The organism is Mesorhizobium sp. M1088, from assembly GCF_040318575.1.
Lineage (GTDB): Bacteria > Pseudomonadota > Alphaproteobacteria > Rhizobiales > Rhizobiaceae > Mesorhizobium.
In genome coordinates this window covers 228814-344156 of record NZ_JAMYMO010000003.1, presented here as the reverse complement: position 1 = coordinate 344156, position 115343 = coordinate 228814, and the positions used below count along the sequence as shown (strand labels likewise).

98 protein-coding genes, 2 tRNA genes and 4 pseudogenes (1 of these 104 running past the window's edge) are annotated in these 115343 nt (G+C 62.9%); 40 read left to right on the top strand and 64 right to left on the bottom strand.

Features of this window, described 5'->3' with window-relative positions; translation table 11 throughout:
- The 24 genes from trbF to NKH49_RS34905 all read right to left on the bottom strand — a co-directional run.
- A protein-coding gene (trbF, locus tag NKH49_RS06275; protein WP_111546201.1) for a conjugal transfer protein TrbF crosses the window boundary here: on the bottom strand, window positions 1-239 show its 5' portion. It extends 445 nt beyond the left edge of the window; 239 of the gene's 684 nt are visible here — the first part of the coding sequence; it begins with the start codon at window positions 237-239; its stop codon lies off the left edge, out of view.
- A complete protein-coding gene (gene trbL / locus NKH49_RS06270; protein WP_352925520.1) occupies window positions 239-1591 on the bottom strand; it encodes a P-type conjugative transfer protein TrbL in 1353 nt (450 codons plus the stop codon). The genes trbF and trbL overlap by 1 nt, the downstream gene beginning before the upstream one ends.
- A gap of 4 nt (window positions 1592-1595) precedes the next feature.
- A complete protein-coding gene (trbK-alt, locus tag NKH49_RS06265) occupies window positions 1596-1880 on the bottom strand; it encodes a putative entry exclusion protein TrbK-alt (protein ID WP_352925518.1) in 285 nt (94 codons plus the stop codon).
- Between the two features lie 9 nt (window positions 1881-1889).
- Window positions 1890-2651: a P-type conjugative transfer protein TrbJ gene (gene trbJ, locus NKH49_RS06260; protein ID WP_352925516.1), complete on the bottom strand. Its 762-nt coding sequence runs from the start codon at window positions 2649-2651 to the stop codon at window positions 1890-1892.
- On the bottom strand, window positions 2648-5104 hold the full coding sequence (gene trbE, locus NKH49_RS06255; RefSeq protein WP_352925514.1) for a conjugal transfer protein TrbE: 2457 nt from the start codon (window positions 5102-5104) through the stop codon (window positions 2648-2650). Before trbE ends, trbJ begins: the two co-directional genes overlap by 4 nt.
- Before the next feature lie 16 nt (window positions 5105-5120).
- On the bottom strand, window positions 5121-5402 hold the full coding sequence (locus NKH49_RS06250; RefSeq protein WP_352925513.1) for a VirB3 family type IV secretion system protein: 282 nt from the start codon (window positions 5400-5402) through the stop codon (window positions 5121-5123).
- The gene (locus NKH49_RS06245; RefSeq protein WP_111546207.1) at window positions 5402-5752 is read right to left on the bottom strand and encodes a TrbC/VirB2 family type IV secretion system protein; all 351 of its coding nucleotides are present in this window, start codon (window positions 5750-5752) and stop codon (window positions 5402-5404) included. Before NKH49_RS06245 ends, NKH49_RS06250 begins: the two co-directional genes overlap by 1 nt.
- Complete coding sequence (gene trbB / locus NKH49_RS06240; RefSeq protein WP_352925511.1) at window positions 5715-6761, bottom strand: P-type conjugative transfer ATPase TrbB; 1047 nt, start codon at window positions 6759-6761, stop codon at window positions 5715-5717. Before trbB ends, NKH49_RS06245 begins: the two co-directional genes overlap by 38 nt.
- A 172-nt stretch (window positions 6762-6933) precedes the next feature.
- On the bottom strand, window positions 6934-7380 hold the full coding sequence (locus NKH49_RS06235) for a ribbon-helix-helix domain-containing protein (RefSeq protein ID WP_352925509.1): 447 nt from the start codon (window positions 7378-7380) through the stop codon (window positions 6934-6936).
- A gap of 9 nt (window positions 7381-7389) precedes the next feature.
- A complete protein-coding gene (locus NKH49_RS06230; protein ID WP_352925507.1) occupies window positions 7390-9381 on the bottom strand; it encodes a conjugal transfer protein TraG in 1992 nt (663 codons plus the stop codon).
- A gap of 269 nt (window positions 9382-9650) precedes the next feature.
- Window positions 9651-10928, bottom strand: a complete 1278-nt coding sequence (locus tag NKH49_RS06225; protein WP_352925505.1) for a Shedu immune nuclease family protein — start codon at window positions 10926-10928, stop codon at window positions 9651-9653.
- 491 nt (window positions 10929-11419) lie between these two features.
- Entirely contained in the window at window positions 11420-13192 is a 1773-nt protein-coding gene (locus NKH49_RS06220) for a relaxase/mobilization nuclease domain-containing protein (protein WP_352925503.1), read from the bottom strand.
- A gap of 250 nt (window positions 13193-13442) precedes the next feature.
- Complete coding sequence (locus NKH49_RS06215) at window positions 13443-14210, bottom strand: lytic transglycosylase domain-containing protein (protein WP_352925501.1); 768 nt, start codon at window positions 14208-14210, stop codon at window positions 13443-13445.
- Between the two features lie 4 nt (window positions 14211-14214).
- Entirely contained in the window at window positions 14215-14550 is a 336-nt protein-coding gene (locus NKH49_RS06210) for a DUF736 domain-containing protein (protein ID WP_352925499.1), read from the bottom strand.
- A 43-nt stretch (window positions 14551-14593) separates the two neighbouring features.
- Window positions 14594-15139 carry a S26 family signal peptidase gene (locus NKH49_RS06205; protein ID WP_352925497.1) on the bottom strand — a complete coding sequence of 182 codons (546 nt, stop codon included), beginning with the start codon at window positions 15137-15139 and terminating at the stop codon, window positions 14594-14596.
- Window positions 15136-15654, bottom strand: coding sequence for a DUF2840 domain-containing protein (locus tag NKH49_RS06200; RefSeq protein ID WP_502907841.1), 519 nt, complete (start codon window positions 15652-15654; stop codon window positions 15136-15138). Before NKH49_RS06200 ends, NKH49_RS06205 begins: the two co-directional genes overlap by 4 nt.
- A complete protein-coding gene (locus NKH49_RS06195; protein ID WP_352925495.1) occupies window positions 15651-15905 on the bottom strand; it encodes a hypothetical protein in 255 nt (84 codons plus the stop codon). Before NKH49_RS06195 ends, NKH49_RS06200 begins: the two co-directional genes overlap by 4 nt.
- Window positions 15902-16540, bottom strand: coding sequence for a ParA family partition ATPase (gene parA, locus NKH49_RS06190; protein ID WP_352925493.1), 639 nt, complete (start codon window positions 16538-16540; stop codon window positions 15902-15904). Before parA ends, NKH49_RS06195 begins: the two co-directional genes overlap by 4 nt.
- A complete protein-coding gene (locus NKH49_RS06185) occupies window positions 16537-17679 on the bottom strand; it encodes a replication initiator protein A (protein ID WP_352925491.1) in 1143 nt (380 codons plus the stop codon). Before NKH49_RS06185 ends, parA begins: the two co-directional genes overlap by 4 nt.
- A 20-nt stretch (window positions 17680-17699) precedes the next feature.
- Complete coding sequence (locus tag NKH49_RS06180) at window positions 17700-17981, bottom strand: helix-turn-helix transcriptional regulator (protein ID WP_352925489.1); 282 nt, start codon at window positions 17979-17981, stop codon at window positions 17700-17702.
- 136 nt (window positions 17982-18117) lie between these two features.
- On the bottom strand, window positions 18118-18621 hold the full coding sequence (locus NKH49_RS06175) for a DUF2285 domain-containing protein (protein ID WP_352925487.1): 504 nt from the start codon (window positions 18619-18621) through the stop codon (window positions 18118-18120).
- The gene (locus NKH49_RS06170; protein ID WP_352925485.1) at window positions 18569-18889 is read right to left on the bottom strand and encodes a transcriptional regulator domain-containing protein; all 321 of its coding nucleotides are present in this window, start codon (window positions 18887-18889) and stop codon (window positions 18569-18571) included. Before NKH49_RS06170 ends, NKH49_RS06175 begins: the two co-directional genes overlap by 53 nt.
- 116 nt (window positions 18890-19005) lie before the next feature.
- Complete coding sequence (locus NKH49_RS06165; RefSeq protein ID WP_352925483.1) at window positions 19006-19269, bottom strand: DNA -binding domain-containing protein; 264 nt, start codon at window positions 19267-19269, stop codon at window positions 19006-19008.
- Between the two features lie 213 nt (window positions 19270-19482).
- On the bottom strand, window positions 19483-19644 hold the full coding sequence (locus tag NKH49_RS34905) for a hypothetical protein (protein ID WP_502907839.1): 162 nt from the start codon (window positions 19642-19644) through the stop codon (window positions 19483-19485).
- Between the two features lie 148 nt (window positions 19645-19792).
- Between NKH49_RS34905 and NKH49_RS06155 the strand changes: the two genes are divergently transcribed.
- Window positions 19793-20011 carry a helix-turn-helix domain-containing protein gene (locus NKH49_RS06155; protein ID WP_352925601.1) on the top strand — a complete coding sequence of 73 codons (219 nt, stop codon included), beginning with the start codon at window positions 19793-19795 and terminating at the stop codon, window positions 20009-20011.
- A 554-nt stretch (window positions 20012-20565) separates the two neighbouring features.
- On the opposite strand, the gene NKH49_RS06150 is transcribed toward NKH49_RS06155, so the two are convergent.
- Window positions 20566-21405 (bottom strand): SDR family NAD(P)-dependent oxidoreductase, encoded by an 840-nt coding sequence (locus tag NKH49_RS06150; RefSeq protein WP_352925481.1) that lies wholly within the window; start codon window positions 21403-21405, stop codon window positions 20566-20568.
- Between the two features lie 37 nt (window positions 21406-21442).
- Window positions 21443-22609: an NADH-dependent flavin oxidoreductase gene (locus NKH49_RS06145; RefSeq protein ID WP_502907844.1), complete on the bottom strand. Its 1167-nt coding sequence runs from the start codon at window positions 22607-22609 to the stop codon at window positions 21443-21445.
- A gap of 110 nt (window positions 22610-22719) precedes the next feature.
- On the opposite strand from NKH49_RS06145, the gene NKH49_RS06140 reads away from it, so the two are divergent.
- The gene (locus NKH49_RS06140; protein WP_352925477.1) at window positions 22720-23613 is read left to right on the top strand and encodes a LysR family transcriptional regulator; all 894 of its coding nucleotides are present in this window, start codon (window positions 22720-22722) and stop codon (window positions 23611-23613) included.
- A 99-nt stretch (window positions 23614-23712) separates the two neighbouring features.
- On the opposite strand, the gene NKH49_RS06135 is transcribed toward NKH49_RS06140, so the two are convergent.
- The 6 genes from NKH49_RS06135 to NKH49_RS06110 form a co-directional block, all read right to left on the bottom strand.
- The gene (locus NKH49_RS06135; protein ID WP_352925475.1) at window positions 23713-25959 is read right to left on the bottom strand and encodes a xanthine dehydrogenase family protein molybdopterin-binding subunit; all 2247 of its coding nucleotides are present in this window, start codon (window positions 25957-25959) and stop codon (window positions 23713-23715) included.
- Window positions 25960-25971: 12 nt separating this feature from the next.
- The gene (locus tag NKH49_RS06130; RefSeq protein WP_352925473.1) at window positions 25972-26445 is read right to left on the bottom strand and encodes a (2Fe-2S)-binding protein; all 474 of its coding nucleotides are present in this window, start codon (window positions 26443-26445) and stop codon (window positions 25972-25974) included.
- 334 nt (window positions 26446-26779) lie between these two features.
- Window positions 26780-27220 carry a c-type cytochrome gene (locus NKH49_RS06125; protein WP_352925471.1) on the bottom strand — a complete coding sequence of 147 codons (441 nt, stop codon included), beginning with the start codon at window positions 27218-27220 and terminating at the stop codon, window positions 26780-26782.
- 414 nt (window positions 27221-27634) lie between these two features.
- Window positions 27635-27961: a DUF736 domain-containing protein gene (locus NKH49_RS06120; protein ID WP_352925469.1), complete on the bottom strand. Its 327-nt coding sequence runs from the start codon at window positions 27959-27961 to the stop codon at window positions 27635-27637.
- Between the two features lie 587 nt (window positions 27962-28548).
- A complete protein-coding gene (locus tag NKH49_RS06115) occupies window positions 28549-28989 on the bottom strand; it encodes a hypothetical protein (protein ID WP_352925467.1) in 441 nt (146 codons plus the stop codon).
- Window positions 28990-29128: 139 nt separating this feature from the next.
- On the bottom strand, window positions 29129-29296 hold the full coding sequence (locus NKH49_RS06110; RefSeq protein ID WP_352925465.1) for a hypothetical protein: 168 nt from the start codon (window positions 29294-29296) through the stop codon (window positions 29129-29131).
- A 297-nt stretch (window positions 29297-29593) separates the two neighbouring features.
- Between NKH49_RS06110 and NKH49_RS06105 the strand changes: the two genes are divergently transcribed.
- Entirely contained in the window at window positions 29594-29806 is a 213-nt protein-coding gene (locus tag NKH49_RS06105) for a hypothetical protein (RefSeq protein WP_352925463.1), read from the top strand.
- A gap of 53 nt (window positions 29807-29859) precedes the next feature.
- On the opposite strand, the gene NKH49_RS06100 is transcribed toward NKH49_RS06105, so the two are convergent.
- From NKH49_RS06100 to NKH49_RS06080, 5 genes and pseudogenes are all read right to left on the bottom strand, one after another.
- Window positions 29860-30792 carry a DUF2493 domain-containing protein gene (locus NKH49_RS06100; RefSeq protein ID WP_352925462.1) on the bottom strand — a complete coding sequence of 311 codons (933 nt, stop codon included), beginning with the start codon at window positions 30790-30792 and terminating at the stop codon, window positions 29860-29862.
- A 338-nt stretch (window positions 30793-31130) separates the two neighbouring features.
- Window positions 31131-32168 carry a DUF7146 domain-containing protein gene (locus NKH49_RS06095; protein ID WP_352925460.1) on the bottom strand — a complete coding sequence of 346 codons (1038 nt, stop codon included), beginning with the start codon at window positions 32166-32168 and terminating at the stop codon, window positions 31131-31133.
- 65 nt (window positions 32169-32233) lie between these two features.
- Entirely contained in the window at window positions 32234-34327 is a 2094-nt protein-coding gene (locus NKH49_RS06090) for a ParB/RepB/Spo0J family partition protein (RefSeq protein WP_352925458.1), read from the bottom strand.
- Between the two features lie 165 nt (window positions 34328-34492).
- Window positions 34493-35287, bottom strand: a pseudogene (locus NKH49_RS06085) (DUF932 domain-containing protein); the annotation flags it as partial.
- Window positions 35288-35403: 116 nt separating this feature from the next.
- Window positions 35404-36456: a permease gene (locus NKH49_RS06080; RefSeq protein ID WP_352925456.1), complete on the bottom strand. Its 1053-nt coding sequence runs from the start codon at window positions 36454-36456 to the stop codon at window positions 35404-35406.
- Window positions 36457-36498: 42 nt separating this feature from the next.
- Between NKH49_RS06080 and NKH49_RS06075 the strand changes: the two genes are divergently transcribed.
- Both NKH49_RS06075 and NKH49_RS06070 read left to right on the top strand, forming a co-directional pair.
- Complete coding sequence (locus NKH49_RS06075) at window positions 36499-37371, top strand: LysR family transcriptional regulator (RefSeq protein WP_352493612.1); 873 nt, start codon at window positions 36499-36501, stop codon at window positions 37369-37371.
- A 45-nt stretch (window positions 37372-37416) separates the two neighbouring features.
- Window positions 37417-37728, top strand: a complete 312-nt coding sequence (locus tag NKH49_RS06070) for a YnfA family protein (protein WP_352493613.1) — start codon at window positions 37417-37419, stop codon at window positions 37726-37728.
- Here NKH49_RS06070 and NKH49_RS06065 read toward each other — a convergent pair.
- From NKH49_RS06065 to NKH49_RS06040, 6 genes and pseudogenes are all read right to left on the bottom strand, one after another.
- Window positions 37725-38630, bottom strand: a complete 906-nt coding sequence (locus tag NKH49_RS06065; RefSeq protein WP_352493614.1) for an ArdC family protein — start codon at window positions 38628-38630, stop codon at window positions 37725-37727. The genes NKH49_RS06070 and NKH49_RS06065 overlap by 4 nt on opposite strands.
- 221 nt (window positions 38631-38851) lie before the next feature.
- The gene (locus NKH49_RS06060) at window positions 38852-39292 is read right to left on the bottom strand and encodes a hypothetical protein (RefSeq protein WP_352493616.1); all 441 of its coding nucleotides are present in this window, start codon (window positions 39290-39292) and stop codon (window positions 38852-38854) included.
- Window positions 39289-41307 (bottom strand): hypothetical protein, encoded by a 2019-nt coding sequence (locus tag NKH49_RS06055; protein ID WP_352925453.1) that lies wholly within the window; start codon window positions 41305-41307, stop codon window positions 39289-39291. Before NKH49_RS06055 ends, NKH49_RS06060 begins: the two co-directional genes overlap by 4 nt.
- A 142-nt stretch (window positions 41308-41449) precedes the next feature.
- Window positions 41450-43291 carry a site-specific integrase gene (locus tag NKH49_RS06050; RefSeq protein ID WP_352493618.1) on the bottom strand — a complete coding sequence of 614 codons (1842 nt, stop codon included), beginning with the start codon at window positions 43289-43291 and terminating at the stop codon, window positions 41450-41452.
- A complete protein-coding gene (locus tag NKH49_RS06045) occupies window positions 43288-44706 on the bottom strand; it encodes a tyrosine-type recombinase/integrase (protein ID WP_352493619.1) in 1419 nt (472 codons plus the stop codon). The genes NKH49_RS06050 and NKH49_RS06045 overlap by 4 nt, the downstream gene beginning before the upstream one ends.
- A gap of 268 nt (window positions 44707-44974) precedes the next feature.
- Window positions 44975-45382: pseudogene (locus NKH49_RS06040) on the bottom strand (DUF932 domain-containing protein); the annotation flags it as partial.
- A 255-nt stretch (window positions 45383-45637) separates the two neighbouring features.
- On the opposite strand from NKH49_RS06040, the pseudogene NKH49_RS06035 reads away from it, so the two are divergent.
- Window positions 45638-46219, top strand: a pseudogene (locus NKH49_RS06035) (SOS response-associated peptidase); the annotation flags it as partial.
- A 170-nt stretch (window positions 46220-46389) separates the two neighbouring features.
- On the opposite strand, the gene NKH49_RS06030 reads toward NKH49_RS06035, so the two are convergent.
- The 5 genes and pseudogenes from NKH49_RS06030 to NKH49_RS06010 form a co-directional block, all read right to left on the bottom strand.
- The gene (locus tag NKH49_RS06030; RefSeq protein ID WP_352925451.1) at window positions 46390-47229 is read right to left on the bottom strand and encodes a hypothetical protein; all 840 of its coding nucleotides are present in this window, start codon (window positions 47227-47229) and stop codon (window positions 46390-46392) included.
- A 59-nt stretch (window positions 47230-47288) separates the two neighbouring features.
- Window positions 47289-50678, bottom strand: a complete 3390-nt coding sequence (locus NKH49_RS06025; RefSeq protein WP_352925449.1) for a hypothetical protein — start codon at window positions 50676-50678, stop codon at window positions 47289-47291.
- A 270-nt stretch (window positions 50679-50948) separates the two neighbouring features.
- The gene (locus NKH49_RS06020; RefSeq protein WP_352925447.1) at window positions 50949-54215 is read right to left on the bottom strand and encodes an error-prone DNA polymerase; all 3267 of its coding nucleotides are present in this window, start codon (window positions 54213-54215) and stop codon (window positions 50949-50951) included.
- Window positions 54212-55731, bottom strand: a pseudogene (locus NKH49_RS06015) (Y-family DNA polymerase). Before NKH49_RS06015 ends, NKH49_RS06020 begins: the two are co-directional and overlap by 4 nt.
- Window positions 55646-56407 (bottom strand): ImuA family protein, encoded by a 762-nt coding sequence (locus tag NKH49_RS06010; RefSeq protein ID WP_352925445.1) that lies wholly within the window; start codon window positions 56405-56407, stop codon window positions 55646-55648. Before NKH49_RS06010 ends, NKH49_RS06015 begins: the two are co-directional and overlap by 86 nt.
- A 152-nt stretch (window positions 56408-56559) precedes the next feature.
- Here NKH49_RS06010 and dinB point away from each other — a divergent pair, with 152 nt between their 5' ends.
- Window positions 56560-57711 (top strand): DNA polymerase IV, encoded by a 1152-nt coding sequence (gene dinB / locus NKH49_RS06005; RefSeq protein WP_352925443.1) that lies wholly within the window; start codon window positions 56560-56562, stop codon window positions 57709-57711.
- 13 nt (window positions 57712-57724) lie between these two features.
- Here the strand turns inward: dinB and ligD are convergent, their stop codons facing one another.
- Complete coding sequence (gene ligD, locus NKH49_RS06000; protein WP_352925441.1) at window positions 57725-59662, bottom strand: DNA ligase D; 1938 nt, start codon at window positions 59660-59662, stop codon at window positions 57725-57727.
- A gap of 114 nt (window positions 59663-59776) precedes the next feature.
- Between ligD and NKH49_RS05995 the strand changes: the two genes are divergently transcribed.
- Both NKH49_RS05995 and xth (NKH49_RS05990) read left to right on the top strand, forming a co-directional pair.
- Window positions 59777-59968 (top strand): DUF3606 domain-containing protein, encoded by a 192-nt coding sequence (locus tag NKH49_RS05995; RefSeq protein WP_352925599.1) that lies wholly within the window; start codon window positions 59777-59779, stop codon window positions 59966-59968.
- 19 nt (window positions 59969-59987) lie between these two features.
- The gene (xth, locus tag NKH49_RS05990) at window positions 59988-60764 is read left to right on the top strand and encodes an exodeoxyribonuclease III (RefSeq protein ID WP_352925439.1); all 777 of its coding nucleotides are present in this window, start codon (window positions 59988-59990) and stop codon (window positions 60762-60764) included.
- 365 nt (window positions 60765-61129) lie between these two features.
- Here xth (NKH49_RS05990) and NKH49_RS05985 read toward each other — a convergent pair whose 3' ends face one another.
- Genes NKH49_RS05985 through NKH49_RS05975 form a run of 3 tightly spaced genes read right to left on the bottom strand, consistent with a single transcriptional unit; the run spans window position 61130 to window position 63151 of the window.
- Window positions 61130-61540, bottom strand: a complete 411-nt coding sequence (locus tag NKH49_RS05985) for a ubiquitination-like system serine protease family protein (RefSeq protein ID WP_352925437.1) — start codon at window positions 61538-61540, stop codon at window positions 61130-61132.
- Window positions 61537-62721: a ThiF family adenylyltransferase gene (locus NKH49_RS05980; RefSeq protein ID WP_352925435.1), complete on the bottom strand. Its 1185-nt coding sequence runs from the start codon at window positions 62719-62721 to the stop codon at window positions 61537-61539. Before NKH49_RS05980 ends, NKH49_RS05985 begins: the two co-directional genes overlap by 4 nt.
- Window positions 62699-63151 (bottom strand): multiubiquitin domain-containing protein, encoded by a 453-nt coding sequence (locus tag NKH49_RS05975; RefSeq protein ID WP_352925433.1) that lies wholly within the window; start codon window positions 63149-63151, stop codon window positions 62699-62701. The genes NKH49_RS05980 and NKH49_RS05975 overlap by 23 nt, the downstream gene beginning before the upstream one ends.
- 182 nt (window positions 63152-63333) lie before the next feature.
- On the opposite strand from NKH49_RS05975, the gene NKH49_RS05970 reads away from it, so the two are divergent.
- From NKH49_RS05970 to NKH49_RS05940, 7 genes are all read left to right on the top strand, one after another.
- Window positions 63334-63720: a helix-turn-helix domain-containing protein gene (locus NKH49_RS05970; protein WP_352467833.1), complete on the top strand. Its 387-nt coding sequence runs from the start codon at window positions 63334-63336 to the stop codon at window positions 63718-63720.
- On the top strand, window positions 63710-64573 hold the full coding sequence (locus NKH49_RS05965) for an ImmA/IrrE family metallo-endopeptidase (RefSeq protein ID WP_352473670.1): 864 nt from the start codon (window positions 63710-63712) through the stop codon (window positions 64571-64573). The genes NKH49_RS05970 and NKH49_RS05965 overlap by 11 nt, the downstream gene beginning before the upstream one ends.
- Before the next feature lie 540 nt (window positions 64574-65113).
- Complete coding sequence (locus tag NKH49_RS05960; protein ID WP_352925431.1) at window positions 65114-66337, top strand: Druantia anti-phage system protein DruA; 1224 nt, start codon at window positions 65114-65116, stop codon at window positions 66335-66337.
- A 361-nt stretch (window positions 66338-66698) separates the two neighbouring features.
- A complete protein-coding gene (locus NKH49_RS05955; RefSeq protein WP_352925430.1) occupies window positions 66699-67961 on the top strand; it encodes a hypothetical protein in 1263 nt (420 codons plus the stop codon).
- Window positions 67958-69859, top strand: coding sequence for a hypothetical protein (locus NKH49_RS05950; protein WP_352925428.1), 1902 nt, complete (start codon window positions 67958-67960; stop codon window positions 69857-69859). Before NKH49_RS05955 ends, NKH49_RS05950 begins: the two co-directional genes overlap by 4 nt.
- 7 nt (window positions 69860-69866) lie before the next feature.
- Window positions 69867-70886, top strand: coding sequence for a Druantia-type antiviral defence protein DruD (druD, locus tag NKH49_RS05945; RefSeq protein WP_352925426.1), 1020 nt, complete (start codon window positions 69867-69869; stop codon window positions 70884-70886).
- Window positions 70883-76408: a DEAD/DEAH box helicase gene (locus NKH49_RS05940; RefSeq protein WP_352925424.1), complete on the top strand. Its 5526-nt coding sequence runs from the start codon at window positions 70883-70885 to the stop codon at window positions 76406-76408. The genes druD and NKH49_RS05940 overlap by 4 nt, the downstream gene beginning before the upstream one ends.
- A 239-nt stretch (window positions 76409-76647) precedes the next feature.
- Here the strand turns inward: NKH49_RS05940 and NKH49_RS05935 are convergent, their stop codons facing one another.
- The 5 genes from NKH49_RS05935 to NKH49_RS05915 all read right to left on the bottom strand — a co-directional run bounded on the left by NKH49_RS05935 (window position 76648) and on the right by NKH49_RS05915 (window position 81487).
- Window positions 76648-77733, bottom strand: a complete 1086-nt coding sequence (locus NKH49_RS05935; RefSeq protein WP_352925422.1) for a hypothetical protein — start codon at window positions 77731-77733, stop codon at window positions 76648-76650.
- A gap of 21 nt (window positions 77734-77754) precedes the next feature.
- A complete protein-coding gene (locus NKH49_RS05930; RefSeq protein WP_352925420.1) occupies window positions 77755-78009 on the bottom strand; it encodes a hypothetical protein in 255 nt (84 codons plus the stop codon).
- Window positions 78010-78985: 976 nt separating this feature from the next.
- Complete coding sequence (locus NKH49_RS05925) at window positions 78986-80170, bottom strand: tyrosine-type recombinase/integrase (protein ID WP_352925418.1); 1185 nt, start codon at window positions 80168-80170, stop codon at window positions 78986-78988.
- 586 nt (window positions 80171-80756) lie between these two features.
- On the bottom strand, window positions 80757-81188 hold the full coding sequence (locus NKH49_RS05920; RefSeq protein WP_352925416.1) for a type II toxin-antitoxin system VapC family toxin: 432 nt from the start codon (window positions 81186-81188) through the stop codon (window positions 80757-80759).
- Window positions 81188-81487 carry a hypothetical protein gene (locus NKH49_RS05915; RefSeq protein WP_120017150.1) on the bottom strand — a complete coding sequence of 100 codons (300 nt, stop codon included), beginning with the start codon at window positions 81485-81487 and terminating at the stop codon, window positions 81188-81190. Before NKH49_RS05915 ends, NKH49_RS05920 begins: the two co-directional genes overlap by 1 nt.
- 397 nt (window positions 81488-81884) lie before the next feature.
- Here NKH49_RS05915 and NKH49_RS05910 point away from each other — a divergent pair, with 397 nt between their 5' ends.
- Window positions 81885-82133 carry a hypothetical protein gene (locus NKH49_RS05910; protein ID WP_352925414.1) on the top strand — a complete coding sequence of 83 codons (249 nt, stop codon included), beginning with the start codon at window positions 81885-81887 and terminating at the stop codon, window positions 82131-82133.
- A gap of 21 nt (window positions 82134-82154) precedes the next feature.
- Window positions 82155-83828 carry a recombinase family protein gene (locus NKH49_RS05905; RefSeq protein WP_352925597.1) on the top strand — a complete coding sequence of 558 codons (1674 nt, stop codon included), beginning with the start codon at window positions 82155-82157 and terminating at the stop codon, window positions 83826-83828.
- Here NKH49_RS05905 and NKH49_RS05900 read toward each other — a convergent pair.
- Window positions 83787-83861 (bottom strand) — tRNA-Asn (locus NKH49_RS05900). The genes NKH49_RS05905 and NKH49_RS05900 overlap by 42 nt on opposite strands.
- Before the next feature lie 220 nt (window positions 83862-84081).
- On the opposite strand from NKH49_RS05900, the gene NKH49_RS05895 reads away from it, so the two are divergent.
- Window positions 84082-84342, top strand: coding sequence for a hypothetical protein (locus NKH49_RS05895; protein ID WP_023676401.1), 261 nt, complete (start codon window positions 84082-84084; stop codon window positions 84340-84342).
- Window positions 84343-84405: 63 nt separating this feature from the next.
- Here the strand turns inward: NKH49_RS05895 and NKH49_RS05890 are convergent, their stop codons facing one another.
- Entirely contained in the window at window positions 84406-84606 is a 201-nt protein-coding gene (locus NKH49_RS05890; protein ID WP_352925412.1) for a hypothetical protein, read from the bottom strand.
- Between the two features lie 217 nt (window positions 84607-84823).
- Between NKH49_RS05890 and NKH49_RS05885 the strand changes: the two genes are divergently transcribed.
- From NKH49_RS05885 to NKH49_RS05850, 8 genes are all read left to right on the top strand, one after another.
- Window positions 84824-84897: transfer RNA gene (locus NKH49_RS05885), tRNA-Cys, on the top strand.
- A gap of 89 nt (window positions 84898-84986) precedes the next feature.
- Window positions 84987-85655, top strand: coding sequence for a protein-L-isoaspartate O-methyltransferase family protein (locus tag NKH49_RS05880; RefSeq protein ID WP_352925410.1), 669 nt, complete (start codon window positions 84987-84989; stop codon window positions 85653-85655).
- 187 nt (window positions 85656-85842) lie between these two features.
- Window positions 85843-87234 (top strand): TolC family outer membrane protein, encoded by a 1392-nt coding sequence (locus NKH49_RS05875; protein ID WP_352470406.1) that lies wholly within the window; start codon window positions 85843-85845, stop codon window positions 87232-87234.
- A gap of 199 nt (window positions 87235-87433) precedes the next feature.
- Window positions 87434-88294 carry a DUF2497 domain-containing protein gene (locus NKH49_RS05870; RefSeq protein WP_352816850.1) on the top strand — a complete coding sequence of 287 codons (861 nt, stop codon included), beginning with the start codon at window positions 87434-87436 and terminating at the stop codon, window positions 88292-88294.
- A 389-nt stretch (window positions 88295-88683) separates the two neighbouring features.
- Entirely contained in the window at window positions 88684-91467 is a 2784-nt protein-coding gene (locus NKH49_RS05865) for a valine--tRNA ligase (protein WP_352925407.1), read from the top strand.
- 425 nt (window positions 91468-91892) lie between these two features.
- On the top strand, window positions 91893-93113 hold the full coding sequence (locus NKH49_RS05860; protein WP_352470410.1) for an OmpP1/FadL family transporter: 1221 nt from the start codon (window positions 91893-91895) through the stop codon (window positions 93111-93113).
- Between the two features lie 280 nt (window positions 93114-93393).
- Window positions 93394-95118 carry a dihydroxy-acid dehydratase gene (gene ilvD, locus NKH49_RS05855; RefSeq protein WP_352925405.1) on the top strand — a complete coding sequence of 575 codons (1725 nt, stop codon included), beginning with the start codon at window positions 93394-93396 and terminating at the stop codon, window positions 95116-95118.
- Window positions 95105-95941, top strand: a complete 837-nt coding sequence (locus NKH49_RS05850; protein ID WP_023678939.1) for a tetratricopeptide repeat protein — start codon at window positions 95105-95107, stop codon at window positions 95939-95941. Before ilvD ends, NKH49_RS05850 begins: the two co-directional genes overlap by 14 nt.
- Window positions 95942-95965: 24 nt before the next feature.
- On the opposite strand, the gene NKH49_RS05845 is transcribed toward NKH49_RS05850, so the two are convergent.
- The 4 genes from NKH49_RS05845 to erpA form a co-directional block, all read right to left on the bottom strand.
- The gene (locus NKH49_RS05845) at window positions 95966-96283 is read right to left on the bottom strand and encodes a hypothetical protein (RefSeq protein WP_023678938.1); all 318 of its coding nucleotides are present in this window, start codon (window positions 96281-96283) and stop codon (window positions 95966-95968) included.
- Window positions 96284-96360: 77 nt separating this feature from the next.
- Complete coding sequence (xth, locus tag NKH49_RS05840) at window positions 96361-97155, bottom strand: exodeoxyribonuclease III (protein ID WP_352925403.1); 795 nt, start codon at window positions 97153-97155, stop codon at window positions 96361-96363.
- Window positions 97156-97185: 30 nt separating this feature from the next.
- Window positions 97186-97575: a VOC family protein gene (locus tag NKH49_RS05835; RefSeq protein WP_352470415.1), complete on the bottom strand. Its 390-nt coding sequence runs from the start codon at window positions 97573-97575 to the stop codon at window positions 97186-97188.
- 2 nt (window positions 97576-97577) lie between these two features.
- On the bottom strand, window positions 97578-97925 hold the full coding sequence (gene erpA / locus NKH49_RS05830) for an iron-sulfur cluster insertion protein ErpA (protein ID WP_352539735.1): 348 nt from the start codon (window positions 97923-97925) through the stop codon (window positions 97578-97580).
- A 73-nt stretch (window positions 97926-97998) separates the two neighbouring features.
- Between erpA and NKH49_RS05825 the strand changes: the two genes are divergently transcribed.
- The 13 genes from NKH49_RS05825 to NKH49_RS05765 all read left to right on the top strand — a co-directional run bounded on the left by NKH49_RS05825 (window position 97999) and on the right by NKH49_RS05765 (window position 114266).
- Window positions 97999-99213: a deoxyguanosinetriphosphate triphosphohydrolase gene (locus NKH49_RS05825; protein ID WP_352925401.1), complete on the top strand. Its 1215-nt coding sequence runs from the start codon at window positions 97999-98001 to the stop codon at window positions 99211-99213.
- Between the two features lie 61 nt (window positions 99214-99274).
- Window positions 99275-101032 carry an arginine--tRNA ligase gene (gene argS / locus NKH49_RS05820; RefSeq protein ID WP_352925399.1) on the top strand — a complete coding sequence of 586 codons (1758 nt, stop codon included), beginning with the start codon at window positions 99275-99277 and terminating at the stop codon, window positions 101030-101032.
- Between the two features lie 103 nt (window positions 101033-101135).
- The gene (locus NKH49_RS05815) at window positions 101136-104780 is read left to right on the top strand and encodes an SPOR domain-containing protein (protein WP_352925397.1); all 3645 of its coding nucleotides are present in this window, start codon (window positions 101136-101138) and stop codon (window positions 104778-104780) included.
- A gap of 116 nt (window positions 104781-104896) precedes the next feature.
- Window positions 104897-105916 (top strand): beta-N-acetylhexosaminidase, encoded by a 1020-nt coding sequence (gene nagZ, locus NKH49_RS05810; RefSeq protein ID WP_352831528.1) that lies wholly within the window; start codon window positions 104897-104899, stop codon window positions 105914-105916.
- Window positions 105917-105974: 58 nt separating this feature from the next.
- A complete protein-coding gene (locus NKH49_RS05805) occupies window positions 105975-106775 on the top strand; it encodes a segregation and condensation protein A (protein WP_023678931.1) in 801 nt (266 codons plus the stop codon).
- Window positions 106772-107551 (top strand): SMC-Scp complex subunit ScpB, encoded by a 780-nt coding sequence (gene scpB / locus NKH49_RS05800; protein ID WP_352925395.1) that lies wholly within the window; start codon window positions 106772-106774, stop codon window positions 107549-107551. Before NKH49_RS05805 ends, scpB begins: the two co-directional genes overlap by 4 nt.
- Before the next feature lie 178 nt (window positions 107552-107729).
- Window positions 107730-107951, top strand: coding sequence for a twin-arginine translocase TatA/TatE family subunit (locus tag NKH49_RS05795; protein WP_352490594.1), 222 nt, complete (start codon window positions 107730-107732; stop codon window positions 107949-107951).
- A gap of 28 nt (window positions 107952-107979) precedes the next feature.
- Window positions 107980-108666: a Sec-independent protein translocase protein TatB gene (gene tatB, locus NKH49_RS05790; RefSeq protein ID WP_352470423.1), complete on the top strand. Its 687-nt coding sequence runs from the start codon at window positions 107980-107982 to the stop codon at window positions 108664-108666.
- The gene (tatC, locus tag NKH49_RS05785; protein WP_023678927.1) at window positions 108663-109526 is read left to right on the top strand and encodes a twin-arginine translocase subunit TatC; all 864 of its coding nucleotides are present in this window, start codon (window positions 108663-108665) and stop codon (window positions 109524-109526) included. The genes tatB and tatC overlap by 4 nt, the downstream gene beginning before the upstream one ends.
- 294 nt (window positions 109527-109820) lie before the next feature.
- Window positions 109821-111125, top strand: a complete 1305-nt coding sequence (gene serS, locus NKH49_RS05780) for a serine--tRNA ligase (protein WP_352539742.1) — start codon at window positions 109821-109823, stop codon at window positions 111123-111125.
- On the top strand, window positions 111125-111883 hold the full coding sequence (gene surE, locus NKH49_RS05775; protein ID WP_352539743.1) for a 5'/3'-nucleotidase SurE: 759 nt from the start codon (window positions 111125-111127) through the stop codon (window positions 111881-111883). The genes serS and surE overlap by 1 nt, the downstream gene beginning before the upstream one ends.
- Entirely contained in the window at window positions 111880-112545 is a 666-nt protein-coding gene (locus NKH49_RS05770) for a protein-L-isoaspartate(D-aspartate) O-methyltransferase (RefSeq protein WP_352500868.1), read from the top strand. Before surE ends, NKH49_RS05770 begins: the two co-directional genes overlap by 4 nt.
- Window positions 112546-112733: 188 nt before the next feature.
- Window positions 112734-114266 (top strand): peptidoglycan DD-metalloendopeptidase family protein, encoded by a 1533-nt coding sequence (locus NKH49_RS05765; protein WP_352925392.1) that lies wholly within the window; start codon window positions 112734-112736, stop codon window positions 114264-114266.
- 96 nt (window positions 114267-114362) lie between these two features.
- Here the strand turns inward: NKH49_RS05765 and NKH49_RS05760 are convergent, their stop codons facing one another.
- Window positions 114363-115238: an ATP-binding protein gene (locus tag NKH49_RS05760; protein WP_352539745.1), complete on the bottom strand. Its 876-nt coding sequence runs from the start codon at window positions 115236-115238 to the stop codon at window positions 114363-114365.
- Between the last annotated feature and the right edge of the window lie 105 nt (window positions 115239-115343).

The window sequence follows — 115343 nt, the reverse complement described above, 5'->3', positions numbered from 1 at the left end:
GCTTGGCCGAGCCGGTCGACTTGAACGACCCAGGGAACGACGGTGCCTCGCGCCGATTGCCAGACCAGCGCCGCCGCGAAGCCGCCGGCGAGCAGGAGCGAGCCAAACGCCATCAAGCGCCAGTTCTTAGCCTGGACACGGGCCGAGCCGATGCGCTCGTCCCAGACCTGGGCGGCCTTTTGGTACGGCGTCTCGGTTTCGGGTGTCTTGCCGTAGTGGGTGGAAGGTCGTTTGAACATCAGCGGTCCCCTTCGGCGAGATTGACGGAAGAGCCGCCGCCATGGGCGTCGCCCGATCGCACGGCGTGGCTGACGGCCGAGACCCCATGGCTGACCGACTGGGAGCGCTTCATGCGCTTTGCCCAGGCGGGCGGCGTCGAGGCGCCTGGGGAAGTGGAAGGATCGTTGGTAGCGCCGCCGATCGTGCCTTCGGTCGAAGTGCCGCCAGTGGCCTCGAAGGCGGCCTTTGCACCGCTGGAAAAGCTCTGCGCCATGCTGTCGGCAGTGCGGGACGCGGCGCGCCTAAGCGGCGATGTGGCGGCACTGGCACCGGCGCGGGCGACGCCGCCGAGGCCCGAGGCAACGCCGGCTGCGCCCGTCTGGCCCGCAGACGCAAGGCTATAGGAATTCGCGGCTCCGCCGGCGAGCGTGGCGCCACCACGCGCAGCGGTCGAGGCACCACTCGACACGGCGTTGATGCCGCCTGCCGCCGCGCCAAGGACGGCTCCGCCCGCCATCACCATGCCGCCGGCAGCCAGACCCGTGCCGACAGCGGCACCGGCGCCGAGTTGCGGCCCGCCGGCGACGAGGCCATTGGCGATGCCGGGACCAAAGATGCCAAGGCCGAGCAGCGCGAGCGCGGCAAGCACGATCGCCATGGCGTCGTCGATGGTTGGCGTTGCGCCGCCGAAGCCGGCGGTGAATTCGGAAAAGAGTGTCGAGCCGATCCCGATGATGACTGCGAGCACCAGCACCTTGATGCCGGAGGAGATGACATTGCCGAGCACCCGCTCGGCCATGAAGGCGGACTTGCCGAAAAGGCCGAAGGGGATCAGCACGAAGCCCGCCAGCGTGGTGAGCTTGAACTCGATAAGGGTGACGAAGAGCTGGACCGCCAGGATGAAGAAGGCGAACAGCACCAGCGCCCAGGCGAGAAACATGCAGGCGATCTGGATGAAGTTCTCGAAGAACGACCAGTAGCCCATCAGGCCGGAGATCGAGTCGAGCAGCGGCCGGCCGGCGTCCAAACCTGTCTGGGCGACCTTGCCGGGGCGCAGGAGATCCGCGGGCGAAAAGCCGGTGCCGGACGCTTTGAGGCCGAGGCCGGCGAAGCTCTCGAAGACGATGCGGGCGAGACTGTTCCAGTTGCCGATGATGTAGGCGAACACGCCGATGAAAAGCGTCTTCTTGACAAGGCGGGCGATGATGTCGTCGTCGGCGCCCCACGACCAGAAAAGGGCGGCCAGCGTCACGTCGATCACAATCAGCGTGGTGGCGATGAAGGCGACCTCGCCACCGAGCAGGCCGAAGCCGGAATCGATGTAGCGGGTGAAGACTTCGAGAAAGTGATCGATGACGCCGGTGCCACCCATGAGGCTATCGGGCCTCCGGTCGATCGATCGCCGGCGGCGCGGGCGCGAGAAAGCGGCGGCGGTTCTCGGCCCAGATGCGTAGGCATGCGGGATCGCGCGTGCCCGCTTCGCCAAGCTCCTGGCACCGGATCAGTTCGCCGCGCAACGGATCGGCGCTGCCGGCCTCCGATTGGCCGACCGAGGGGATCGCGGAGCGATCTTCCTTCCGGGTCAGCTCGAGCGCGGTCGCCACTACGGCGACCACGACGAACACGACCGCGCCCAGCCGGGCGAGCATCTTTCCGTCCATGACTTTGCCTCAGTCGCCGTTCTGGAACATGCGGGCGTTGCCCGGCTGGTAGCCGGCGCCCGGCGTCAGGAAGCGGCGGCGCTGCTCGCGGCCCTGTTCGGCGGCCGCGGCCTGCTCTGCCGATTGAAGCGCCTGCGCCCGGCCATTCGCGGCGACCACGGCGGTCAGGTCGGCCAGTTGTTGCGCCTGGAGGCCGAGAAGCTGGTTGCCGGCCTGCGCCGCCTGCAGCGCGCCGGTGGCACCCTGGCTCTGCCCGATGAGCGCGGACATCTGGGTCCGGTTGGTGTCGATGTTGCCGACGACGCCGGCTTGCACGCGCATGGCGTCCTGGAGGCCGTCGACCGTGTTCTGCCAACGCTCGCGAGCTCCCGTGATCAACTCCTGGTCGGAATCCGAGAGCGCGGCGCTGCCGTAGGTTGTCTGGAACGCCTGGTCGATCTGCTGGACGTCGAAAGCGATGTTCTGCGCCTCGGAAAGGAGTTGCTGCGTCTTTTGGACAGACTGCTGCAGCTGCTGGAGCGAGGAGAAAGGCAGGCTGGCGAGGTTGCGGGCCTGGTTGATCAGCATCTGCGCCTCGTTCTGGAGCGAAGTAATCTGGTTGGTGATCTGCTCCAGTGCTCGGGCGGCTTGAAGCATATTCTGCCCATAATTCGTTGGATCGAAGACGATGAGCGCGTAGGCTGATGTCGTGAGCATCGGCGATAGCACAATGGGCGCGGTCACCAGGGCCGCCGCGAGACGCGCAATGCTGGAAGGGGAACGGTTAATCATGGTTGGGTTGTCTCCTGGGTTTGGGGACTGAGGTTCGTGAGATCGGGGATGAGGTCGGCCGCCCACGCGACGCCATGTGCCCGAAGCCAAGCGGGCACGAAGCCATCGCGACCGGCCTCAGCGAGGACGCGTTCGATCGCGGCCTGGTCCGTCTTGGACGAGGTGGCGGTGAAGGCGAGGGCCACCTCGCCGAGCCCCAGCTCGAACAGGCGATTGCCGCGGCGGCTCTGGCAATAATAGTCGCGCTTCGGTACGGCTCGCGCGAGGATCTCGATCTGACGGTCGTTGAGGCCGAAGCGCCGATAGATGGCGGTGATCTGCGGCTCGATCGCCCGCTCGTTCGGCAACAGCAGACGCGTCGGGCAGCTCTCGATGATGGCAGGCGCAATCGCGCTGCGGTCGATGTCGGAGAGTGACTGCGTGGCGAAGACGACGCTTGCGTTCTTCTTGCGCAGCGTCTTCAGCCATTCGCGAAGCTGGCCGGCAAATCCCTCGTCGTCGAGCGCGAGCCAGCCTTCGTCGACGATGAGCAGAGTGGGACGACCGTCGAGGCGGTCTTCGATGCGATGGAACAGATAGGATAGCACGGCGGCCGCCGCGCCCGTGCCGATCAGCCCTTCGGTCTCGAAGGCCAGCACGGACGCCTCGCCGAGCCGCTCGGTTTCGGCGTCGAGCAGCCGCCCGTAAGGTCCACCGACGCAATAGGGTCGAAGGGCCTGTTTCAGGGCCGATGACTGTAACAGCACGGAGAGGCCAGTGAGTGTGCGTTCCGCCACAGGGGCCGATGCGAGCGAGGTCAGCGCCGACCAGAGATGTTCCTTCGCTTCCGGAGTGATGACGACGCTCTCCCGCATTAGGATCGCCACGATCCAGTCCGCGGCCCAGGCGCGCTCGGGTGTGTGATGGATACGTGCGAGCGGCTGGAGAGAGACAGACGCCGCGGCGCCATCGGTTAGGTCGCCGCCAAGGTCATGCCAGTCGCCACCTATGGCGAGCGCGGCAGCACGGATAGAGCCGCCGAAGTCGAAGGCGAAGACCTGTGCTTGGCTGTAGCGCCGGAACTGCAGGGCCATCAGCGCCAGCAGTACCGACTTGCCGGCGCCGGTCGGTCCCACGACGAGGGTGTGGCCGACATCGCCGACATGAAGAGAAAACCGGAACGGGGTCGAGCCTTCGGTCCTGCCGAAGAGCAGGGGGGGCGCTGCAAAATGCTCGTCCCGTTCCGGCCCCGCCCACACCGCCGAGAGCGGGATCATGTGGGCGAGATTGAGGGTGGAGACCGGCGGTTGCCGGACGTTGGCGTAGACCTGCCCCGGCAAACTGCCGAGCCAGGCGTCCACCGCGTTGATCGTCTCGGCCATCGCGGTGAAGTCGCGGCCCTGGATCACCTTCTCGACAATGCGCAGCTTCTCGTCGGCGATGCGGGGATCGTCGTCCCAAACGGTGACGGTCGCTGTGACGTAGGTTTGCCCGATCAGGTCGGTGCCCAGCTCCTGGAGGGCGAGATCGGCGTCGGCCGCCTTGTTCGCCGCATCGCTGTCGACCAGCGTCGACGCTTCGTTGGTCATCACCTCCTTGAGGATTGCGGCGATCGACTTGCGCTTGGCGAACCACTGCCGCCGAATCCTGGTCAGCAGCTTTGTCGCATCGGTCTTGTCGAGCATGATTGCCCGCGTCGACCAGCGATACGGAAAGGCGAGCCGGTTCAGTTCGTCGAGGATGCCAGGTGTAGTCGAGGTCGGGAAACCGACGACAGTGAGGATGCGTAGGTGCGAATTGCCGAGCCGCGGCTCGAGGCCACCAGTCAGCGGCTGGTCCGCCAGCAGCGTGTCGAGATACATCGGGATCTCGGGCACACGCACGCGATGGCGCTTCGTCGAGACTGTCGAGTGCAGGTAGGTCAGCGTGTCGGCGTCATCGAGCCATGCGCATTCGGGCATGAACCCTTCGACGAGTTGCAGCACCCGGTCGGTGCGATCGACGAAGCCGCGCAGGATCGCGCGGGCATCGACGCCGCTCTGTGCCTTGCCCTCATAAAGCCAGCCCTCGGCGCGTGCGGCGTCCTCGGCCGGCGGTAGATAGAGGAAGGTCAGGTAGTAGCTGGACTCGTAGTGCGCGCCTTCTTCCTCGAAGTCGGCCTTGCGTTCGGCGTCCACGAGGGCGGACGCCGGGTCGGGAAACCGGCTCTCTGGATACCATTGTGCCGATACCCGGACGGCCTCGACGAAGATAGCCCAACCGGAGCCAAGCCGGCGGAAAGCATTGTTGAGGCGGCCAGCGACCGCGACCAGTTCGGCCGGCACCGAAGATTCAAGATCGGGTCCGCGAAAGCGCGCGGTCCTTTGGAACGCGCCGTCCTTGTTCAGGACAACGCCTTCGCCGACGAGGGCTGCCCAGGGCAGGAAGTCGGCCAGATGGGAAGACGCGCGGCGATATTCGGTGAGGTTCATCATGGCTGGCTCAGATCCTTCAGACGTTCAAATGACCGGGGATGCGCAAATGCCGGCGCACAACATCGACGAACATCGGGTCGCGCTTGGCGGCCCAGACGGCCGCGAAATGGCCGATCGCCCAGAGCATCAGGCCGACCAGCCAGAGCCGCAGGCCGAGGCCGAGCGCCGCGGCCAGCGTCCCGTTCAGGATGGCGACCGAGCGCGGCGCGCCGCCAAGCAGGATGTGGTCGGTCAGGGCGCGGTGGACCGGGGCGGTGAAGCCCGGAATGTCGCCGCCATGGTCGAGGACGCCGTCCATCAGACGAGCGCCCCGCCGCCGAAGGAGAAGAACGACAGGAAGAAGGAACTGGCAGCGAAGGCGATGCTCAGCCCGAAGACGATCTGGATCAGCCTGCGGAAACCGCCCGAGGTGTCGCCGAAGGCCAGCGTCAGGCCGGTGACGATGATGATGATCACCGCAAGGATCTTGGCGACTGGCCCTTCGACGGATTCGAGGATCGACTGCAGCGGTGCTTCCCACGGCATCGAGGAACCGGCGGCATGGGCTGGCGCGATCATCGTGGCCACAACGAAAACGGTTGCTGCGGTCGTGGAAAGCAGGTCGGCAATCTTATGGATAGACGATGAAGTGAAGCGGATCGGGTTCATTCTGAGACTCCGTGGAGGACTGGGGATTCGCGCTTGTTTTGGGGTCGTGTTTCGCGTCGATCGTGCGGTAGTCGCCGGTAGCGGGATCCAGCCCGTCTACCCAGGCGAGTTCGGCGAGACGGCGGTGCGAGCCGCGACCGGAAAGCACGGCGACCAGATCGATGGTCTCGGCGATGAGCGCGCGCGGCACGGTGACGACAGCTTCCTGAATGAGCTGCTCCATCCGTCGGAGCGCGCCGAGGGCGGTTCCGGCGTGAACGGTGCCGATGCCGCCGGGATGTCCGGTGCCCCATGCCTTGAGCAGATCCAGCGCCTCGGCGCCGCGGACCTCGCCGATGGGAATGCGGTCGGGCCGCAGGCGAAGCGACGAGCGAACCAGGTCGGAAAGCGAGGCGACGCCGTCCTTGGTGCGCAGCGCGACCAGGTTCGGCGCGGCGCATTGCAGCTCGCGGGTGTCCTCGATCAGCACCACGCGATCAGATGTCTTGGCGACCTCGGCCAGCAGCGCGTTGGTGAGCGTGGTCTTGCCCGTCGAGGTGCCGCCGGCGACGAGGATGTTTTTGCGCGCGGCGACGGCCGCGCGCAGGACCTCGGCGTGGTCGGCCGTCATGATGCCGGCGTCGACATAATCGCCGAGGGTGAAGACGGCGACCGCGGGCTTGCGGATGGCGAAGGCCGGGGCCGCTACGACGGGAGGCAGAAGCCCCTCGAACCGCTCCCCCGTTTCAGGCAGCTCGGCTGAGACGCGTGGACGACCGGAATGAACCTCGGCGCCGACATGGTGGGCGACGAGCCGCACGATGCGCTCGCCGTCCGCGAACGACAGCCGCTCGCCCGTGTCGGCGAGCCCGTGAGAAAGACGATCGACCCAGAGCCGCCCGTCGGGGTTGAGCATGACCTCGACGATTTCGGGATCTTCCAGAAACCCCACTATCGCCGGTCCCAGGGCCGTGCGCAGCATGCGCGCGCCCCGGATGATCGCCTCGGATTGTTGGAGAGAAACCGCCATGTCGTCCCCTTCTTGCCAAAGGACCGCAAAGGCGGCGCTGGCATCGGGGATGATTAGAAGAGGCAGGAATTAGAGGTTGGCAACAACTACAATGTGGCGTCGCAGCCTAGCGTATAAAGACAGGGAAACGGCGGGACGTCGGAATACGTGGCATTCGCCTCCCGAAGACTATTCAGCCGGCGGTCCCCGACTCGTCGGGATCTTTGGTCGCCGGGAGGTTGCCGATGTCGTCGGGAATTTCCCGAAGAAAGCTCTGTCCCTTTTGCAGGCGCCGGCCCAGCGCTTCGATGAACCCCTCGAAGCGCTCACGGCCCTTGATCTGGGCCGCCGCCTGGGCGTCGGTCGGCAATGGCGGCGTGATGGTCAGCCAGAAGCGGATGAACAGCGCTAGTGTCTCCGCGGTAACACCGAGATCGCGCTCCATGCGCTGCACCTGTCGCGAGAGCCGGTCGAGGCGGCGGGTGAATGCCGCCTCGCGCCGGTCGGCGCCGTCTGGTGACAGGAAGGAGGCGACTGCCGCCTCCACGATCGCCGAGCGTGAGAGCTTCTTGCGGTCGGCAAGCTCGGCGATCTGTCTCAGCATTTGGGGCGGGAAATAGACGTTCATCCGGTCGCGCATGGTCGAGCCTCACATCTCGATGCCGTCGTTGGGATCGAGCGCGACCTGGCGGGCAACCCCGCGCATCTGCTGGCGCAGGATGCGGCCCTGCCGGGCAGCGTCTTCCGGTTCGTCGTCGTCGATGATGGCGAACTCTTCCTGCGGCCTCGGCCCACTGGTCTCCCTGGCGATAGCGACGTGATCCGGGAGTTCGGGTTCGCGGCGCAGGCCGGCATTGGCCGCGTCCTGTTCGGCTTTTTCCGCCTCGGCCAGGAGCGTGGGTGAGGGTTCTTGCGGAGCAAGCGCCGACCAGTTGTCCTTGCGTGCTGACTGGCCGCTCCTCACCGGATCGGGGGGCGGCAGGACGCGCTCCTTGAACCGCCCGTCCTCGTAGTAGCGGGCCTTTTTCGCCCGGATCGGCGGCGTGCCCGCCACCATGACGATCTCGTCGCTGGGCGGGAGTTGCATCACCTCGCCCGGTGTGAGCAAGGGTCTCGCCGTTTCCGAGCGCGACACCATGAGATGCCCGAGCCAGGGCGACAAACGATGCCCGGCATAGTTCTTCATCGCCTTCATTTCGGTGGCGGTGCCAAGGGCGTCTGAAACACGCTTGGCCGTTCTCTCGTCGTTGGTCGCGAAGCTCACGCGGACATGGCAGTTGTCGAGGATGGAGTTGTTCGCGCCGTAAGCCTTCTCGATCTGATTGAGCGATTGCGCGATGAGGAAGGCCTTTAGGCCGTAGCCCGCCATGAAGGCCAAAGCGCTCTCGAAGAAATCGAGCCGGCCGAGCGCGGGAAACTCATCGAGCATCATCAGGACGCGGTGGCGGCGGTCCTTCGCATGAAGATCTTCGGTCAGGCGCCGGCCGATCTGATTGAGCACCAGGCGAATGAGCGGCTTGGTGCGCGAGATGTCGGACGGCGGCACGACGAGGTAGAGGGTCGCCGGCCGCGGGTCGGCGACGATGTCGGCGATGCGCCAGTCGCAGCGGCGCGTCACCTCCGCAACAACAGGGTCGCGATATAGGCCGAGAAACGACATAGCGGTGGAGAGAACGCCAGACCGCTCGTTGTCGGATTTGTTCAAGAGCTCGCGCGCCGTTGACGCGACGACGGGATGCGGGCCGGTCTCTCCGAGATGCGGCGTCGTCATCATCGCCGCCAGAGTGGTCTCGATCGGCCGCTTTGGGTCTGACAGGAATCCCGCGACGCGGGCCAGCGTCTTGTCGGGCTCGGCGTAGAGAACATGCAGGATCGCCCCGACGAGCAGCGAGTGGCTGGTCTTCTCCCAGTGATTGCGCTTTTCGAGCGAGCCTTCGGGATCGACCAGCACGTCGGCGACATTCTGGACGTCGCGCACCTCCCATTCGCCACGGCGCACTTCGAGAAGCGGGTTGTAGGCGGAGGATTTGGCGTTCGTGGGGTCGAACAGCAGCACACGCCCATGCCTGGCGCGAAAACCTGCCGTAAGCTGCCAGTTTTCCCCTTTGATATCGTGGACGATAGCCGAGCCTGGCCAAGTGAGGAGCGATGGCACGACAAGGCCGACGCCCTTGCCGGATCGGGTCGGCGCGAAGCAGAGCACATGCTCAGGTCCATCGTGGCGGAGATAGTCGCGATCGAGCTTGCCGAGCACCACGCCGTCAGGGCCGAGCAGACCGGCGGATTTGATGTCGTCCGGGGTCGCCCAGCGCGCCGAGCCGTAGGTTTCAACGTCCTTTGCTTCACGCGCCCGCCAGACCGACATGCCGATCGCCACGGCGATAGAGATAAAGCCGCCAGAGGCCGCGATGAATGCGCCCTCGACGAAGATCGGCGGCGCATAGGCTTCGTAGAAATACCACCACCAGAAGAAGGCTGGCGGATAGTAGACGGGCCAGCCGGCCAGTTTGAACCAGGCGATGCCAAGCTGTGGTTGGAAGCCAAGCCGCCATGCTGTCCACTGCGTCGCCGCCCAGGTCGTGGCGAGCACGATCAGAAAGACGACAGTGATCTGGCCCCAGAGGATTTTCGTAGCGGACAAGTGCAGGCTCCTCGACAGCGATGCCATCAAGGTCGGTGGTCAATGCTGAAGATTACAAGGTGTTGCGCATGCAAGTCGTAGACTCGGCGACGCCAGAGAACAAACACCGGGGAAAGCGTACGCGCGATAGCTGCTTGCTGATATTGCCGGCATCCGCCGCTGAAGGGGGACGGCTCGCGACTGGACCCTAAGCAGACTTCTCACATTGAGTTAGCTATGAAACCACTGGAGCGAGGCGAACCATGGCGATTTGGCAGGTGGAACCTAGTCTAATCCCCCAGCAATTTCTCTTCGTTCGACCAGTTCGAACCTTCGGGCGGCTTCAAGAAGACGAGCAGGGCCTTGAGTTTATCTAGCAGTTCGTCGAAGGTCAGAACGGTCACGTCGACAAGGTTGTGGCGGTAGAATTCAAACGACTTTCGCTTGGCCGCCTGCAATTGCCGGTTTTCCTCCACGATCGTCTTGCCAGCTATCACGAAGCATTTTACCGCGTAGGTCCAAACGTCGTGCTCAATTGAATTGGACTTCCTGTGGTCGATCTCGCGCGTTAGCATGAAGCGCTGGTCAAGGACTTGGTTTACGCCGCCCGACAGCTCCTTGGTCGGGGCGTGTAGTCCGGGCCTGTAGTGCTTCGGTTCGATCAGTATCGTGTCGGGGGTCTTGATTTCGATGATCGCTAAATTGCCGTAACCGCCGCTCTTAACGACAAAATCAGCCAGTTTGCCGCTGCGATTATCGAACCGGATGCCGCCGACGGCTACTTGCTCGCCGAAGACCATGATGGGCAGACCGAACGCCAAGCGAAGGATAAAGGGGTTCGTGGACAGGAACTTCTGCCACACGATCTCGGCCTGGCTCTTGTTCATCATCTTCGTCATTCTCTCGATGATCTTCTCGAGCGTAACCACCTCAATCTCGCGGCTGAGTTCGAGCAACTCGGTCTCGTCGCGATCCGCGATGGTCTTCAGTTCCGTCTTCACGATTTTGACTGCGGCGCGCTGGTCCCCAAAGGATAGCCTACCTGGAGCTGCCAGGCCGTCGCCGACCGCCCGCTGCAGAGCGTCCCTCTGGAATGGTCGTGATTTGGGAGGATATTTCTCAGGGTCGATAGGCGACACCAGCTCGTTGTAAAGGTAGGCGGCCTTGTCGTCATTGGCGACCCTAATTGCCGCCGCATGTGATCTCTGGATAGCTCTCCTGAGCCTATCGAACTCGTCGTATGACATACGGAAGCTGCCGCGATCCAGCTTCGGAACGATCTGCTCATCATTGAGGGTAAGGTCGGTGACTCCGCGGATCAAGCCAATGGCGTGGACAATCAGCCGATTGCGGGGAAGTACCCCAAAACCCTGCTTGGCATCATGGATGAGGCCACTGGGGAGGTCCTCCAGGCGCCAAGGTGAGGTGCCGGAAAACTTGAATTCCCAAACACCTTCGAGCGTTATCGTCCGCAAGGCGTATTTCTGCATCAAGAAACGGGTGCTGTCAGGTGAGGTGATCGTCGGATAGAAAACCACGCGCCTGCTAGGAGCATCAAATTCCGCCAACAGCACGCTGTGCTCTGGATCGTGGTCCGGCGTGTGGAAGTGGACTCTTTTCAGAGCGCTCGCGGCAACCGAGCCCTTGAGACGCCAGCTTCCCTGATCATCCTGTTGGAAATCAAAGGATAGGGCTGTAAATTCATCGTCGTTCGCTGACCGTCACGACCCTCAAAATCGAGACCAAAATCCTCTTCGTCCTCTTTGGCAAACTCGGCCTCTGGCATTTCAATTGTCCCAAGTCCCTCGATAATGTGGCGAGTGACCAAGTTGCTATCGGCAGGATCCCCACGCCTCGTGGGCACGTCAATCAGCAGTATTAGCCCCACTGAATGCCTAAATACCATATTAGCGGACGTCCGTTGGTATGTAACTGTAGGCCTTTGAAACTGCGCCGGCGGGGCCGCTCATTGCGCGCAGCGGGCTTTGGCCGTGGAAGGGGAGGCCATTCAGAAGGGTCTGCTCCGGAGGCCAATTCACACCCTTCGCGACATTGCAAACTACAATCCCAGCCCCCGTTTCCGGTCGAAGCTCCATTCGATTCCGCCGCCATCTCTGGCGACGCCCGCGACGTGCTGGCCAAGCTTCTTTTCCAGTGACGGCGACCATGGCACGAGCCGGAAGCCGAGGCCGTTGTCGATCATCGCGAAACGGCCGGACGTGAGCGTCAGGCGCTGGCGGTGGACGCCTGCGACATGCTCCCCGGCTACAGTTCTCATGTGCGGCAGGCCGGACTCGGCCGAGAGCCGCGCCGCGGTGGCGTCCAGCTCGCGGCAGCGCAGGGTATTAAGGAGGTCGCGCTGCAGGACGACGCGCTGGCCTTGTCGGCGAGCGAGCCCTTCCTCGGCAAGATGATCTGCACGAGCCGACATGGCGTCCCGGACCTCGCGGCCGAACCCGCCCATCGCAAGCGGCATCGGTTCGCGTTCGACCAGCCGGTGATCGAGCCAGGTCGCGCCCGGCGCCGTGGTCTGGCGGTTCAGGTCGAAGTCCGAGCGATTGGCAAGCACAAGTGTCGGCCGTTCATCCTCGAGTCCACCGAAGCGGCGGATCTCAACGATGCCGCCGATCGGCGGTGAGTGCTCGAACGCCTCGATGCCGCGGAAGCGGACGTGGTGCGCGCGGCCGTCGGTGCCGTCGATCACGGCGTAGGCTTCGCCGGTGAGCTCGTTCTGCAAGCCCTTGTCCACCAGCCGACCGATAATCGGTGTGATTGTCGCGCCTGTATCGATCACATAGTCGGCGACGCCGCGATCCTGCCCGCGCTCGGCGAAGGCGCGGTGCATCGTCTTGATGATGTCGCCGCGCATGCCGAGATCCCGGAGTGAGCGTTCGGCCTCAAGGCCGACCATCCATTCGCCGGTACCGGCCGGGTTGGCGAGGCCCATCTTCTCCAGATGCTGGACCCGGCCGATCATCAGGCGGCGGCTTTCGGGTTCGGCGGCGCCGGGCGCCTGCGGGCGTAGGTCGATGTACCCGGTCTCGTCGGCGGCGATGCGGATTTCCACATCGAGCCGCGTCCAGCGCTCGGCGGTGATCTCCTTCTCCAGCGCGTTGCGGATTTCGTGCTCGGGCCGGGGTCCGAGTTCGATCGACACCAATTCCTCGGCGCGAGAGCGCAGGCCACAGCTGATATAGTCGCGCGAGATCACCAGGTCCGCGCCGGTGTCGTCCACCCCACGCACCAACAGATGGACGTGGGGGTTGTCGGTGTTCCAGTGATCGACGGCGACCCAGTCGAGCCGGGATCCGAGGTCGGCTTCCATCTGCTTTGCAAGGTCGCGCGTGAAGGCGCGCAGGTCCGTCATCTCGCCGGCGTCCTCGGGCGAGACGATGAAACGGAAATGGTGGCGGTCGTCCTTGGATCGCTCGGCGAAGGCTACGTCATTGGCGCCGTCGCGGCTGGCGTCGAACATCACCGCCTTTTCGCCGTCGCTGGTCACGCCGTCGCGCTTCAGATAGGACAGATGTGCGGACAAGGGGGCGGAGCGAAACGCCTTGCCTGAATGCCGGGCAATCCGCGTCGCGACGACGACACGTCGGCTAGAGGAGAAGAGCCGGTTCCGGCTGAAGTTGATCCGGCCGCGCCCGAAGCTGGAGCGGCCCAGAACGGGCGAACGGCCGCTCCTCGGCGTTGAACTGAACGCGCCATCGGTATGGCCGGCGCGCTTGGCGGCTCGCAGTACCTGGTTGACGAAGCTCTTCGCCTTCGGCGCGCGGGTGCTGCGGATGCGTCCTGGTCGGAGGCGAAAATCGCTGTTGCCCTCGCTCATGGCTACCCCGCCAATAGGGGCGTTAGCCGTACAGTGCCGGAAACCACTTTGAAATCATTGACAAAATCCTCTAGCGCGGCACGCCCCCCGACCGAGAGGCACGCCGGAAGCCAAGCCATTTCAATGGCTTGGCTGACGACCGGCGAGCCCCTTTTATCTTGCCGTCCTAAGCTCCTGTTTCCTCGCCACTCCTGCAATTCCCTCCACCCTCCGCCATTCCACGCCAGTTCGCGCGATCCTGCGAAACTCGTCATCGTGGGCCTCCTGTGCTGGGACGGGCGATGAACAGGCCGTCGGAAAGGGGCGAGATGGCGGAGAGATCGTGCACGGGAGTTGCCGCCGGGGCGTCATCGGGCTGACGATCGCGCGGTGCAGGATCGACAGCCGGCGTCTGCTCGGACTGGGCGGCGAACAGCGGTGCGCGCGCCCAGTTATTGCGCTCGACGGCCCCGGCTACGACGAAAGGGCGATCGATTTTTCCGCCTCCGACAAGAGGCGCAAGGGCAGCGACGTATGCGCGGGTTTCGGCTGGTAGCGCACGGCGGCCAGCGAGGTATTCCTCGTAGCGGCCGGGGCCAGCATTGTAGGCGGCGAGGAAGCCCGGTGATCCATAGCGGTCGTGCATTTCGCGCAGATATGCCGTGCCCGCCAGGATGTTGTCGCGCGTTCTGTAGGGATCGGCGCCGAGGTGATGGCGAAGGCGAAGTTCCGTCCACGTGTCGGGCATGATCTGCATTAGCCCCATGGCGCCCGCGGGCGAGATCGCCCGGACGTCGCCACTGCTTTCGGCACGCATGACGGCGCGTATCCAGGTCTTTGGAATGTCGAAACGCCGCGACGCCTCGGCGATGATAGCAGCGTAGGGGTCGCCTGCCGCCGTCCGTTCGATCGGCGCATTTTGCGCGACTGTAGCGGGCGGCAAGGCGGCGACCGAAGGAAACCCGAAAAGGAGAAGGAATGCGCTCCGGCGGGCGACGTTGCGAAGGCCGGCGGTGGAGCGACGGCGAGTGAGCGGCATGGCGTCACTCCCGCTCACCGCGCTTGAGTGGACGGTTCCAGTGCAGCGACCACGACGCATCGTCGGCATCGGATCGAAACAGGTTGGCTCGGATCGGCTGCGTGAAGACGGGATCGTCGAACAGCAGCGAGACGTATTCGCCGGCCTTCTCTCCGGTACGCTTCCAGCCGGCACCAACCTCCGGACCGTCGCCGTCCCCGAGATGAACGCGATAATCCGGCGCATTCTCGGCGTCCGACGGCTCGGCCGGAACCACGGCGACCTGCACGTCAAGGCTGAGCGTGCGGAGGTGGCCTGAGTATCCGGACTTCGTGCGGGTGAACTCCCCGATCTGTGGCATTTTGTACTCCTTTCTGCGGTGGTCATTGGAGGTTCAGGCGTAGTCAGTGGGTTGGAGCGCGCCACTCGTACCGCCCTGTCCCGTCCTCATCGGTCCAGAGCGGCGCCGCGCGGCCGATGATCGAACTGATCTCAATCGGCCCGAAGTAGCGGCCGTCGAGGCTGTCGCGAACGTCCCAGTTCATGAGGAAGAGTTCGTTGCTGGCGATGCGCCGGCAGCCCTGCCAGACCGGCAGCGGTCGGCCGAGCCGGTCGCGTTCGAGCGCCTTACCCATCGCGATGCCATCGACGGTGATATTCACGCCGTCGCGACAGACTTCCTCTCCGGGAAGGCCTATGACCCGCTTCATCAGTGGCACACCGCGTGGCAGATACCCGCCGTCGGCGAGGAAGCTCGCCAGCGGCTCCGGTGCGTCGATGGCGACCAGATCGGTCACCTCGATCCGTCCGGCTGGCTGCATGCTGTAGAGGCCGATCGGCGCGCTGGCTGACGCGTTCCAGATCAGCTTCGGCGCGACATGAATGAAGGACAATCCGCCGATCGCGAGCACGGCGAAGTATGTGGTCATGACGCAGGCAAACCGCGTCATGGTTCGGCCCTGCGGCGCTTAAGCCAGGCGTGATGACGCTCGCGGGTGTAGGGGCGGGGCTCGTGGCCGGCGTTGAGACGGTTGTGGACGTGTCGCCAATGGTCGGGCGCGACACCGACGGGGTCGATGCCGAGCGCCTCAATGGCGTCGATGGCCTGCAGCACGCGCTCGACCTTCGGCCAACGGTCGACCTTCAGCAGGATGTCGCCGCCGGGTCTGACGAACGGCAGCGTCTGGAACGGCTCGCCCTCACGAACCGCGCGCAGGATATCGATGCGCGAGATGATCGTGCCGAAGTCGTTCGCCGCCCAGCGGACGAAGGCGAAGGTCGTGTTGGGCGCAAACCCGACCATGCGGTGGCGTTGGTCGAGAACCTGCTCGTGAACCTTGTGGCCGAACCTGATCCAGTGCTCGATCCTCTTCTCAATCCAGGTCAGCTCAACGAGGGTTGTGGATGGTATGGCGGCGGCGGACTGCCGGCCGCCTTGCATGCGAGGCGTCTGGTTTCGGATCATGGAATGTCTCCTTGGCTCTCGGGAAATTCGTGGGCGAGCAGGTCGCGCAGCATGTCGGCGACGGTCTGGCCACGCCCGAACGCCACTATCTTGATGCGGCCGCGCAGCTCGGGCGTGACGTCAATCGTCAGCCGGGCGGTGAAGCCGGAGGCGTCACTGCTTCGACCCGGCGCTATCCCGGATTCCTTGATCCAGTCCTCGGCGGTGCCGGGACGTGCGGCGAAGCCGCGCTTGCGGGATCGCCCGTTCATGGCGAGATCCTCCCGACCTCGGTCGCGAAGGCCGCAATCTCCCGTGCTGCCGTGCTGTCCTCGTCTGTCTCGAAGACGAGGCGACCCGATTGCGCGGCGTCGGCAAAGGCGACGCGCTGGCCGATGGTCGTGGCGAGCACCGTCGGGTCGTGATCGGCCAAAGTGTCGGCCGTTTCGCGGTCGATGACGGTGCGCGTGGCGCAACGATTGAGCACGAAGCGCGCTGCACGGTGCGGACGGTAAATCCTCGCCTCACGGATCAGCGACAGAATCTCGGCGGACGCCCAGCCATCGAAGGGGGACGGTTGAACCGGGACAAGCACGAGATCGGCGGCGAGCAACGCGGAGCGCATCAGCCCAGCGACACGGGGCGGTCCGTCAATGACGATGTGATCGGCGTCACGGGCAAGTTCGGGCGCTTCGCGATGGAGCGTGTCACGCGCCAGGCCGACGACCCCGAACAGCCGTGGCAGACCTTCCCGGGCGCGCTGCTGCGACCAATCGAGAGCCGAGCCCTGCGGGTCGGCATCGATCAGCGTCACGCGTTTTCCCGTCCTGGCCCATTGCCCGGCGAGATGCAGCGCAAACGTCGTCTTGCCGACGCCGCCTTTCTGATTGAGGAGCGCTACGATCATTGTGCCCCTCGCGGCTTAGGTTCGAGGGGAAGTTCAGGTGTCGGAACACCGGATTTACTGAAAGACGTGTGCGGGAAGATCGGGGGCTGAAACGTCTGTGTTTCGTCGCGATTGCCGTCGTCGGCAGAGCTTTTGACGATGCCGCGCGCGCCACAAGAGTTAGATTCTGTGTTAGATTCTAAGTTAGGGGCGCGATTTTCGTTTGCCGTGCGGTCGGTTAACCCCGGTTTGGGTTCCCGATAGCACGAGCCTCGGGTTCCCGATGGCACGATAGTGCGGGTTCCCGATAGCACGACGCCGTCCACAGGTTTTCCTTGAGGAGATGGCTCGAAGGCGAGCAGCACCCGGCCGCTGATTTCGACCTCGATGAACAGGGTGTACCCGGGCAGCGGCTGGCGTCGGACGATGTCGCGCAACTCGAAGGCAAACCGCTTGAAGGGTGAGAGGCTACCGGACTTCAGGTAGAGATGGCGGAAGTCGAAGCGCCAGCCGGCGCGCTGTCGGCCGCCATGCTTGCGCACGAGCCGATAGAGCCAGCGGTCGAGCCCGCCCGTCAGCGAAAAGTAGTCGCGGTCGATGGTGAGTACGAGGGCGGCGTCGAGAACCGCCTGGTAGAACCAATCGGGGACGATCAGCTCAATGCCGGCGGGACGCCCGCGCCGATCCGTGCGCTCGACCCATTCGTTGATCCAGGAGAAGCGGTGCCGGCGGCCCTGTGCGGGCTGGCGGATTGTCGTCGCTACCGTTGTCGATTGCAGTCGATCGAGCGCCGCCTTGAGGCGCTGGTAGTCACGAGCGCCGACGCCGCGTCCGATGAAGGTGAGAATTTCGTGGGGCGTCGCCGCCATGAGGCGCGACGTGCGCAGTCCGGCGTCGCGCGCCTCGACGATCTGGCTTGCGGCCCAGATCAGGATATCCGCGTCCCAGATGGTCGCCATACCATGTTCGGGCACGGCTTCAACGCGGATGACAACGTCCCCGGCGGAGAAGTCGATGGGCTGTATCCGATGGGATTTGGAAAGGCTGAAAAACGGATAGGCCATGAGATCCTGCGTGTCTCGGGGGGCGAGATCGCTGCCGCACGCACGGAACAGTTCGAGTTGTCCGCGTTCCGATAGGGGGCGACGGCGCACTGGCATTGAGGAAACCGGCGCGACGGTCAGCGGGCGTGACGGCCGGCAACGACGGGCCTCACGGCCTCATGGCGCTTTGCGGGGAGAACAGTGCCGCGGGGATCGGAGGTCGAAGTAACGGCGCCCCGGTCCGCCCAGGCCTGCAGATCGTCGATCGCGTAGACGACGCGCCCGCCGAGCTTTCGATAGGATGGGCCGGTCCCGTAGGTCCGGTGTTTCTCCAGGGTGCGGCCGGACAGACCCAGGAATCGAGCGGCTTCGGGAGTACGAAGAAAGCGCGGCGGCAAGCCGGTGAGGTTGAAGGACATGATCGGGCCTCCGTGGGTTCATTGAGGCCGCTGGCGATCAGCGGCGGACGAAGGCCACGGTGGCGGAGAGGCGCCGCGAGGGGGATGGCGAAGAAGGGTGAGCTAAATTCGCACCCCCATCGGCGCGGAGCGTGTGTCAGAACTTGCGGCGATGGCGCAGAAGCTTGCGATAGCCGCCGGCGATCATTGCGAGGCCGTCCTTGACGAGGTCTATGGTGCTGTCTCGAAGCGCGGAGGACTTCCAGGAATCGGCGGCAACGCGAGGCGCGCCGTAGATGACGTTTGCGATCTCGCGATAGGTGGCGCCGTTCATGCTGCCGTCGACCGCCTGCAGCATATGGCGCAGCCTTCGGCGCTGCTGTGCCGTCAGGCGGGTATCGGGAAAAACGCGTCGGCCATGCAGCCCGCGCCAGAGCCGCGTGACGGCATCGATGCGATCGAGGCCGTCGGCGTCAAGCGGAACCAGGGCCGCAAGCGGCTGATCCGGCTGAGCATCGCCGAGCAACAGAAGGCGGATGGCGGCGGCACCCTCGCCATGCACAATGCTCAACCCCTCCGGGCCGAACTGCGCGTTGCGCGGATCGAGATCAGGTGGCGCAACGCCTTCCAAGCCTAGAATTGCCGGGATCGCTGTGAGCATGACTGTGCCCGGATCGGATTCCGGCGCCCAAAACACCGTTGTCTTGACGGCACTGAGAGTCGGGTCGACAGGGAAATCGCGGCCCCCAGCGCATTCGCAACATGTTCGTCAGCCGCTTACGGTCTGCGTCGGTACGTTCTGCTTCAGCGTAGTCGCGCTGATAGTCGGCGTTGCGGCGCAACCATTCCCAGGCGAGATCCGCGGCGACGAGGTCGTCGAGATAGTCGTACGTCGACGAGCATCGCCACTGTGATGTGTCCGGCCGCATCAGTGTTCTCCAAGCGTGTCTCGTTCATGCTGGGAGCGACACGATTGCCGGATGGAAAGACCTCGGGAAGCCCTCACGTGGACAACGCGCGATGCGGGCGCTGCATCGCGGTCGAGTTAGTGACGGCCCTCGCGAACAAGCTTGCGGTAGCCATGCTCTGTCATCCAGCGTGCGCGGGCAAGATGGGTATCGTAGACGTGACGGGCTCGTTCGGGTTCGAAGTCAGCATCTAAACCAAAAAGGATCGAGACCGCCTCGTGCCAGTCGGCACCGTCCGCCGCCGCGTCAAGCAGGCGAATATACAGCTTCATGTGCTCGCGATCGTACCTGGTGAGCTCTTGGCTCTCTGGTGGCTGGTCCAGAAACGCTTCTTGTGTCACCCAGATCTCCCACAGCCAGTCATCGCCGCGTCTGCATCATTGTTAGCAGTATTGGCTGGCAGGTGAATGCGCGAGTGCACGAAGGCATCAGGTGATGCGCGCGGCGCATCGCCGGTCCTGAGAGACTATGACGAACTGGGGGAAGCGATTTTCGCACGAACAAGCATAACTCCTTCCCCTTGGTCGGAGGACAGAAAGACGATACCGCTGCTCTCAAGGTTCGGCGCACCTGGTCGTCGCCTCGTACACCTTGAAGTCCTTCTCTGACCCAAGGCGCTTCAACGCGGTCAGCGATACCAGGCCCTTCTCAGCGAGCGTCTCCTGCGTCCAACCAAGCAACGCGCGCGCGGCCCGCGTCTGTCGGGCGGTGATCATGCATGACCACCTCCTACAGACCTAAATGCGCACGCCAGAACTACGGCTTCTCGTCAACCGGACAGGCGAAATTCCTTCCTCCCAAGAAGCCTCATTTACATACTATAGTTGATAAACTCAAAGTATGTAAACCGTGATCTTCCTGCGCATGGATATGCGCAAATTGGTCGGCCGGAACTTCGCCCGCCTGCGTCGTGAGAAGGGCCTGACCCAAGAAGAGGTTGAGGCGCGTTCCGGCTTCAGTCAACAATACCTCAGCAGCCTTGAACGCGGCCGGCGGAATCCGACCGTGATCACGCTGTATGAACTGGCTCAAGCTCTCGGGGTCAGTCATGTCGAGCTGGTTGTGCCCAACGATCGAAACTGAGCATCCGCCCCGCGAGGATCATGCTTCTCTTCGTGGTCGGCACAAGGCCGCCACAGGATGGGATCAGAGGAGCCGACGGAACAGTCTATAATGCGACGTCGCTTTGGCGGGGCCGCAGCGGTCAAGTCGTATTTGCGAACTCGTCAGGCCCCGTCCCTCACGGGGAGGTGCATCGGCTTGGATTTCACCCGGCCGAATCTCAAACTGATGGGGCCGCCGCTTCCGGTTTCTTGCCCCAATCGAATACCTTGCCATCGATCCACATGCGGTGCAGGACACCGCGATCCTGCGCGCCAGTGCAATGATCGCCTTCTAATGACGTCGAAAGCGATGACCCCGGTCTTTGCGGCTCATGTTGACCGTTGGTAATATAAGCCCCTTGAGAACATCCGACTAGGCGGGAATATCTATCTGCATGGCTTTAGAAATGAAATATCCGAATTCGGCGAATGTTCAGCGCCGACAAATGGCGGTAGGCGGCAGGCTTAGCGCTGCCGCCGAAACAGTTGCCGAGACTTGCGGCGGCGGCCCGTCGGTGCATTTTCGAGGAAGATCTAAGCCTCGGGATCGAAGCCAAGTGAACCCGATAGCTCCCGGTGGGCCTCAATCTGCTGCTGCAGCAACGCGATTTTCTGTTCCACCATGCCGACGGCATCGGCTCCGGCGATGAACCGGCGAGGCAGTTCCGGCAGATTGACCAGGGTGACTAGCGCTTGGGCGAGTTTCGCGGGGTCGCCGCTCTGCTGTCCATTGGCGGACTTCCAGAAGGCAAGATGCCGGGCGCGCCGTTCGTCGTAATCGCTGATTGAGGTTGGGGCGTATTGTGTGGATTCGTCGGTCAGAAGCTCAGTACGGAAGAAGCCCGGATTGACGATCATCGTTTCGATCCCGAACGGGGCCACTTCTCCCTGCAGCGATTCCATCCAACCATCGAGAGCGAACTTCGAGGCCGAGTAAGCGCTGCAGAATTCAAAACCGAGCAAACTTGCCGTGGACGAGATCGAGATAATCTTGCCGGACTTCTGCTTGCGCATCACCGGGAGGACAGCGCGGGTGACGCTCATCGGGCCTATAAGACTGCTTGCCAACTGCAGATCAATCTGAGCCGGGCTCAACTCCTCGAAGTAGCCCGCATAGAAGTTCGCGGCGTTGTTGACCAGAACGTCGATGCGGCCAAAGTGTTCGACGGACGCTTTGACCGCGGCCTCGGCATCCGCTGGCTTGGTCACGTCCAATGTGACAACAAGCAGGTTTTCCGATTGGCCGATCGCCTCGGCGACGCGCTCGGGATTGCGGCCAGTCGCGACGAGCCTGTCGCCACCCGCAAGCACCGCCTTGGCAAAATCGAGGCCCATGCCTCGTCCGGCTCCAGTGATCATCCACACTTTGCTCATGATAGTTTCCTTGATTGTCAGCTGATTATCTGTCGCTCTAAGCGGTGGCCTTTTGCCGAGGCGCTTGTCGATCATCATTGATGTTGAACCAGCCCGTGGCGAACTGGATTTGGCCCCAGAGGCCGGCCGGAAGGGCGATCTCAGGCACTTTCGTGGTCCTGATCTCGGCCTCGATCAGTCTTGCATTGCCGCGCTTTGAGAGTTCGACCCATTTTGGGTTCATCACCAGCCCTTGGCCCACCGCCACGAGCGAAAGGCCCAGATCAAGCGCACGCTCCGCCTGTTGCGGCGTCCTGACCTGGCCAGCGGCGATCACCGGAACGCATCCGGCAACTTTCGCGGCGATGAGTTCAGCGACAGTACGGTCATCGGCGGCTTCGGCCGGCTTGGCTTCGATTACGTTCGACAGCGACGCGTGGACGTAGTCCACTCTGCAGTCGATCAGGTGCTCGATGAGGGCGCAGGTGTCGCTTATGCGGAGGCCGTCTTGTTCCGGTTCCTCGGGCGAAACCCGATATCCCAGAAGGAACGGTCGCTGCGCATGCGCCGCGATTACCCGCTTTACTTCGCGGACCACGGCGAGCGGAAACCGCATCCGGTTTTCCAACGTGCCGCCCCATGCGTCGTCGCGCTGATTGTAGTGTGGCGAGAAGAAATTCTGGATCAGGAAGCCATGCGCCCCATGAAGTTCGACGCCATCGAAACCGGCGTCGATGGCGCGGCGGGTCGCATCACCGAAAGCTGAAATCACCTTCAGGATTTCGTCATGGCCCAATGCGCGAGGCATAACGCCGCCTGGATTGAAAGGGCCCGGAGAGACCGGAATCGCGCTCGCGCCAACCACGTCCGCGTCAGAGATAAGCTCCGGCACGGCCTTGTTGCCAGCGTGGAAAATCTGAAGAACGGCTGGCGCGCCGCCGCTTTTGGCTGCCTCCGCCAGACGCCCGAGGCTTGGGATGAAGCTGTCGTCGTAGGACGCGAATTCACCCGTGAAGCCGATGCCATTCGGCGTGACATGCGTGCAGCCCGTCAGAACCAGGCCAATGCCGTTCACCCGGCGGCGATAATAAAGAACCTCCTCATCGGACACTGTTCCGTCGTCGTTCGCCGACCACGTCGTCATCGGAGCCATAACGATCCGGTTACGCACGGTGATCCTATTGGCGAAGGTGAATGGTTCGAAGAGTGTGGGGGCGGTCTGCATGGTCAAACGTCTCTCTTGCCGTTTCGGTGGCTGTGGGATGACAGATAGTTCAGATGACAAACATTGATTAGCCGCTATAATCTGCATGAAGTCAGAAATGGGATCGATAAATGCGCCAGGGTGATTTCAGCGAACTTGCAGCCTTTATCGCCGTCGCTGAGGCCGGCAGTTTCACGCGTGCGGCCGCCAAGCTGGGGCTTTCCCAATCCGCTGTCAGCTATTCTGTCAGGATGCTGGAGCAGAAGCTGGGAGTGCGGCTGATTTCTCGCACCACCCGAAGCCTATCGCTGACAGATGCCGGGCAACGCATGCTGCGAAACCTCCGTCCAGCGTTCGATCACATCGAGAGCGAGATCGCAGCCGTCACCGCACTTCGCGACAAGCCTGGGGGTACGATCCGCATCACGACCTTTCGATATGCCGCCACAAGCGTGCTTTGGCCAGTCGTCACCAAGTTCCTGGCGGAATACCCTGATATCGAAATGGAAATCATGCTCGACGAGGGCCTCATCGATATTGTGGCTGACCGGTTCGACGCGGGCATCCGCGTTGGCGAGCAGGTGCAGAAAGACATGGTAGCGGTCAGGATCGGCCCTGACCTTCGCATGGCCGTCGTCGGGTCGCCGTCCTACTTCGCGAACCACAAAATCCCGCAAACACCCCGCGAGCTCGGGGAACACCGGGGCGTGAGCTACCGCCAGACGACTGGAGGCGGATTATACGCATGGGAGTTCGAGCGCGACGGAGAAGAACTCCAAGTCAGAATGAATGGGCCGCTCATTTTGAACGATGGCCTCATGCTGGAAGCCGCAGCCCTGGACGGACTGGCGCTCGCCTATACATTCGAAGACCAGGTCTCGAAGTATATTGCGGATGGTCGACTGATCCGAGTTCTGGAAGACTGGTGCGAGCCGTTCCCCGGCTATCACCTCTACTATCCGAGCAGACGTCAGCACACAGCGGCGTTTGCTCTATTCGTCGAAGCGCTTCGTTTCAAAGGCTAGCGCGGGCTCGGACCTGACGCGATCAAGTGCGTTCTTGGTCCCATGCAGCGCTCTTCGCATTGCGACGCACAGGACCTGATCAACGCATCCGATATCGGTCTAAGCGATGTTGAAAGGCATCCGCCGTACCGGCTTGCCCGTCAGCCGCGAGATGGCATTGGCAAATGCCGGGGCCAAGGGCGGCAGGCCGGGCTCGCCCATGCCTGTCGGAGCTTCTGCACTCGGCACGACGTGGACGTCGAACTCCGGCACATCAGTGATCCTTGCCACCGTATATTCGCTGAAGTTGCTTTGCTCCACGACGCCGTCCTTGAACGTGATTTCCGAGCCAGCCAGGCACGCCGACAGACCCATGATCGCCGCACCCTGAACCTGTGCTTCAACAGTCCGAGGATTGACCGCCAGATTGCAGTGGACCCCGGCAGTGACCCGATGCAGCTTCGGCTGCCCATCGACGACGGAGGCTTCCACCACGTAGGCCACCACGGACGAAAAGGATTCATGCACCGCCACGCCCCAGGCCCTGCCTTCAGCCAAGGTCTTGGCTCCGTAACTGCTTTTATCCACGGCGAGTTGCAGTGCGTCGCGATGGCGGGTGTGCTCCTCGCCAAACATCTTCATGCGATATGCGACCGGGTCCTGGTCGGTGGCGCGCGCTATATCGTCAAGCAGGGTCTCCATCACGAAAGCCGTATGGGTGGAGCCAACGCTGCGCCACCAGAGAACCGGCACGTTGGCAACGGGATGATGTACTGTCAGACGCATCGGCAGAGGGTAAGGGTTCCGCATCCCCTCGGTCGTGGCGGCATCGATGCCGTTCTTCACCTGGAATTGCTCGAACACGGTTCCTGTCAGTATGGACTGGCCGACGATGGTATGATCCCAGGCGAGGACATTGCCCTGCTTGTCAAAGCCGATGCGCGCCCGATGAAGGTGTGTTGGGCGATAGTAGCCGCCCTTCATATCGTCCTCGCGGCTCCAGAGCATCCGCACCGGTGCATCGATACCCGCCGCCTTGGCGGCCTTGGCAATTTGACAGGCTTCCATTGCCGTGTCGCTGCTGCTCGAGAAGCGTCGACCAAAGCCGCCGCCGGATGTCAGCACGTTTACCACGACTTGCTCCGGCTTGAGGCCGAGCACGTTTGCCGCAACACCTGCATCGAGCCCGGCACTTTGGCTCCCCATCCAAATCTCGGCACGATCATCGGAAAGCCGAACCGTACAGTTCAGCGGCTCCATTGCCGCGTGAGCGAGATACGGGAACACGAACTCGGCGTCCAAGGTGAGCGGTGCTGTGTCCAGCGGTGCCATATCCGCGTCGAAATGCTGCGGACCGGGTTTAGTCGCCATTTCGCGAAACTGGGCAAGCTGCTTTTGGCTATCGACCTTTTCAACAGCCGATGTGTCCCATTCCACCTTCAGGGCATCACGGCCCTGGCTGGCCTGCCAATACCCGTCTGCGATAACAGCCACGCCCTCTGCGCCTCGATCCAGCGGAATCCGCAAAACAGCTCTCACGCCCTTTATTGAACGTGCCGCACGGTCTTCCAGGGAAGCAATCTTCGCGCCGAAGACCGGTGGGCGAGCGACAACGGCCGTCAATTGTCCCGGCAACTTGAAATCGATGCCAAAGCTCTGCTGACCGCTGCTCTTGGCTTTCGCGTCCAAACGTCGCATGGGCTTGCCGATAATGCGGAAGTCCTTTGGGTCCTTAAGAGCAATCTTCTGCGGCACTGGGAGGGCCATGGCCGCCTCGGCGAGCTCTCCGTAACCGAGTTTGCGGCCATCGGAGGCAAGAACGGCGCCCGCCTCGGTCCGCAGCATGGCAACATCCACGTTCCAACGATCCGCCGCGGCGGCGAGCAGCATGGCACGGACCCGCGCACCCAGTTCGCGATACTGCGTAAAGCTGTTCTTGATGGTGTTCGAACCGCCGGTGAGATGCATGCCGAAAAGCGGATCGACGTAAGCCGCGTCATTGGTGCCGAGCTGGCTGCGGACCAAGCTCCAGTCCGCATCGAGCTCTTCGGCCAGGATCATCGGCAATGCCGTTTGGACGCCCTGACCAAACTCCAATCGATTGATCGTGACCGTCACCTCGCCGTTTGGTGCGATTTGAACGAATGCAGAGGGCTGCTCGGTAGGCTTCAAGCCTGCTTCAGCGGCGTCGGTAGACTGCGCGGCGGCCAGACGGGGGAAAACGCCGACGGCCAAACCGAAGGCTCCCGTCATCTTGAGGAAACTCCGGCGCGGCATTGCGGGGACAATCGTTGTGCGTCCTCTTTCCAGCATGTGCTTCAGGGCACGAGGTAATTCGCTATAGTTTACGTTCGGATTCGGCAACATATGGCATCTCCTTTAGACGAGAGTGCTGGCAGCTTCGGCTATGGCGGCGCGGATACGGACATAAGTTCCACAGCGGCAAATGTTGCCTTCCATCGCAGCGTCAATCTCAGCGCTAGTCGGCTGCTTGCCTGTTGGGAGGGAGGCAAGGAACGCCGTAGCGCTCATGATCTGACCGCTCTGACAATAGCCGCACTGCGCCACGTCGTTCTTCACCCAAGCCGCATGTACTGCGGCACCAACACGGTCGGTGCCATCGGTTACCTTTTCGATCGTAGTGATTTTCGCCCCCTCGGCGGCGGAGAGAGGTGTGCTGCAGGAGCGCACTGCCTCGCCATCGAGATGTATCGTGCACGCGCCGCACAGCGCTGCGCCGCAACCGAATTTGGTGCCGGTCATGTCGAGCGTGTCGCGCAGGACCCAAAGGATGGGCGTCTCCGGGTCGGCATCGACCTCGTGCTGGCGGCCGTTGATATTCAGTGTGATCATGGCTGGTCGGTGCTCCTGTAGTTTCTACGGCTCTACTCCGCCGGAGGCTTCTCTGGTGGTCGTTAGAACCAGTTGTCACCAAGGAAAGCGTGGGCGGGGGCCGACACCGACCTGAGAGATGAATATCATGCTGGTGGCCAAATGCCTGTTCTTCCTGGCGACGATAACCCGCCCTGCGGCAGCGGATTAGATTGCGCAAACTGCATGTGGTTAGAAATGCGGCTTCTGAATGCGAGGCGACTACGGACAGTCACGCAAAGCCTCGGGTGGGGCGCAAAAATCACCTTCCGAGTGAGTTCCTCTTCAATCAACGCGGTGCCTGGGCCGATCGCTCCTACTTGGATAGGGACTTTAGGTACGCGATGATGTTTTGCCGATCCTCAGGCTTGGGCACGCTCACGGTCATCGTGGTCTTCGGCACGACATCGCGGGGCGCTGCGAGGAACCGATCCAATGTCGCCTCGTCCCATACCAATCCTGATGCTTTTATGGCCGCCGAATAGCGGACGCCCTCCATCGTGCCTGCGGTACGTCCAACAATGCCGCCGAGGCCAGGTCCCACCTTCTTTTGGTCGGTGGTCGAATGACAGGCGGAACAGCGCTGAAACGCTTTTTGCCCCAGGGCTGCATCCCCTCTGCGGCGGCCGAGGGTAGTGTTGACAGAACGACCAGGGAAGACGTCGCAACAGAAACCATGATTCTTGTCATGCGTGTTCTCCGAGATGAGAAGGCTGCTGAAAGCCCGAAAGAATGACGACGCTCCGCGCGTTTGCACCGTTGCTATCAGCGATCGCTCATGGAAAAGGCCTCCGATCCTGCGAAGAGCCGATGCTGGCGGCGCTGGAGTTGACGCTCACACATGACCATACCTCGCTGACTGACGCAGCATTAGGAGGCTTTATGTGCATGAGCTTAGAAACAGGATTTCTGAATGCGCGAGAAGACCGTATTGGCACTCGAAATGAACCGAGCAACCCGCCTCCCTCCACACTCGTTTGGCAAGCTTCGGTCGAGTCTAATTCCGACCGCTGATCAATTAGTGCCTATGCCTTCAAAACGGCTTTAAACGCGCCGCAATTCGCAACCCGGTTCAATCCAATGCGGCGGCCGCTTTTCGGGCAGAGGCAACAGCCGTCTCTACGAGCTTGGCCCCGCCCGGTGTGTCCGGGCGGGGCTTTGTTCAGGCCGCCTACTCGCCATTACGGCGGCGGCTGGGGCGGGACCAAATGAGGCTGAAGCCTTCGCCTTCCTCGTCGTCGAAGAGGTTGGCATAGATCGGAGCGTTGAAGCTCGGGTCATCGAGCTTGAGGCCGAGGTAGTCGCGGCCCTCGTTGGACTTTTTGGACCAGGCGGCGCCGATCTCGGCGCGGCCGACGAAGACGCGGTGGCTTGGGGCGTTCTCGCCGACCTGTCGGCTCTCGGGGACGATGCGGACGTTCTTGGTCTGAAGGCTCAGGGTGACGATTTCGCCGGTGAATTCGTTGCCGGACTTTTTGAAAGTGCCGATGGTCGCCATGGTAGTTCTCCTTGATCTCTGCTTCGAGCCCGCACCATTGCGGCCTCGATGGCGATCGGCAGGCCGGAGGCGATCGACGCGGCATCGCTTGCGACCGCAGCGTCAGCGGAGGATGGCAGTCAGGCGACTTTGTTGGTTCGCGAGGAATGACGGCACAGCCGGCAGGGGAAGAAAGTCGATCGGCGCCATTGCCGCATAGGCGGTCGAGGTATAGCCGACCTTCGGTCAGATCAGGCCATTGATGAGGCCGTTTTGGAGCGGTCGACCTGCAAGAGGACTTCAAGCGAGAACATGGCGACCAACGTTCACTTCGAATGGCCGGCGTTGCTCCACGGCGCTCAGCCCGCCATTCGACCATATCCGCGATGTCACCGGAATGAGCTTCCCAGGGAGAAGACCGCCGTTGCACCTGCGATCGATGGCCGACCGAGTCGTCACTGCGGTCAATGCCAGACGGGGTACGGCTCGGATCTGTGCTGTGCGGGTGGGAACTCCTTGGGCTTGAACGCTCTATCGGTAACCCTGACGCAGCGAGGAGCGGCTTGGTCGTGATCCTCGCTGTCCTGGCCTGAAGCTCCGAACGACGCCTAGCCGCGAGCGACGCCTCGCATGGCTGGCTCGGGCGGGGCCATCGCCAGCAACCCAACCCAAGCGGCAATGCCGACGGGGACAGCGCGGATGATCGAGAACGCGACCTGCCATCCCAAGGACGGCACAGCGAGCGTCGCAAGACCATGTGTCGCGTGATAGCCGGCGACCGATGCTAGTGCGGCAAAGAGGAGAGCGACCGCAAGACGAGCCCAGACCGGGCGAACGAATGTGAAGGCGAATTGACCGACCGCGAGCGTCGCGCCGGCAGCTGCGATGCCGACGATGAACGCGCCGATCGGACCGGCCCCGGTGCCGTAGGCCCACATTCCGGCAGTCACGCCTACGAAGAACGGAAGCGCGTAGACAGCGAGCGTGAACAGGAGCCAGCAAAGGAATCCGATGCCGGCGATGCAAATGAGGATACCGAGGAAGATCATGGTGGTGGTCTCCGTGAGAAAAGGTCTGACGGTCGCGCCTCCACCACCACCACGGCGCAGTTGAAGTATAGCCGAAGATGCGCGGCCGCGGGAGCGGAAATCCGGCAGGACTTCCGCTCCTGCGGCGAGGCCGTTCCCGTCAGGGAGCGAAAGGATCGGTTTCGTGGACGATCGCGGCGGTGTCGCCGTCGTATTCGCTGGCCGGCATGACGCCCAGGCTGCCGTCGCCGGCCTGAAAGATGATGATGTTGACCATGAGGGTTGCGGCGAGGCTGAAGGCGAAGGCGTGAGCGTCATTGAGTGACATTGTTCCGGCTCCTGTCTTGGAGGCGGGAGACCATCCCCCGCCCGACAGGCGCCCGATGTGTCCGGCCCATGGCCGAAATCACCGCAGGGGCGCAGCCTCAAGGCCGCACGCTCGCGTAGCGGACCCTTTACGGGTTGATGGCGTCAGGCCATGGGCCGGACCAAGGATCAGCGCTATTTGGAAGCGGGGGTGGTGTTCGCTTGCTCAGGAGCCGTTGTCAGGAGCCTGGAGGCCCACTGCCCCTTCTACAATCGGCGCGGGGTATAGTTGGTCCGCTCGCTCTGGAGGATTGGTGTCATGGCAGCAGAATTCAGGGATCGCGATCTGCACCTGGTGAAGAAGGCGCTGGCCATCGCAGTGCTGGCGATCGAGCGACAGCCGGAGCCGTTTCAGTCAGCATCGGATCAAAGCGACAAGAAAGCGCTGCTGGATCAGATGATCGAAGGCGATGTGGAACTGGAGCATTATGCACGCGCTGCTCGCATTGCGGTGACGGGCCATCCAGAATGAAAGCCGGTTTTCAGTGGAAATGGCGATACGGCTTTACGGAAATACAGCGGCATTCACGCGTCGTCCTTCTTGCGGAAGTCGCGAGACTTGATGCCGAGCTTCTTCGCCTTGTCGGCGAGATTGTCCTGGATGCCGGTGCCCGGGAACACGATGACGCCGATCGGCAGGATGTCCAGCATCGCATCGTTGCGTTTGAAGGGTGCTGACCGACCGTGCTTGTCCCAGTTCGGGGCGAAGCCGACCTGCGGGACCTTGCGATTGTCGGCCCATTTGGCGGCGATCAGTTCGGCGCCCTTTGGCGACTTGCCGTGGACCAGCACCATGTCGGGGTGCTTGGCGTGGACCTTGTCGAGCACGTCCCAGATGAGCTGGTGATCGTTGAAGTCGAGCCCGCCGGTCAGGGCGATCTTCGGGCCATTTGGAAGCATCACCTCGGTCTCAGCCTTGCGCCGGGCGGCGAGGAAGTCGCGGCTGTCGATCATCGCCGAGGTGAGGTGGCGATGGTTGACCATCGATCCGGTGCGTGGTCGCCAGGCCGATCCAATGTGTTGCTCGTAGTGGTCGGCGGCCTGGTCACGCATCAGCTCGAAGGCGTCGCGCCGTTCGATCATGGTCTGACCCTGGGCGGTGAGGTTCTCCAATTCCACCGCCTTGATCTCGGTGCCGTCCTGTTCCCGCTGCAGGCGACGCTGGGCCTGCTCGTTGTCGTCCAGTTGGCGCTCAATCCGCAGCACAGCGCGGTGGAAGACATTGCTGACAGACCAGAGCAGGTCGTCGAGGTCGGGTTCGAGGCGCGTGTCCGCCATGGTGGCAATGAGGGCGTCGAAGATGTCGGCCACGGCTCCGGTCACATGATCGCCGTCGGGGAGTGGCCGCGGATCGGGCTCATCCGCAAAGGGGCGCCAGCCATAGAGCTGCAGTTCGGTAAGGACGTGATCGGTAGGGGACACGGCATGGTGCGGTTCGATGTCGTCGTGCTCGCTCATGGGATGCTCCCGTCGGCTGGACCGCGACCCTCGCGGCCTTCATGGCGACGAAAGCCCACGGGCGGGACGGCTCGGCACCCGGAGCGAAGCGGGGGCCGGAGCGGCAGCGGAGGATGGCGGCGGTCGGCTATTTTGGCTCGCGATGGAAAGGCGTGGCGCCTCGTCGCTGGCTTTCGCCAGCATTCGCCCGCCGCCGGAAAATAGTCGGCCGCCGCCATTGCCTGGCCGGCCCGCGTGTGAGCCGATCGCCCTCTCGAAAGGCCGGGTCGCGGCTCTCTACCGGCGGAGCGTATCCAAGCGGGGTCGTAAGTACCGTGCGCTGCGCGCTCCCCTACCGCTCATGCCGCCCGGTTCAGGTAGCGAATGCGGTCCCTGCGCCTGAGCTGGTCCGCGATCAAGGCACGCACTGCGTCGAGCCCGAAATGGCGGAGATCGTTATTGAAGTCCTTCAGTGCTGGCGAGAGCACGATCGCCTCGATTCCGGCGTTGGTGGCGCGCTCGATCAGGCTGTCGTGGGCACCATCACCTGCCGGATCGTTGTCGCGGATGACATAGAGCCGTTCCAGCGTCGGCGGGAACAGGATGGCAGCCAGATGCGCGGCGGAGAGGGCTGCCGCCATCGCCATGTCGGGCAGGGCACATCTCAGCGAGAGGGTTGTCTCGATACCTTCGCCGGCCGCCATCACGCTACCGGGTGCACCGAAGCGAACGGCGTTGCCAAGAAGGTCGCCCATCGCCCGGCGCGGCGTGTCGACGGGTGCCTTGTCCTCGCCGTCCGGTGCAAGCCAGGTCCGGTGCGCGCCGGTCAGCCGCCCATCGAGATCGGTGACCGCGGCGATCATCGCCGGCCAGGTTTCGGTCGGTCCATGGTCGTCGGGCCGATAATAGCAGCGTGGATGAAATCGGAGCGATTCGGTTCCGTGCAATGTCGTAATGCCACGTTCACGGAGATACGTTTCCACGATGGTTCCGATGATCGGCTGCGAAATGCCTAGAAGCCGACGGGCTGCCTCAGAGGAGCCGGCTGGAGCCAGAACATTCTTCCGGACAGAAGATGCCTGACGCGCTGCTTCATGCGAGAGGCCGAGAAAAGCCCGCGCTTCCTTTGCGACATCTGCGAAAGCTCTGAGGCCAAGCGCCTCGCGCACGACGTCGAGCAGATCGCCATGCTCGCCGGTAGCGGCGTCGGTCCAGCGTCCGGCCGAACCTCTTGCGGAGTCTGCAAGTCGGACGAACATGGAGCGACCAGGCGTGTTGCGCACATCGCCGACGGTCCAATAGTTCCCCTGGCGGCGACCATTGGAGAGATAATGCCGGCAGACCGCCTCGGTCCGATCGGCGAGGCGGCGTGCCAGCTCATGCGGCGGTTCGCGCATGGTTACCTCCTTCAAAAAGAAAGGCCCGCCGTTGCCGGCGGGCCAGTTGTGAGGGTCATGGGAGACTATTGGGCCGCGATGGTCATTGCGGCGACATCGTCATCATCGGCGATACCGTCGTCGTCGGCCATGGCCGTTTCATCCGCTACCTCCGCCGTTTCTACGACGGGCAGTTCCACGTCCGACATGTCAGCGACTGTCTCCCGGCCCGGCGTACGGAGCGGCTCGGGCAACCAGCCCGCGCCGTTGAGCAGCGTGGTCGCTTCTGTTGCCATGTCGCCCTTCTTGAGATGGGCGATCCGGTCGGCAGCGCGCTGACCCTTCGCTTCGGCAACAGCCTTAAGGATGCGCGCCTTGGTGACCCGACCGAGAAAGGCGTCGACGGTCGGCTTCCAGCGTGCGGCCATGTCGAGATCGACGGCCTGGGCCAACTGATCGGCATGGGCGAGGGCCCGCGGCCGACGGTTCCAGGCTTCGCTGACAGCATTGACCGAGAGGCTGACGACATGGGCGAACAAGGCGGCGCGGCTGTCACTGTCCCAGTCGCCAAGCGCGTCCCAGAGCTCAGCCGAGTCCTTCGGCAGGGTCTTCGTCCAACTCTCATGCCTGGCCCGGATCGCGTCGGCGGAGACGCTATCATTCAGGCCCGGCGCCTGGGCCCCGAAGCCGACGGTCTTCAGGTCCAGCTCTAGACAGCTATCCGAGCCGTAGTGATAGAAGACCTTGAGTGCTAGGGCATGCAGCGCCGTGCGGAAAGCAACATCGGGATGTTCGCCCAGAGCGTGCCGAAGTCCGAGTGTCCGATGCGCGGTCAACTCCGTCATCAGCCGGTCCGAGATGGGCGAGTGTTCTTCGTCCTCCTCGGTAGTGGCATCACCCGCGGGAACATCGCCGCGTGATCCGTGGTCCTCGCCGGCCGACGCTTCTCCGCCTGTGGCTTCGCCACCCGACGCATCAGCTACCGACCCGACCGACACCTCATCCTCGGACCGGACATAACCCCGCTCCACGCGCAGGCGACCGTCGCCAGCGATGCTGATGAAGGCGCCCGCGCGGGCGATTTCCTCTGGATCGAAGGACAGCGGCCGTTCGTCAAAGGTCTCGAGCGCGGTCTCAAGCTCGCCGAGCCGCGCGTCGACGTCGTCCGGCAACTCATCGGTGCCCTCGTGCTCCGCGATCAGGCGGTCGAACTCCGCCTTGAGGGCGTCGCGCGTGGCTTCTTCTTCGGCGGTGAGCGGCGCGGGTTCACCATGTAGACGGCGCAGACCATAGGTGTGGCCGTAGGCGAAGTCGGGCGCCACTTCAGTCCACTTCCAGCCCTCGGCGGCGATGGCCTCGGCTTCTACCTTCAGCTTGTCGGCCACCATCTGATCGACGACGGCGACATCCCGCAGCCAGCCGCCATCATCGCCCTCGAAGAGGTCGCGCAGCACGGTGCCGCCCGCCTCGACATAGGCGTCGATGCCGATGAACTGCGCCCGCTTGTCAGTGGCACGGACGGCGCCCTCGGTCAGCATACGCCGGATGGCATAGGCCGACTTGTCATAGGAGGTTTTCAGCCGTTCGAAGACCTGTTCCTGGCGTGCATGGTCGCCCGACACGGTGAACGCTTCGAGTTGGGCGAGCGTCATGCCATCTTCCGCATATACGTCGAGCAGCACTGGAGAGACCGATGCGAGCTTCAGGCGCTGCTTGACCACGTTGACCGAGACGAAGAACGCCGCGGCGACCTCCTCCTCGGATTGGCCTTTTTCGCGCAGGGTGAGGAATGCGCGGAACTGATCGAGCGGATGCAGCGGCGCGCGCTGGACGTTCTCGGCCAGAGAGTCCTCCTCGGCAATGCCGCCCTCGCGGACGACACAGGGGACTGGCGCGGTCTTGGTCAGGCGCTTCTGTTTCACGAGCAACTCCAGCGCCCGGAAGCGCCTGCCGCCAGCCGGCACTTCGAACATGCCGGTCTCAGTGCCGTTTTCATCAACGACAGGGCGGACAGTGAGGCCCTGAAGGATACCGCGCCGGGCGATGTCCTCCGCCAGCTCCTCGACCGAAACGCCGGCCTTGATGCGCCGGACGTTCGACTGGCTCAGCACGAGCTGGTTGAAGGGAATGTCGCGCGAGGGCGACAGGGTGATGGTGGGCTTCTTCTTGGCAGTAGCCATGTGGATTTACTCCGCGACGGGCGGCCGGGAGCCTCTCTCTCGACCTCCAACCCGTCACGAAGATCGGCGCCGCCCTCTCACTCTGAGGGACGGCGCCGCACTCCGGCCTTCCGGATAAACACGCAGCCGGAGACACGGAAATCCGCATCGCCGGCTTTGCTGAAATCAGCCGGCCCGGTCGAGCAGCTTCTTGGCCTTGCCCTCAAGCTCGAGCCGTGCGTCCTGGTGCGGCTTGTCCCGCGCGACGGCGGTGATGCCCTGCACGAAGTCGAAGACGCTCGCGGGCTTGCGACCTTCTTCGGCGAGCACGGTCTCGATGATCTTCGCCGTGTCCGCCTTGGAGAAGCCGCGTTTGCGGAGAAACTCCGTTCGATCGTCATCGCTGCGAGCGACGATCTTCTCCCGCGCTGCGCGGATGCCGTTGACGAAGGGCATGGGCGAGGAGTTGGCGAAGCGGGTCAGCGCCGGCGCGGCCTGGTGCGCAAACCGCGAGGCAGCATATTTGGAGTGGCGGATCGTGATCTCCTCGAAATCCTCGACGCCCCAGAGGTTGCGGTTCTGACACACGGCGCGGAGATAGAAGCTGGCGATGCCGAGCGTCTTCGCCCCGACCTCGGAGTTCCAGCAGTAAAAGCCCCGGAAATAGAGATCGGGCGAGCCATCGGGCAACCTGCCAGCCTCGATGGGGTTGAGGTCGTCGACCAGGAAGAGGAACACGTCGCGATCCGAAGCATAGAGCGTGGTGGTGTCCGAGGTGATGTCGACACGGGGATTGTAGATGCCGGTCGACCAATCCAGCACGCCGGGGATCTTCCAACGTGTGTCGCCGGTGCCGTTACCGGCGATCTTCTGAACGGCCGCAACCAGTTCATGATCATAGATGCGCCCATAGTCCGGGCCGGTGACGGCGCGGAGTTCGACGCGCCCGTTCTCGACCTCGAGCGTCTTGACCTGCTCGGCAACTTATCTGAACAGTCAACCTGTCTCAGTGGGCCTTCTTGGCGCTGGACCGGAGAATTCCCCGGATTTTCGATCAGCGGATCGGCATGAGACAGATTCCATGATGAAATCGATGCTCACGAAAAAAACGTCCAGAGCGCCTGGAAGACGTAGCCGATCACCAATGATCCCGAAACTGCGAGCGCCACGAAAAGGGCGATGGTTGACGGCCTAAGGACCAAAGCCACAGCCAAGACGCCCCAAATACTGACGGCGCCGCCTGAAACGAGGAGTGCCATTGCCGCACCGGGTGACATGCCGAGATCAAGTAATCCTCGAACCAAGGGCAGTGCCGCAAGACCATCGAGATACATCGGTGCACCGACCAGCACCGCGAGTGGGATAGCGTATGGAGAATCCTTACCGACATAGGTGGTGAGGAGATGAGACGGTAGAAGGTCACGCAGCAGAAACTCAGCCGAAAAAGCAAATATCAAATAGATCACGACGATCCTTGTTGTGGAAATAAGGTTCGCCCCAAATGCACGCATGCGAGCTGGCTCTCGCCAGATTCGGAAAGAGAAATCCGTTGGCGTGCACGTGCCGCACTGGCCATTACCTATAATTCGCTGTGGCCGTAACGGGTTTTGAACCATCTGCGTGCGCGCGAGGAGAGCCGTTCCCGCGCCGGAAAAGATTCCAAGCGCAAAAGCCGCAAGCATCTTTCCGATGGCGAATCCAGGGCCGAGCAGCGCCCACGTCGCAGCGAACATGGTGGGCCCGGTAACAGGCGAGGAAAGCCAAAATGCCATGATGGGCGCAAGCGGAACGCCGGAGGCAAGGAACCCGGTCGTAAGCGGCAGCACCGTTACGCCGCACACAGGTGTCACAGTGCCGATTGCCGACGCGATGACGACAGTTGAGATAGGGCGGCCCTTAAACCACCGCGCCGTAATGGTCGCCGCTCCGCTGGCTGCGACCCATGCGGAGATGACTAGCCCAATTGCAATCATCAGCGCGACATCCAGGAAGCTCTGCACGACGAAACGAAGCGTCTCCTGCGCCCTTTGCGGCCACGTAAGGGCGACAACGACTGTCAGAACAGCAGCCGTCGCCCAGATGACCTGCATTCTTTGGGGCCTCGGGAGCGTGACAATCATGGCGACATCCTCTTTGCTGACATCATACATTGCCGACTTCCATACGGAAAACGAATAGCGTAGATATCAGCTATGAGCTTGAACGATGGGAAATCGACACAACTGGACAGCGATTTGCTGCGAACGTTTCTCGCGGTGGCTAAAGCAGGGAGTGTCAGCGGCGGCGCTGCGCACCTGCTCCGCACACAGTCGGCCGTTAGCCTGCAAGTGCAGAAACTTGAGGGTACTGTCGGACAACGCATGTTCGAAAGGCATGGCCGTGGGGTTACCATGACTGCTGCCGGCGAGCAGTTGCTGCCCGTCGCTCGCCGTGTTGTCGAAATGCTGGATCAGACAGTCGCCGATCTGCGCGGAACGCAAGCGGAGGAAGAAATCCGCCTCGGGATCCCCGAGGAATATGGTGATACGATCCTGCCGTCTATCCTGGCAGCCTTCACCGAAGAGGAGCCCACAAGCCGTATTTTTGTGCGCTGCAGTTCGAGCATGGAGTTTCCACATGCGTTGGCCGCCGGCGAGTTGGACATCGCTCTCCACTCACCTGAGCGTGTCTCAAAGGACGACGTTGTTGTTCATAGTGAACGCGCCGTGTGGGCCGGCTCGGTATTCCACAATATCGAAACACGACGGCCCCTGCCGGTGGCTCTATTCGACAAAACCTGCTGGTGGAGGGAACGCTGCCTCGATCTTCTTCGAAAATCCGGATTGGAGCATCAGATCGTTTGTACCAGTGAGAGCGTTTCAGGGATTCGAGCTGCGATCGCAGCTGGCATCGCGATTGGCGTCTTGCCGCAAAGCGCATTGACGGACCAAATGCGAACGCTTGCCGATGAGAAACTGCCGCAGCTAGGAGAAACACATCTGATGCTCACCAGCTCCTCGAACGCACCTAAACGGCTAGCTGGCAAATTGACAATGATCATCTCAAGGACATTCGAGGGGAAGTGACGCCGTTTTGCGGCAATACGTCCGGCGATCGACCAAGCTGTCAGGATGTTCGTCGCCGCCGCCGTCGCGGAGATCGCCGGCTGCTTCAGCTTCTGGCTGTGGCTTAGTGAGGCCAAGCCGAGCTGGTGGCTGGCGCATGGGCTGGTCTCGCTCGTCGCGTCGCCTGGCTGCGCGCGCTGGTGGACAGCAGCGCGTCCGGGCGGGCCTACGCGGCTTATGGCAGCGTCTGTATCGCCGCCTCGCTGGCAAGTCTGCGGGACGATCGAGGGGGTGAGGCCGGACCGTTGGGACACTTTGGGCGCCGCGATCAGCCTCGTCGGCGCCGCCATCATCATCTTCGGCCCGCGTTCCGCCTAATGTGACGGCTGCTGGGCGTGCATCCAGTCGGCGATCTCTTGCGCCTTGGCGGCGGCGGTGAAGATGGCGCGCTTGTCGGACCGGAGCACCTCAAGCCACGAGGCGACGTAGCTGGCGTGGTCGGGACGCGGCTCGACGCTGAGGTTCAAGTCGGCGCAGATCATGGCGCTGAGCAACTCGACCGTGCACTCCTCCATGGCGTAGGCGGCCGAGCCGAAGCGTCCGGAGAGATCGCGATCGAGGCGATGGCTGGCGCCCGAAGCGTGCCCGCATTCATGGAGGAGCACTGCGTAGTATGCGAGTGCGTCGCGGAAGCAGGCGAACTCCGGCATCTGCACGTGATCCGTGACAGGGCTGTAACAGGCCTGCGAGCCGCCGTGCCGGATGTCGATGCCGAGCGCCGCGCAGAACCGTTCGGCGTGCCCGATGCGCTCGATCTCGGGCAGTACCGGCATCTCGGGCGGCGTGTAGCCGTCGACCTGCGCGCAATTGAAGACCGTATAGCCGCGTGCGAACATGCGTCGGGCCGGCCCGTCGCGATCCTCGCCGCCGTCCTGACGCTCCGTGTCGCTGTCGCGGTCGGCGATCTTCCAGAATACGACGAGGTGGCCGCGTTCGCCCTTGCGGACCTGGGCGCCGAGCGCCTGCCATTGGCGGTAGGTGCCCCAGATGCCGGCGGGATAGCCCGTCGCATGCGCCGCGGCCCAGAGTGCGATGACGTTGACGCCGCGATAGGTCTTGCGCGAGCTGACGTTGACGGGCGTGGAGATGGCCGAGCCATTGTGATGCCAGGGCATCCGGTAGTCGGCGGCGCCGGCTTCGATGGCGGCGATGATCTGGCTGGTGACGCGCTCGTAGATATCGTTCCGTGTCTCGGTCTGGACGTTGCGATCCGTGGTCATGGGTGCCTCCTGTGCTCGCCCTCTCCGTCGAGGGCGCGGCGGCAGGGGCAGACGCGGATAGCCGGCCCGTCACACCCTGTTCTCGGTGCTGGTGCGGAACAGGGTTGACGGGCCGGCAGCGTCTGCCACAACCCGAGCCCCTGCCTCGACGGGCGAGCGCAGGAGGCACCCATGATCGGCGGGCCCGGCCGGACCGGATCGGTTACGAAGCTGCGCGGCTCTCAGCCAACGCCGTCGTGAGACGGGCGCCGTAGCGGCACGACCCTGGTCGCAGGCGATCGAGCCAGTTCCTCCCGCAGGCCGTCGATCACCGCATCGCGCTCGGCGACCTGCAGCGTCAGCACCTGGATGTGCTGTGCAAGCGTGCGGGCGAACGCCCGCAACTCGGCCATCTCGGCGCCGCGCACGGCGCGGAGCTCGGCTTCGAGGGCGCGGATGCGCTCCTTGAGGACTCTGGGGGAGGATCCCCGGCGGCGCTCTTCGGCGGCACGGAACTCGGCGAGAAGAGCGCCGGCCCGGTTCGCCGTCGCCCGGCTGACGCCGGCCTCGCGCGCCAGGTTGGCGACGGTCAGCGCCCCGTCGGTGCGCTCGGCGCGACCGTCGAGCAGCCGCTGCATGGCCGACCTCAGCGCGGCTTCGCTCTTCGGCCCAAGCGCGGTCATGCATCACCGTCCACGAGAGGAGCGATCAGACGGCGCTTGCGCTCATTGTCCTTCAGGATCGCCGTGCGCTGCAGCGGCGACAGGCGCCGGTCGGCCAGCAGCGCTTCGCCCTCGGCGATCGAAGCCTGCCATGGTTCGCGGTGCCGGGCGGTCAGGCAGGCATTGGGACAACGGTCGGGGCTGCAGCGCGACAGGGCCGGCGCCGTCCGCTCGTCATCCGGCGCATCTTTAAGGCAGAGCGCGGTCGCCGCGTCGAAGAGGCAATCATTGAGGAAGCCGACGTGCAAAGTCCGCCCGAGATGGGCAAGCATGGTGCGCAGCCGCTTGCGGTCCACGATCCGGCCAGGAAAATCGCCGAGTTCGTCCTGCACGCGGGCGAACTCGCGGCGCAGTCGCGTCGCACCCGGTCCCGCCGGCCCGTCATTGCGAAGAAACGCCTCGTAATGGGCGACGATATCGTCGAGCTGGCCGAGCGCACGCTCGCGCTCGACCACGCTTCGGAAGTCGGCCCGGGCCGATCCAGCGTAGCCCTCGAACATGGCTATGGACGCATGCTTGTACTGGATCTTGCCGGCGACGGTGCCGAACGGCCGGTTGGCGATGTACCAGGCGATCGTGCGGCGCAGCTGTCGCGTCGTGAACTTCCAGGGTTCGTCGTCGATGCGTGGGATGACCGGTCCGTCGCTGGCGCGCGCATCGAGCCCGTCGCGGAACAGGTTGAGCGTTGGCGTCGCGCCCATGCCGAGGTGATCGTTGCTCCAGGGCCAGTCCTTCAGCGCCACCCACAAGGATGACAATCCCTTGTCGCGGCGATTGCGCGCCGAGAGAGCTTCCATCACCGCAACGGCGCGGGCGACCGGCTCGATCGTGATCCAGTCGGCCGTCGCGCCGCGCGCCCCATGGCGTTTGTAGACGGTGCTGCGCAGCCGGTAGCGCTCGACCAGGCCGTCGGCGCTGCGCACCGGCGACACGCAGCCCGGCTGCATCGCCTGCACCTCGCTGTCGCGCATGCCGGTCAGATAGGCGCAGACGATATAGCAGGCGCCCTGCAGCATCCGCTCCTCGCGGGCCAGGCTGAGGCCGTCGAAGCGATCGCGCCAGGGCAAGCCGGTGTCCGGATCGGTCGAGATCGGTGTGTCGAGCCCGCCGATCTCGGTGCCAAGTTCTGTCGCTGCCTCGTCGATCAGCCGCGCGGTCGGCTCGGACTGGCTGACGCGGCCGCTCTCGCGCGCGCCGACGTGAAGGCGCATCAGATGAAGATTGTAGGGCGGCGTCTCGTCGCCGGTGAGCGGATCGATGCGGCGGGCGACGTTAGGCGCGCGCTCCCAGATCGGCACGCCTCGGCCCGTGGCCCGGCGCACGTCGAGCCACTTCGCCACACGGGCGCGATAGGTGCTGGCGACGGCCCGGCCGGTCCGCGCGTCCCGCGTCATCAATCGGGCGCAGCGGGCTTCGAGAGAGTCAAGCTCTGCACGGGCGGCAAGGATATCTGGCGCGTAGACCTCGACATACCTGAGTGCCCAGCGCAGCATGGCGCCGATGACCGGCTCGGGAATGCGCGGCGTGGCGTTCTCGGCGGGTGCCGGCGGCCGTCCGGCGACGCGGTGGGCGGCTCGCCCACGCCAGGGGAGCACGCCGATGCCACCACCGGTCAGCCACGGCGCCAGGTGATGCAGATCGATCGGCACCTCGACATACTTCACCGTCTCGTGCGGCGTTCGCTGTCCGCCGTCACGGGCATGCACCAGGTAGGCGTCGAGCAGCGCCTGATCGACGCGGCCGAGATCGACGGCGCCAGTCTGCGCGCGGAGGAACGCAGCGAAATGCTGGACGTAGCGCAGCAGGCGGATCGCCGAGGTCGCGCCGCAGGGCGCTCGATATCCCGGCACATGGATGCGCAGCCGGGCGACCACATATTCCTTTGCCAGCCGTCGCGTGGCGAGATCGGCGATGCGGGCGAAATCGAGCCGGTAATTGCTGTGGCGGGCGTTGACCCGGAAGATGGCGGCGCCCAATCCCAGAGATCGTCGCCGAAGCGGGGAAGCTCAGCGCGGTCGACATCGTCCCTGACCGCGACACCGGCAAGCACGGGCTCGCCGTCGCGGTAGATGGCCGACGGCAATGACGGCCGCGGCGAGAGCTTGATGGAACCGGGCATTATGGCGCTGCCGCTTCGGGCGGCAGGTAGATGAGCGCCGGGTCCGACGCCGCAATCCGGCGAGCCTCCTCAATCTCCGCGTCGGCAAACCGGGACAGAATCTGATCGGCAATGCGTCCGTGAACGCGGCCGAACTTGGCGATCCAGTCGCCTTCGCTGAGCGCCTGCCGTTGCGCGCGAATGAAGTCGAGGAAGGCCAGAAGCGCAGGCAGCTTGCGGGCGGTGATCACCGCATTGCTGCATTCGAGACAGCCCCAGAAGGGCGACGGACAGGCTTCCCCTTCCAGCCCGAACGGGCTCTTGTAGAAGCCGGCGCAACTGGCGAGCCAGACATCCTGCTCGCCGCCGAGCAGCGCGTCGATGGCGGCGGTACCGGCGACGGGAAGACTGGTTGCCTGCTCGGGATCGGCCAGAACGGCCTCCTCCTGCTCCGACGACAGGATGCACGGCCGCAGGGCGGCGTCGAGCGCATCGCTCATGGCGTCGGCAACGGTCGCCTCGTGCAGATGGCGAAGCGCGGGGACATCGGCGTAGTGGTTGGCCGCCACCGCGACGCTGTGGCCGACGGCGAAGCGGTCGAGCTGGCCGCCCGTACGCCGATACCACGCCGCCTTGTGGGTCTTGCGCAGGCGCGTCAGGTTGAGGCGGAGCGGCTGATCCTGTTCGTCGAGGATGCCATGTCGAGCAATCCATGAAGCGACGGGTTCCTTCAGGCTGAGCACCCTCGGGGTCAGACGACCCCAGGCGCAGTGGACCCAGAGCGTGTCGGCGCCAAGCCAGCCTCTCGCCGGACCGGTCCACTGCAGAACCTTGCGGATCAGGCCACCCGGTGTCGAGGAGGCGCCGTCGCGCACGCGCAGCCGCTTCCACTCGGCGCCGCGTGCCCGCCGCTTGCAGTACTCGATCTCGACATAGCCGCCGGACGGGTTCTTCAGGCAGTCCGCCCGCAAGCTCTTGATCGCTTCGATCTCGAGACCCGTGTCGAGCGAAATGAGGACTATGAGCGGCACGAGGTCGGCGGCGATCAGATGCTGGCGGCCATGCAGATCGTGGATCAGGCTATCGTTCGGCAGGTCGCTCTCACGGCGCAGCGTGTAGAGGCGCTTGAAGAGCGGGTGCCGGTGCCCGATGACGCCTTCCCCGTCGATCACCGCCATCACCTGTTCATGCGCCCCCGCCAGAACGCGGCTCCGATCGGCATCCTCGACGGTCGGGATGCGATCTGCCACGGCAAAGCGGCGGATGATGGCGGCGAGATCGGCGCGAGCGGCGATCCGCAATGCCGTGGCGACATCGTCGCCATAGGCATCGCGCGGCCGGGCGCGCACACCCGGCCGGTCGCTCGTATGCATCAGCCGCCGCGAGGCATCGGGTGGCAGAAGGTCGGGCTCCGCCGCCTCGGCGAGGCGGAGCAGGTTGAGCACCTTGCTCATCCGATGCAGCCGGTGATTGGGATGCAGGCCGCTCTCCTCCATCCAGGCGTCGAAGCCGTCGATCAAGGCAGCGCTCATGTCGGAAAGGCACACGATGCGCACTCTGGCGGAATCGAGATAGCGCCAGAATGTCTTGAGCGCGCTGGCATAGGCATAGGCTGTCGAGATTGAGCCGGCCGGACCGCCGACCTGGCAGGCGCGCCAAAGCGCGCCGGCAAACGTCCGGGCCAGTGGCTTGCGGCCAGCGAGCATCGTCAGATCGATCCTCCTGCTGCGGTCCGCCAGCGTGACTGTGAAGCGGAGCGACGCGATCGCGGCGGCTGCCTCGCCCTCGGGATCGGGCAACGCCTCGGGAAAGAGGGCGCGACGACCCGGTCGCCGTACCGAGGCAGTCGTCACGGCGGTCATGCTGCATCACCGGCCGTATCGTCGGCCCAGCGATCCGCGGCCGCTTCGACCAACTCCTGCGCCTCGGCGAGGCAGTCGAGATAGATATAGGTGCTGGTAATGCTCGCGTGCCCCAGGAGCTGCTGGAGCTTCTGCAACGGGTCGCCGAGCATCCGGCGATAGACCGCGCCGTGCCGGTCGTGCGGATCGAACACGGTTCCGATCTGCTCGCGGATCAGCATGGAGAGCATGTTGACGGCGAAGGTGTGCCGCAGAGTGTGCGGCGTCACCTCGATCTCGATGCCGAAGCGGCGACAGCGGACGCAGGCGCGCCGGAAGACCGCTTCCCAGGTCGCCGAGGGCACGGGCCGGCCGCCTTCGGTGAGCCAGAGCAAGCCCTGCTGCGCTCGGCCGGGCGCCCCGATCAGCACGCGGCGTCGTTCGCCCGGCGTCAGGCGGTCAAGCCGGACCCGCTTACCCGACGCATCAGCGACCTTCCCGCTCTCCGGCATCAGCCAGAGCGGATTGGGCACTGAAGGCTTTGAGCGGGCGGCGGAGATGGTGCGCTCGAGATCGACATAGTCGGAGATCAGCGCCAGCACCCGGCGCGGAATGCGGATGCGACGTGGCCGTCCGCCCTTGGCGATCGGACCGGGAAGATCGAATGGAACTGAGCGCGATCCCGGCTCGGTCAGGCGCGGAAGCTCGGCCAGAAGCAGGCTGCCAGCCTCTGTCAGCCGCAAACCGGTCGTGACCAGCAGTTCGGCAAAGAGCGCATTGCGCTCGCCGTTCCGCCCGCGCCACGCCGGATCTTCAGAGCCGTCGGGAAGCCGGCCGCGCAGCCCGACGTCGCGGAACAGGAGATAACGGCCGAGATCGACATAGCGGGTGTCGTGCCGGCGCGCTGCGCGCTCGCGGGCGCGGTTCGCCGTCACGGCGAGTACGGCCCGGCTGCCGGCGGCCCTACGAAGGGTGACGCCGTAGCTGAAGGGCGAAACGGTGATTATCCCTTCCTCTATGGCCCAGCGATAGAGCTTGTCGAGCGCGGCGATGCTTCGGTTCCAGCTTGCCGCCGAGATGCGGTAGGGAGCCGCCGCCAGGCGTCGTGCCCGATGAAAGGCCAGAACATCGTGGCGGTCGGCCTGCCAGACCGTCTTGCCGTCGCGCCGCTCGGCAAGAAAGCGCGCCCAGACCAGGATGTCGCGGGCGTAGGAGCGCCAGGTGTTCGGCGAGCGCGCACCCATGCCAGGACAGGCCCGGAAGAACCGGTTGAGATTGAGATCGTAGCTGCCGTCATCCGTCAGGATGAACGGCATGCCGTCGATCAGCCCGGCGCGCTCGGCCACGTCGAGCGCGCCGGGCGCGGGGTTTGTTGCGGAATCATCGAGAGGAAGCGGGCGCGACAGGGCGCCAAGATCGGTAAAGTACAGCTGCACGCACGTGACCTAAGCGGAGCGCCTGCGGCGCAAGTTATTGTCTTTATGTGCGAGGGGTTCCCCTCGCGCTCTCCCGCTCGCCGCGTGGCAGGGGTGCAGGACTAAGCCTGCACCCCATGAACAAGCTTGTGGTGCCGCCGCCGCGTAAAGCGTTGTCCTCGCTTCGCTGCGGGAACGCTTGACCCGGACGTCTGACGAGCTTCACCGGAACCGTCGGCAAGGTGCTTCCATTGCCTGATTCTGAGACAGGATTACAGAGTCAGGATAAAGCGCGATGCGCGGTCAGGCCGTATTGCAGGTTGATGCCGGCGAGCGGCGCCGGAAGTTGGCGCAGGTAGGTCGCCGGGGCACCCACGATTCCGGCGAGTTGACCAAAGCTCCAATGCGTCGGGGCAACCGGCCTATCCGCACCGGGTAGCACCAGAGCAAGCCGCTCGGCATCGTCGCGGGTGGCTTCCACTCGGATGGCGGCGGTCTCGACGGTACGGGTCCGGCTGCGCTCGGACCGCCCCCGCACCGAAGCCATCAGCTCGGGCAGAGACAGGTAGCGCTCGTCAGCCAGACGGTTGAACCACTCCGAGGACACGCGGCCGATGCGCTCGCCGCGGCTCGCGTCCACCTTATAGCCGCCGCGTTCACCGGCCGGACTGCTATCGACAATCACTGAATTGATCATGGGAGTTCTCCATAACGGGCGCCGGAAGCCTCTCTCCCAGCCAATACCGTCATGGCCCTCCAAAACCGCCCTCTCACTCTCCCGGCGCGCAACTCCTGTACCGAGCGGGGGCTACGCGCTGTCGGCGCCGGACCGCGTTAGGGATGGAAGCCCGAAGGGTGAAGCCCGCAGAGCGGAGCTTCAGCGCCAGTCGAGAGCCCGGCCCCAAGGGACGCCCATCTCGACTCATTTGCGTTTCGCGATAGAGTGCGCGGCATGTGCAATGCCTACGAACAGCATGTGAAATGGGTCGAATACGTCCAGATGATGCAGGCGCTCGAGCTTGGCATCCCGACGCAACAGACCGAACTCGATCTGCCGGAAAGCGATGACATCCGGATCAACGACATGGCCCCCGTGATGCGCGCTGCCGGCAACGGCATTGAGCTGGTGCCCATGAATTTCAGCTTCCCACCTTCCAACCCGAAGGGTGGCCCAGTCTTCAACTACCGCTCTGACGGAAGGCATTTCGACAAGAGCAACCGATGTCTCATTCCCGCATCGGCCTTCTTCGAATTCACGGGCAAGAAGTACCCGAAAGCAAAACATCGGTTCACGCTGAACGATGCACCATTCATGGCGATCGCCGGCATATGGCGCGAAGGCACAGGTGGCTCTATCCCGGGCTTCGCCATGCTGACCACCGAACCTGGTCCGGACATTGTTACTTATCATGACCGCCAGGTGGTAGTTCTGCGTCCCACCGACTGGGCGCACTGGATCTACCTGACGAAGACAGAAGGCGAACTGCTGCGCCCCCTACCGGAGGGCTCACTCGCGGTTGAAACCGTTCGACAAGATCGGACTAGGACGGCGTGGGCAGGCCAAAAGGCCGGAATGGGGCTCATTCCGCCCGGCAGCTTTCGTGCCCATTCCGGCCATTGGCGCTCCGATCACGCGAGGGCAGCTTTTTGGCCCACGTGGACGTGGCTAATGCCTCCAACTAGCTCGATGCAACGCTGTGGACCCTAGTCCTGCGGTATGTCGGGCGGCGGCTCATCCCCGGGATCCGACATCAGCTCGTAGGGCAGGGCCTTCGTGAAGCGGCCCAGGCTGCCGAGGATCGCGAACACCCTGTCGGGGAGCGCATCGATCACCTGGTCCCGCAGGAAACAAATCCAGGGTTCATGGTCGGTCGTCGACCAGACGAAATACTGGTCCCAGCCACGCTCCGCGATCAGGGCCACGAACGTCTGGCGCTGCGGGATCGACCATTCGAAACCGCCATGGAACATCCGGTTCCGGTAGCTGAGCAGAGCGACGATCCAGTCGAGGCCATCAGGGCGAAGGTGAGCAGAGACTCCGGTGGCGTCACAAAGCTGTGGCAGGCCGGAAACGATGTCGACGCCGGCATCAGATTTGCCGAAGTACCATTGGACGTTCCATCTTTCTGGATTGTCCTTGGCCCGGCGCCAGCGCTTGTGATCGGGCGGCGCGATGCCCTTGGCGACGTATTTATCGCCCAAGGCGCGGAAGGCCTGCGCGAAAATAGTCTCGAGCGTCGGGACGATCATGCCGACGGCAGATAGGCTGATTGCTGCGTCGCTATATGTCGACCGCCACATCGCATCGACATGCTCATCGACAACATGATCGTGGTACGGGCCCTGGTAGGTTCGGGCTTCTTCCTCCAGTTCCTTGATGTTGGTGCTGACATGGTCGGCAGATCGTCGGTGCTCTCTCAGGACAGCCCTGATCGCCTCGAGTTGGGCATCCCAGTCGATCGTCGACACGAGACGGTAGAGGTAGTCACGATCATCGAGCAGGTTTTCGAGGCCAGTCTTGAGGCGCTCCGGGTCGGTCGTCATCATCCCTCCAGGTGCAGATCGCCGTGGTGAGCGGTCGCCGCTCCACCGCTGACCGGCCGCTATTCCGCCGCCTTCGGCAACAAGTCGAGACAGCTCGTATCTCCGGCCACCGTCAGGAAATTGATGGCGTCGACCACATTGGAGACTGCCCGCGTGTCGCCGGTCGACAGGCCGGCGACAAAGATTGCTCGCAGGTTTTGCGACCTCACGCCGAGCTCCATCATATCGAGGTGACGGTTCTTGATCAGCGTCGAGATGGTTTCCACGGCCCGGTGTGGGAGCGGGGAGCTGAATTCCGCGATCCGATCCACGAGATGAAAGGTCTGGCCTGGCCCATATCCGGCATTCGACGCCGCGATGGTCTGCTGCATGAGCCAGTCGGGGTCCAGGCCCCGTTGGTAGTAGAATTGGCCGATCGCGCCGATCTCATTCTGAAAGACCGTGCTTTGGGCCGGGGGCTCTGAAGCAGCCAGCAGCCTTCGATCCCAATAGCTCTGCGCTCGAAGGCGCCTCTCCCCTTCGGGCAATGCCAACTGGGTGCCCAGAAACCACATCGCCTTCTGCCGCGCCTCGATCGGGGCGTCATTCCAGAACTGGGCATAGACGTCTTCAGGGAGGGCATCGACGATGTAGAGGATCACTAGGTAGTGCGTGAACCTCTCGGTGAGATGTTCTCGATCGGCACCCGGCACGTTTTCGGCCAGGCGTTGAATCTCGTTCCGATAGCAATCGCTCATTTGAGTGGCTAGCCAGGAAAGGGGACCCGTTCCCATCTGGATGTGCGACAACCATACCGCGTCGCGCAGCTGCGCATCGGGTGTCTCGAAGAAATTCGTTGCATTGGCCGCGAGGAAGTTGGCCGCGAAGTAGCTGAGCCAACCGAGGTAGCGGCCGATGACCGCCCGCGGTATTCGCCCGTCGGCACCGCTCCGGGCGACCTCGGCGTCTAGAATGCTCTTGATCTCCGGCAGAGCGGTGAGAGCGTTGCCCGGATCCTTGCCGACCGCCGTTTCCGGGTTTTTGCTCAGCCAGAAGATGAGCTGAATGCAAAGCTCCAGGGCGGCGCCGCGCGACGTGGACGTGGCGGCGAAATAGACTTGCCGGCGGTAGGTCTCCTCAAAGCTCTCAGAGTCCGCCGGCGACGAGCTCTCGTAGAAGGACAGGACTTGGGCCCGGACCTCGGATTCGAGGCCAAAGCTGATGCCTTCCTTGCCCAGTTGGAGCCCGACGGAGATCAGTTCGATTGCGGCCTTGCGGGTCCACGACCAGTCGGCGTCATGGCCCTCGCCTTCGTTTCCGGTCAGCCCCACGCGAGACACAAGCGTTCCGGTAAGCGCGATGATGCCTCCCCAGCTGACCGCGTTTTTGTTCCGGACGACGGTCGTCAGGGCCTCGATGATCCTGCGGATATAGATTGCGGGGACGCCCGAGAATTTGGCGGCCCCTTCGGAGAAGGTCAAGGCATTCTGCTCGGCAGCCTGCCGCAATTGCTGGCTGAGAGCGGTCACCGTGACCTTCTGCGCCTGGGGGGAGGGTCGCCAGTCGGTGAGGAACGAGACGATGTCCTCGATCGAACGGTTCGCGAGGTCGGCCGCGACCGCTGGACTCATATCGGGCTCATGCAACTCGTTCAGCCACGCATCGGGGTCACCGTGACGCTCGACGTCTTGCTGACGGTCCTTGGGAAGCACCTGGCGCCAATGCCATTGCACCTCCCGCAGCACTGATGCCCTGAAGTGGTTTCGTTCCTCGTCATTGGGCTCTCGCCCGGTGCTTTTCTTGAACCGCTCCTGCCAGCTCGGCTCGTGCTTTGACGGGACTTTGTCGACCGCCCCCAAGATTCTGGCCTGGGTCTCGTCGTGCAAGCGGTCGAACCAGGCGGACGCCAGCTCCCCGTACTCCATACTGCACCACGTCTCGCCGATCAGGTCGGCGTCATCGAGACTCGAGGTGGCGAGTGAGGGGGCAGCTGCGGGATCGAGGGAAAGGAGGTGGAGCCGCAAACGGGTGAGCAACCGCGAAGGATATTTCGAGATTTCGGCGACGATTGCCTCTAGTCGGTCAGGGTGTGCCGAGGAGATGAGCCGCGCCGATCGGACGATCTCGCCGACCAATGCATCGATGATGCCGTGCTTGGGGCCATGATCGGAGATGGTCCTAGACATGTGGTGGGAATAGTCGCCTGGGGGATCGTCGCTCACCCGTCGTTCGATGCGCAGCGCGGCATCCAGCATCTGGCACAGCACTCCGACAAGGTCGCTGCCCATCCCGGCAGCGCATGCGCGAACATCCTGTGGCAGGAAGTGCTCGAACATGTGCTGGCCGAACAGGGTCGTGGCCCTGCCGTCATCGGGAATGATCCGGTAGAGTGAGCCGAAGAGGCCGAGAGCGGCCTCGTGGCGATCCGCTTTGACAAGATTTTCGAGGATCGTATGGACGGCTGACGAATGGGGCAGTCGCGTGTCTTGGCCGAGCCAGCCCTTTAGGATGTCGATGAGGCCCTCGGCCTCGCCGGCTGGCAGGGCTACAATCGCCTCCGCGCCATGCCAATGCACATCCTGGTCTTCGGATCCACCGACTGCACGCAGCGCGGCGACCACCCTCGCTCGAACTGCGGGATCGCTCGAAGCCGCCATCCTCACGAGGTATCGCCCTGCGGGCCAATGCTGCAGGCGCAGCCCGTCATCTATGTCATCGAGGCCGACCCACGACGCGGCGAGCAGCCGGTGCTCGGCAAGGGGATCGAGCCAGTCCGCGGAGTGGAGACGCTCGAAGAAGTAGGACAGCAGCGGGAGCGCGCCGGGAATCTCACGCGACAGGGCCTGCACTGCCACCTTTCGGTCCGGCATTGCGAGAAGCTCGTCGAGGCGTCGGATATAGGCCGAGTACTTGCCCTGCAGCGCGACCATAAGGCCCCGAACTGCCGTGTCGAAAGGCGCCTGCCATTCCGAACGGAACTGAGCGTCCACTTCCAGCGACTGATGCAGTTCTCGCCCGTAATGTGCCTTTGCGTGCGCGGCCATCACGGACTTCCAGGACCGAGCAACATCGCCGTCGGGAGCGAGGCCCAAGGTGGCGCAGATCCGTTCGATCTGTTCGCGATGGCTGTGCTTGGGCGCCAGGGTTGTGACCGCTCGATCTGCCGCCTGTTGGATGTATCCAAGTGACCGCAGCGCGGCGCTGGCCTGGTCGAGACGATTTTGCGCCTCGGGCGAAACCGTTACCGTCAGGTCGGCAGGAGTTGCAAGAAGTTGCCGAAGGATCGCATCGATCTCGCGCATGGCGTGGCCCGCCAGCGGCACCGATACGCGAAGGGGCAGGGTGCCGGCCGCGAGCCGGCAAAAGTCGACGTACCGATCCGCGGTCCGCTTTCCCAGCAGGCGCTGCAGAAGAGAGGCAGTATGGCGCTGCTCCTCGGACATGTCGGGTAAAGCGAGTTCTTCGACCATTCCCGCCTGCCCCGCCCCGCTCGAATTCTTCCTGGCCCGCAAGCTAAGGTCACCGATTTGGCAGGCGCCATCTCAACTAGGTCGACGATCGGTAGGCCGGTCAACTCGCCGTCGCGGTGATCATGGCTGCGAAACGGTTTTCCGGTACTTTAACTGACCTTACCGGATGCGGGTCGGAGTACAAGGCGGGGGTGATCGAACGTCGGCTTATCGCGTAAGGCCGCCTGCCGCCGCTTTTGCGGTTGCGGCTGGGCACGGACGATGCGAGCGCTATCGAAAATCCCGGCTCTTCACCTTGATCGACTCTATCTCCAACGTCGGGTCCACCATATCGCGCGGTCTGAACCCCTTCGGCAGGCTGCGCGGGTCGAGACTAGGACCGCCATGATGGGCCTCATCGCCGCGACCATGCGGGAGCGGAAACGGCGTCTCGCGGTTGCCGACGCTGGCGAGTTCCCCCGAAAGGTCGGTGATTTGGTGCGCGACGAGGTGGACCACCTCGCCCTCACGCTGAATCTTGCCCCGGACGCTGAGCATCGAGGAGGAAAGCAGCACGCGGCGGAACCTCTCGAAGACCTTGACCCAGACGACGACATTAGCGGCGCCAGTCTCGTCTTCCATGGTCAGGAACATCACGCCCTTGGCTGAGCCCGGCCGTTGGCGGACCAGGACAAGGCCCGCCGCCTCCAGCCAGCGGCCATCACGCGCCTGCATTGCGTCGCAGCAGGTGACGATGCGACGGCGGGCAAGATCATCGCGCAGGAAGGACAGCGGGTGGTTTCGGAGGGTCAGTCCGACGTGACCGTAGTCCTCGACCACTTCCCGGCCGGCCGTCATCGGCCGCAGTATCATAGCCGGCTCTTGGATTTCCGACACGGTCTGCTGTTCGCGAGCCGATGCCGCGGCAAAGAGGGGCAGGGGTTCGTCGCGCAGGCCCTTGAGCGCCCATAGCGCCTCGCGTCGCGCGAGACTGAGGCTGGAACGGAAGGCATCGGCCTCGGCGAGTTGGACCAGAGATGCTGACGGCACCCCGGCGCGATGCCAGAGATCGTCGATGGATGCAAAGGGCTCGTCGGCACGGGCCGCAACGATCGCGGCCGCGTTGGCATTCGCTAGCCCTTTGACCAGGCGCAGGCCGAGCCGGACGGCAAAGGCCCCGTACTCGCCGATCGGCTCCAACGTGCAGTCCCAGCGGCTCGTATTGATGCAGACGGGTCGGATCTCGACGCCATGGGCCTGCGCATCGCGCACGATCTGCGCCGGCAGGTAGAAGCCCATCGGCTGCGAATTGAGCAGCGCACAGCAGAAGACATCAGGATGGTGGCATTTCATCCAGCTTGAGGCATAGGCGATGAGCGCAAAGCTGGCGGCATGGCTCTCGGGAAAGCCGTAGCTGCCAAAGCCTTCGAGCTGCTTGAAGGTGGTCGCGGCGAATTCGGGCGTGTAGCCATTGGCGATCATGCCGCCGATCAGCTTGTCGCCGAACTTGCTGACCCCACCGGTGTGCTTGAAGGTCGCCATGGCCCGGCGCAGCTGGTCTGCCTCGCCGGCGCTGAAGCCAGCGCAGACCATGGCGACCTGCATGGCCTGCTCCTGGAACAGGGGAACACCCAGGGTCTTACCCAGCACGCGCTCGAGTTCGGGGGTTGGAAACTCGACCGGCTCCTTGCCTTCGCGGCGCCGTAGATAGGGGTGGACCATATCCCCTTGGATCGGACCGGGGCGGACGATGGCGACCTCGACGACGAGATCGTAGAAGGTGCGCGGCTTGATTCGCGGCAGCATCGACATCTGGGCGCGGCTCTCGATCTGGAAGACACCGATCGTGTCGGCCTTGCGGATCATGGCGTAGGTCGCAGGGTCTTCGGCCGGGATAGTCGCCAGGTCGAGGGTCATGCCCTTGTGGTCGGCCAGCAGATCGAAGCTGCGCTTCATGCAGGTGAGCATGCCGAGCGCCAGGACGTCGACCTTCATGAATTTGAGGATGTCGATGTCGTCCTTGTCCCACTCGATGACCTGGCGGTCGACCATGCGAGCGGGTTCGATCGGCACCAGATCGTCGAGCCGGTCATTGGTGAGAACGAAGCCGCCCGGATGCTGCGACAGGTGGCGTGGCGTACCCTCAAGCTGCTGCGCGAGTTCGAGCGTCAGCCGCAGCCGGCGATCGGCGAGGTTGAGATTGAGATCTTGGGCGCTCTTCTCGTCGATGCCCTCGTCGTGCCCCCAGACCTGCGAGGACAGCAGCTTGGTGAGGTCCTCGGGCAGGCCGAGAGCCTTGCCGATATCGCGGACAGCGCCCTTGGTGTGATAGCGCACCACCGTCGAGCACAGCGCGCTGTGGTCGCGGCCATAGGTTTCGTAAACCCACTGCATGACGATCTCGCGCCGCTCGTGCTCGAAGTCGACATCGATATCCGGGGGCTCGTTGCGCTCCTGCGAGACAAAGCGCTCGAAGAGGAGATTATTGCGCTCGGGATCGATGCTGGTGATGCCCAGGACATAGCAGACGGCGGAGTTGGCGGCCGAGCCTCGGCCCTGGCACAAGATGTCCTTGCTGCGCGCGAACTGAACGATCGCGTTCACCGTCAGGAAGTAGGGGGCGTATTGCAGGATCTCGATCAAGCGCAGTTCGTGCTTGATGAGCGCAACGACCTTGTCAGGCACGCCCTCCGGATAACGCCGCTCCGCGCCTTCCCAGGTGAGTTGTTCGAGCGCCTGCTGCGCCGTCAGCCCCGGCAGCATCTTCTCTTCGGGATATTGGTAGGCGAGTTCGTCGAGCGAGAAACGGCATTGCCGGGCAATCTCCAGCGTATGCGCGAGCGCCTCCGGATATCGCGAAAACAGCCGCGCCATCTCCTCCGGCGGCTTGAGATAGCGGTCGGCATGGCGCTCGCGCCGGAATCCCAGCTCGTCGATCGTGATGTTGTGGCGAATAGCGGTCACGACGTCCTGGAGGATGCGCCGGGCGGGTTCGTGAAACAGGACGTCGTTCGTCACCACCGTCGGCACGCGCATTTGAGTGGCAAGGTTGGACAGTTTGTGCAGGCGGACCTGGTCGTTGGGCCGGCGCCGCAAGGTCAAGGCCAGGTAGGCGCGATCGCTGAAGGTCTCGCGCAGTCGGCGCAATTGCAGCGCGCAGGTGTCATCGGCTCGGTCAGGGACAAAAACGGCGATCATGCCCTCGGCATAGTCGGCCAGGTCGCTCCATTCGAGATGGCATTGCGCCTTGCCGCCGCGTTTCTTGCCCAGGGTCAGCAGCCTGCACAGCCGCGAATAGGCGGCCCGATCGGTGGGATAGACGAGGAGGGACATGCCGTCGACGAGATCGAGGCGACAGCCGACGATGAGCCTGACGCCAGTGTCCTTGGCGGCCTGATGGGCCCGCACGATTCCGGCCAGAGAATTGCGGTCGACAACCGCCAGAGCCTCGATGCCGAGCGCGGCCGCCTGCGCAAACAGGTCGTCGCAGGAACTGGCGCCGCGCAGGAACGAGAAATGGCTGGTCACCTGCAATTCGGCATAGCGCGGTCCGCTCATGCGAAGACCCCATGCAGGAACCATTTGTGCGAGCCGGTCTCGGGATCCTCGCCGTCGCCGGCGCGGTAGATCCAGAAGCGCTCGCCGGACTCGTCCTCCACCTGAAAATAGTCGCGCACCGCGACCAGTTCGGCATCGCGCTGCCACCATTCGCCAAAGACCCGCTCGGGACCGTCGGCCCGCGCGACGCGATGCCGGATGCCGCGCCAACTGAACCAGACCGGCGGATGGTCGGGCAGCAGCGCCATCGTCTCAATGGGTTCTGGGTGGGTCAGCAGACGCGGTGGGCGAGGCCAGTCACCGGGCCAAATCGATCCGTCGTCCGGAGCATTCGGCGCGATACGGCGGACCGAGCGTTCGGGAACGTCACTCTCGACCGGGGAAAAGCGGTAGAGCCGTTGCTCGCCAATACGGTTGGCCAGCACTTCGATGAGATCGGTGATGTCGGGCTCCGGCTCCTCGACCAGTGAGGAGATGATCTGCTTGGCTCCGAAGGGCTCGGCGAGGGTTGCGGTCAGCGCCATCAGTTCGATGCCGAAACCGGGATCGACAGTTTCGATCCGATCGGTCAGGAGACGGGTCAGACGCTTGACGTCTCGCACCGGTACGGCCGTCCCGACGCGAATGGCCTCGATGCGGTTGTCGACGCGATGAAACAGCAGGTCCAGCCGGCGGGCGCCGAGCCCCTTGACCTCAAGCGCCTCGCAGAGAGTTGCGACGAGCTTGCCGGCATAGCGGGCGATGGTCTCGGCGGCGCCGATCGGCTCGCCGAAGGCCCGGCGAACCTCGATGAGTTCGGGAGAGCGGACGGGCTCGAAGGGTTCGCAGCGCCGGCCCATCGCCTGATCGAGGCGACGGCCGAGTTCGGGCCCGAAGCGCAGGGTGAGAGAGGCGCGCGGCGCCGCCTCGACTTCGCCCACCCGCTTGAAGCCGAGCGTGAGCAGGCCTTCTACGATATCGTGGGGAAGTCGCAGGGCGCCGATCGGAAGACCGCGCATAATCGCCGGGGCTCGCCCCACCGGCGCAACGAAGGTCGGCCGGGCGAGGAACCGCGCGCAGGCATGAGCGGCTCCCCAGGTGTCGGCGACGGCGCCACGTGCCTCGATACCGGAGGCCGCCATGCGCGAGACCAGTCCATCGAGCATGGCGTCCTCACCGCCATGCAGATGGTCGGCGCCTGTGGTATCGATGATGAGGCCATCTGGCGGATCGGATGCGACGATCGGCGCGTAGCGCAGCGACCAGAGCGCCATTCTATCAAGTGCCTCGGCATCGCCGGCTGCATCCAGGTCGAAGCTCTGCAGGTTGGGAACCAGTACCTGGGCCTTGCTCGCTGCTATGCCCACGCGCAGGCCGGCCGCGCGTGCCGCTGCATCGGCGGCCAGCACGAGCCGCCGGTTCCCTGCCGGCCGAGCATGACGATCGGCGTTTCAGCCGATGGCGCGGACTGGCCCATTGCGCGCCTTAAGCGATCGGTCGGCCAGGTCGGAAAATAGAGCGAGACGACCCTTGTCATCGCAGGCTTCCACTTCAAAATCGGCGCTTTCTCCCGCCCGTACCCGGATCAGCTCGATTTGCCAGCGAGCGCGGCCGATACCGGGGACCGGCAACGGACGGGAGGGGAGCGCGGTGACCCGCCAGCGGGTGACCGCGGCGGTTGGTTGTCCAAAATCGGTCGCCTCGGTTTGTCGTCGCCAACGGCGGATGGCGATGCCGATGGCGCCGGAGGCTTCGGCGGCGAGTTGCAGTCGGCGGGAGGCGGTCATGGAGAGACGTGCCAGTTCGGCAACGACGGCGCCTAGACCGCCATGGCGAAGCCCTTCTTCGAAGCAGGCAAGCACCGAAGCTTCGTCGCCCGCCTCGACATAGACGACACGGCCGGGCAGCAGTCCAGCTTGGGCGAGGGCTGGGGCGAAGAGATCCTGCCGGGTGACGCACCAGAGCACCTTCCCTTTTGTGCGCGCAGCAATCCCCGCAGCAAAGAGCGCCGCAGCGGCGCCATCGATCGTCCCGTTGCGGCCGCCGGCAACCTCATGCAGCGCCCCGAGCGCCAGCCCGCCTCCTGGCAAGACCTTATCGATAGTGGGAACGCCGAAAGGCAGTGTCGCACGGTTGCGCGCCGGCCCGCCTTCGAGGCGCGCGATTCGGTCGCGAAGCGCGGCGATAGCAGGGTTGGCGGCCGGCTGACCCATGAACAAAACGCTCTCAAACTGTCTTCCCAATGCATTTCGGGGCTGATATGTTCCTTATTTGTTCTCTTGGTGCCCGAGAGTCAATCGGACTCATTGCGCCGCTCCGCGAGTGATCCCAGACTGCCCTTGATCGAGGCGCGTTTTATCTTGAGATGCCGCAGGTGATACAGGACGGCGAAGTGGGCGAGCGAAGCGGCAGGGGCCAAGAAGCTAACGCGCCGCGGGAAGGGACGGCCGTCCTTCGCAAGATCATCCATGTCGACATGGATGCCTTCTTCGCCTCGGTCGAACAGCGCGACAACCTGGACCTGCGCGGCAAGCCGGTGGCAGTCGGCGGCGCGGCGGCGCGCGGCGTGGTGGCCGCTGCGAGCTACGAGGCCAGAAAGTTCGGGGTGCGGTCAGCCATGCCCTCGATCACCGCAAAACGCAAATGCCCCGAGTTGATCTTCGTGCCGCCGCGCTTTGACGCCTACCGGGCCGTCTCCCAACAGATCCACGCGATATTCGCCGAGCACACGCCACTCATCGAACCGCTCTCGCTCGACGAGGCCTATCTCGACGTCACCGACAATCTGCAGGGCATCCCGGTCGCCACCACGATCGCGGAAATGATCCGAGCGAAGATCAAGTCTGAGACCGGTCTGACGGCTTCGGCCGGCGTCAGCTACAACAAATTCCTGGCCAAGCTCGCCTCCGGCCAGAACAAGCCAGATGGGCTGTTTGTTATCACCCCGAAGCTTGGTCCGGCCTTTGTCGAGGCCTTGCCGGTGCGGAAATTTCATGGTGTTGGTCCGGCGACCGCCGATAAAATGGCCCGGCTCGGCATCGAGACCGGCGCCGACCTGCGGGCACAGAGCCTGGCGTTTCTCGAGGAGAAGTTCGGGAAGGCGGGTCCCTACTATTACTGGATCGCTCGCGGTATCGACGAACGCCCCGTGCGGGCCGACCGCGAGCGCAAGTCCGTGGGGGCCGAAGACACCTTTTCGAGCGATTTGTTTGACCTCGAAAGTGCTCGCAAGGAGCTGGCGCCATTGGTCGGTAAGGTGTGGCGCTATTGCGAGGAAAGATCGATCCAGGGTCGCACGGTGACATTGAAGGTGAAGTTTGCCGACTTTCAGCAGATCACGCGCAGCCGCACGATCGCCGGCGCCATCGAGGCCGAGGAAGATTTGGCGACGGTCAGCGGCACGCTCCTCGATCAGGTATTTCCTGTCAGCAAGGGGATACGGCTGCTCGGGGTGACACTCTCGAATTTGAGTGGAACGCGATCCGAGGCAGATCGGCAGCTGTCACTAACCATCTAGGACTGCCAGGTCGCTATCGGACTGCTTTTCGGATGCGGGCTGTGAGGATTTGCTCGACGTCGAAATAGCCTTCCCAGGCGTCGGGCTGCTGAGCCCGCGCAGCAGCCGCGAAAACGTCAAAGGCGCTGGCACTTTTGACGGTCGGCAACTCATCCCAAGTAACCGGTACGGCGCACGACGCACCAGAACGCGCCCGGGTCGACCAGGGGCATATCGCGGTGGCGCCCTGGCCGTTGCGGAGATAGTCTAGGAACATCCGACCCTTGCGCTTCGCCTTGCTCATATTGGCGACGAAGCGCGACGGATCAGTGCGGGCGAGCAACTCAGCGAAGTTCTGACAGAAGCCTTTGACCTCTTCCCAGTTGGCTTTGGGGACGAGCGGGACGACGACGTGAACGCCCTTGCCTCCGGATAGCAGAGGCCATGATTGGAGGCCGAGTGCCTCCAGAACGCCGCGGATGTCGAGGGCGGCCTGCCTGACGTCACCAAAGCCCAGGCCCTCGTCGGGGTCGATGTCGAAGATTATCCGGTGCGGCAGGCTCGGCTGCTGGCGCAGGCTTCCCCAGACGTGGAATTCGAGCACGTTCATTTGGACGCCGCCGATCAGCCCCGCCAGGTCATCGACCCAGAGGATGCGACTTTCCTTGCCGGACATCTTCGCCAACTGGCCGTCATGGATGGCCTTGGGCATGCCCGGCAGTTTGTGCTTCTGAAAGAAGGTCTGTTGCAGGTCGCCGTCGGTGTCGCGCACCAGCGAAAGGGGCCGATCCTGGATGTGTGGCAGCATCCTCTCGCCAACCGCCGCGTAGTAGGCGGCGAGCATCGCCTTTGTCACCGCAGTGCCGGGATACATCAGCTTGTCGGGATGGGTCAGGTTCACGCCGACCGCGCGGGCTATCTCCTTGCCCAAATGAGGATCGAGATTGGCCGTGGCGGCGGTCGCGACGGTTTTGGGCGTTTCCATCACCACCTGGTCGGCGCGTTTGTCTTCGCGCATGCCTTGGAAGCTCGGGTGCCGTAGGCTGCCGTCGGGTGTCACCTCGGAATAGGTGACCTCGGCGACGAGTTCGGGCTTTACCCACCGGGCGCGGCGCGCGATGTCGCGCGGCACGGATACCAAGGCGGGATTGTCCAGAGAACGCTTCTCCAACTGCGCGAGAATGGATTTGCGCATCGCCTCGGTGAACCCGGTGCCGACGCGGCCGCGGTAAATCAGTTTGCCATTCTCATAGGTACCAAGGATCAGCGAGGCCATGCCGCGGCCAGTGTCGCTAGGACGGTAGCCGCCGATGACAAATTCCTGTCGTTTCGTGCACTTAATCTTGAGCCAGTTGGCGGTGCGGTCTCCGACGTAGCGACCGTCGGCGCGCTTGGCGATGATGCCCTCGTGGCCGCCGGCGCACATGGTATCGAAGACCTTTTTGCCATTGTCGGCGATATGGCTGGAGAACTGCAGGCTGTCGTCTGGATCCCGCTTGCCCAAGAGGGTCGCAAGCCGTTCCTTGCGGTCGAGCAAGGATCGGTTGGAAAGGTCTTCGCCGTTGAGTTCTAGCAGGTCGAAGGCGTAGAATTTGAGCGGCATGCCGGCGGCAATTCCGGTTTTCAGCATGGAGAAATTGGTGCGGCCGTGGCTGTCGATGGCCACGATCTCCCCATCGATCAGCGCCGAGCCCTTGGTCAGTGCCTGAAGCGGCGGCAGGATCACCTTGAACTGGCGTGTCCAGTCGTGGCCGTTGCGGGTGTACACGACGACCTCGGAGCCGGATATGGCGACCTGGGCCCGATACCCATCGAACTTCATCTCGAAGAGCCAGTTGCCCCCCACCGGAATGTCGTCGGTGAGCGTGCAGAGTTGGAAGGGACGAAACCTGGGCAGGGGATATGTAGGGGTAGATTCCGAGTCCCGGCGCCGTGGGCGCTTTTTGCTGAGGGCGGTCTCTACGACCGACATGCGAAACTCGAATACATGGCCCGATTCAATTCTCTACCCGGGAATCAGTTCCACACTCGCGCGCAACGGATTGAACCGGAAGAGTGCAGCCGCGTTATTGGGAACTGGAACGCAATCCTTGGAGGAAGAACTACGCAAACAACTCGTGGGCGCAACCAGGACCGCGCAAAGGTCGCCGGTGGGCAGGATCATGAGATGAAGTATGAGGCGGGCAAGACCGGGGCCGGGAAGGCCGAGGTCAAGTCGGCCGTGAAGTCTGTCGGCAACAGCCGCAAGAAAGTCGAGGACAAGTTGGGCAAAAAGTGAGCCTCGGTCGCAGGGGCACATGGTTCGCATCGCCACATTCAACGTAAACGGCGTCAATGGTCGGCTGCCGGTGCTCCTCGAGTGGCTCACGGCCACCAAATACGACATCGTCTGCCTTCAGGAACTGAAAACGTCCGACGAGAAGTTTCCGGCCGAGGCGATCTGCGCGGCGGGGTACAGCGCCATCTGGCACGGCCAGAAATCCTACAACGGAGTGGCCATCCTAAGTCGAGGCACGGACCCGGTCGAACGCCGGCGCGGCTTACCTGGCGATCCTGACGACACCCACAGTCGCTACATTGAAGCCGACGTGGATGGGCTCGTCGACGGCTGTCTCTACCTGCCAAACGGGAATCCGGCGCCTGGTCCCAAGTTCGATTACAAGCTGCGCTGGTTCGACCGCCTGATCAGCTACGGCCAAGACCTGCTCGAAACGGGAGAGCCGACTGTGCTGTGTGGAGACTATAATGTCGTTCCGACCCCAATCGACGCGGTAGCGCCTCGACGATGGCTCGGGGACGCGGTTTACTTCCCCGAGAGCCGGCAAGCCTATGCCGAGATGCTTGAGGATGGGTGGATCGATGCGGTTCGGCGCATCCATGCGGAGAAGGGCATCTACACCTACTGGAACTTCTCCTATGGAGGTGGCTACGACAGGAGTTCTGGCCTGCGAATGGACCATCTGCTGGTGAGTCCGTCGCTGCTACACAAGCTCCGCGGAGCAGGAGTGGACGTCGAGTTGCGAGGGTGGGAGAAGCCAAGCGATCATGCGCCAGCGTGGATCGAGCTTGAATAGCCGCCAAGGGGGGATGCGTGAAAGCTGAAACGAGAACGGCTGCGGGCTGCTCTATGACCCATCGGTAACCTTCATTGCGATGGCAACAAAGCGCCCATTTGACGGCCGTAAAGGTCCACTTCACAGCTTCTTAAAAGCAGACATCGCTGGCGATGCCCTCGAAGTCGACCATGCCCACTTCCGGACGTTGGCTTCTTGTTGGAAGCGGGCATTGGTTGGCAGGGCCAGAACTGCCGCTTGCGGCCCGTCGCGCTTGCCTTCATCAACCACAGATCGAGGCATTTGCGCCTCATGGCCGTGCTCGCTTTGTCTGTCGCCTACTGACCAAAACAGGCAGGCCGGGATCAGCCTGCCTGTTACGAGGGCTACCGCGGCGGCCCAAAGGAAGTGAACCGGGTCCAGACACGGCCCAGCGCAGACAGCACACGCTTCAGGAAGGACAGACGCGCGGGGTCGCCGTGCGCGTGGCGTTCGATCTGCTCGCGCATCACCGCTTGTGACGTGGCTGGATCGAAGGCGCGCAGCCATTCAACCTCGCCGGCCGTAATGAAGTAATGCGAATTGCAGGGTGCATCGCAGACGGCAATCGAAGGGCGCACCGTCGCCATACCGCCTTGTTCAGTGACCTGGTGGCTGTCGGGCACCAGCAACGAGACACGATGACCACAGCCGCAAGCGCACAGCAGGGCCCCGATCTCGAACTCCTCGCTGTGATAGACGACGCCCCGCATCAAGGGCTTGGGCATGCGCTCGACCGCTTCATAGCGAAATCTCATCTAGGCTCCTCCGCCCGGTCCATTTCGAAGGTCACGGTATCGAAGATTATCGAGGTCGCATCACTCTCCCGGTCCAGCAGCCCGAAATGCTGCTTGAACCGGATCACGGCCATGTTGGCATTCAGCGCATTAAGCTCAGGAATCTGCGCCTGCTTGCGATATTCGTCAGCTTTCGCGTTTTCGACCGGCAGACGCACCGTACCCCGATTGTTGTCGAAGGCGGCACGGTCGGTGCCCGTAATGCGCACGAAGCCGCTGAGCCCGACGGCCGAGCGGTTCAGGCCCATGCCGCAATCGACAAAGGGAATGTTGTTCGCACTCAGCCAGTCCACGATCAACAGGCGCGCCGGACCCTCATCAACCGAGACGAAGACGAAATCGAACTCGCGGAGGCGAATAACATTGTCGGCCGTGATGCGTTCGGCGACCGGCACAATGCCCGCATGCCATTGATCATAGTGCATGGCAAGCGCCTCGACTTTCAGCTTGCCGATGGCGCCGGGGATAAAGCCCGGCCATCTGAAGATCGTGTGGAGATGGACCTTGTCATCATCGAACAGCGCAATCTGCTCAAGATGCGTACGAGCCACTGAATCGAGAATGAAGGAGCCAGTTCCGCCAAGGCCGACGATGGCGACCTTCTTGCCGCGCAGGAGCGCTGAGAGATCGTTGAGGTGATAGCGCGCGGACATGGTGTCGGGAAAGCGCAGCGGCGAACCCTGCGCGGCCGCCTTGACGGCGATCCCACGTAGGGGTGTAGCCTGAGGATAAGCATTGACCGCCGGCGTCGTGATCGTATCGATGTATGTCTGTACCTTTTCCTCGAACGACTGGTACGCGCGCAGCGCGCCCTGCTCATCCATCAACTTGTAAGAGAAGGAGCAGCTCATGACGAGATCAGGCGTCACCTCAACGGGATTGGGGCCGCCGCCAAGCCTGAGCTCGCGTCCCTGCTGGTCGTGGGGTCGGCTGCCGCGCCACCAGGCTTGGTGATCGGCGGGGGGGCCGATGACCGGGCCGGTCAGACCAAGTGGGCAGGCCCAATCGCCGTGCTGCAAGCCGGCCTCGCTGTTGAGGTAGGGCAGACCGTATATAACGAAATAACCGCCCACGAAGTCGATCAGGTATCCCGTCTCGTCCAGATCACGAAGGAAGGGGTTATGATTCACCAGTTCCGGCAACTCGAAAGCGCATTCCATCCTTCACCTTGACCTTCTGACCCGGTGCGAGCGTGCCGCTCGGGTTCTCGACCGGACCGTGGGAGTATTTGACGAGATATTCGTTCGAGGGCTTTCCGCCCTGCCCGAGATAGAGATCGACCACGCGGACGTAAGTGATCTGTTTGGTGTCGATCTCGTGGTCATCGCCATTAACCAGAATGTCGAAGACCTTCTGGCTGTAGAAATGCTGATCCTGCGTCAGATGGATCGGCGTGTCATCGCGCGGAATGCGCTCATCTTCCTCGTCGCCCGCCCCCTCGCGGTAGAGCCTCTCGTGCTGCTTAATGTCGGCCAGCGCATAGAGCGCTTCACCGGTCGTTGGGTTGGGCGAATTGATCGCCACTCGATTGATGTGGATGCGCACGATGTGCGACGCAGCAATGTCCAGCATGACTTATATCCTTTCCCGGCTCTGGCGGCGCTTGCGTTTCGCCCCGACCGGTGGCATTTTGGTGTCCGGCCAGACAACAGAAGGGGTTCGAAAAAAGCCCTGGTCTAATTCACATCAGATCAGAGCCTGTTGTCTACACAGACAACAAATAGCGATTGAAAAAAATTTGTCAAGGAGGGCGAATGCCGGAAACAGCACTGGGTGTGTGGTTGAAAGGCCTAAGGGAAGAAAGAAAGCTGAGCCTAAGGGATCTTGGCCAGCGCAGCGAGGTCGATCACGCCTACATTCACCGGCTTGAAACGGGCGTAAAGGAAGCCCCATCCGAAGACGTTTTGGACAAGCTAGCGACTGCGCTGTCAGCCTCAAAGCGCGATCGCGAAGTTCTGCGCCACCTCGCGCGCCAGGAGAACGTTAATCCGAATATCTTGGAATTTGTCCGTCAGGATCAGAGTATCAGCGCCGAGGAGCTGCAGATGCTTTCCACCGTTGTGAATCGCGGCACGCGCGCGGATTACGCGACCTCGCTCGCGCGCATCAGGCGCATGATGATGGAAGACGATGATGGATGAGTTGTCAGTCGTTTCATCTGCACGGGCGTTTATCAGCAAATGCGGGCCGCTTGCGCAGCCGGTCTCAGTCGATATCTATGCGGCAGCAATCGACGGCACGATCAAAAAGGAAGCCTTGAACGACGGCGAAGATGGCTGGTCGTTCAAGACGCCCAAGGGCAAATATAAGATCTGCGTGAACTGCAATCAGAACAACAGGCGTCAGAGGTTTACCGTCTGCCACGAGGTTGCCCACGCGGTTTTAGACATCGCCCCCGATCATAGCCAGCCAAGCTGGAGTCTCAGCAAACGGCCCCAAGGCGAGATTTTCTGCGACATTTTCGCCGCCGAGCTACTCCTACCATACAAGCTCTTCAAGCCGCAGGTTGACATGTCGGAAATGGGCATGGCGGCCGTCGGCACGCTGGCCGATGATTTCGATGCCTCGCTTCTTGCGGCCGGTTCGCGTTTCGCAACCTTCTCGAAAAATCTCTGCGCGTTCGTCGTCTCCGAAGGCGGCAAGGTTCGCTACAGCGCCCGCTCGGCAAGTCTACGTCAGGCAAAGGGCTGGGTCAGGCCCGGGGCGCTCCTGCCCGAGGGTTCCTACAGCGCACGAGCACGAGCGGGCGAGAAGCCATCAGGGCCTGAAGAAGCGGAGGCCGATGAGTGGTTCGAAGACTGGGACCGCGATGGCGGCCTATTCGAAGACGTCTTGCATGTTGGTCAATGGGATCAGACCATGACGCTGCTGTGGTACGAAGAGGACGACGCCCCGCCCGCGCGTCTCGAGCGCAAGCAATGGGAGGAACAGACCTACGGCCTCCGTGAGCTTGACGGCAATCTGCCCTGGCCGGGCGGCAGGAAGCGGCGATAGGTGGAGACCTGAGTTTGCTAGGCCAGCGGATCGATCGCCCAATATGCAGACCTTTTCAGCGTCCGGGCAGGATCATTCCCAGACTTTTTGCGCTCCCAATCGAGCGGCCGATATCTTTCTTTCGAGAGAAAAAGCGGTCCGTCGGGTCACGGCCCAATCCGGTCATTCCCAAATAATGCACTAGAGAACTTTTCTTCATTCCGGCGGGCATTACACATCACTCGATTGTTGCCCCCGGCACCTCGGCTCGCCACTTTCATGTAATCGGCAAATTAGGCTGTTTAGGCGCACTGCTTGACAGTCTAGGCTTGACGGCAACTCAGCAGTAGGCACCCGGCGCGCATTTGAGTTATGGAGGGCCTCGTGAAGAATCCGGGGCGGTGTCGTTGGCGATTGGAATTGAAGGATCGACAGCGCTCGCGAATCCCAGCTTTATGCGACTGCCTGACTTCAAAGCAGTTGTTGGGATTAGACTGTTGATTGATTGTCGAATGCAAACAACAATCTGGAACAACCAGAGGGATTGGGGGAAAAGTGCCGATGGCCAGGGGCATACTAGTTAAGTTTCCGACGCCGGAAGCGCAGCTGAAACGCGCTGTCCGCCAGCACCTCAAGCGCCTTGGGTTCAAGAAGGGTAAGAACGGCTTGCTGTTGCCGCCGGGGCAAGACAAGCAGGCGGTGCGACAGCTCCATGGGGAGCAGCGTAGCGACAAGCTTGAGGCGAACACAGCGTTCCTTGCCCGGTGTGCCAAGGAACTCCTGCCGCATTTTGCAGACGGCGACGAGATTGAACCTGCCAACATCAGGTTGGCGCTTCGGCGAGTGCGGAGCGATACCAAGGATGCCGACCTGTTCCGGCTAGCCGCGCTAACCTGGTCCGTACCTGTATCGGCGGGGTTTGGCCGCCGCCTGCGCTACTTAGTGTGGGACGAGGGTCACGACCGTCTGGCGGGGATCATTGCTTTGGGCGACCCTGTTTTCAATCTGTCGGTACGCGACAAGTTGATCGGTTGGAACTCCGCTGACCGTTCGCTGCGGCTGGTGCACCTGCTAGATGCTTATGTGCTGGGTGCTGTGCCGCCGTACTCGTTCCTGCTCGGCGGCAAGGCTGTGGCTGCACTCGTGCGGACGCAGGAAGTGGTGCGGGACTTCAAGGACACTTACGGCGAGTCCGTCGGCATCATTTCGGGAGCCGCCAAGCACGCCAGCCTGCTGATGGTCACAACCAGCTCATCGATGGGGCGTTCATCGGTCTATAACCGATTGGCCCTGGGCGGCACGCGGTACTTCCAGCCGGTGGGTTATACCATCGGCTGGGGGCACTTCCATATTACGGACGCCCTGTTCGAGAAACTGCGGGCCTATCTCCGGGAACTCAGCCACGACTATGCCGATCACCACGCGTACGGCAAGGGACCGAACTGGCGGCTGCGCACTATCAAGGCGGCGCTGACGCGGCTGGGCTTCAAAGACTCGCTCCTAAAACACGGCATTCAGCGGCAAGTATTCCTGTGCAGCCTGGCAGCCAACACGGTCGACATCCTCCGTGGGAGCGGGGCCGATCCCGACTACGGCAACCTTTTGAGCGTCGCCGAGGTATCGGCGCTAGCCGTAAGCCGCTGGATGGCCCCGCGCGGCATCCGCGAGCCGGCTTATCGCAATTGGCGCAAAGACCGCGTGCCAGAGCTTGTGAGCGGCGCCGTTGCCGGTAGCCTTGCCGAGTTGAAGGAACATCCTACCCAACCTGCCAGTCGAACGGGCTGAGGGGATGTATTTCGCCATCGACGTTGCGAGCGGACAGCAGGTAGAGGCCCCGCTGGCGCAGCGGTACCGCCGCTACTCCTGTCCTGTGTGCGATGCGCGTGTTAGCCCCCGGCAAGGCACCTACCGCGATGCGTACTTTGCCCACGTCTCGGGAGCGGCGCGACCGGAGTGCTACCTTTATCATGCGTCCGAGGGATGGCAGGGGCCAGGGGCGGAGCCGGCCGTGCAGGCGCGGCCAGAGCCAGCTACACCTCAGTTGCCCCTTGCCCTTACTCTGCATGTGCAGCCGCCGGTCGGCAGGGTATCGGCCCGTTGGGGCCTTGAGGTGCAGATTCCGCGTGCGCCTACCCCGAGAGGCAGGTTGACCTTCGACGGTGGTGGCGACGGGTTCCGGGTCGAGGTAGCCTGCGCCCGGCTGCACGTTGGAGCCCAGGCCTACGCGGTTAACCCTGACTCCCCGACGTTCCGCGCGGCTTGGGTCAGCGGAGACGTGGACAACGCCTTTGGCATCGCCGTACAGGAGCGGATACCCGGTTTGGATTCCGTGCGGAGCACAGTCTTTTCGGCCGGCAGAGGCAGCCGCCAGGCGTTGGCAACCGGCCTGGACTGGGGCGCTACCTATTATTTCGTGCAGCGTGCCGAGCCTGTTACGAGTGTGCCGCCGCAACTCGCAGTCACCCGTCTGGCCGACCTGAAGCAGTGGAGCTGCCTGCTGGTCACGCTTCCGCAGGTGGCCGACGAAGGGCTGGCAGAATGGATCAGGCGGGCTACCGGTTTGGCGGTGCAGCAGGCCAAACGTCGGTGGGGCGTCGTGTCACCGCCCATGCACTTCATCGACACATCGGCGCGCCTTGTCCTGGACACCAGGGGCGAACTCACCTTGGCGATCCGTGCAGGCGATGGCCACGGTGAGGCAAGCCTCCTCGCACGCAGCGGTGATGACAGTGCGTCCGTACCCCTCGCACGGGGACAATGGCAATTCATACGAATCAGCGGCTTTCCGGCGGCCGAGCCGCCTGTTCTGGAGGCCGAGGGGTGGCCATTGCCAGAGGTACTGGTCAGACCTGTTGTGCGAGCTGCAAGGGGAGCTCTTCTGACCTTTGGTTCACGCTCAGTTTCGGCGAGCTCGGCCGATGCACGGCCCCTACTTGAGCAGGTGCGGGCCGGCTCGCTCGACCTTTCTGGCCTCAATGTTCCCCGCGGACTTGTTCCAAGCCTTCGGTCACGGTCGGCGGGGGCTGTCGATTGGGCCCAGCACGTCTTCGCGACCACCGCCGCAGATCTCCATTCGGCAGCCGAGACAGTGGCGACGGAAGCCCTCGCTGAACTCCAAGACGCCCTGCGTGACACCAAACGCGACGTGGTATTAGACTTGGGTCCGTACGGCGCGTGGTGGTTCGATATGCGGGTGGCCACGGCTGGGCCGACCCGGCACCTGCCACCAGCCACGCGTGCGCATGCCCGTTGGCTTCTCGCCGCCGCTGGGCAGGCGGGCATTGCTTCAAGGTCGCAGTCCGACGAGGCGCTTTCGACAGCATTGCGCGCCATGATTGCGCCGCGTTGGCTTGAGGCTCACCACCGTCTTGCCTTGACCCGTATTCGCGGAAACAGGGACGCAACATGACCCAGCCGTCGCCCACACCGCAGGCTGTCAAGCGGCTACGCGCGCTTGGTGACCGCGAACTGCTGGCCTTCTTCAACGAAATAACCAGCAAGACCAGCCGGGAACTGATGAGTGTGCTGCCTAGTGTTGACGGCTTTCGCAAGGATAGTGCCGCCAGCCTTCCGAAGCGCAAGCAGGCGCTTCTCCATCACTTTCTCAAGAAGGGCGGCGCTCCCAAGGCCAAGGAGCGTGCCGACAACGCCTACTACTATCTGTGGCGGGCGTGGGCGGCACAGTACCTGAAGGATGTCGAGGGTCTCGCCGCGTTGCTCGACGCGATCGAGAATGCATCAGCAAAAGACCATCCGCAGGTGGTCGCGGACCAGCCGCAAGCGGAGATAGAAACGCTGTTCCGCAGTCTGCATGAACAGTCCTTTCTCAACAATTGTGCTGCAGAGACGATCACTCGGCTTCTCCAATTTAGCCCCTTCGAAACCACCGATACGCTTGAGCGGCTGGTAAGCAGCGCCAAACCGCTGGTGGCGGTAGAGAGAGACCGGGAGTTGTCCATTCTCCCGAAGCGAATGCAGGGCTATGAGGAACTGTTGAAAAGACTGCAGGGCGACGTTGAGAGGTCGTCAGGCGAGGTAGCGCGATTGGCGGAGACCGTGACCGGTCTCCTAGCCCGGCCAGCCCCAGTGGTCGAAGAGGGCACGTCTACGCACGCACTAGAAACGGTGCTTGCCGAACTGGCGGCTGTGCGAAAGGAATTGGAAACCCATGGCGAGGCCGTTGCGCGCGTCAGCGCCACGGCAGACGGGCGCCTAAAGGCCGTTGAACGTAGCGTGGCCGACCTCGAGGCGCTCTGGAGTGACACCGAGGACCGGGCGGGCAAGCATACCGCCGAGCTTCAACAACAGCTTACCGACATCGCCGAAAGGGTCGGGCAACTGGGGCAGAACGCCAGCCCGGCTCCGGTGCAGACCGACGCACCATCGGTGGCCTCCACCCCACCGCTATGGGTTGTGCCGCTGGAGCAACGACCGGATCCGATCAAGGCCCTGGCCACGGGTACAGAGGCTGCGGCCCTGCTGACATCGAACTACGCTGCGCTTGGCCTTAAGTCCCCGGGCGCCGCGGTCTTTGCGGACGAAGTGCTCGCCGCTGCCGTGACCGGCAGGGTGCTGTTTCTCAAGGGATCATTCTCGACCGAGCTGGCCCGTGCGACGGCAATGGCGCTCGCCGGGAAGCATATAGTGCGGGCGCGGGTGCCGGTCGGTTTTGTCGATGCAGCGACGCTCGACACCCATGTGGTGGCGGCACTTGGCAAACAGGACGGCATGATCGGGGCACTGGTGCTGGAGCGCGTCAACAATGCACCCTTCGAACTGCTGGCCGATGCGATCGCGGACCTGATCCGCAACGCAAGCGTCTTGGTGGTGGCAACACTGGCGGACGGAGTCTCGACATTTCCAGAGCAGCCGCTCTATCTCCAATTGGGACCGGTGTTCGACGCGGATGTGCTGGACTGGAGCATTTTCCCCAAGGCAAACGCCGTTGTCTCCGCAGGGGCGCTGGCGTCGCTCGATCCCAAAGCCTTATCGATGCAACTCTCCAAAGGCAAAGCCCAGACGGAAGAGTTGCTGAGGCTTTTGCGCCGGGATCGTTCGTTGCGCAACCCGCGCATCGAACGGACTGCAACCGCCTTCATGTCCACGCTTGAGGCTTTCCGTACTTCAAATGCGCCTACCTCGCTGCAATCCACCTCCTATGGCTGGGTGTGGCCGTTATGGCGCATGACTGGCTTGCCACCGGAGGACATCGAGGAGGAACTCGATGGCGGGCGGATCGATAGCGAGGACCATGTAGACACCCGGCTCCAACTCCTGCTCGACCTTGCTGGTATCAGGAGGGAGTAGCACCGAGATGGCCTTGTCACTGCGTGTCCTTTCCGCCTCCGAGGTGTTGGCGAATGCGATGGTCGGCTTGTCGATCCAAGGCCCCCCAGAATCGGTTCGGCGCGCGCTGATTGCGGCGCACCTGCACGCTGCGTGCGACGCAGACGGAGCACGGGATGGTCAAGGCGTGTTCACAGGGCGCCTTACCGACATGATCGAAAGGAATCTTGGAGGCTTAATCGCGCCTGCCGAGGCGCGCCCGCTGGCCAACACGGTGTTGGAAGCGCTCGAGGAAACGGGCGACCTTTGGCGGTCACCTGGAGGCTACTGGAAGTCAACACCTCCGCGCTCAGTTGCGCTATCGGATAGCGTGTCCTTCTTGCTTGGCGCTCTTCCGCCAGCCGGCTTTGTCGCGGCAGGGGTCATGCGCTATGCGAATGCCGGCGTCACGCAGACGGTCATGCAGAGCTTTGATGATTGGCTCGGTCGCACCGAACCCATCGGCATCTGGATGGGCAAGGCGCTCAAGATCTATCGCCCACGTCTCCAGCAGGCGACAATGCCAGCCGACCACCTCGAAGTATACGCTCCGGACCAAGCGGTGCAGCAGTCGCGATCGCGCTGGATAAATGCCCGTGAGGTTGAACTCGCCGGTGTCTCTTTGCGGCTGTGCCGCGCGCAGGCAAAGCCAACGTCACTCTACAACCGACCGTACTGTCTCGGAGAGTTCGAGCCTACGGCCGATGGGCTACTACTGCGGCGTGCAACTACGGTCGACCATGGACACGCGCGTCGGTTCCGCTTTGCCTACGATGACGCGCTTCGCGCTACACGCACATTAAATGCCAGGCGGGACAATGATCTGGTGCAGGTTACGCTGGCCAAGGATCTGCCCATGGAGGAGGCCCGCGTTCTCGCGCTTGGGTGGGAATGTGAAGGCGCAACCCCTCGGTCAGTCCGTTCCATGGCCTTCCCGGTCCGCGCCATGCCGTTCGTGACACATGCGCTTGGGCGGCTGGGGATAAAACTGAGAGGGGGAGTGTTGTGAGCAACGGGGTCGAGCAGAGCGAGCACGGCGTACACGCCACGGTCGGGCGGCTGGGCGCAAGCCTGCGCGGCTACATTGAGGCGCAATACCACGTGCGCAACCAGCCACTCATCCTAGAGCGACGGCTGCTGCTGCAGGAGGACGGTGCGGTCGCGCAGGCTCCATTTGTTGAGTCTACTCCGGTTTATGAACTCGGGGCTCCCTATGACCAACTTGATCTGCCCCCAGCGGTGGCAAGGGTGTTGGCGGAGCTTGCAGCGGCAAAAGTCGGCTTGTTTCCCCGGCCCTACGTCCATCAGGCACAAGCCCTCGAGAGGTATTTCGCCGGCTCCGATCTCATCGTCGCCACCGGTACCGGCTCTGGAAAGACCGAGAGCTTTCTGATGCCGATCATCGGCCAACTGACCCAAGAGGCACGCGACCGGCCAGCCACGGCGGCGCTGCCTGGCTGCCGTGCCTTGCTGCTCTATCCGATGAACGCTCTCGTCAATGATCAACTGGGACGCATTCGCCGGCTGTTCGGCGACGAGATCGCATCGGCTATCGTTTCGGCGGGTCGCGCCCGGCCGGTGCGCTTTGGCAGCTATACCGGCCGATCGCCCTATCCAGGACTGCGCTCGGCCAAGCGCGACGGCGAGCGTATCGAACCGCTGTTCGACAACTTTTATCTGCCCTTGATGGCGACACCCGAGACAGTGTCAGGCCTCACTAAGATTGGGCAATGGCCATCAAAGGACCTGACCGCGTTCTATGGCAAGCAACACGAAGAACTGAAGCCCAATCCAAAAGGCGGTGCACCCCGGCGCTATCGTCACTGGGACCGTCGTCTCATCACCCAGCCTGGCGACCGCGAGATGATGACTCGCGATGAAACCCAGCGGGCATGCCCGGATATCCTTATCACCAACTACTCGATGCTCGAATACATGCTGATGCGGCCGATCGAGAGGTCCATTTTCCAGCAGACGAAGGAGTGGCTGCACGCTGACAGCGCCAATGAGCTGATTCTGGTGCTCGACGAGGCGCACATGTATCGGGGCGCTGGCGGTGCGGAGGTTGCTCTGCTGATCAGACGTTTGCTCGCACGTCTTGATGTGCCGCGTGAACGCGTGCGCTTCATCTTGACCAGCGCCAGCTTGGGGCAGGGTATAGCGGCTGAGGCAGCGATCGACGAGTTCGCGCGCAATCTCACTGGATTGCCGCGCCAATCGCGGCGTGGGTTCGCGGTTGTCACCGGTACGCGCGAACAGCGCCTCGGCAGCGGCCAGCCAAGCGACCGCGTGACCGACTTGCTCGCGGTTTTTGATTTGGCTGCTTTCGAACAATACGCAACCCATCCAGAGACTGCGCGAGACGCGGTGGCCGCATTGGCCGCTGGGTTGGGCTGGTCGGAACCGACGTCGGCCGAAGACATGCCCGACTACCTGTTTGCCAAGCTTACTGGCTTTCCTGTGCTCGAAAGGCTCATCGAGCTAGTATCAGGCAAGGCCCTCGCGCTGGATGCCCTGCAGGAGCAACTGTTTGAGCACCATCCCGACGGTACTCGCGCTCTAGCGGCCCTGCTTGCGCTGGCTCCCTTTGCCCGCCGAAAAGCGGACGACCGCGTCCTGTTGCCCACCCGCCTGCACATGTTCTTTCGCGGCCTGCCGGGGCTATTCGCCTGCGTCGATCCGAACTGTGCCCATGCACGCCATCAGGGACCGGGCCGGATTCTCGGCAGGCTGCATACCCACCACCGCCGGCAGTGCCAGTGTGGCGGCCGGGTCTTCGAGCTCCTGACGCACCGCGAGTGCGGTACCGCCTACTTGCGGGGCTACGCCGATGGACCGCAACCTGATTTCCTCTGGAGCACACCGTCAGGGCCGTTCCGTGAAGGCCGCCAGCCGCCGCTGGTTGAAGTGGAAGTGCTGATGGAACCGCCCAACCCGAACTTTCTCGACTGCGTTTCCGCCTGGCTCGACATCCGGAGCGGCCGTCTCAATTACAGCGGCGACCGGCCGGCAGAAGGCTTTACCCGCGTCTATCTGCCCTCCCAGAACCAGGACTGGGTCAAGAATGGCGTAAGGTTTGGCAATTGCTGTGTCTGCGGCGAACCAACTCTGCGCAGTGAGACATCCACGATCATGGACCATGCCACCAAGGGCGAGGCGCCGTTCGCCAACCTGGTGAAGACGCAGTTGGACAGCCAACCGGCTTCGCGGACCGAAACCCGCGAGTACCCTAATGGCGGTCGCAAGGTGCTTCTCTTTTCGGACGGCCGGCAGAAGGCGGCCCGGTTGGCTCGCGATATTCCGCGGGAGGTAGAGCAAGACATTTTCCGGCAAGTGCTGGCGCTGGCCACACGGGCACTGCTCCAGGCGGGTCGCGAACCGCGGCCTGACCGCAGTCTTTACATCGCCGTGCTCAAGGTTCTGAGCGACAGCAATTTGCCAATCTTTGACCGGGAGGACGCGCAAACAATCGAGGACCAGGTGAGACGCCTCCAAAAGGACCATGCAGACCAACCTCTCGAGGAATTGCTGGCCGACTTCGACCCTGGACCGCCGCCCAGCCGCTACAGGATGGCTCTCCTCAAGCAACTGTGCGGCCGATATTACTCGCTGGCCGGCACGACGGTGGGTTGCCTCTTTCCGGCCCGGCGCGCGCTTTCGAAGCTTGTTGGCGCGGTTGCACCGTTGGTTCCAACGCTCCCCGCCGCAGACATGTCCGGCTTGGCCGCCGGGTGGCTTATGCATGTGGCGGACGGCTATGCCTTTGACCATACCATCGAGGGCAACGTCCGCGGGTCGGCGGCAGGCCGCTGGAGGAACGCGTGGGGCAGCAACGGCACATTTCCGAAGGCGATCCGGCCCGCGCTGGCCGCCGCCCTGCAGATCGACCTGACTACCCTTGGTTTGGTCGAGAAGGAACTCGCGAACGAACTGGGGCTGGCTGACTCCACCGGCGCGATCTTCATCGATCCCGCCAAGGTAGTCGTTCACATCGACCTGGACATGACATGGCATCACTGCGCCGACTGCACCGCGCTGTTGCCGATGACCGTTCATGGTCATTGCGCGGCTTGTGGATCAGGATCCGTCCAGTCGGTCACGCCCTCCCAGAGCGAATATATCAGGGCACGCAAGGGCTTTTGGCGTGCGCCGGTGGAGCGTGTGCTGACAGGCGGTGCGCAACTGCGCAGCATTTCGGTCGAGGAACATACCGCCCAGCTGTCAAATCGCGACAATGCGCGGGTGCACGCGACCACCGAACAATTTGAACTGCGTTTCAAGGACGTCCGTATCGCGAAGTCCGACAAGCCGATAGACGTGCTGAGCTGCACCACGACCATGGAAGTGGGTGTCGATATCGGCTCCCTGGTTGCGGTAGGCCTGCGCAACGTGCCGCCGCAGCGGGAGAACTACCAGCAGCGAGCCGGCCGGGCGGGACGTCGCGGCTCGTCACTTTCAACCGTGCTAACCTATGCCCAGAATGGCCCTCACGACGGCTACTATTACAACAACCCGAAACAGATCGTCGCGGGCGATCCCCGCAATCCCGACGTCAAGGTCGACAACCCAAAGATCGCGCGGCGCCACATCGTCGCCTACCTCTTCCAAACGTTTTTCCATAACTACATGGACCATCACGATGTGTCCGTCGGGGCGGGATCGTCTGCCTTGTTCCGGGCGCTTGGCAAGGCTACGGACTTTTTCCTCGGCGAGCCGATGTCGGGGCTCGATATTGCAAGCTTCGATATGTGGGTGCGTCAGGAGCTTCTTGCGCCAACCGGCCAGTTGCGCCCTCTAATTCGCAACTGGCTGCCGGACAACCTCCGCGTCGCCCCTCGGACGATCGACGCCTGGATCGGCGATGAGGCCGCAGCCTTGCTGGCGACTCTCGCCCGTTTCCGGGCTGAACTGGTAGCAGCAACCGCAGCAGAAGGTGAGGCTGCCGCAGGCGGCGAGGAGGAGGAGGACCGGCGTTCGGAGCGCGAGGCCGTCGCTGATCAAGAACTGCTTGAGTTCCTATTCGCCAAGGGTTTGCTGCCCAGCTATGCTTTCCCCACGGACCTATCGAGTTTCCTTGTGGAGCAGTTGGTTCCGCGCAACAACGAGTGGAAGATGGAGGTCGTCGAACGGCCCCAGCAGTCCATTGGCAAGGCGTTGAGCGAATATGCTCCCGGACGTTTGATTGTTATCAACAAGGCGACCTATCGCTCCGGCGGGGTGGTCGCGAACACATTGCCCGACGTCGAGAATCGCGCAGAGGCGATCTTTAAGGAACGTCACACGCTGGTGCACTGTGAGAACTGCAGCTTTGTCGCGGATTTGAATGACCTGACACAGGGTGGGGCGCGTTGCCCGGTGTGCGAAAGCGACCTGAGACACACGCACATGGTGGTGCCGCAGGTCTTCCTGCCGGAGGAAGGCAGGGCGCTCAAGGACGACGATCGCGATCAGGACATTACCTACGCGACGGCCGCGCAGTTTCCCGTCCCGGTGGGCAAGGACGATCTGCCTAGCCTGCGACCCGTCGGCCGCAACCTCATGTACGTAGTCACCACTGACCGCCAGTTGGTGACCGTCAACAAGGGACAGGAGACGTCGGACGGTCGCAGCGGATTCTGGATCTGCAACCAGTGCGGACGCGCCTCGGTCGACGAGCAGCCGCACTTGTCACACAGCCGACCCTATAAGATTGAGTTCTCATACCGGAAGCCGAGGCCGGCGCATCAGTGTGCTGGTACCTATGAAAACGTGTTCCTAGGCCACGTATTCTCCACCGATTTGCTGTTGCTGCGTATCAGCCTGAGGCAGCCGCTTGTCACCGAAACGGGCGACCCCTTGCAGTTACGGATACTCGAAGACGCCCTGTACTCGGTTGCCGAAGGCTTGCGCCTGGCAGCCAGCCGGCATCGACAGATCGATCTCGATCCTTCCGAGTTCGGTGCTGGGTTCCGTATCGTCCCGAAGCGGGAGGATGACACGCTGCTGCTGGACGTCTACCTTTACGATACTTTGTCTGGTGGGGCCGGCTACGCCGATCTCGCGGCAAGGAACATTGAGGAAATCCTCCAGCAGACCCTCACGTTATTGGAGGAGTGCCCCGCCCGCTGCGAGCAGTCATGCGAGAGTTGCCTGCGGCACTATCATAACCAGTACCTCAAGGAACGTCTTGACCGGAACCTCGGTGCCGAGCTGCTCCGCTACGCGCTCGATGGCACGCTGCCTAAGGAGAAGTCACCCGCCGCGCAGGCCAATTTGCTGCGAAATCTCCAACGGCTGCTCGAATTGGAGGGTTTTGCGTGTACGGGGCCTGTCGAAATACAAGGAGTCACCGTCCCACTTGGCGTTGCAAGCTCCAACCAGCAAGTCGCTGTTGGGCTTCGCCCTGCTTTGCTTACGCCGGAATGGCAAGGGCACTCGTTCAGTAATCTACCCCCAACAACGGCCTCAGTCGTCCTTAACGAATTCGTCCTGGGTCGCAATCTGCCAGATGAACATCAGATGGTGCGCAACGCCGTCCTCTATGAGAAATAGGCCAGCGAGTAATCGCAGGCTCGCGACGGCGACTGGAAGTTGGTCGGAGGAAGGCGATCGCCGTCATTGCAGCCTTCGCGCCCGCGGAACTAGACTAGGGACATTCTCGTGGAACGAAGGTCCGGATAGGGCATCGGGCCGACGGTGCACGTGGACGCTGTTCGGCATCTTGACGTTTCTGGACTCCTCGAGGGAGCTGGCGCCATTTTCGTCGAAGGCGCCAGACCAAGGCTTTTCGATCAGGGCTTTCGAAAGGAGGGAAAAATTGCGGATATGCCAGCCAAAGCGCCCAGCGCGATCATCAGGACCGCAGCTCCGGAGCTAAGCTTCCCGACAGCATTTGCGGCGATCATTCCTGGGCCGGCAGTCGCGATACCGATCGCAACAGCTCGAATAGAAGCTAGGACAAGCGAGCCGCCGAAGATCATCTGGAGCGAGATGTCTTGGCGTACACGATCTTCTCCGTCGCCCTCTGCCGAAAGGAATAATCTGATACCGCTAACGCGCCTCATCACCTCCGGTTCGGCTGCAAAAACGTAGCGCTTCAAGTCATAACGTGAATCGATGACGCTGCGTTTGGCAGATGCAAACTGGATCGAATCGTCATTTGCCTCAGCGACCAAGGCAAGTTCCTTTGGCGTCGGCCGGGCACCATCAGCGTCGATGGGATGCTCGAACAACCTAAGGCAGTACACCTCGCATTCGTAGCGCTTGCCAGTCGAAAGTCGAAAAGCGCCCTGCTCGACAGCACTTGACCGAGGCCAAGTTCCAAACCAGCTTCGGCCCGAGATCTTGCTGATCTGACGTACAGCGAAGAACGCGCTTTGCTCGGCCGCGAACGTTTTATGACGGCTTAATTGCTTTGCAGTCTCCTCAAAGGCTTCGAATGTCAAACGCAGGTGCGCTCGCCACTCAAAGTCGAGGGAGAAGCAATAGATCTCACTCGGCGCTTGGGCTGCGCTAGGCAAGCGCTCGCGACAGGCAGGACTGATTGCTGCGCGCAGTTCACCTGTTGTCGCTTCACTGACATAAGCATCGGCAGCAAGAGTAAAAATGTAAGAGGTTCCGACGCTCTCAGCCCGAATAACGCGAGCAATGCGAATGGGTATGAGTTCATAGGGGATTGGATCACCGCTGCCGGCTACAAAACACACTAAGGCGTACTCGTCGGCGAGTTGCTCGCGGGGGACTCTGCTACGAACATCGCCTGCGAGCCACTTACCGTCGTAGCGGAACTGCATCTGGCCGCCACGTGGAAGCGCCAGCATCCGGATAATATCATCAGCGTAGCGGGCTCGGGCCGACGAAGACAGAAACACGATCATAGCGCCCGCCTTTTGGCCTGACTAACGCACGAAATTCGGCTGCCCCGGCTTCGTTTCCCAAATAAGGTGGATCCAACCCTTAGGAATGTAGTGGGATAAGCCTTGACTGTCGAAGATGCGGTGGCCTCCGCTTTCGCTGACGTTGAGCCTCTGCGGGTTATCGATCCGGACTTTTGCACCCGATTCAAAATGGTATTCCCGCCACGCTTCGCTGGAGATATCGCTGAAAACGAGATCGCTTTCGTTCTTGAATTCCGACGCTGTCGCAGAGGCCATGATGCGGTTCCGTCCTGTCTTTTTCCAAATTTCATACAGTGATTTGGTCGTTCGCGCAGCTTCATTCTGAGCTGTACTGGTTTCTAGCGTCGGACCTGATGTTCTCGTGACTAGGTCTTTGTCCTCCAAGAAGGCTAGCTTTGTGTCCCTCGTCCTTTCTCTGCAACGCTTTTCGAGACTGGAGCCTTCAACCCCCCGAAAAATGCGTCGGGCGCAAAAGCCTCATGGGTTCACAATCCTGCCTCGATCATTCGAGCAGAGCATTGTTCCGCCGTGAAGAGGCGGAGGCCGCCGCTCAGCTCGAGACGCCAAAGTCGAAAAGTAATTATCGGTTTAGTGGCGAGATGGTGGCATATGGAGAGCTGAGCAGAAGGCTAAGTGCCTGGTTTTAAATGGTTGAATCGCGACCCACCCGCGTGAAAAGGTGCGCTCTCTGTCGGCGTTAGATCACATATGTCGAATCTGCGCGTCAATGTGAAATACGATTTTTCACTCTATCGGACATGCCCATGAGTTTTTGGCATCAACTCATGGGCCACAGCGGAACGGCCGCGTCTGGACATCATCATACTGTAAGCTGCTAGTCCGCTCTCGGCACCATTTCAGTCATCCCGGTCGCGGGCCAGTGGAGCCGTTTCTGACAGCAACATATCGTTTTCAGCTAGCGCGGCGATTGCCGATATCTCCGGCGCTCAGCAGGTTCGTCAAAGCGTGCAATGACGCGAAATCGAGGGCGCGATGGTGGAGCAGGGAAGGGCGAATGTCTCGCCGACACGCCCTCGGAGGTCGCTGGCTATTTGCGATCTATCACCGTCGTACGACGGTGGCAAACTTGCAAATCTATCATTTCAGCGGGAATTGGATCGAAGCGTGACCAACCGTGATCCACAATAGTCGTAGGGTGGTGTCTCGCTCGGCAGGGTCGCCGACATGGCGTCAGGCCGCAAGCAGAGCCTGATTGGGCGTCTATCGGCCTTCATCGCTGTTGCTGACCGCCACCAATGTTCCGGTCGGAACGCCGCCGGCGTGGGAATTGGCCGTGCCGCACGAGTTTCAAGGTGGGGTCCTTCTTCGTCACTTCTGCGAACCACTTCCAACCGTGGTACTTGTCTCCTGTTTGGCGCAAGTGCGTGTAACGCTTGAGAGATATCCAGGATCGGTGTCCGGAATTTGAGGCGACCCTTGGGATGTTAAGGCCAAGCTCGAACAATCTCGAAACGCCGTCGTGCCGCAAGTCATGAAAACGAAGGTCCTCGATCCCTAGGAGCTTGCAGGCTCGCGTGAAGGACGCGCCGATGGCGTCTGTCGAGTACGGGAAGATTTGTTCTGCAACTTTGGGCATGGCTTCGACTATCGCCAAAGCTTCCTCCTGCAGGTCGCACCACACATCGTTCCCAATCTTCTGGCCCGGGTTCTTCATATCGCGCACGAGTACGCGCCGGCCTTCCTTGTCGAGGTCTTTCCAAGCGATCCGGATGATCTCCTCCTGCCGGCGGGTTGAGAAGATGGCGAAGGCAATGATCCGATGCATCGGAATGGAGGACGGCGAGGCGAATGACCGGTCCTTGAAATGCACCATTAGCTTATCGAGTTCGACGAGCGTTGGGCGGCGGTCGCGTTCTCGGCTTTTTGTTATTAGCCCGAGCCTGTCCGCAACGATCGAGGCGTCTTGCATGGCCTGCCGGTCAAGCGGGTAGTTCCAGGCAGGACGCGCTATGGCGAATATTGCGCCCAGATGGGAAAGATAGTTGGAGACGGTCTGAGGCTGAACGCCCGTCTCCAGCTTTTCGCGCGCGAAGGCGACTATGTCGGTGCTCGTGATCGAGGCGCACGACTTGTCGGCGATATCGAAGTCCTTGATGCTCTTCAGTACCTGGGTCTTCGTGCGGCCGATCTTCTTATTGCTTTCGCGAACGTACCGATCTATCGCGTCCGCGAGGGTCGGGACCCGGTTGTCGTTCGACCTGGTCTGCAGCGCAGATTCCAAGGCCTCGGGCTCTCCAAGATGCTCTTCCCGTTGGCTGAGCCAGGCGGAAGCGGTTGATCGGCGCTCGAAGGTCTTGTTCTCACGCAGCATGATCTTGCCGCTGCGCTTTATGACAATCTGTGCGAGCCATGCTACAGAACCGTCCTTGCGTGAGCGCTTCACAATGGTGCCCATATCGGTACAACATCCCCGTCGGCGGTACAACATTTGTTGTACCTTTCAGTGAAAACAGTACAAAATCGGACGAAACGAGACAAGCCTAAAAGTGATTGGGAAGGCCTAAGTAGTGGAAAAAGAAAGGAAATCGCAGATTAGCGTATCTCAACGCTTCGCCATTGCGCCGATGATGGACTGGACGGACCGGCATTGCCGGTTTGTGTCACCAGAATGTCCGCGAAACTGCGCGTGAAATTTTCTAAAAAAAGGGCGCACAAAGCGGAGGCGATGAAATGTCCGTGAGAACGGACAAATCCATTTCGTTGCCGGAGCAAGTTCGTGACCTCGAGACCGGTTAACCGGGCGCCGAAGGAGCGTCAGCATGGCGACGCCGCAGGCGGGACGCGGGGCCGCCGCCCCCGGGCGAGGGGTGCCGCTTGAGGGCTGCTGGTTCGCCAGAGCACAGGGTGAACATCGGGATTCTGACTACGCTCGAGCAAGGGCGTTATCATGGCGTGTGCCGGCATGCTCCGGGCGTAGCGGCTTCGCATGCCTGAGGGTTGGTCGACAATCTACCCGACTTCGTGTCCGCAGTTATTTCCTGCTAGGCGCCGCCGTCCCTAATAGGGTTGACGATCTTGATGTCGAAAAAGTCTTTTTCGTTGTCGGTCACGACGACGCAGTCGTTGGCTTCAGCAACGGCGGCAATGATCGTGTCGAGTGCGCTTCGAGGGCGGCCTTTCGCCCTACCGTCGGCCATCAGCCGCGCCCAAATCAGTCCGGCTTTCTCGTCAAACGATAGGACCCGACCCGAAAAAAGCATCTGCGGACCGTCCGGCCCCGAGAACCACTTTTCGAGTTCGTCCCGCCGTTTTCCCGAGGGCTTCTCAAGCACACCGCGGCGAATTTCGGCGACTGTGAGCGAGGCGATGAAAAGATCATCGTCCATTTGGTCGGCCATCCACGCGAGCAGGGGCTCGGACGGGGTTGGTTTTGTAATGTTGCTGATGATGTTCGTATCAAGCAGATATCGCATCAAATCTCCACCTTGCGTCCTTCTTCGCGAGAACGGCTAAGGTCGAGATCGGCCCCGACGAGCGGGGATCGGCGCAGCGCGGCAAGGATGCCACCTTTCTTCGGCGGCTCGCCGGCGATGGTCTGACTGACAGCCGCGCGAAGGCGCGAGGCATCGGGGCCTTCTTCTGCCAGCCGGCGAGCCAATGAGCGGATGAGGTCGCGATCTACATCACGACCAAGCACCTCAAAGCGCGTCAGGCCGCGCTCGCTAAGGCGAGATCGATAATTTTGGATGGCGCGTTTTTGCGAGATGCCCACTGAAACCTCCGACTATGCCCGGTAATATAGCCGGAAAACCTTGTTTAGCAAGACGTAGCCATCGGGCTGCGGCGTCGTTCCGGCCTTTTGGATGGATGTCGCCCGCATATTTGTTTGACCAATCGGCATATGCCGATTGACCCCTTAGTTGTTACCGGTAATATTTCCAGATCGCGGTGCTAGGCTCATCAGACGCTGAAAGGAAGCCATCGGTGGGTAGATCCAGTCATGTGCTGCGTCGGAGCGCCGTCTGCTGGTTTTTCCGCTACGCCGTGGCACGACGCAGCCCGCCAAAATTGTTGGATCCTGCCGAGACTGTCCGGTACTGCGCTTTAAAGGCTGCCGGTAACCAACTGGAACGGTTTAATTTTGTTTGGATTTTGCCCACAATGGCGGGATGCCGGACAATAGCCCCCCATTTTCTGCCCCCCAGGACGAAGTCGATCTGTTTGACTATGTCCGCAAGCCGCGCGCTCGTTGCCATGCCAGGTCGCAGGTCCTCGCACGAAGGGCAATCGAGCACACTTGGGACCTCAGCATTTCCGATGACTGGCCGGACCGCATTCCCGTCTCTGATGCCGAACTCGATGTGTTCGAGGTTCATTTCGGGCCGTTATTGGACGAACTGCTCAGCCAAACGCATTGAAGCAACAAAAGGAGGTGTCGCATGACCCTCACCCTGAATCCCGCCTTGGCGTTGCCTGGGCGCGCGGCTTTGTATTTGAGGGTGTCGACGGGTCGGCAGGCCGAGCACGATCTGTCGATTCCAGATCAGCGCCGTCAGCTTCAGGCCTATTGCGATGCGAAGGGGATTTCCGTCGTTGCGGAGTTCGTTGAGGCAGGCGCATCGGCAACAGACGACCGCCGGCCCGAGTTTCAACGCATGATGGACGCAGGGGCGCAGAAGCCCGCACCGTTCGAGTTCATTATCGTGCATTCGTTCTCGCGCTTCTTCCGCGACCAATTTCAGCTTGAGTTCTATGTGCGTCGGTTGGCCAAGAACGGCATTCGGCTCACATCCAGCACGCAGGATCTTGGTGACGATCCGATGAGTGTGATGATGCGCCAGATCATGGCGCTCTTCGACGAGTATCAGTCGAAGGAAAACGCCAAGCACACGCTCCGTGCAATGCGAGAAAATGCCAGACAGGGCTATTGGAACGGATCCCGGCCGCCCTTTGGCTATAGGATCGTCGCTGCCGAGCAGCGTGGGTCGCGCACGAAGAAAAAGATCGAGCCGGATCCCGCACGGGTCGATACTGTCCGACTGATGTTCCGCCTCGCGCGCGTCGGGGCGGACAATGGCCCCATGGGGGCGAGGCAGATCGCCGACTTCTTGAACATGCGAGGCATTCGGACCCAGACCGGTGGGCGCTGGGGTGTTGGCGCGGTGCATCAGATTCTCAAGCGCGAGACGTACATTGGGCGCCACCGCTTCAACGTCTCCAGTTGGCGCAAGAAACAGCAGAACCCCGACGACCAGGTGGTTGAAGTGATCGTCGAGCCGATCGTCGACCCCGAGGAGTTTGCCGAGGTCCAGCAAATGATGCGGTCCCGAAGCCCGCAGTTGAAAGCGCCCCGATTCGTGAGCGGAGGCACGTTGCTAGGTGGCGTCTGCTTCTGCGCCGACTGTGGTGGGGCGATGACCCTGCGTACATCGGGGAAGGGGAAACAGTATCGCTACTATACCTGCTGCACGGCAGCGCGTCAGGGGAAGAGCGGATGCCGGGGACGCACAGTCCCGATGGAGGAACTGGATACGAAGGTCGTTTCCTACATGGAGGACCGGCTACTCGAGCCAGCCCGCTTGGAAGAACTGCTGTCGGGGTTGATAAGGCGTCGCGACGAGCAAACAGAGCGGCAAAAAGGCCGAGTCACCGAGCTAAAAAGGCAGGCGGCGGACGCTGAGGCCAAGCTCACGCGATTGTACGAGGCGATTGAAAATGGCCTCGCCGACTTGGGTGATTCCAATCTCAAAGGGCGCATCACTGAGCTGAAGCGAGTCCGAGATGCTGCACGAGCCGACGCCGAGCGTGCTGAAGGGCGCAGGGAAAGTGGAGAAACCAGGATTACGCCGGAGTTGCTTCACCGCTTTGGCATTGAGGCGCGAAAGAAAATTCGAACGGATGGTGGGCTCAGCCGTCACTATTTGCAGGCGCTAGTGCAGCGGATTGAAGTGGGAGATGGCGAAATACGGATCACTGGCTCCAAAATCAAACTCCTTCAGACGCTCGCCACGGAGCAAGGCGGCTCTGGAGTGGAACCGGGTGTAAGCGGCGTTCGCAGTTTTGACCTGAAGTGGCTCCCCGGGCCGGATTCGAACCAGCGACCAACCGGTTAACAGCCGGTTGCTCTACCACTGAGCTACCGGGGAACAGAGGCTCTTGCGTGAGTGGGGCAGCCTATAGCAAACCCGTTTCGGCTTTGCAAAGAAGCATTTCGCATTTTTTCGATGCTTTTTGGCGCGAGGCTTGCTGGCAATGGCCGGCGAGCGCCCTCATATGAGCTGTCTCTCGCCTGTCAAGGAACAGAAAAGGCCGTTGCGGCTTTCTCCGGCTGATGGTGCTACTGATGCAAACGGATCGACATTTCACATGACGGCAATGAGCGACGAACAGCCACCGGCCCGGAAAATCTCGGTCTTCGGCCGCCAGTTCACCATGCCGCGCTCGCGCGGCCTCAGGATTGCGATCGGCGTCGTGCTGATCATCGGCGGCATTCTCGGCTTCCTGCCGATCCTGGGTTTCTGGATGGTACCGATCGGACTGCTGGTGCTCTCCTACGAATTTGCCCTGGTGCGTCGTCATCGGCGCCGCTTCGTCGTCTGGTGGGAGCGACGGCGCCGGCCTGACTGAGATTGCCCGCTGACGGCCGCCAGCCTGCCATATGTCGGCGAGCGGCGTCGTCCGCCCATACGTTTACCGAGGTTGGTCGAAACAGCTCTCCAGGCGTTCGCAAAGCTCCTTGAGAACGGCGGTAGCCGATGCCAGCCGCGCCCGGTCGCGCGGCGGAAGGCTGTTTGCGCCTTCTATGCTGAGGCGGTCGATGGCATAGCGCACAAGCTCTGCAGACTGCGACAATCCGCGCGACGTGCCGTCCTTCCTAGCTGCTCGACGCATGGCGGAGCCTCCTCTTTGCCCAACGTGGCCGCCGGTTTCGGGTTCCCGTCGCCCAGAATCATGCTTAACGATAAGCTAATATGTTATTGCTAACATGGGCATTGCGTTGATAAGGCAGGGCATGGAATGTCGAGGAACCGTTGGGAATGCATGGTGGCCGCTTGACGGCATTTTCGCCGCAACCTATTGGAGCCGGGTGGAACGCCGGGAGCAATGAGGCCTCGTGGCGGAGTGGTTACGCAGAGGACTGCAAATCCTTGCACCCCGGTTCGATTCCGGGCGAGGCCTCCAATGCCCGAGCTCCCGCGCGTCAGCGCCGGGGGGCTTCAGTTCCGGTCGAAACAGCCGCGGCCTTTGCGCGGCAAGCGGATGGTTGGAACATGAGCGCTGATTTTGCCGAACGCCGGGTGAAGATGGTCGACGGCCAGATCCGCACCACCGACGTGACCAGCGCGCCGTTGCTCGAGGCGATGCTTGTGGTGCCGCGCGAGGCCTTTGTTGCCCCCGGCCAGCGCGATCTTGCCTATATCGACGAGGATATCCGAATTGCCGACACGGCCGATGGCCCGCGCTATCTGATGGAGCCGTCGCCATTGGCCAAGCTGATGCAGCTGGCCGATATCGGCCCAAGCGATTCGGCACTCGATGTCGGCTGCGGCACCGGCTATGCGGCGGCGATCCTGTCGCGGCTGGCAAGGTCCGTGGTGGCGCTGGAAAGCGATCCGGCGCTGGCTGAGACCGCCACTTCGACGCTTGCGGCGCTGGGTTGCGGCAATGTCACCGTGATCCAGGGGCCGCTGCCGCAAGGCCACGCAGATAAGGCGCCTTACGACGTGATCCTGATCGGCGGCAGCGTCGGCGAGGTGCCGGCGGCGCTGTTCGACCAGCTTGCCGAAGGCGGCCGACTCGTCGCCGTTGAAGGGCAGGGCAATTCGGGCGTAGCCCGGCTTTTTTTTAAGACTGGAGGGGTTGTAACGGGAAGACGCGCATTTAATGCGGCAATTAAGCCACTACCGGGATTCGAACGCATTCCCGCCTTCGAATTCTGAGTGATTTTGCCTTGCAGCGAAGGCGCTGTCATGATCGCTTGCGTTTGAACAATCGTTGCTGATCTGCATAACCGGGTGTTTCTTGGGGGCTTTCAGCGGGGGAACGATAAAAAACGCGGCGCCGGCTGATCAGAAGGAGAAGCCAGCGTGGCGCAGTTCCCGTGCAAAACGAATGAGGGAATATAACGTGCCGTCTGTACGCAAGTTGCTTTTTACCGCTGTCCTCGTTTCGGCGACCGCGCTTTCTCCAATGGCCGCCTCGGCCGAAACCATTCTCGGGGCACTTTCAAAGGCCTATCAGAACAATTCCTCTCTCAATTCTTCACGCGCCGGCGTTCGCGTCACCGACGAGGGCGTTGCCATCGCCAAGTCCGGCTGGCGCCCGACCATCACCGGTTCCGGAAGTATTGATTATACCGCCAGCCACAGCAACCTGTTGCACCGAAACATCTCGTTGACCACCGGCAACTTTGGCGTCGAGATCGACCAGACGCTGTTTGACGGTTTTCAGACCAGGAACAATGTGGCGGCCGCCGAATCGCGGGTCCGCGCTTCGTTCGAAAGCCTGCGCAACGCCGAAGAAAACACTCTTTTCAACGCGGCAAGCGCCTATATGGACGTCATCCGCGACCGTCAGGTCGCCGTGCTGACCGAACAGAACCTGCAATTCCTGACCGAGCAGGCGCGTGCGGCGCGTTCGCGCTTCGAGGTCGGCGAAGGTACCCGCACCGACGTCGCGCAAGCCGACGCCCAGCGTGCCTCCGCGGTGGCGCAGTTGAGCGCCGCCCGCGCTACGGCGCTGGCAAGCGCCGCGACCTATCGCCAGATCGTCGGCGACGAGCCGGGCAGGCTCAGGCCGGCTTCGCCGGTGTCGAAGCTGTTGCCGTCGAGCCTCGATGCAGCGATCGCGATCGCATCGGCCGAGCATCCGGCCATCCTCGCCACCGCGCATCTGGTCGACGCGGCGGCGTTTTCCGTGAAGTCTGCCGAAGGCGCGCTGCTGCCGCAACTCTCGGCGTCGGCGGGTGTTTCGAGCGCCTATCGCGGCACCGCGCCCGGCTCGCTCTCCTCGACACAGGATGGCGTAACCAATTCGGCGAACATCGGTGCGACATTGACGATACCGATCTATTCCGGCGGCCGGACCTCGGCATTGGTTCGCCAATCAAAGGAATCACTTAGCCAGGCCCGTATCGAGGTCGATGTCAGCCGCGACACCGTGCGCCAGGCGGTGACCTCGGCATGGTCGCAATACACCGCCGCGCAGCAAAGCGTCACGGCCAACCGGCAGGTGGTCGCCGCCGCGCAGCTTGCCCTGAACGGCGTCATCGAAGAGCGCAATGTCGGCCAGCGCACCACGCTCGACGTGCTCAACGCGCAGGCGACCCTCATCACCGCCAAGATCAATCTTGTCAGCGCCGAACGCGACGTGGTGGTGGCGAGCTATGCCATCCTCTCGGCGGTTGGCCATTTGTCGGCAGACCGCCTTGCGCTCAACGTGACGAAGTACAGGCCCGAAGAGCATTACAACGCCGTCAAGGACAAGTGGATCGGTCTGCGCACGCCGGACGGCCGCTGATCGCCAGGCCGTGTTTTCAGCCCGCGCTCGAACGACGCGCGGGCTTTCAACTCCCGACCCTAATCTGTTGAAATCCGAGATGTCGCCAGATTGGGGATTCTCGCAAGCCGTTCCGTCGGTTACGCTGTTGCCATGATTCGAATCCGGCATTGCCGGACAGGAAATCTGAGAACGAGTCACAAGGGCGGCGGATGTGACGATGGCGACGGCAAGCAGCGTACAGCGCGAACCTTCCATGGAAGAAATACTGGCTTCCATCAGAAGGATCATCGAGGACAGCGATACCGGCCGCAAGCAGCCGGGCGACGCGGACGAGCTGCGCCAGGATCTGCAACCGGCGCCGGCAGCCGGACGGGCAGCGGAGGGGGATGCGTTCCGCTCCGAACTGCGCGGCGGGCTGGAGATCGCCAAGCCGGCCACGCGCGCCGAGGTGCAGCCAACGGCCGCGCCGGTCATTGAGCCCCTGGAAACGCCGCTGCGCGCCGGCCCGGTAAAGGCAGCGGTTACGCCGGCTGAGGTGAACACCGCTCCCGCAAAGCCGGATCGGCCTGCGACAGCCAAGGCTGCCGAGACGACCGACACCATCATAGCCGATTGGCGGCGCGAGATCGCCGCGGTCGGCGACGCGATGGCCAAGCCGGAGCGCGCCGAGCCACTCCGGACGCCGGACGCCGAGCCGAAAGCCGAGGTTTTCGAGAACGAGGCGACTGCTGGACCTGTGCCGGAGCCTTCGGAAATTGGGCCGGAGCCTTCGGAAAGCGGCCCGGAACCTTCTAAAATCGGCCCGGAATCTTCTAGAATCGGATTGGCGCGTCCGGCGGCCAGCGAGGCGCCGTCCCTTCGGCCGGCGATCCTTTCGGAGCATGCGGGCCGGCAGGTTGCCGCCGCCTTCGGTGAACTTTCAGACGCGTTTGCCAGCCGCAGCAAGAAGACCTTCGACGAGATGGCCGAGGAGATGCTGCGGCCGATGCTGCAGGACTGGCTGGACAACAACCTGCCGACGCTGGTCGAGCGGCTGGTGCGCGAGGAAATCGAGCGCGTCGCGCGCGGCGCGCAGTAGCAATTCGGAGAGCCGCCAATGGGCGGCGCTCGACCGGCGAATTGTCGAAGTCGGCGCTGCCCCTCATCCGCCTGCCGGCACCTTCTCCCCGTATAGTGACGGGGAGAAGGGGTTGACCGCAATTTAGGCGCCTTTTCCGCAACGTTCGTGACTGGCGAAAGCTTCAGTGCAGGCGTTTTTCTCCCCGTCACTATACGGGGAGAAATGCCCGGCAGGGCAATGAGGGGCAGCGCAAACCTGAAGCGATTGCCTTGCAACATTCAGTCCCGCGAGTTGCACCGAACCATCCCGGCGCTATCTATTGGCCATGCCGCCCTTGCGGTTGACTTGGCAACAACCTTCCGATTTACACCGGACCACAAATTCCGGACAGCGCGGACCGTTTTCCCATGCTCGAAAAGATCTACGACGCCAAAGCCGTCGAGCCGAAGATTGCCAGGATCTGGGAAGAGGCCGACGCGTTTCGGGCCGGTGCCGGGGCCGAGGAGGGGGCTGAAGCCTTCACCATCGTCATCCCGCCGCCGAATGTCACCGGCTCGCTGCATATGGGTCATGCGCTCAACAACACGCTGCAGGACATTCTGGTGCGCTTCGAGCGCATGCGCGGCAAGAACGTTCTTTGGCAACCAGGCATGGACCATGCCGGCATCGCCACGCAGATGGTGGTCGAGCGCCAGCTGATAGAAAAGCAGATTCACCGCCGCGACCTGACCCGCGATGAGTTCATCGACAAGGTGTGGGAATGGAAGGCCGAATCCGGCGGCGCCATCCTCAACCAGCTGAAGCGGCTCGGGGCCTCGGCCGACTGGAGCCGGGAGCGCTTCACCATGGACGAGGGCCTGTCCAAGGCCGTGCTCGAAGTGTTCGTGACGCTCTACAAGGAAGGGCTGATCTACAAGGACAAGCGCCTTGTGAACTGGGACCCGAAGCTGTTGACCGCCATCTCGGATCTCGAGGTCGAGCAGCAGGAAGTCAACGGCAACCTCTGGCACTTCCGCTATCCGGTCGAAGGCATGACCTTCGATCCGGAAAATCCGAAGACCTTCATTACCGTTGCGACGACCCGCCCGGAGACGATGCTGGGTGATACGGCTGTCGCCGTCCACCCCGACGACGAGCGTTTCCGGCATCTTGTCGGCAAGAACCTCATCCTGCCGATCGTCGGCCGCAGGATCCCGGTGGTGGCGGACGAGTATTCCGATCCCGAAAAAGGCAGTGGTGCGGTCAAGATCACGCCGGCGCATGACTTCAATGATTTCGAGGTCGGCAAGCGCCACCGGCTGCCGGCGGTCAACATCCTCACCGTCAATGCGGCGGTGAGCCTCAAGGACAATGAGGACTTTCTCGCCGGACTGGACGTGACGCCGGAGCGCCAGGCCGTCTGGGACAGCCTCGACGGCCTCGACCGTTTCGATGCGCGCAGGAAGATCGTCGAGCTGATGCAGGCGGGCGGCTTTCTCGAAAAGGTCGAGCCGCATCGCCACACGGTGCCGCACGGCGACCGCGGCGGCGTGCCGATCGAGCCGTTTCTGACCGACCAGTGGTATGTCAATGCGGCGGAACTGGCCAAGCCGGCGATCGCCTCGGTGCGCGAGGGCCGTACCAATTTCGTGCCCAAAAACTGGGAAAAGACCTATTTCGACTGGATGGAAAACATCCAGCCCTGGTGCATTTCGCGCCAGCTCTGGTGGGGCCACCAGATCCCGGCCTGGTACGGGCCGGACGGGCATGTCTTTGTCGAAAAGACCGAGGAAGAGGCGCTCGGTGCCGCCGTCGAATACTATCTGGCGCTGGAAGGGCCGTGGAAGGCCTGGGTCGAGGACAAGCTTGAGAATTTCCAGCCTGGCGAGATCCTGACCCGCGACGAGGACGTGCTCGATACATGGTTCTCGTCGGCGCTGTGGCCGTTCTCGACGCTTGGCTGGCCGGACCAGACGCCGGAGCTGAAGACCTATTACCCGACCGACGTGCTGGTGACCGGTTTCGACATCATCTTCTTCTGGGTCGCCCGCATGATGATGATGGGCCTGCATTTCATGGACCAGGAGCCGTTCCATACGGTCTATGTCCACGCGCTGGTTCGTGACAAGAACGGGCAGAAGATGTCGAAGTCGAAAGGCAACGTCATCGATCCGCTCGAGCTCATCGACGAATACGGCGCCGATGCGCTGCGCTTCACCTTGACTGTGATGGCAGCGCAAGGCCGCGATGTTAAGCTCGATCCGGCGCGCATTGCCGGTTATCGCAATTTCGGCACCAAGCTGTGGAACGCGACGCGCTTCGCCGAGATGAACGAAGTGGCGCGCGACGACGATTTCTGGCTGCAGGACGCCAAGCTGGCGGTCAACCGCTGGATCCTGACGGAGCTGACACGAGCCGCGCGCGACATAACGGACGGCATCACCTCATACCGCTTCAACGAGGCGGCGGGTGCCGCCTACCGCTTCGTCTGGAACCAGTTCTGCGACTGGTACCTGGAACTGCTGAAGCCGGTGTTCATGGGCACCGACGAGGCCGCCAAGGCCGAGAGCAGGGCATGCGTCGCCTTCGTACTCGACGAGATCTACAAGCTGCTGCATCCGATGATGCCGTTCATGACCGAGGAACTGTGGGCCGAAACCGCCGGCGAGGGCAGGCAACGGCAATCGCTGCTTTGTCATGCGGCATGGCCGTCGCCCGACTTCGAGGACGAGGCGGCCGCCGCCGATATCAACTGGCTGATCGACCTTGTCTCCGGCATCCGCTCGGTGCGTTCGGAGATGAACGTGCCGCCGGCGGCTATCGCACCGCTCGTGGTGATCGGCGCCAACGACGCAACACACGAAAGGCTCGAGCGTCAGGACTCGGCCATCAAGCGTCTGGCGCGGGTCGGCGACATCTCGCTCGCCGAGGCGCCACCCAGGGGATCCGCCCAGATCGTCGTCAGCGAGGCGACGATCTGCCTGCCGCTCGGCAGCCTGATCGACCTTGCCGCCGAGGCAGCGCGCCTGCACAAGGAGCTTGCGAAGGTGACCGAGGAAATAGCGCGGCTCTACAAGAAGCTGTCCAACGAGAAATTCGTCGCCAACGCGCCGGAAGAGGTGGTGGAGGCCGAGCGTGAAAAACTCGCCGAATATCGCGAGGCGCAAGAGAAGCTTTCGGTGGCATTGGCGCGGGTGCGCGATGCCGGTTGATCGAATAGATTGGGCCGGTTGATCGAACAGATTGGGCCGGCTGATCAAACAAATTGGGCCTGCTGGCCGCAATAGATTCGCCGGTCACGAATCTGCCTTCCAGACAGGCCGCCTGCCACGAAAACGGGCATTCCGCAGCGTAAATCTTGAGGCAAACTGAATGTTTTTGCCCCATTGTTGCCGTAATGTAACAATGGCTGACTGGGCACGCAAAATGCCCTGTTTTGCAGTGATTTAGGGGTTTTTCCCGAGTTTTCTCGTCGATCTGTATTGTGGCGGCCATTTTCCCGCCTCGGTAAGAAGGCCGACACCTTGTCGGAAATGCGTTCAGCCAAGCTGTACATGTACGCACGGCGAATTCGTTGTTGCGCCGTTAACCTGAATTGGTTCTAGCTTGATGCAAGGACATTTCGGGGAGGAGATTCATGTGTTATTCGCGTCTGAAAGTGCTGCTGGGCGCGGGGGCTTTTTCGCTGGCTTTGGCTGGGACGGTGCAAGCCGGGGGCTTTGACCGGGGCGGCGTCAACATCGACCAGCTGTTCGACGCGGCGCCATATTCGTTCGACGCAGGCGTCACCTATGTTTCGCCACAGCGCAAACTCAAGAATGTGCAGCGCCTCGATGGCTCGGGTTTGTCGACATCGGCGGTGGACGTTGGTGGCGATTATGCGGTGCCGCATGTCGGCATCAAAGCCAACATCTTTGAGCCCGTAGATTGTCTTGCCACCTATACGAGACCGTATGGTGCGGACGCGAATTTCGGCATGAACAACGCCTATTCGCCGACAGCGGTCAAATACGCCGTCGACACAGACGATTTCGGTCTCACCTGCTCCTATAAGGTGAACGTCGGCAAGGGCGCCATACGATTCATCGGCGGTGTCTCCTACCAGCAGGTAGACGCGTTTCTTTCCCGTCAGACACTGCTCGCCTTCGGCAATACCGGCCTCGGTGTCTTCAAGCTATCCGACGAGGCATGGGGTTGGCGTGCGGGCGCAGCCTATGAGATCCCCGAGATCGCTCTGCGCGCCAGCCTGATGTACTCTTCGAGCTACAAATATGACGGGCTGTCGGGAACCGTCGACACGACCGGCTTCAGGGGCGCCTTTCCAGCGGATCTGATTCCCGGCTCTACCGGCGTGTACCCAGTCTCGGCGTCGGCTGAGATACCTCAGGCTCTGGAATTCAAGCTGCAGAGCGGCATAGCTCCTGGCTGGCTGGCCTTTGGTTCCATCCGCTGGCAGGAGTGGAGCAAGCTTGGCGTCATTGCCATCAATGGCGTGCGCAGTCCGGTAACCGGTTTGCCCTCGCCCGTTTCATTCGACCTGCTTTATCGCGACGGCTGGACGGTCACGGGCGGTATCGGGCACAAGTTCACCGATCAATTGTCGGGCGTGGTTTCGCTGACCTGGGATCGCGGCACCTCGACGACCTCCGGCTATCAGTCGGATACCTGGGCCGTCGCCAGTGGCGTCTCCTATTCGCCGAACGACCAGGTCGAGGTCAGGCTCGGCGGCTCGATCGGTGTGCTGACGAGCGGGTCATCGACTTTCAGCGGTGTCGGCGACGTGGCAAATGCCGTTACCTACACCTACGGCAACGACCTGCTTCTCGCTGGTTCGGCTTCCGTCAAGATCAAGTTCTAACTATTGAATTTTAAACGACAAAACGGCCGGGCGTTGCCCGGCCGTTTTGTTCGGTGCGTCATCCGGCATTCGGCCAATGCAACAAATTGCCCCCCATGATGTTCGCTCCGATAATTGTGACGTTTTGGCAACAGTTTCTGAACAACCCTCGCGTCGCCCGGCCGCCCGAGAACATTGCCTATTTCCCGCCATAAACCCGGCGCACCTCGAACCTGTCTCGGGACATGCGCCAAAAGGCTAGGCGAAGAGGCAGGCCGCACCGCCCGCGGCAAGGACGAGTATGGACGCCAGAGCGATCTCCAAGGCCAAGCTGCCGAGCCGCCACGTGACCGTTGGTCCCGAGCGGGCGCCGCATCGCTCCTACCTTTATGCAATGGGGCTGTCGGCGGCCGAGATCGCGCAGCCTCTGGTCGGTGTCGCCAGCTGCTGGAACGAGGCCGCGCCCTGCAACATCTCGCTGATGCGCCAGGCGCAAGTGGTCAAGAAGGGCGTGGCGGCGGCCAACGGCACGCCACGCGAATTCTGCACCATCACCGTCACCGACGGCATCGCCATGGGTCATCAGGGCATGAAGTCGTCGCTGGTGTCGCGCGAGGTCATCGCCGACTCGGTCGAGCTCACCATGCGCGGCCATTGCTACGATGCGCTGGTTGGATTGGCCGGTTGCGACAAGTCGCTGCCCGGCATGATGATGGCCATGGTGCGCCTCAACGTACCGTCGATATTCATCTATGGCGGCTCGATACTGCCCGGCAGCTACCGTGGCCGGCAGATCACCGTGCAGGACGTGTTCGAGGCGGTCGGCCAGCATTCGGTCGGCACCATCGGCGACGCCGAGCTGCTCGAGATCGAGCAAGCCGCCTGTCCATCGGCCGGCTCCTGCGGCGCCCAGTTCACCGCCAACACCATGGCCACCGTCGCTGAGGCGATCGGCCTGGCGCTGCCCTATTCCTGCGGCGCGCCGGCACCCTACGAGATGCGCGACCGCTTCAATTTCGCTTCCGGCGGAAAGATCATGGAGCTGATCGCAAGGAACATCCGCCCGCGCGACATCGTTACCATAAAAGCGTTGGAAAATGCCGCGACCGTGGTCTCGGCCACCGGCGGCTCGACCAACGCGGCGCTGCATCTGCCGGCGATCGCGCACGAGGCCGGGATAAAGTTCGATCTTTTCGACGTGGCCAGGATATTCGAGAAAACACCCTATATCGCCGACCTCAAGCCGGGCGGCAAATACGTCGCCAAGGACATGTTCGAGGCCGGCGGCATTCCGCTGTTGATGAAGACGCTGCTCGACCATGGCTATCTTCATGGCGATTGCCTGACGGTGACCGGCCGCACTTTGGCCGAAAATATGGAACATGTTGCCTGGAATGACAGCCAGGATGTGGTCCGTCCCGCCAACAGGCCGATTACCCAGACCGGCGGGGTCGTGGGCTTGAAGGGTAACCTTGCCCCCGAAGGCGCGATCGTGAAGGTCGCAGGTATGGCGGAGCTCAAATTCTCGGGTCCGGCACGCTGCTTCGATTCGGAAGAGGAATGTTTCGAAGCGGTTACGCATCGCAACTATAGCGAAGGCGAGGTTCTCGTCATCCGTTACGAGGGTCCGCGCGGCGGCCCGGGCATGCGCGAAATGCTGTCGACGACGGCGGCTCTCTACGGCCAGGGCATGGGCGGCAAGGTGGCGCTCATCACCGACGGGCGTTTTTCGGGCGCAACGCGCGGTTTCTGCATCGGCCATGTCGGGCCGGAAGCGGCAGTGGGCGGCCCGATCGGGCTGCTTAGGGATGGCGACTTGATCTCGATCGATGCGGTGAACGGCACGATCGAGGTTGCATTGTCCAAAGCCGAACTGGCGGCGAGGGCAAAAGCATGGAAGGCGCGCACGACCGACTATCAGTCGGGCGCGATCTGGAAATACGCACAGACGGTCGGACCTGCCCGCGACGGCGCGGTCACCCATCCCGGCGGTGCCAAAGAAACACACTGCTATGCGGACATCTGAGTTGTTGAGGTCGTCTGTCCTTTCGGCACTGGTTGCGCTCGCCACGTTTGGCGCGACCTTGGGCGCCGTCGGCCAGGCCATGGCCTTCGACGACAAGGTGTTCGACGACAAGACCGGCGTGAAGCCGCAGTCGAGCCCGTGGGCGGTGTTCCAGTTCGGCTTTTCCGCCTACAAGAACGGCCATAAGGAGCAGGCCGCGGAAGCCTATAAATATGCCGCAGAGAACGGCCAGATCGGCGCCACCTGGAAGCTTGCGCGCATGTATGCCGAAGGCGATGGCGTGGCGCGAGACGACTACGCGGCGTTCAAGTTCTTCAGCGAGATCGTCGACCAGGATGTCGAGCCCGGTTCGCCCGAGGAAAGCTATGTTTCGGACGCGCTGGTGGCGCTCGGCGACTATCTGAGGAAGGGCATTCCCGGCAGCCCCGTCGAGGAGAACGAGGTGGCGGCCCAGGAATATTACATGCGCGCCGCCGCCAACTACCGCAACCCGAACGCCCAGTTCGAGATGGGCCAGATGTTCCTCAAGGGTGAGGGCGGCGTCAAGGCCAGCGTCAAGCAGGCCGGACGCTGGTTCCAGCTGGCGGCCGAAAAGGGCCATGCGGGCGCGCAGGCGACGCTCGGCAACCTGCTTTTCCAAAGCGGCAAGATCGTGCGGGGGCTGGCGATGATGACCGCGGCGCTCGAACGGGCCTCACCCGCCGACCAGCCATGGATCCGCGGCATGCAGGAAGAAGCGTTTGCGGCCGCCGGCGAAGCCGACCGCCGCACCGCGATCTCGCTGGCCGACGACATCCTCACCAAGGGTGGCGGCGACCAATAGGTCGGCAGAATTTCCGTTTTGAGATCAATTGTCGGTCGGTTCCGCCGGCATGCCGCTGGGCGCCGGTGTTGAGATCGGCGTGCCCTGCAGATGTGGGGCCAGCGTGTTCTCCGGGCAGCCATCCCGCTGCTTTGTCCAGGATGTGTTGTTGAGCACCATCTCGCAACGGGCGAGGTAGCTTTGGCCGGCAAGCGTCAGGCAGGCGACCCGGCCGATCTGGAATGATTTGCCGTTAGCCAGGCACTCTGCATCGGCAAAAGCCGGCGTCGCCACCGCCATCGCAAGCGCGCAGCCGATCGGGCAGAGTGCAAATCGAGTAGTCATGGGAACCCCAGCCACCATGATGATTTCTCATTAAGCGCGCGATTTGTGGCGATAAGAGGTCAACTTATCAATGTGCCGCCGGACAGCAGCTCCGGTCAGGCCGGCTGCAGCGCCAGATCGATCGCCACCGGCACGTGGTCGGAGGGTTTTTCCCAGGCGCGCACCTGTTTTTCGATCGAAGCCGAGGAAAACCAGTTGGCGGCTTCGGGCGACAGAAGCAGGTGGTCGATGCGGATGCCGTTGTTCTTCTGCCAGGCGCCGGCCTGATAGTCCCAGAACGTAAAAATGTCCGGGGCGTCGGTGACGGCACGCACGGCTTCGGTGAAGCCGAGATTCTTCAGCCGCCGGAACGCCTGCCGCGTCGCGGGCTGGAACAGTGCATCGCTTAGCCAGTTTTCCGGATACTTCGCGTCGATCGGCTCGGGAATGACATTGTAGTCGCCGGCCAGGACCAGCGGCTCTTCCAGAGCAAGCCGCTCCTCGGCCCAGCGCTCAAGTCGCGCCATCCAGGAAAGCTTGTAGGAGAACTTCTTCTCGTCGTCGATCGGGTTGCCGTTCGGCAGATAGATCGAGGCAACGCGCAAGGCGCCCTTGTCGGTCGAGAACACGCCCTCGATGAAACGCGCCTGCTCGTCGGCATCGTCGCCCGGCAAGCCGCGATTGACCTCGTCGAAACGCAGCTTCGACAGGATGGCGACGCCGTTGAAGCCTTTTTGGCCGTAAGTCTCGACATTGTAGCCGAGCGCCTCGATCTCGGCGCGGGGAAACTGCTCGTCGACCGTCTTGATCTCCTGCACGCAGGCGATGTCGGGCGCGCTTTCCGTCAGCCAATGGGTCAAATTGCCGATGCGGGCGCGAACGCCGTTGATGTTCCAGGTGACGATTTTCATGACGGCCTCGATAGGCTGGTGGTCCGGAGACTAGCGATCCGGTGGATGACGTTCGACAAGGCCGATCGTATTGCCTGCCGGGTCCTTTAGGAAGGCCATCCATTCGCTTTCCCCCGCCTGGCCGAACAGGCCTTCGGTGTCGCGATGGACGAGCGCCGGCGGCGCGGTGAAGGGAACACCCGCGGCCCTTGCCGAAGCGTGGAACTCGTCGAGGCCCGATATGTCGAGATAGACGGTGCCGGCAGGCAGGCCGTCGGTGAAAAGCAGGCGCACGTCACCGGCCATGATAAAGGCGATGCCCGGCGGATCGAAACGCGCATGCAGGTTCATGCCGAGCACCTCGCGCCAGAACGCCAGCGTCGCATCGAGGTCGCGCCCGGCGGAAAGCGCGACCTGACGGACCGCGCCGATGTCGGGCATTTCTAGATCGAGAAGCTGGTGCCGCAGCCGCAGGAGGCGACCGCATTGGGGTTTCTGATCTGGAACGACTGGCCCATCAGATCGTCGACGAAATCGATCACCGAGCCGCCCATATAGACCAGCGACAGGTCGTCGATCAGCACGGTGGCGCCGTCCTTCTCGATGGCGACGTCGTCGTCATTGCGCCCATCGACCAGGTCGAACTTGTAGGAGAAGCCGGAACAGCCGCCGCCCTCGACCGAAACGCGCAGCGCCGTCTTGCCGGCTTCGCTCGCCACAATCTTGGCGATCCGCCTGGCGGCGGCGTCGGTCATCTCGACTTTCATGGCGGTCTTGGCATCAGCGCCCATGGGCGTCACCTTGCTTTCGGTTTTGTATGATAGGTATGAAGCGCGACGGGGCAAGTCAACTGCGGCATACGCTATGACCAACGAGTTGGGCGACATCGGATTCGGCTATCGGCCGCGCGCGGCCTATGCCAGCGACCCGGCGAAGTCGCGCGGGCGGCTGTTCGACGAGGTGGAAAGCCCGACGCGCACGCCGTTCCAGCGCGACCGCGACCGCATCATCCATTCGACGGCGTTCCGCCGGCTGAAGCACAAGACGCAAGTGTTCGTCGCACACGAAGGCGACCATTACCGCACGAGGCTGACGCATTCGATCGAGGTGGCGCAAATCGCACGCGCTCTGGCGCGGGCGCTGCGCGGCGACGAGGACCTGGCCGAGGCGGTGGCCCTGGTGCACGACTTCGGCCACACGCCCTTCGGCCATACCGGCGAGGACGCGCTGAACGACAAGATGGCCGCCTGGGGCGGCTTCGACCACAATGCACAGTCGCTGCGTGTGGTGACGCGGCTGGAGCGGCGCTATGCCGAGTTCGATGGGCTGAACCTCACCTGGGAAACGCTGGAGGGGCTGGTCAAGCACAATGGCCCGCTGACCGATGCCAAGGGCAAAGGGCTGAAGGGGCCGGTGCCGCAGGCTATCCGCGACTATTCCGAACTGCACGACCTCGAGCTCGACCGCTTCGCTGGTATCGAGGCGCAGTGCGCGGCGATTGCCGACGACATCGCCTACAACACCCACGACATCGATGACGGCTTGAGGGCAGGGCTGTTGACGCTCGATATGCTGGAGGGCGTCTCGCTGCCGGGGTCGATTCTCAAGGGCGTGCGTCAGCGCTATCCGGCGCTCGATGACGTACGCACCGGCCACGAGCTGATGCGCCGGCAGATCACCATCATGGTCGAGGACGTGATCGTCTCGACGACGGCCAATCTGGCGCGCATCCAGCCCGGCAGCGCCGAAGCGGTAAGGGCGGCCGGCGAGACGATGGTGAGCTTCTCCGCCGAGACGGCCGTATCGGAAAAGGAGCTGAAGGCCTTTCTCTACAAGCACCTCTACCGGCATGCGGAGGTCATGCGGGTGCGCGCCGATGCCGACCAGATCGTCAGGGACCTGTTCGACGTCTATTTCGCCGATCCGCGCGCCATGCCGGATGGCTGGCGCGAAGGGCTCGACCGGGCAGAGGACCGCGTCAAGGCGCGCAGTGTTGCCGATTTCCTGGCCGGCATGACGGACACTTATGCGCTCAAGGAACACAGGCGTTTGTTTGACCATACGCCGGATTTGAGCTAGGGCGGGCGCGATTTTGCCGGCCAACGCGCCGGATCCATGCAAAACCGTCAGAGCCATAGCAATGAACATCTTCGCCGATTTCAACGCGCGAATCATAAAGGCCGTCGAAGCGCTTGATTTGAAAGACAAGGATGGCGCGTCGCCGGACCTGTCGCGCATCGCCGTCGAGCCGCCGCGCGATGCCAGCCATGGCGACCTCGCGACCAACGCTGCCATGGTGTTGGCCAAGCCGACCGGCCAGAGCCCGCGTGCGCTGGCCGAAAGGCTGGCCGAGGCGCTGCGCGCCGACGAGGATATCGCGGCCGCCGAGATCGCCGGTCCGGGCTTCGTCAATCTCAGGCTCAAGGACGGTTTCTGGCAGGCGCATCTGACGGCGCTGCTCGGCGAAGGCCGCAACTACGGCCGCTCGACTATCGGCGGCGGCAAGAAAACCAATGTCGAATATGTCTCGGCCAACCCGACCGGCCCGATGCATGTCGGCCATTGCCGGGGTGCTGTGGTCGGCGACGCGCTGGCCAATCTGATGGCCTTCGCCGGTTACGACGTGACCAAGGAATACGTCATCAACGATGCCGGTTCGCAGATCGACGTGCTCGGACGCTCAGTCATGCTGCGCTACCGCGAAGCGCTCGGCGATGAGATCGGCGACATTCCGGCCGGGCTTTATCCAGGCGACTATCTGATCCCCGTTGGTCAGGCGCTGGCCAGCGAATTCGGCCGCTCCCTGCTGCAGATGCCGGACGAGGAGGCGCTTGCCATCGTCAAGGACAGGACGATCGATGCGATGATGGCGATGATCCGTGAGGATCTGGCGCTGCTCAACGTGCATCACGACGTCTTCTTCTCCGAGCGGACGCTGCATGCGAACAACGCCCGCAAGATACGCTCGGCGATCAGCGACCTGACGCTGAAGGGTCACATCTACAAGGGCAAGCTGCCGCCGCCCAAGGGCGAGAAACCGGATGACTGGGAGGACCGCGAGCAGACGCTGTTCCGCTCGACCGCGGTCGGCGACGACATGGACCGGGCGCTGGTCAAGTCGGACGGCACCTTCACCTATTTCGCCGCCGATGTCGCATACCTCAAGGACAAGGTCGATCGCGGCTTCGTCGATCTGATCTATGTGCTTGGCGCCGATCACGGCGGCTACGTGAAGCGGCTGGAAGCGCTTGCCCGGGCGATTGCCGGCGACGAGGTCAAGCTTACCGTGCTGCTTTGCCAGCTGGTGAGGCTGTTTCGCGCCGGCGAGCCGGTACGTATGTCGAAGCGGTCGGGCGAGTTCGTGACCTTGCGCGAAGTGGTGGAGGAGGTCGGCCGCGACCCGATCCGCTTCATGATGCTCTACCGCAAGAACGACGCGCCGCTCGACTTCGACTTCGCCAAGGTAACCGAGCAGTCGAAGGACAATCCGGTGTTCTACGTGCAGTATGCCTCGGCGCGCTGCCATTCGGTATTCCGGCAGGCGAGCGAGCAATTGGGCGAGGCCATGTTCGACCGCAACCAGCTGGCCGCCGAAGTGGCTTTGCTGACCGATGAGGGGGAGATCGGCCTGATCAGGAAGCTCGCCGAATATCCTCGGCTGATCGAAGCCGCGGCGCTCGCGCTCGAGCCCCACCGGCTGGCATTTTACCTCTACGAACTCGCTTCCAGCTTCCACGGACACTGGAACCGGGGCACCGATAATCCCGACTTACGTTTTGTTAAGGTTAACGACCGACAATTGACGCATGCCAGACTAGGGCTGGTGCAGGCTGTTTCGGACGTTTTGACGTCCGGCCTGACGCTGATCGGAGCCAATGCGCCCACCGAAATGCGTTAGGTTTGAGTAAAAAACCTGTCACCTTTTGCCCACATTGCGCTGGTAAGGGCCAACCCTACGCGACGTCCATGGCGTCCGAATGAGTGCGAGTTCGGGAACAATAATGGCAGACAGAACCCAGCTGAGAGCAGCCGACCACAACGACATCGCCAACGATGATCCGTTCGCGGAACTGACCAGGATCATGGGGTTCGACCCGCGCCAGCCGGTCAAACCGCAAACGCCGGCCCAGCCGAAAACCGCTGCCGCCGAACCGTCGGTGGACGAGGGCGATTTCGAGATCGATCTCGAGAAGGAGTTGATGGGCGAATTCGGCGCCGACGCCAATGACAATGCTTCCCCTGCCAAGCTTCGCGAGCCGACACCCGAACCGGCCGCCGCCGACGAAATGGAGGACGCGCTTGCTGCCTCGTTCGAACAGGATTTCGCGTTCGACGACAGTGCGGCGGATGATGCTGCTCCTGTTGCAGCCACTTCTGTTGCCGCCGACGAAATTGCCTCCGCCCCCGAAAGGGCGTTCGCTCCCGCCGTCGAGCCGAAGCTCGACGACGATTTCGATAACGCCGTCGCCGGCTCGCTCGAAGACGTGTCGCCGTTCGAGGACGACCTTTCGAGTGACGACGAACTTGCCGCCTCGCTCGACCAGGATTTTCGGCACGACGACGATGTGACGGCCAAGATCGCGGTGACCGGTGAGGATGAACCCAGGGCCGCAGCCGAGGCGATCGAGCCGGTCGACGAGCCCGCCTTCGACGATGAGTTCGACAATGCCGTGGCAAGTTCGCTCGAAGACGAGATGATGCTCGAAGAGCATGAGCCGATGGAGCAGACCGTCGCCGTTGAAACCGCCGCGCAAGCGGCCGCGCCTGCGTTCGACGATGAGTTCGACAGCGCCGTGGCAAGTTCGCTCGAAGACGAGCTGATGCTCCACGAGCATGAGCCGGCGGAAAACGTCGCCGCCCCGGCATCGCCGGTTGAGGCGGTTTCGGCCGATGAGGATCTTGCCGGCCATTTCGATGATGCCATGGCCGATGTCGACATGGACTTCGACGTTCGTCCGAACGAGCCTGCCGAAATCGAAGAACCAGAGTTTATCGAAGAGCAGTCGATCGAAGAGCCAGAGGCGGCCCGGCTTTCCGGCACGGCCGCTGAAGCGGCGTTCGACGACGATTTCGATCTGAGCTTCGACGATGCGCCTGCCGAGGAAGCTGAAGAGCCCGTGGCGCAGGTTGCGGCCGAACCAGCGGCGCCGGCCGCTGTCGTCCCGACGGCCCCAGTGGCTGAGGAACGCAGCCTGGAAGACGAACTGAACGCGCTGCTCGGTGCGATGAGCACACGGCCTGCACAAGCGGTCAACGAACCTCAGACAAGCCCGCAGACTGCCCAGAAGCCCGTGATGGCTGTTCAGCAGCCCATCGCGCCGGTAGTTCAGAAGCCAGCAGTGGCCGCCGAACAGCCAATGGCGGCGGTCAAAGACGTCGCCAACGAACCGGTGCATGCTGTCGACGAGCTGGATTGGGAACTCGACGAGCACGAGCCCGCTGAGCCGCAGCAGTCCAGTGCCGCCGATGACGCCGATCTTGGCAGTGTCCTCCTCGATGAGCTTGAAGGCGAGGATTTCGGTGTTGAAGCCGCTGCCGGACCCGCGGATGATCTCGACAGCGATGCGCTCGATGCCGACTTCGCCAGGAATATCGGCCTGGATCACGACTCGGCCGACAAGAGTGCGGCAGCTGCTGCCGAAGAAGACCCGCTCGATGCGCTGAACTGGCTGACGACACGCGCCACGCCGCCCGAGCCGGCCCGCTCGTGGAGCCGCGTGACACCGGTCGCACAGCCTCAGCCCGCTTTTGCAAGCCAGCCGATGGCTTCGGCGCGTTCGGCACCACCGCCGCAGCCGGCTGCAACGCCGTCCTATCGGGCCGCACCGGTCGAAGAGAGGCCGTCCTATGAAAGCCAGGCATCCCGTGAAGAGAGGCCGTCCTATGAAGATCGGCCCGCCTACACGGAAGCTGCACCAACTTCGCGTCAACAGCCTTCCGCCTATGACGAGATGCCCGATGTCGAGACGGTCGACGTGCCCGAGCGCGTCGTGGCGCTGGCGGACGATCTCGACATTCCGGAGCTCAACTTCGACGATGACGAGCCGGTGGCGCCCGCCTACGACGATCTCGATGCCGATTTTGCCAGCCTTCTCACCGAAATGAATGCAACGGATATAGCGCCTGCCCCGGTGCGCAGTGCTGGCTATGACGATGAATACGATGCCGGCTTCGCGTCTGGCTACAAGCAAGATCGTAGCGAGACGCGCGCCTATGGCGCCAAGCCTGCGGAAGCCCCCGTCAGCGCGGCGGCTGCTTCCTATGCCGATGCAGCGGACGGTTTCGATCTGGGCCCATTGCCCGGTGGCCAGCCGGTTTCGCAGGCCGACGATTTCACCTTCGATGAGCTCGACTACGATCCCGAACTGGACGAGGAGATGTCGGTTCCGGGCCTTGCCGAACGCGGGGCCGAAAGGCAGCCGCGCAGGCGCGGGCTGCTGATAGGTGCGGTGGTCGGCGCCGTGGCGATCGCCGGAGGCCTTGGCGCCTTTGCGTTGACCCTCGGCGGCAAGAGCGGCGGCGATGCGCCGGTTATCGTCAAGGCCGACAACAGGCCGATCAAGATCAAGCCGGAAAATCCAGGCGGCACCGTCGTGCCGAACCAGGACAACAAGGTTTATGACGCTGTGGTCAAGGGCACCAAGCCCGCCGAGCCGGTTCAGCAGAAGCTGGTCACCAACACCGAAGAGCCTGTGGACCTGAAGGCCAACGAACCGGAGAGCCGCGTCGTCGATCTTTCGCCCAATGACCCCGATGCCGCGGACGATATCGACGCGCCCGGCACCGCGGCGTCCGACACCGACGGGGCTGGCACCAATGCGCCCGGCACCAGCGCGTCTGACTCCAGCACGCTTGGCGCCAGTGCGGCTGGCGCTGCCGAAACCGCCGCCGCACCGGCGCCCAAGTCCGAGGATCGCATCGCGCAGGTTCTGCAGGAGGCCGAGAAGGGTGCAACCCCCGAGATCGTCGCCGTTGCGCCGCGCAAGGTACGGACCATGGTCGTGAAACCTGACGGTTCGCTGGTGGCGCGCGAGGATCCGGCGCCTGCCGCCCCGCAGATGGCTGCTGCCGAGCCGGCCGATCCGGCGCCGCAGCACGTCGCTCCGTCGGCCCAGGCCGACGCCGCCGCGCAGACCGGCACCGTGCCCCTGATCGACCAAATCACAAGTGATCCGAAGATTGGCGACCAGCCGAGTGGCGATCAGGCCGAAACCTCCAAGCTGCAGCCGGCGCCCAAGCCCGACACAAAGGCTGAAGCCAAGCCGTCAGCCAGCAAGCAGTCCGCCAGCACCCCGGCCACGGTTCCGGTGGCGCCGCAGCGTCCGTCCGACCAGCCGGTCGACGTGGTCGGCGAGGTCAAGCCCGATCAGGTCGCTTCCATCGATCCGGCCGCGGCCGGGGCTGGTTCGTGGTCGATACAGATCGCTTCGCAGCCGACAGTCGAAAGCGCCCAGGCGACTTACCAGGATCTGCAGCGCCGCTACGGCAGCGTGCTTTCCGGCCGCACCGCCAACATCGTCAAGGCCGAGATTGCCGGCAAGGGCACCTTCTACCGCGTCCGCGTTCCGGCGCAGTCTCGCAACGAGGCGATCAAACTGTGCACCAGCTACAAGGCTGCCGGCGGCAATTGCTTCGTGTCCCACTAGGCATCAAGGCCCCTCGAAAAGCCGGCGTCCGCGCCGGCTTTTTTGCGTGAACGGAAACCTCTGAAGGCAATTACGGGCGATTCCCTTTGTCGGCGCGAAGCTCTAAACTGTTCCGCATGACCGAATCAAAATCCATGATCCTCGGCTGCGCCGGGAAATCACTGACCCGCAACGAGATCCGTTTCTATCGCAACGAATGCCCGTGGGGCTTCATCCTGTTTGCGCGCAATATCGGCGAGACCGAGCAGATCCGCGATCTGGTCGCCGCCATGCGCGACTGCGTCGAGCGTGCGGACGCGCCGGTATTCATCGACCAGGAGGGCGGCCGCGTGCAGCGCCTGCGGCCGCCGCTGGCGCCGAACTATCCGGCTGCCGGTGCACTCGGCGCCTTGTGGCGCGACGACCATGACGCCGGCACCCGTGCCGCCTGGCTGATGGCGCGGCTGCATGCCTTCGACCTGCTGCGCTACGGCATCACGGCGGATTGCCTGCCGGTGCTCGATGTGCCGATCGAGGGCGCCAGCGACGTCATCGGCGCGCGCGCCTATGGCAAGGAGCCGCGCGCCGTCATCGAATTGGGTCGCGCCGCGGCGGAAGGCCTGATGGCGGGCGGCGTGCTGCCGGTGATGAAGCATATTCCCGGTCATGGAAGGGCCTTCGCCGATACGCATTTCGAACTGCCGACCGTCGACGCCTCGATCGGCGATTTGCAGCGGCATGATTTTGCCCCGTTCAGGGAGCTCAACCATTTGCCGATGGCGATGACGGCGCATGTCGTCTATAGCGCGATCGACCCCAAGAACCCGGCCACCACGTCCGGCAAGGTCATCGAAGAGATCATCCGCGGCGAAATCGGCTTCGACGGCCTGTTGATGAGCGACGACACCTCGATGAAGGCACTTTCTGGGGATTTCCCGTCAAAGGCGGCGGCGATCCTTGCGGCGGGCTGCGATCTGGTCCTTCACTGCAACGGCGTGTTCGAGGAGATGGCCGGCATTGCATCGCGCACGACCGGGCTGGAAGGCAAGTCGTTTGAGCGCGCGGAGCGGGCGCTGACCTATATCAGGAACCGCGACGTGGCGGACGAGACCGAGATTCGGGCCGAATTTGCCAGTTATTTCGACGCCGTGGCCTAGCATCAAAGGAAGCGAAGTGGCGGAGACATTGGACCTGAAGGCCGGCAAGGCCGCACCGATGGACCGCTTGTGGGCCGAGAACGACGATTCCCGGCTGACCGGCGATCCGGCGTTGGTCGTCGATGTGGCCGGCTTCGAAGGTCCTCTCGATCTTCTGCTGCATCTTGCCCGCAATCAGAAGGTCGACCTGTCGCGCATCTCGATCCTGGCGCTGGCCGAACAGTATCTGGCCTTCGTCGAGAAGGTGAGGGCTCTGAGACTGGAGCTTGCCGCCGACTACCTGGTGATGGCGGCATGGCTGGCGTTTCTCAAGTCGAAGCTCCTGATCCCCAAGCAGCCCGGCGACGAAGGCGAAAGCGGCGAGGAACTGGCGGCGGTGCTGCAGTTCCGGCTGAAGCGGCTGGAGGCGATGCGCGACGCGGCGGCACGGCTGGTCAACCGCAACCGGCTCGGACGCGACGTGTTTGCACGCGGCATGCCGGAAATGGTCATCGTCGAGAAGCGCAATGCTTATTCGGCCTCGCTCTACGACCTGTTGACCGCCTATGCCCAGCAGCGCCAGAAGCAGGCGATAACCAATGTGACGATCGCCAGGCGCGGCGTGTGGTCGCTCAAGGATGCGCGCGACGTGCTGACCAGGCTGATCGGGTCGCTGCGCGACTGGACGGCGCTCGACAGTTTCCTGGTCGAATATCTGGCCGGCCCGGAAGAGCGGCGCACCGCGGTTGCCAGCTCGTTTGCGGCGACGCTGGAACTGGTGCGCGAAGGCAAGATGGAAATGCGGCAGGACCAGGTGTTCGCGCCGCTTTATCTGCGCGGCCGCGCCCAGGCCATCAAGATAGTCGAGGTAACACCATGAACGAACGCGCCAACGCTTCGGTCATTCCGTTCAACGTCGACGACGACGCCGAGCAAGGCGCGGTCGCCGAAAACCCGGCACAAAATCAGGGGCAGAATTTGTCGCGGAATCCTGGCGAGCGGCTGCATATGGCGGAGGCCGTAAGGATGGCCGAGGCGATCGTATTCGCCAGCTCCGAGCCGGTCAGCGAAAAACTGCTCACTTCGCGACTGCCCGACGGCATCAACATTGCCGCGGCAATGGCCGAACTGCAGCAGATCTATGCGCGGCGCGGCGTCAATCTGGTGCGCGTCGGCGATGCCTGGGCGTTTCGCACCGCCGGCGACCTCGCCTTCCTGATGAGCCGTGACACGGTGCAGCAGCGCAAACTGTCCCGCGCTGCCCTCGAAGTGCTGGCGATCATCGCCTACCACCAGCCGGTAACGCGCGCCGAGATCGAGGACATCCGCGGCGTCGAGACGTCAAAGGGGACGCTCGACACGCTGATGGAGACCGAATGGGTGAGGATGCGCGGCCGGCGCCGCACGCCGGGCCGTCCCGTCACCTACGGCACGACCGACATTTTCCTCGACCATTTCGCACTGGAGGAGATACGCGATCTCCCCGGCATGGAGGAATTGAAGGGTGCCGGGCTGCTGTCCGGCCGCATGCCGTCGAATTTCTCGGTGCCGCTGCCGCCGGCCGACCCCGATGCGCTCACCGACGACGAGGATCCGCTGACCGACATCGACCTCGAAGAACTCGGCCTTTTGACGCCGCGCGTCACGGAAGATTGAGCCGAGCGCCATCTTAAAGCCACAGGCAGGATGGAACTGCGCCGATTGGTAGCGGGCCACCGTGCCGAAAGTGCGTGACTTCGGCGACTCATTCATGAACTCTGTCGTAGTTCTGTTTGAATCCGAACCCGAAAGCGCATAGATCAGCGTCTGGGAAACCGTTCGAGAGAGATTTGCTATGGGTTCATTTTCGATTTGGCACTGGATGATCGTTCTGGTGATCGTGCTGCTGGTGTTCGGCCGCGGCAAGATTCCCGAGTTGATGGGCGACATGGCCAAGGGCATCAAGAGCTTCAAGAAGGGCATGGCGGACGACGAGACTGCCGAGGACAAGCGTACCGTTGAACACCGTGCCGACGAAACCGTTTCGGTACCGAAGGAAAAGGCCAGCAAAAGCTGAGCCCAAACTTTAGTCGGAACGTATAGCCATGTTCGAAGTCGGCTGGACCGAGATGCTGGTGATCGCGATCGTCATGATCGTGGTCGTCGGGCCCAAGGATTTGCCCAACATGCTGCGCACCTTCGGCCGCACAACGGCGAAGCTGCGCGCCATGGCGTCCGATTTCCAGCGGCAGTTCAACGATGCGTTGAAGGAAGCCGAGCTCGACGACGTCAAGAAGTCGGTCGATTCGCTGAGAAGCCTCAATCCGGCAGCCGAGATCAGGAAGCAGCTCAATCCATTCGAGCAGGCCGCCGCCGACGTCCGTTCCGGCGTCGATGCCGTGATGAAACCCAAGCCGGCCGTCGATGCCGCCGCTTCGACGGAGCAGGCGGCCGAGCCGCTTAAGAACGGCGCAACGACGATGCCGGGCGTCAGCCCGCCGGAGCCGACGCCGGCCACGCCGATCTTTCCGGCGATGACGGACGAGTCCGTCGTAGCGCCGGCAGTGCAGGCGCAAACGGCTGCAGCGGCCGTGCCGAAAAAAGCACCTGCGGCAAAGAAGAAGCCAGCGCCCGCGAAAGCCGCGGCCGCCGTCCCGGCCAAGCCGGCAAAGACTGCTGCGCCAAAGGCTGCCGCAAAAGCTGAGCAAAAAGCGCAGTCGTCAGCAGCGAAGAAGCCGGCGTCAGCAACGAAGAAGCCGGCCGCCAGGAAAACGGCGGGAGCCGCCAAGTGAGCGTTTCGGACAAGGAAAAGGACGAGATAGAAAAATCGTCGGCTCCGCTGATGGAGCACCTGATCGAGTTGCGCCGGCGGCTGATCTGGTCGATCGGCGGTTTTTTTGTTGCCTTCCTGGTCTGCTTCTTTTTCGCCAAGCGGCTGTTCAACCTTCTGGTCATTCCGTTCAGATGGGCGACCCAATGGGCCGGGCTCGACCCGCACAAGGTCGAGCTGATCTATACGGCGCCACAGGAGTTCTTCTTTACCCAGGTCAAGCTCGCCATGTTCGGCGGCATGGTCATCGCCTTTCCGCTGATCGCCACGCAGATCTACAAATTCATCGCGCCCGGCCTCTACAAAAACGAGCGCAACGCCTTCCTGCCGTTCCTGATCGCCTCGCCGATCCTGTTCCTGATGGGCGCATCGCTGGTCTATTTCTTCTTCACGCCGATGGTGATGTGGTTCTTCCTCGCCATGCAGCAGACCGGCACCAACGACCAGGTGCAGATTTCGCTGCTGCCGAAAGTGTCCGAATACCTCAGCCTGATCATGACGCTGATCTTCTCCTTCGGCCTGGTGTTCCAGCTGCCGGTGGTGACAAGCCTGATGACGCGGGTCGGCATGCTGTCGTCAACGGCCCTGGCCGAGAAGCGCAAATGGGCGATCGTCATCGCCTTTGTGGTGGCGGCGGTGCTGACGCCGCCCGACCCGATGAGCCAGATCGGCCTCGCCATTCCGACGATCCTGCTCTACGAGGTCTCGATCTGGTCGGCCCGGCTGATCGAACGCAGCAAGGAGCGCGACCGTGTGGCCCGCGAAAAGCAGGACGCCACCGAAGAGGTGGCCGAAAAGCCGGCGGACGCGTCTTCGACATAGGTTCGGTTGAAGCGGGCAGCATTTTTTTGCCGGCCATAGCAACTTTGTTCTTGCTTTGTGCCGGCAGCAATGCTACTAATTTAAGTATGGTGCCAATTGGCTCCAAAAACCCGCCTCTCGAGGCGGGTTTTTGTTTCCAGGGTTCTTTCGATCGAACGTTGCGCGTGCTGCCTACCTGAGGTCGGCGCGAAGGAACTCTGCCTTGACGTCTTGTATCGATGCGGTTTACGCCCTCTGGTCTTTGTTTTGGGCATTTCCTTGCCCCGAAACCGCCGTGCCGAGGACGAACAGACCATGCTTGACATCAAATGGATTCGCGACAACCCGAGGGCCCTTGTCGAAGCGCTCCAGAAGCGCTCGTGGTCGGCCGGGGATGCGCAGTCCACGGTCGACGACCTGATCGCCGCGGATGAGGCGCGGCGCGAGCATCTGACCGAGCTGCAGACCAGGCAGGAACGCCGCAACGCCGCATCGAAGGAGATCGGCAATGCCATGCGCTCGGGCGATGCAGCTCTTGCCGAAAGGCTGAAGGCCGAGGTCGGCGAGATCAAGGCCTTCATCCAGAATGGCGAGGCGCGCGAGCGCGAGCTCGACAAGGCGCTGAACGATGCGTTGGCAGTGCTGCCAAACGTGCCGTTCGACGATGTGCCGGTCGGCAAGGACGAGCACGACAACGTCGTCAAACGCGTCGTCGGCGAGGTGCCGACGCGGCCGAATTGGGTGAAGGAGCATTTCGAGATCGGCGAAGCGCTCGGCATGATGGATTTCGAGCGGGCAGCACGGCTTTCCGGCTCGCGCTTCATCGTGCTCAAAAGCGGCCTGGCGCGGATGGAACGCGCGCTCGGCCAGTTCATGCTGGATCTGCACACCACCGAGCACGGCTATGTAGAGATCCAGCCGCCGTTGATGGTGCGCGACGAGGTGCTTTTCGGGACCGGGCAACTGCCGAAATTCGAGGAGGATTTGTTCTTCGTTCGGCACGGGGACGGCAGGCTTGGCCTAATCCCAACCGCCGAAGTGCCGCTCACCAATCTCGTTCGCGACGAGATCACGCCGCACGAACAACTGCCGCTGCGCTATACGGCGCTGACGCCGTGCTTCCGCTCCGAGGCGGGCTCGGCCGGGCGCGACACGCGCGGCATGCTGCGCCAGCACCAGTTCTACAAGGTCGAGCTGGTGTCGATCACCGACCAGGAGACTTCGGTTGCCGAGCATGAGCGCATGACCGAATGCGCCGAGGAGGTGCTGAAGCGGCTCGGCCTGCCGTTCCGCACCATGACGCTGTGCACCGGCGACATGGGCTTTGGCGCGCGCAAGACCTACGACATCGAGGTCTGGCTGCCCGGCCAGAATGCCTATCGCGAGATATCGTCGTGCTCGGTATGCGGCGATTTCCAGGCGCGGCGCATGGACGCCCGCTACAAGGACAAGGACGGCAAGGGCAACCGCTTCGTCCACACGCTGAACGGTTCGGGCACCGCCGTCGGCCGTGCGCTCATTGCCGTCATCGAAAATTATCAGAACGAGGACGGCAGCGTAACCATTCCTGAAGCGCTTCGGCCTTACATGGGCGGTCTGGAAAAGATCGAATCGAAATAATGCGCATCCTTCTGACCAACGACGACGGCATCCATGCCGAGGGCCTTGCATCACTCGAACGCATCGCGCGCACGCTGTCGGACGACGTCTGGGTGGTGGCACCGGAACAGGATCAGTCCGGCTATGCGCATTCGCTGTCGATCTCGGAGCCGCTGCGGCTCAGGAAAATCGGCGAAAAGCACTTTGCGGTGCGCGGAACGCCGACCGACTGTGTCATCATGGGCGTGAAGAAGATCCTGCCCGCAGCGCCTGACCTGATCCTGTCCGGCGTCAATTCCGGCGCCAACATCGCCGACGACGTCACCTATTCGGGCACGGTCGCCGGCGCCATGGAAGGCGCGCTGCTCGGCGTGCGATCGATCGCCATCAGCCAGGCCTATTCCTATGTCGGCGAGGACCGCGTCGTTCCCTACGAGACCACCGAAGCGCTGGCGCCGGCCCTGCTCGAAAAGCTCGTCGCCATGCCGTTGCCGGACGGCGTGCTGCTCAACGTCAATTTTCCGAACTGTGCGCCGGAAGAGATCGCCGGAACTGTAGTCACTTCGCAGGGCAAGCTGGTCCACAGCCTGTGGGTCGACGAGCGGCGCGACGGGCGCGGCCTGCCTTACTACTGGCTGCGCTTCGGCCGCGAGCCAGTCGAGGGCAAGCAAGGCACCGACCTCAATGCCTTGCGCAATCGGCTGGTGTCGGTGACGCCGCTGCAGCTCGATCTCACCGCGCATGAAATCCGCGATCAACTGGCCAAGGCGCTCGCATGAACTTGAACCACGCTGCAACGGTCGACGAGCGCGAAGGTTTCGCTGCCTTCCTGCTTCGCCTGCGCGGCAGGGGGACGGTGCCGAAGGCGCTTATCGCCGCCTTCGAGGCGACGCCGCGGCGCGGCTTTCTGTCTCCGCATTTCCACTCGATAGCCTGGTCGGACCGTATGCTGCCGATCGAATGCGGCGAGGCCATCGAAGGCGCCGACCTGCAGGCGGCGGTGATCGCGGCACTTGCCATCGAGCCGGGCAACCGGGTGCTCGAGATCGGCACCGGATCCGGCTACACGGCGGCGGTGATGTCGCGGCTTGCCGCGCGGATCGTCACCATCGACCGTTACAAGACGCTGGCCGAACAGGCCCGGCAGCGGCTCGAGGCGCTCGCCATCGGCAATGTCATCGTGCGCCAGGCGGACGGTTCCAACGGGCTGGCCAACGAAGCGCCGTTCGACCGCATCGTAGCCTGGGCGGCCTTCGACAGCCTGCCGCGCTTTCTGCTCGACCAATTGTCGAGCGGCGGCATCGTCATCGCGCCGATCGGACCCGACGAAGGCGAGCAGGTGCTGGCCAAGCTGACCAAGGTCGGCAGCCGCTTCGAACGCGAGGATATCGGCCTGGTGCGCCTGCAGCCGATCCTGCACGGTGTCGCCGCGGTGATCTGATTCCGGGTACATCGCTCCGCTTGGGGATCAGCCGAAGCCTGTCGTTTCGTCATCCTAGGACGACGAAGTTGAGAGCCTCCTCGAATATTTTAAGAAAATTTGCGTCTGATTCTACAGGTTTAACCGACCGGTAACATTAACGCGCTTTAATCACACTCAGTTGTACCGGGTCTGTGCGGGTTAGTGCGATGCAATTCAGTGTTTTGAAGGCAAACGGACGCAATCTGGCGCGTGGCTGCGCCGTCCTCATGATCGCAGGCGCTGCGACGGGGTGTAGTTCCCAGGTGGCGCGGTTCAACAGCGTCGATGACGTGTTCACCGCCTCGACCAACAACCAGCGCGCCATCATCGACAAGCAGGATGCTGCCCAGCCCTATCCGGGCGATGTTGCGGCCGCGCCGGTCGACGGCAGCCACACCCAGTCGGTCAGCCGCTCAAGCCTCGAACCGGTTACGGCGCAGCAGTTGCCACCGCCGGCTCCCGCCCTGGCACCCGCCGCCCGTCCGGTGCGTACCGCTGCCGCGCCGGCGATGGCACCTGCCGCTCCTCGTGTCGACAGGACGGCAACCGGCACCGTCGCTCCGGCGGCAAGGCCGTTCAAGAACGCCGAGCCCGACGCGCCGCGCATGGCGACGGCCGCCGGCGCACCGCATGCAACCGAGATCGTCGTCAAGGACGGCGAGACCATTTCCGGCCTGTCTCGTCGCTACGGCGTGCCGGCCGATGCCATCATGAAAGTCAACGGGCTGAGCGCGACCAAGGGGCTGAAGACCGGCCAGAAGCTCGTCATCCCGGCCTATGCGTATTCGAGCAACGGCGCCACGCCGAAAGTCGCCGACGCCAAGCCCGCGAACGGCACCAGGCACGACCAGCCGGCCGACGCGCCGGAGAAGGTGGCCGTGCTGCCGCAGCAACCGAAGCTCAGGGAAGGCAAGTCTGCCGCGCAGGTGGACGCCTCGGCTGCCGCGAGCCAGCCGAAGGATGGAAAGGCCGCGCCCAAAGTGGCTTCGGCGACGGCCAAGCCAGCCGGTGCCGGCGGCACCTACACGGTTCAGCAAGGCGATACGCTGTCGGCCATCGCCAGAAAGACCGGCGTCGACGTCGTCGCGTTGAAGCAGGCGAACGGCATGCAGGATGGACTGCTCAAGATCGGCCAGACCCTGAAAGTGCCGGCAGGCGGAACCGCTGTTGTCGCCGGTGCGAAGCCGGCAAAGGTCGATCCGGTGACGACGGCCACCACCCAGCCGCCTGCCAAGGCCACGCCGACGCAGACGCTCGCCTCCTACACGCCGCCAAAGAAGGACGCGAAAGTCATCCAGCAGGCCGAGGACGACGATGCGGTGGCGCCGGACGCAACGGGCATCGGCAAGATGCGCTGGCCGGTGCGCGGCCGTGTGATCTCAAGCTTCGGCGGCGGCAAGGACGGCGTCGACATTGCCGTGCCCGAGGGGACGCCGGTCAAGGCAGCTGAAAACGGCGTCGTCATCTATGCCGGTGACGGCCTCAAGGAATTCGGCAACACGGTGCTGGTACGGCACGAAAACGGTCTGGTCACCGTCTACGGCCACACCAGCTCGATCGAGGTGCAGCGCGGCCAGAAGGTCAAGCGCGGCCAGGAAATCGCCCTGTCCGGCATGAGCGGCACCACCGACTCGCCGAAACTGCATTTCGAAGTGCGCAAGAACTCGGCGCCGGTCGATCCTTCGACCTATCTCGAATAGAAGACGAAAGCGATTTGCGGGCCACCTGACCTTCAGCCCGCCGAGGAAGTCCGCTCCGCAAGGTGCGGGCTTCTTCTGTTGTTAGTCCTTGAGCGGCTAATCCTTGAGCGGCTTGCCGAGCCGGCCTGCCAGATCCTGGGTGAACTGCCAGGCGACGCGGCCCGAACGGCTGCCGCGCGTCGTCGCCCATTCCAGCGCCTCGGCGCGCAGCATCTCGGGATCGATGGCGAGATCGTGATGGCGGACATAGCCGTCGATCATATCGAGATATTCGTCCTGCGAACATTTGTGGAAGCCAAGCCACAGGCCGAAACGGTCCGACAGCGAAACCTTTTCCTCGACCGCTTCGGACGGATTGATCGCCGTCGAGCGCTCATTGTCGATCATGTCGCGCGGCAACAGATGCCGCCGGTTCGAGGTGGCGTAGAAGATGACGTTGGCCGGGCGGCCCTCGACGCCGCCCTCAAGCGCTGCCTTCAGCGATTTATAGGACGTGTCGTCATGGTCGAATGACAGGTCGTCGCAGAACAGGATGAAGCGGAAGGGTGCTGCCTTCAGCAGGCCCATCAGCTTCGGCAGCGTGTCGATGTCTTCGCGATGGATCTCGATAAGCTTGAGCGGCAGGTCGAGCTTGGCCGAAGCGTTGACCGCGGCGTGCACCGCCTTGACCAGCGACGATTTGCCCATGCCGCGCGCGCCCCACAACAGCACGTTGTTGGCGGCATAGCCTGACGCGAAGCGCTCGGTGTTGTCGACCAATATGTCGCGGACGCGGTCGACCCCGCGGATCAGGCCGATGTCGACGCGGTTGACCTTGAGCACCGGCTCCAGATAGCCGGGATCGGCCTGCCAGACGAAGCAATCGGCCTCGCCCAGGTCGGTTTGCGGCACCGGCGGCGGGGCGAGGCGAGCGACCGCCTCGATCAGGCGGTCGAGCTTCTGGCTCAGGGTATCGATGGTGCTGTCGGTCATCTCTTGTCTTTTTTGTTTCGCTTTCGGGATGGTGCGGCAGGCCAATCTACCTGATTTCAGCGGTTTCGAAACTCGTCCCAAGCATTTGTTCGGGCATGATCTTTT

Excerpts from the sequence above, each read along its gene's own strand:
- NKH49_RS05985 (WP_352925437.1), bottom strand. The coding sequence starts at position 61,540 with ATGAGATTTCGCTATGAAGCGGTCGAGCGCATGCCCAAGCCCTTGATG.
- NKH49_RS06075 (WP_352493612.1), top strand. The coding sequence starts at position 36,499 with ATGAGCTTGAACGATGGGAAATCGACACAACTGGACAGCGATTTGCTG.
- NKH49_RS06210 (WP_352925499.1), bottom strand. The coding sequence starts at position 14,550 with ATGCCACAGATCGGGGAGTTCACCCGCACGAAGTCCGGATACTCAGGC.
- NKH49_RS06235 (WP_352925509.1), bottom strand. The coding sequence starts at position 7,380 with ATGCGCGACCGGATGAACGTCTATTTCCCGCCCCAAATGCTGAGACAG.
- NKH49_RS06080 (WP_352925456.1), bottom strand. The coding sequence starts at position 36,456 with ATGTATGATGTCAGCAAAGAGGATGTCGCCATGATTGTCACGCTCCCG.
- NKH49_RS05795 (WP_352490594.1), top strand. The coding sequence starts at position 107,730 with ATGGGTTCATTTTCGATTTGGCACTGGATGATCGTTCTGGTGATCGTG.
- NKH49_RS06020 (WP_352925447.1), bottom strand. The coding sequence starts at position 54,215 with ATGAGCGGACCGCGCTATGCCGAATTGCAGGTGACCAGCCATTTCTCG.
- NKH49_RS06090 (WP_352925458.1), bottom strand. The coding sequence starts at position 34,327 with ATGGCTACTGCCAAGAAGAAGCCCACCATCACCCTGTCGCCCTCGCGC.
- argS (WP_352925399.1), top strand. The coding sequence starts at position 99,275 with ATGAACATCTTCGCCGATTTCAACGCGCGAATCATAAAGGCCGTCGAA.
- NKH49_RS06050 (WP_352493618.1), bottom strand. The coding sequence starts at position 43,291 with ATGACCGCCGTGACGACTGCCTCGGTACGGCGACCGGGTCGTCGCGCC.
- NKH49_RS05925 (WP_352925418.1), bottom strand. The coding sequence starts at position 80,170 with ATGGGCACCATTGTGAAGCGCTCACGCAAGGACGGTTCTGTAGCATGG.
- NKH49_RS06070 (WP_352493613.1), top strand. The coding sequence starts at position 37,417 with ATGTTCGTCGCCGCCGCCGTCGCGGAGATCGCCGGCTGCTTCAGCTTC.
- NKH49_RS06170 (WP_352925485.1), bottom strand. The coding sequence starts at position 18,889 with ATGCGGCCGGACACATCACAGTGGCGATGCTCGTCGACGTACGACTAT.
- NKH49_RS05870 (WP_352816850.1), top strand. The coding sequence starts at position 87,434 with ATGGCGACGGCAAGCAGCGTACAGCGCGAACCTTCCATGGAAGAAATA.
- ligD (WP_352925441.1), bottom strand. The coding sequence starts at position 59,662 with ATGTCGGTCGTAGAGACCGCCCTCAGCAAAAAGCGCCCACGGCGCCGG.
- NKH49_RS05850 (WP_023678939.1), top strand. The coding sequence starts at position 95,105 with ATGCGGACATCTGAGTTGTTGAGGTCGTCTGTCCTTTCGGCACTGGTT.
- NKH49_RS06185 (WP_352925491.1), bottom strand. The coding sequence starts at position 17,679 with ATGCCAGTGCGCCGTCGCCCCCTATCGGAACGCGGACAACTCGAACTG.
- NKH49_RS05920 (WP_352925416.1), bottom strand. The coding sequence starts at position 81,188 with ATGCGATATCTGCTTGATACGAACATCATCAGCAACATTACAAAACCA.
- NKH49_RS06130 (WP_352925473.1), bottom strand. The coding sequence starts at position 26,445 with ATGATCACACTGAATATCAACGGCCGCCAGCACGAGGTCGATGCCGAC.
- NKH49_RS05835 (WP_352470415.1), bottom strand. The coding sequence starts at position 97,575 with ATGCCCGACATCGGCGCGGTCCGTCAGGTCGCGCTTTCCGCCGGGCGC.
- NKH49_RS05890 (WP_352925412.1), bottom strand. The coding sequence starts at position 84,606 with ATGCGTCGAGCAGCTAGGAAGGACGGCACGTCGCGCGGATTGTCGCAG.
- NKH49_RS34905 (WP_502907839.1), bottom strand. The coding sequence starts at position 19,644 with ATGATCACCGCCCGACAGACGCGGGCCGCGCGCGCGTTGCTTGGTTGG.
- scpB (WP_352925395.1), top strand. The coding sequence starts at position 106,772 with ATGAACGAACGCGCCAACGCTTCGGTCATTCCGTTCAACGTCGACGAC.
- NKH49_RS06155 (WP_352925601.1), top strand. The coding sequence starts at position 19,793 with ATGGATATGCGCAAATTGGTCGGCCGGAACTTCGCCCGCCTGCGTCGT.
- trbJ (WP_352925516.1), bottom strand. The coding sequence starts at position 2,651 with ATGATTAACCGTTCCCCTTCCAGCATTGCGCGTCTCGCGGCGGCCCTG.
- xth (WP_352925403.1), bottom strand. The coding sequence starts at position 97,155 with ATGAAAATCGTCACCTGGAACATCAACGGCGTTCGCGCCCGCATCGGC.
- NKH49_RS05765 (WP_352925392.1), top strand. The coding sequence starts at position 112,734 with ATGCAATTCAGTGTTTTGAAGGCAAACGGACGCAATCTGGCGCGTGGC.
- NKH49_RS05815 (WP_352925397.1), top strand. The coding sequence starts at position 101,136 with ATGGCAGACAGAACCCAGCTGAGAGCAGCCGACCACAACGACATCGCC.
- NKH49_RS05910 (WP_352925414.1), top strand. The coding sequence starts at position 81,885 with ATGCCGGACAATAGCCCCCCATTTTCTGCCCCCCAGGACGAAGTCGAT.
- NKH49_RS05880 (WP_352925410.1), top strand. The coding sequence starts at position 84,987 with ATGAGCGCTGATTTTGCCGAACGCCGGGTGAAGATGGTCGACGGCCAG.
- NKH49_RS06175 (WP_352925487.1), bottom strand. The coding sequence starts at position 18,621 with ATGCTCACAGCGATCCCGGCAATTCTAGGCTTGGAAGGCGTTGCGCCA.
- NKH49_RS06180 (WP_352925489.1), bottom strand. The coding sequence starts at position 17,981 with ATGTCCTTCAACCTCACCGGCTTGCCGCCGCGCTTTCTTCGTACTCCC.
- NKH49_RS05935 (WP_352925422.1), bottom strand. The coding sequence starts at position 77,733 with ATGATCGTGTTTCTGTCTTCGTCGGCCCGAGCCCGCTACGCTGATGAT.
- NKH49_RS06220 (WP_352925503.1), bottom strand. The coding sequence starts at position 13,192 with ATGAGCGAGGGCAACAGCGATTTTCGCCTCCGACCAGGACGCATCCGC.
- NKH49_RS06195 (WP_352925495.1), bottom strand. The coding sequence starts at position 15,905 with ATGAACGGGCGATCCCGCAAGCGCGGCTTCGCCGCACGTCCCGGCACC.
- NKH49_RS05975 (WP_352925433.1), bottom strand. The coding sequence starts at position 63,151 with ATGCTGGACATTGCTGCGTCGCACATCGTGCGCATCCACATCAATCGA.
- trbE (WP_352925514.1), bottom strand. The coding sequence starts at position 5,104 with ATGATGAACCTCACCGAATATCGCCGCGCGTCTTCCCATCTGGCCGAC.
- NKH49_RS06120 (WP_352925469.1), bottom strand. The coding sequence starts at position 27,961 with ATGGCGACCATCGGCACTTTCAAAAAGTCCGGCAACGAATTCACCGGC.
- NKH49_RS05770 (WP_352500868.1), top strand. The coding sequence starts at position 111,880 with ATGAACTTGAACCACGCTGCAACGGTCGACGAGCGCGAAGGTTTCGCT.
- NKH49_RS06105 (WP_352925463.1), top strand. The coding sequence starts at position 29,594 with ATGGCAGCAGAATTCAGGGATCGCGATCTGCACCTGGTGAAGAAGGCG.
- NKH49_RS06010 (WP_352925445.1), bottom strand. The coding sequence starts at position 56,407 with ATGGGTCAGCCGGCCGCCAACCCTGCTATCGCCGCGCTTCGCGACCGA.
- erpA (WP_352539735.1), bottom strand. The coding sequence starts at position 97,925 with ATGGGCGCTGATGCCAAGACCGCCATGAAAGTCGAGATGACCGACGCC.
- druD (WP_352925426.1), top strand. The coding sequence starts at position 69,867 with ATGGCCTTGTCACTGCGTGTCCTTTCCGCCTCCGAGGTGTTGGCGAAT.
- NKH49_RS05825 (WP_352925401.1), top strand. The coding sequence starts at position 97,999 with ATGACCAACGAGTTGGGCGACATCGGATTCGGCTATCGGCCGCGCGCG.
- NKH49_RS06145 (WP_502907844.1), bottom strand. The coding sequence starts at position 22,609 with ATGCAGACCGCCCCCACACTCTTCGAACCATTCACCTTCGCCAATAGG.
- serS (WP_352539742.1), top strand. The coding sequence starts at position 109,821 with ATGCTTGACATCAAATGGATTCGCGACAACCCGAGGGCCCTTGTCGAA.
- trbL (WP_352925520.1), bottom strand. The coding sequence starts at position 1,591 with ATGGGTGGCACCGGCGTCATCGATCACTTTCTCGAAGTCTTCACCCGC.
- nagZ (WP_352831528.1), top strand. The coding sequence starts at position 104,897 with ATGACCGAATCAAAATCCATGATCCTCGGCTGCGCCGGGAAATCACTG.
- tatB (WP_352470423.1), top strand. The coding sequence starts at position 107,980 with ATGTTCGAAGTCGGCTGGACCGAGATGCTGGTGATCGCGATCGTCATG.
- parA (WP_352925493.1), bottom strand. The coding sequence starts at position 16,540 with ATGATCGTAGCGCTCCTCAATCAGAAAGGCGGCGTCGGCAAGACGACG.
- NKH49_RS05930 (WP_352925420.1), bottom strand. The coding sequence starts at position 78,009 with ATGGCCTCTGCGACAGCGTCGGAATTCAAGAACGAAAGCGATCTCGTT.
- dinB (WP_352925443.1), top strand. The coding sequence starts at position 56,560 with ATGCCGCAGGTGATACAGGACGGCGAAGTGGGCGAGCGAAGCGGCAGG.
- NKH49_RS05950 (WP_352925428.1), top strand. The coding sequence starts at position 67,958 with ATGACCCAGCCGTCGCCCACACCGCAGGCTGTCAAGCGGCTACGCGCG.
- NKH49_RS06200 (WP_502907841.1), bottom strand. The coding sequence starts at position 15,654 with ATGATCCGAAACCAGACGCCTCGCATGCAAGGCGGCCGGCAGTCCGCC.
- NKH49_RS06140 (WP_352925477.1), top strand. The coding sequence starts at position 22,720 with ATGCGCCAGGGTGATTTCAGCGAACTTGCAGCCTTTATCGCCGTCGCT.
- trbB (WP_352925511.1), bottom strand. The coding sequence starts at position 6,761 with ATGGCGGTTTCTCTCCAACAATCCGAGGCGATCATCCGGGGCGCGCGC.
- NKH49_RS05860 (WP_352470410.1), top strand. The coding sequence starts at position 91,893 with ATGTGTTATTCGCGTCTGAAAGTGCTGCTGGGCGCGGGGGCTTTTTCG.
- NKH49_RS05865 (WP_352925407.1), top strand. The coding sequence starts at position 88,684 with ATGCTCGAAAAGATCTACGACGCCAAAGCCGTCGAGCCGAAGATTGCC.
- NKH49_RS05970 (WP_352467833.1), top strand. The coding sequence starts at position 63,334 with ATGCCGGAAACAGCACTGGGTGTGTGGTTGAAAGGCCTAAGGGAAGAA.
- NKH49_RS06095 (WP_352925460.1), bottom strand. The coding sequence starts at position 32,168 with ATGCGCGAACCGCCGCATGAGCTGGCACGCCGCCTCGCCGATCGGACC.
- NKH49_RS06025 (WP_352925449.1), bottom strand. The coding sequence starts at position 50,678 with ATGGTCGAAGAACTCGCTTTACCCGACATGTCCGAGGAGCAGCGCCAT.
- NKH49_RS06030 (WP_352925451.1), bottom strand. The coding sequence starts at position 47,229 with ATGACGACCGACCCGGAGCGCCTCAAGACTGGCCTCGAAAACCTGCTC.
- NKH49_RS06115 (WP_352925467.1), bottom strand. The coding sequence starts at position 28,989 with ATGATCTTCCTCGGTATCCTCATTTGCATCGCCGGCATCGGATTCCTT.
- NKH49_RS06215 (WP_352925501.1), bottom strand. The coding sequence starts at position 14,210 with ATGCCGCTCACTCGCCGTCGCTCCACCGCCGGCCTTCGCAACGTCGCC.
- ilvD (WP_352925405.1), top strand. The coding sequence starts at position 93,394 with ATGGACGCCAGAGCGATCTCCAAGGCCAAGCTGCCGAGCCGCCACGTG.
- NKH49_RS06065 (WP_352493614.1), bottom strand. The coding sequence starts at position 38,630 with ATGACCACGGATCGCAACGTCCAGACCGAGACACGGAACGATATCTAC.
- NKH49_RS06205 (WP_352925497.1), bottom strand. The coding sequence starts at position 15,139 with ATGACGCGGTTTGCCTGCGTCATGACCACATACTTCGCCGTGCTCGCG.
- NKH49_RS05760 (WP_352539745.1), bottom strand. The coding sequence starts at position 115,238 with ATGACCGACAGCACCATCGATACCCTGAGCCAGAAGCTCGACCGCCTG.
- NKH49_RS05960 (WP_352925431.1), top strand. The coding sequence starts at position 65,114 with ATGGCCAGGGGCATACTAGTTAAGTTTCCGACGCCGGAAGCGCAGCTG.
- surE (WP_352539743.1), top strand. The coding sequence starts at position 111,125 with ATGCGCATCCTTCTGACCAACGACGACGGCATCCATGCCGAGGGCCTT.
- NKH49_RS05845 (WP_023678938.1), bottom strand. The coding sequence starts at position 96,283 with ATGGTGGCTGGGGTTCCCATGACTACTCGATTTGCACTCTGCCCGATC.
- NKH49_RS06100 (WP_352925462.1), bottom strand. The coding sequence starts at position 30,792 with ATGAGCGAGCACGACGACATCGAACCGCACCATGCCGTGTCCCCTACC.
- NKH49_RS06245 (WP_111546207.1), bottom strand. The coding sequence starts at position 5,752 with ATGAACCCGATCCGCTTCACTTCATCGTCTATCCATAAGATTGCCGAC.
- xth (WP_352925439.1), top strand. The coding sequence starts at position 59,988 with ATGGTTCGCATCGCCACATTCAACGTAAACGGCGTCAATGGTCGGCTG.
- NKH49_RS05805 (WP_023678931.1), top strand. The coding sequence starts at position 105,975 with ATGGACCGCTTGTGGGCCGAGAACGACGATTCCCGGCTGACCGGCGAT.
- trbK-alt (WP_352925518.1), bottom strand. The coding sequence starts at position 1,880 with ATGGACGGAAAGATGCTCGCCCGGCTGGGCGCGGTCGTGTTCGTCGTG.
- NKH49_RS06060 (WP_352493616.1), bottom strand. The coding sequence starts at position 39,292 with ATGACCGCGCTTGGGCCGAAGAGCGAAGCCGCGCTGAGGTCGGCCATG.
- NKH49_RS06135 (WP_352925475.1), bottom strand. The coding sequence starts at position 25,959 with ATGTTGCCGAATCCGAACGTAAACTATAGCGAATTACCTCGTGCCCTG.
- NKH49_RS06150 (WP_352925481.1), bottom strand. The coding sequence starts at position 21,405 with ATGAGCAAAGTGTGGATGATCACTGGAGCCGGACGAGGCATGGGCCTC.
- NKH49_RS06250 (WP_352925513.1), bottom strand. The coding sequence starts at position 5,402 with ATGGACGGCGTCCTCGACCATGGCGGCGACATTCCGGGCTTCACCGCC.
- NKH49_RS06110 (WP_352925465.1), bottom strand. The coding sequence starts at position 29,296 with ATGTCACTCAATGACGCTCACGCCTTCGCCTTCAGCCTCGCCGCAACC.
- NKH49_RS05905 (WP_352925597.1), top strand. The coding sequence starts at position 82,155 with ATGACCCTCACCCTGAATCCCGCCTTGGCGTTGCCTGGGCGCGCGGCT.
- NKH49_RS05965 (WP_352473670.1), top strand. The coding sequence starts at position 63,710 with ATGATGGATGAGTTGTCAGTCGTTTCATCTGCACGGGCGTTTATCAGC.
- NKH49_RS05895 (WP_023676401.1), top strand. The coding sequence starts at position 84,082 with ATGACGGCAATGAGCGACGAACAGCCACCGGCCCGGAAAATCTCGGTC.